The following is a 113,339-nucleotide window of genomic DNA, read 5'->3' on the forward strand; positions in this document are numbered from 1 at the left end:
CGGCTGGCTCTACCGCGCCGAAGAGCGGGAGCCCGTCCCGACGACGCCGTCGACGCAGGTCGACTTCTACCGGGCCGTGGGGGCTGCGGTCGGTGCCGAGGACGTGCAGGCGGCCATGCCGGTCGACCCGTCCGACGCCGTCCACGTCCTCGCCGTGATCGACGCCGCCCGCACGAGCGCCGCCGACCAGCGAGTCGTCGAGGTCGTCACCCCGGGCACCCGTCCGCGACCGGAGGAGAGCTGATGGCCGACGACGTCGCGGACGACCCGAAGTCGGTCCTCCACCGCTACCTGCGCGGCCAGCGCGAGGCCCTCCGGTGGAAGCTCGACGGCCTCGACGAGCACGACATCCGCCGCCCCATGACCCCGACCGGCACGAACCTCCTCGGACTCGTCAAGCACTGTGCCGGGGTCGAGGCGGGCTACTTCGGCGAGTGCTTCGGGCGCACGGTCCCCGACCTGCCGCCGTGGTACGCCGAGATGGAGGACGACCCCAACCTCGACCTCTGGGCCTCGGAGTCGGAGTCCCGGGCCGACATCCTCGGGTTCGCCGACCGGGTCGCGGCCCACGCGGACGCGCTCATCGACGAGCTCGACCTCGACGCCACCGGCAGCGTCCCGTGGTGGGGGGAGCGGGGCCGTGGGGTCACGCTGCACTTCCTCCTCGTCCACGTCATCGCCGACCTCGCGAGGCACGCCGGCCACGCCGACATCCTGCGCGAGACGATCGACGGGGCCATCGGGATGCGCCCGAGCGCCCCCAACCTCCCCAAGGGCGACCCCGACTTCTGGCAGAGGCACCGCGCCCGCGTGCAGGAGGCCGCCGACAGCTTCCGCTGAGCGGCCGCCTCGGTCAGGGGTTGCGCAGGCGCCGGGGCTCGATGCGCTCCTCGACGGCGCGCCCGTCCTGGAGCCGCACGACATAGGCGCCCTTGCCGTCGCGCTCCGAGACGGCCTCGACGAGCTCGGTGCCGTCGTAGACGAGGCCGACACCGTCGTCGGTGCAGTGGGTCTCGGGCAGGGTGCCGTCGGCCACGAGCCGGTGCACGAGCGGTCGGCGCCGCTCCTCGCTGTCGTAGTGGACGCCGTTGCCCCAGGGCAGCAGGGCCAGCCCGTTGGTGACCGCACGCAGCTCGGGTCCGAAGGAGTCGGTCGTGCCGCCGGCATACCAGCAGATCGACCCGGCGGAGACGCCCGACAGGACGACGCCCGCCTCCCAGGCTGCGCGCATCGCCGGACCGAGGTCGTGCACGGCCCACACGGCGAGGAGGTTGGCGACCGAGCCGCCGTTGACCCAGATGACGTCCTGCTCGAGCAGGTGCCCGGCGACGTCCTCGACGTTGGGCATGGGGAAGAGGTCGAGCGTCGAGATGTCGAAGCCGGCGACCCGGCCCGCCTGGTGGACGTGGTCGTTGAAGAACCGCTGGTCACCGCTGGCGGTCCCCATGAAGGTGACCTTCGGGCGGCCCTGCGCGCCGGAGAGCTCGACGGCGTGGTGCACGAGCGCGTCGAACTCGAGGTAGGTGCGGGTCGCGGGGCGATAGCCACCGGAGGTGGCGAGGATCGTGCGGCTCTGGGCTGGCATCCAGCGACCCTAGCGGCACCTGTGGAAAAGCCCGCGCCGCCTTCCGGCATCTCCGCGACAGTGGCGTCATGGACACCGCGGAGCGCCCTTCGTATGCCGGCCGCCACCGTTGCGTCGACGCCTCGGCTCCCGGCGTCCCCGGCTATGCGGTGACGGGGTTGCTCGGCCGGGGAGCGTCGGGCTCCGTCTGGTCCGCGACGTCGGAGGCCGGCACCGACGTCGCCATCAAGGTCGTGCCGGTCGCGGACGCGGACGACTCGCTCGTCGAGCTCGCGGTCCTCGGCCGGATCCGCGACTCCCACCTCGTGCGGCTCCACGAGGCCCTGGCGCTGCCCTCGGGCGAGGTGGCACTCGTCCTCGACCTCCTGTCCGGGGGCACGGTGGGCTCCCTCGTCCGGACCCGCGGCCACCTCTCGCCGGGGGAGCTGGTCACGGTACTCAGCCCGGTCGCGTCCACGCTCGCCCGGCTGCATGGCTGCGGTGTCGTGCACGGCGACCTCTCGCCCGACAACATCCTGCTCGACCACGACGGACGGCCTTTCGTCGCCGACCTCGGCGTGGCGGGACTCGTCGGCGGACGGACCGACGAGGTGTGGGGGACCGAGGGCTTCGTCGCCCCCGAGGTGCTCGCCGGCCAGCGCCCGAGCGCTGCCGCCGACGTCCACGCCCTCGGCGCGCTCGCATGGTTCTGCCTCACGGGCAGCCCGCCCGGTCCGGCAGGGATGCGCGGACGGCTCGCCGACCAGGCGCCCGGTGTGCCCGACGCGCTCGCCGACGCGATCGAGGGTGCGCTGCGCACGTCCGCTCAGGACCGGCCCGACGCCGACGAGCTCGCCCTCGCGCTCTTCGACAGCGTTGCGGCCCAGCCGCTCGAGCTCGCAGAGCACGGAGGTGCCGAGGACGTCGCTCTCCTCACCCGACGGATCCGTGCGGCGGCGAGAACCGCGTCCGAGGACGCTCGCCCCGCGAGGCCGCGTTCAGCCGGGTGGCTCGGGCGTCCCGTGCGGAGCGGGAGGCCGGCGTGGCTCGCTCGGCCAGTATGGCTCGGTCGTGCCGGGCGGAGCGGGAGGCCGGCGTGGCTCGCCCGGCCAGTGTGGCTCGGTCGTCCCGGCTGGTCGGGACGGCCGGGATGGCGCGCCCTCGGGCAGTGGGTCGCCTTCGTCGTGGTCGCGGCCCTCGCCGGAGGGCTGCTGGCGTGGCACGGCCTGCGTGACGAGGCGCTGGCGGAGCCGTCATCGGCCGGCGCCCCGGCAGCGGTTGGGACGGACGTGCGCATGCTCGCCGATGCCCCGCGGCGCGACCCGAAGGCGCTCGTCGACGCCCTTGCCGACGCACGGGCGGCCGCCTGGTCCTCCGGCGTGGCCGCACGGCTCGTCGAGGTCGACGCTCCACGGTCACCCGCACTCGCCTCCGACACCGAGGTGCTGGCCGAAGTGCAGCGCATGGGGCAGCGCTACGTCGGCCTGTCGTTCGTCGTGCGTGACGCTCGCCTCGAGTCCGGCTCTGGCGAGCGGGCCACCGTCCGCGCTGCGATAGACACCTCGGCGCATGTCGTGCGCGGCCCGTCAGGCGACGTCAGCCGTCCGGCGGTCGTTGGCGCACCCGTGCTCCTCGATCTCGTCCGCACGCCCTCGGGATGGCGGGTGGCCGAGGTCAGGGCCGCCTAGGTGTACTGACCCGGGACGTTGGTTGAGTGGCTGTGATCCGCTGATCTGATCAGTGGCGCGGGGAGGGCCTCCCGCGGTGAAGTGGAACTGCCAAGTCACCACTGCCACGCACAGGAGGCCCTCGTGTCCCACGCTAATGCTGCTCTGACAGTTCGTCACAGGCTCAAGGTCGCCCAGCTCGTCGTCGAACAAGGGGTGCCGGTCAGTGAGGTCGCCGCCCGCTTCCAGGTGTCGTGGCCGACGGTGAAGCGGTGGGCGGTGCGCTACGCCGCCGGGGAGGCGATGAATGACCGCTCGAGCCGGCCACACGCGATGCCGACCAAGACCGGCCGAGCAACGACGAAGCGGATCGTCTCGTTGCGGATGCGCCACCGCTTGGGCCCGGTCCAGCTCGCCCCGCTGGTCGGGGTGGCGCCCTCGACGGTGCACCGGGTCCTGACTCGGTGCCGGATGAACCGGCTCTCCCATGTCGACCGCGCCACCGGGGAACCAGTGCGCCGCTACGAGCACCCGCACCCCGGGGCGATGCTGCATGTGGACGTCAAGAAGTACGGCAACATCCCCGACGGCGGCGGGTGGCGCTTCCTCGGCCGGGTCCAGGGCGAGCGGAACCGGGCAGCCACCCCGGGTAAGCCCCGCAGCCGGCATCACAACCCGAAGATGGGTCACGCGTTCGTCCACACCGTCATCGATGACCACTCCCGGGTCGCGTACGCCGAGGTCCACGACGACGAGACCGCCGCCACCGCCGTCGCAGTCCTGCGCCGCGCAGTGGCCTGGTACGCCCAGCGCGGCGTGGTCACCGAGCGGGTCCTGTCCGACAACGGCGCCGCGTACGTCTCGTTCCTGTGGCGCGACACCTGCGCCGAGCTCGGGATCAAGCACTCCCGCACCCGACCCCGACGGCCACAGACCAACGGCAAGATCGAACGCTTCCACCGCACAATGTCCGACGGCTGGGGTTACGCCCGCTGCTACCAATCCGAGAGCGAACGCCGCGCGGCCCTGTCAGCATGGCTTCACCGCTACAACCACCACCGACCCCACACCGCCTGCGGAAACAAGCCACCCATCACCCGCCTAACCAACCTGCTGGGTCAGTACACCTAGGAGGCGTCGGAGAGGAGCCAGCGGACGGCGTCCGGCAAGGTCGCGTGCTCGTGCTCGAACCCGCTGTCGAGCAAGCGACGGGGCCGGGCGCGCTGGCTCGCCAGGATGTCGCTCGACATCTCGCCGAGGACGACGCGCAGGGCGAACGCCGGCGCCGGGAGGATCGTGGGCCGGTGGAGCTGGCGGCCCATCTCGGCGACGATCTCCCGCTGAGGCGCAGGGTCCGGGCCGGTGAGGTTGACCGGGCCCTCGAGCCGCTGGTCGAGGACGTGGAGGATGCCCCGGACCTCGTCGTGAAGCGTGATCCACGGCCAGTAGTGCCGCCCGTTGCCCAACGGACCGCCGAGCCCCAACCTGGTGAGGAGCAGGAGCGGCTTGAAGGCGTCGCCCTCAGGGGCGAGGACGATCCCGGTCCGCACGCAGGCGACGGGAGCACCCGCCGCCCGGGCCGGCTCCGTCGCACCCTCCCAGGCGCGCACGAGCTCGGCGAGGAACCCCGACCCGCCGGGGCTCTCCTCGGTGAGGACCTCGTCGCCGCGGTCGCCGTAGTAGCCCACCGCCGACCCGTTGACGAGATGCACCTGGCGGCCGCTGGCCGCGATCGCCTCGGCGAGGGCGGTGGTGCCGTCGGTGCGCGACGAGATGAGGGTCGCCTTGAAGGCCGGTGTCCACCGCTTCTCACCGATGGACGCGCCGGCGAGGTTGACGACGGCGTCGACACCGTCGAGGACGCCCGGGTCGAGGTGACGTGAGGACGGGTCCCACTGGACCTCCTCGGAGTGCTCCGGCGGGCGCCGGACGAGCCGGACGACCTCGTCGCCACGGGCGCGCAGGGCATGACACAGCGCACCCCCGATCAGTCCGGACGAGCCGGTGACGGCGATGCGCTGTGTCATGGAGGTCAGAGACCCAGGTCGGCCTCGAAGGCGCCTTCCTCGAGCCGCTCCTTGACCGTCGTCAGGAACCGCGCCGCGTCCGCGCCGTCGACGATCCGGTGGTCGTAGGAGAGCGCGAGGTAGACCATCGAGCGGATCGCGATCGTCTCGCCACCGTCGCTGTCCTTGACGACGACCGGGCGCTTGACGACCGCGCCGGTGCCGAGGATGGCGACCTGCGGCTGGTTGATGATCGGCGTGTCGAAGAGCGCGCCGCGAGACCCGGTGTTGGTGATCGTGAAGGTCCCGCCGGCGAGGTCGTCGGGCATGATCTTGTTGGTCCGCGTGCGCTCCGCCAGGTCGGCGATGCTGCGCGAGAGACCGGCGATGTTGAGGTCGCCGGCGTTCTTGACGACGGGCACGATGAGGCCCTTGTCGGTGTCGACCGCCATGCCGACGTTCTCTGTGCCGTGGTAGGTGACGTCGTCGCCCTCGATGCTCGCGTTGACCGTGGGATGCACCTTGAGCGCCTCGATGGCGGCGAGCGTGAAGAAGGGCAGGAAGCTGAGCTTGGTGCCCTCGCGACGCTGGAAGTCACCCTTGGCGCGGTCGCGCAGGCGGGCGATCTTCGTGACGTCGACCTCGACGACGGTGGTGAGCTGCGCCGAGGTCTGGAGCGACTCGACCATGCGCTTGGCGATCATCTTGCGCAGGCGCGTCATCGGCTTCGTCGTGCCGCGCAGCTCGCTGTCGGCCGACGCCGGACGGGACGCCGCGGGCGCGGAGGCTGCCGGGGCCGAGGCCGCCGGAGCCGCGGGGGCCTCGGCCGGAGCCTTCGCCGCCTCGGCCGCCGCGAGGACGTCCTGCTTGCGGATGCGGCCACCGACACCGGTGCCCTTGATGTCGGCGAGGTCGATGCCGTTCTCGGACGCGATCTTGCGCACGAGCGGCGTGACGTAGGCGGACGCGTCCTGGCTGCCGCCGTCGGACTCCGACGGCTCCGACTGCTGGGCCTGTGCGGGGGCGGGTGCGGCGGCCTGCGCGACGTCGCCCTGCGAAGCGCTCGGCTCGTCGGGGGCTGCCTGCTGCTCGCTCGAGCTGCCCTGCGGCTGCTCCTGCGCGTCCGGCTTCCGGGCGGGCGCCTCGGGCTGGGCCGCCTCGGTGGCCTGCTCCGGCTTCGCCTGCGGTTGCGGCTTCTCCTGCTCGGCGGGCTTCTCGGCCTCGGCGGGCTTCTCCGCGGGGGCGGACTCCGCGGCAGGTGCCTCCTGGGCGCCACCGTCACCGCCGCCGACGACGGCGAGGTCAGCGCCGACCGGCACGGTCTCGTCCTCCTGCACGAGGATCTTGCTCAGGGTGCCGGCGACCGGTGAGGGGATCTCGGTGTCGACCTTGTCGGTCGAGACCTCGAGGAGCGGCTCGTCCACGGCGACCTCGTCGCCCTCGGCCTTGAGCCAGCGGGTGATCGTGCCCTCGGTGACCGACTCGCCGAGCGCAGGCATCGTCACGGTCGTGCCGCCGCCCCCGCCACCGGAGGACGCAGGGGCGGACTCGGAGGGAGCCTCGGTGTGCGGGGACGCAGGCTCCTGCCCGCCCTCGTCGCCGGCCTGCGCCACCTCGTCCTGCTGCTGGGGGGAGTCGATCGCGTCGCCGTCGCCGGACTCGCCCGAGGCGTCGTCCGACGACCCCTGCTCCGGGGCGTCCGAGGACTCCTGGGACGACTGCTCGGAGGACTGCTCCGCGGGCGCGCCCGAGTCGCCGTCGGATGCGGCGCCGTCACCGATGACGGCGAGGTCGGCGCCGACGGCGACGGTCTCGTCCTCCTCGGCGAGGATCTCCTGGAGGGTGCCGGCGACCGGTGAGGGGATCTCGGTGTCGACCTTGTCGGTCGAGACCTCGAGCAGCGGCTCGTCGACCTCGACCTGGTCACCGACGTTCTTGAGCCACCGGGTGACGGTGCCCTCGGTCACGGACTCGCCGAGGGCGGGCATGGTCACACGTTCGGACATGATGTCTGTTCTCCTATCGACGGCGGCGTGCGTCAACTCTAGTTGTGAGCGTGCAGAGGTTTGCCGGCGAGCGCCAGGTGCGCTTCGCCCAGTGCTTCGTTCTGGGTCGGGTGGGCGTGGATGAGGGGGGCGACGTCCTCGGCGTGGGCCTCCCAGCCGACGATGAGCTGGGCCTCGCCGATCTGCTCGCCCATGCGGGCACCGACCATGTGGACCCCGACGACGGGCCCGTCCTTGGTTCGCACGAGCTTGACGAACCCCTGGGTCTGGAGGATCTGCGACTTGCCGTTGCCGCCGAGGTTGTACTCGTAGGTCTCGACCTCGCCGTGCGTCTCACGGGCCTGGGCCTCGGTGAGGCCGACCGAGGCGATCTCGGGGTCGCAGTAGGTGACGCGCGGGATGGTGTTCTCGTCGATGACGGCCGGTGCGAGTCCGGCGATGTCCTCGGCGACGAAGATGCCCTGCTGGAAGCCGCGGTGCGCGAGCTGGAGCCCGGGAACGATGTCGCCGACGGCATACACGCCGTCGACGCCGGTGCGCAGGCGCTCGTCGGTCGTGACGAAGCCACGGTCGAGGGTGACGCCGGCCTCCTCGTAGCCGAGGCCGTCGGTGACCGGGCCCCGCCCGACGGCGACGAGGAGGAGGTCGGCCTCGATGCTCGTGCCGTCCTCGAGCGAGACGCTGACGACGGCGCCGTCCTGGGTGGCGCCGGTGAACTTGACGCCGGTCCTCGCGGTGATCTTGCGCTTGCGGAACGAGCGCTCGAGGACCTTGGAGACGGCCTCGTCCTCAGCGGCGACGAGCCGGGGGAGCGCCTCGACCACGGTGACCTCGGAGCCGAACGAGCGGAAGACCGACGCGAACTCGACGCCGATGACTCCGCCGCCGAGGACGACGACGCGGTCGGGCACGTCGTCGAGCTGCAGCGCCTGCTCGCTCGTCATGATGCGACCGCCGATCTCCAGACCGGGCAGCGTCCGGGGGTAGGAGCCGGTGGCCAGCACGACGTGCTTGCCGGTGATCCGGCGTCCGTCGACCTCGACGGTGGAGCGGTCGACGAGTCGGCCGGTGCCCTCGACGAGCTCCACCTTGTGGGCTTTGGCGAGGCCGAGCAGCCCCTTGTGCAGGCGGGCGATGACGCCGTCCTTGTAGGCGTTGACGCCGGACATGTCGATCGACTCGAGGGTCGTGTTGACCCCGAACTGCGCTCCCTCGCGGGCGGTGTCGGCGACCTCGGCCGCGTGCAGGAGCGCCTTGGTGGGGATGCAGCCGACGTGCAGGCAGGTGCCGCCCAGCTTGCCCTTCTCGACGAGGGCCACCGTGAGGCCGAGCTCGGCGGCGCGGAAGGCGCACGCGTAGCCGCCGCTGCCGCCCCCCAGGATGACGATGTCGTAGCTGTCCTCGGCGGTGGCCGGCATGGAGGGTGCTCCCTTGCGTGACGTCAGGGGGCGCGGGTCGATCGGGTCTCGTCGACCTCGCGCCGGTTCCGGCCCATCCTGTCACTGCGTCGTGGCAACCGTCACACGTGGTCGTCGCGGCCGTCCGAGACCCTCGTATGCCGGCCCACGCAGAGCGTGGGACCCGCGCCCACCTCCGCGAGTCGCAGCCGACCCCCAGCCCGGGCGCAGCCCTCGCCCGTATCGTGTCGCCATGGCGTGGTGGAGGCGAGGCAGGCGGGCTGCTCCCGCACCTGGTGCGGCGGCGCCCTCGAAGGACGACCTGCGCCGGGCCCGAGCCCACTTCTCCGACTTTGCGAAGAGTCGCAGGGGGGTCGAGGCGTTCGTCGAGCCCGCGACCAACGTCACCGCGACGACCGTCATCCTCATCGCCCACGACGGCGAGTGGATGCGTCGGGCCGTGCCGTCGCGCGAGGACGGCTTCCGCCTCGCCACCGAGCTGCAGCTGCCGACCTACGACGTCAACCAGACCGGCTACCCGCAGCGGATGCGTGACTGGAACTCGCGGCAGCGTCGCGGCCGCTAGCACCCGACGAAGGGGTCGCCCACGAGTGGCGGCTCAGCCGCGGCGGGTCACACCGCGGCGGTCACACGCCCCGGGCACAGGACGTGTTCGCCAGCCGGGCCAGGCCGCGGCGGTCGCCGTCACCCAGTCCGGTCTGGCCCTCGTTCGAAGGATGCATGAGCTGGGCCGGTTCGTCGACGTGCCCGAGCCCGACGAGGTGCACGAGCTCGTGGGCCACGATCGCCACCGCCGCCTGCCGGCCGCCCGGCTGGCGCAGGATCTCGGTGAGCGCCGGACCGTCGAGGTGGACGATGCCCGAGACGTTGCGCAGGCGACCGGTCACGTCCTCGACCGAGAGCGGGCCGCCGATCCCCGCCGTGTCGCCGTCGAGGCGCGGGTCGCGCGACGGCGTCGTCCAGGCGACGAGAGCGGGAGACCACCGGTTGCCGTAGCGAGCCCGGTCCATCGCGGGACGCCCCTCCTGCGCGCGCTCGTTGGTGGGTCCGTCGACGACCACGCGGAGGCCGGCCGCCGGCGCGACGAGGTCGATCGCCTCGCGCAGGATCGCGTCGGCCCCTTCGGGCGCGGCCTCGCCGTTGACGACGAGGTGCACCGGGCGGCAGGGGTCCCAGGTGGCGGGGCCGAGGGCGTTCTCGGCGACGGAGGTGTAGCCGCCGGACCCACCCGGCGCGATCGGCAGCGGGACGAGGCGGGACGCCATGGCGTCGGCCGCGGGGGCCGGTCGCCCGTCGGCCGGGGACAGCAGGGTGGCGACGTGGTCGACCTGCTCGGTCGCGGCCGTCCGCACCCAGAGCAGCCCGCCCGTCACGGCGAGCGTGACGACGAGCGGCACGAGCGCGCCGCGACGCCGGCGCGGAGGTGCGGCGACGGCATACGACGGGGGTTGCCGCCAGGCGGAGGAGGCGTGGGGAGGGGCGGCGGCGTCGAGCCGGTCGAGCTCGGCGAGACGACGCAGCATCTCGCGCCGGCGGCGTCGGCGCCCCAGCGTCACCCGGTCCCACCATGCTCCCGCCGACACCCGCACAACATCTCATCCCCGACCCTCCCGCGTCCGGCGGTCGGCGAGGCCGGGGAGCGGAATCGCCGTGGCAGACCGCGTCGGTGCGTGCGAGAGTGAGGACGACCGCACCACCGACCCAGGAGGCACCGTGTCCGAGTCCAAGAGTCCCCGTCCGACGCCCAGCGAGGACATGAAGAAGAAGTTCCGAGAGGCCCTGGACAAGAAGCACGCCCACGGTGGGACCGACGTGTCGGACCACTCGGACCGGTCCAAGGTCGACCACGGCCACGGGCCGGAGACGTCCGGACGTGAGCAGATGTTCCGTCGCAAGTCCGGCTGAGCCACCAGCCCGGATGACGAACTGGCCCGGGGCAGGAGACGAGATCTCCTGCCCCGGGCCAGTTCTCGTGCGTCAGGCGGTGTGGGCCTCGACGAGCTGGACGAGGGTCGCGACGCCGTAGCCGGTGCCGCCCTTGGGGATCGCGCCGTCGGCGCCCTTCTCGTTGAACGACGGCCCGGCGATGTCGACGTGCGCCCACGGGATGCCGTCGGCGACGAACTCCTGGAGGAAGAGGCCGGCAGTGAGCATGCCGCCCCACCGGTCGGCCTTGTGGGCGAGGTCGGCGACGGTCGAGTCGAGGCCTGGGCGCAGCTCGCGCGGCAGCGGCATCGGCCACGAGTCCTCTCCCGCCGCGGCGCCCGCGTCGACGACCGCGGTGCGGAAGGCGTCGTCGTTGCCCATGACGCCGGCGACCCGGCTGCCGAGCGCGACCATCTGCGCACCGGTGAGCGTGGCGATGTCGACGATGACGTCGGGCTTGCTCTCGCTCGCGAGGCAGATGCCGTCACCGAGGACCATGCGGCCCTCAGCGTCGGTGTCGATGATCTCGACGGTCGTGCCGTTGCGCATCGTGACCACGTCACCGGGGCGCTGGGCCGTGCCGCTCGGCATGTTCTCGGCGAGGCAGAGGTAGCCGGTGACGGCGACCGAGCCACCGAGCTCGGCGGCGGCGAGCACGGTCGCGGCGACGGCGGCCGCGCCGGCCATGTCGGACTTCATCGTGAGCATGCCCGCGGCCGGCTTGATGCACAGGCCGCCCGAGTCGAAGGTGATGCCCTTGCCCACCAGCGCGACGGAGCCGCCCTTGGAGCCGCGAACGCCGCTGGGGGAGTAGCTCATCGTGACGATGCGCGGCGGGTTGGCCGAGCCCTGGCCGACGCCCACGATGCCGCCGAAGCCGCCCTTGGCGAGGGCCTTCTCGTCGAGGACGGAGACGCTGACCTTGCCCGACGACGCCGACACGGCCGCCTTGACGCGGTCGACGAACGCCTGCGGCGTGAGCAGGTTCGGCGGGGTGTTGACGAGGTCGCGCGCGAGGTCGCGGGCGGAGCCGATGACCGCCGCGCGCTCGACGGCGGCCTTGAGGTTCTTGCCCGAGCCCTGCGTCGACACGACCGAGATCTTGGGGCCGTCTCCCTTGGCCGGGGCGGACGGCTTCTTCGAGCCGGTCGCGCGGGTGGTGGACGCGTCGAAGGAGTAGCACCCGGCATACGCACCGTCGGCGACGGCGGCGAGCGCGGCCTCGTCGTCCGCAGGAAGGGCCACGGCGACCGACGACTTGGTCGCGACCGAGCGGAGCGCGGCTCCGGCGGCCGAGCGCAGGACGTCGGCGGTGACCTCGTCGGCGGGGCCGAGCCCGGTGACGACGACGGCGGTCGCGGACACGTCGGGGACGGCGACGACGCGCACGACCTCACCCGGCTTCGCCTTGGCCTCGAGGTCGGTGAGGACGGCGGCGAGGTGCTTCGCGGCGGCCTTGGGCAGGTCGTGTCCGGGGGCGAGCTCGGCGCCGTTGCCGGAGGAGACGGAGCCGACGACGAGGGCGTCGACCTTGAGGCTCGCGAGGTCACGGGTGGTGAGGTTGAGGCTGGGCACTGCGGTCACTCCTGGCGTCGTTGCTGGTGGGTGAGGTCGTCACCCCTTCGGGTCGCACCCTAGCCGCGCCGGTCCCGAAGGCCGCGCGATAGCGTGCCCACATGACCGAGCTCCTGCACTCACCCGTCCACGACCGGCACGTCGCCCTCGGCGCCAAGATGGCCGACTTCGGGGGCTGGGAGATGCCGATCGAGTACCCCGGCGGCGGCGTCGTCGCCGAGCACACCTCGGTCCGCGAGCGGGTCGGTCTCTTCGACGTGAGCCACCTCGGCAAGGCCCGCGTGAGCGGTCGCTCCGGCGACGTCAGCGCGGTCGACTTCGTCAACACCTGCCTCACCAACGACCTGCGCCGCATCGGCCCGGGCCAGGCCCAGTACACGATGTGCTGCCAGGACGACGGCGGTGTCGTCGACGACCTCATCGCCTACGTCCGCAGCGAGGACGACGTCTTCCTCATCCCCAACGCGGCCAACACCGCGGCCGTCGTCGAGATGCTCCGCGCCGCCGCGCCGGAGGGCATCGAGGTCGAGAACCTCCACGACGCGTATGCCGTCTTCGCCGTCCAGGGGCCGCTCAGCGACGAGGTGCTCACCTCTCTCGGGCTGCCGGTCGAGCACGACTACATGTCCTTCGCGGAGGCCGAGTGGGACGGGCAGCCGGTCATCGTCTGCCGCACCGGCTACACCGGTGAGCGTGGCTACGAGCTCGTCCCGACGTGGGCCGCCGCCGGCGCCCTGTGGGACGCCCTCGCGTCGGCCGTCGCCGACCAGGGCGGTATGCCGGCCGGTCTCGGCGCGCGCGACACCCTGCGGACCGAGATGGGCTACCCGCTGCACGGCAACGACCTCAGCACCGAGATCACGCCGGTCATGGCCGGGGCTGCGTGGGCCGTCGGCTGGGACAAGGACGCCTTCTGGGGCAAGGAGGCCCTCGCCGAGCAGCGCGCCGCCAAGACGTCGCGCCTGGCTCGCGGGCTCGTCGTCACCGGCCGCGGCATCCCGCGCGCCCACTGCTCGGTGCTCAAGGACGGCGAGGTCGTCGGCGAGGTGACGTCGGGGACGTTCAGCCCGACCCGCAAGGAGGGCATCGCCCTCGCCCAGCTCGAGCGCTCGGTCTCGATCGGCGACGAGGTCGTCATCGACGTGCGCGGCCGTGAGGTCCCGGCGACGGTGACGAAGCCGCCGTTCGTCGAGGTCGGCGTCCGCGAGGCCTGAGGCCCGGGACCGGCGACGCCCATGGACCACACCTACCGCGCCACCCTGACGTGGGACGGCTCTGACGGGTCGACGGGTGGCGGCTACACGGCATACGGGAGGAACCACGTCGGCGCGGTGCCGCCGGCCGAGGGCACCTTCGCGCTGAGCGCTGACCCGCACTTCCGCGGCGACGCGACGCGGGCCAACCCGGAGCAGCTGCTCGTCCTCGCCGCGAGCTCGTGCCAGATGCTCTCGTTCCTCCACGTCGCCGCCACGGCGGGACTCGACGTCCTCGCCTACGACGACGACGCCGAGGGGCTCATGCCGGGGCGTGAGCGACCGATGCGCATCACGCGGATCACGTTGCGCCCCACCGTCACCGTGGCTGCCGGCAGCGACGTCTGCCGGTTCGACGAGCTCATGCACGAGGCCCACGAGGGCTGCTTCATCGCCAGCTCGCTCACCTCGGAGGTCGTCCTCGAGCCGACCGTCCGGGTGGCCGAGCCCCAGTCCGCAGCAGAGGAGAGGACGACATGACCGAGGCCTGGACCTGGAGCTACGAGGACGCCGACGGCGGCGCCGTCACGGGGGAGCCGACGACGGACGCGGCGTTCCCGACGCAGTCGGACGCCGAGAACTGGTTCGGTGAGGTGTGGCGCGAGCTCGCCGACGCAGGGGTCGCTGCCGTGACCCTGCACCGCGACGGCGACAAGGTCTACGGACCGATGCGGCTCGACGCCTCCGTCTGACACGACGGGTCCGAGTCAGGGTGCGAGCCGGTCAGCCGGGGTAGCTGCCCCGCGCGACGGCCGGTCGCGGCATGCGCGTGCGGCGCATCTGGAAGGCGCGCATCGCGGCATAGAAGCCGTCGCCGCGCTGGACGGCGTCCTCGCCGAACTTCTCGACGAGCTTCTTCTTCACCCGGCGCCACATGAGGAACGTGTCGACGACGGCGGCAAGGATGAGGCCGTAGACGAGGACGAAGACGATGAGCATCGCCCACGGCTGCCGGACGAACGAGAGCGCGAGGACGACGAGCATGACGGGCAGCATGAACTCGGCGATGCCCCAGCGGGCGTCGACGTAGTCGCGGATGAACCGCTTCACCGGACCCTTGTCGCGCGCCGGCAGGTGCGCCTCGTCGCCGGTGAGCATCGCCTGACGCTGCTTGGCCATCTGCTCGCGCCGCTTGGCGCGGTCCGCGTCGCGCGCCTTCTTGCGGTCGGTCTCGACCAGGGGGCGCTTGCGCGCCGCCTCCTGCTCGCGCCGCTTGGGGGTCGGGCGGTTCTTGGCGCCCTCGCGGGCCGTCACGGCGACCTGCTCCGCGAGCTCTTCGTTGGTGGTCTTGCTGCGTCCGAACACGCGCGAAGTGTATGCCGTCCGGCTGGGTCCTCCCTCCCGCCCGCCGCTGAGTAGGGTCGAGAGCGTGACCGATGCGCGCACCACCACCGACCTGCCCGAGCTGTCCTCCCTCCGCGACACCGTCCGGGACCTCATGCCCGGGCTCCGCAGCGACCTCGAGGCCCTGACCCGCATCCCCAGCGTCTCGCTGCCGGCCTTCGACCAGACCCACGTGGACGCGTCCGCGCTGGCCACCGCCGAGCTGCTGCGCGCCGAGGGACTCGACGTCGAGATCGTGCGAGAGGGCGGCGCCCCCGCGGTCATCGGGCACATCGACGGACCGGAGGGTGCTCCGACCGTCCTCCTCTATGCCCACCACGACGTGCAGCCGCCCGGTGACGACGCCGACTGGGACAGTGCGCCCTTCGAGCCGACCGAGCGCCAGGGTCGTCTCTACGGTCGCGGCGCGGCCGACGACAAGGCCGGGATCATGGCGCACATCGCCGCGCTGCGGGCGCACAAGGGTGCGCTGCCCGTGGGTGTCACCGTCTTCGTCGAGGGCGAGGAGGAGGTCGGCTCCGACTCGCTCATGACGATCCTCGAGCGGCACGGCGACAAGCTCGCCGCCGACGCCATCGTCCTCGCCGACTCGATGAACTGGGACATCGGCACCCCCGCCCTGACGACGACCCTGCGCGGACTCATCCGCGTCGTCGTCACGGTCTCGACGCTCGACCACGGCGTCCACTCGGGCATGTTCGGGGGCGCCGTCCCCGACGCGATCACCGCCTTGGTCCGGCTTCTCGCCACCCTGCACGACGAGGAGGGCAACGTCGCCGTCGCCGGGCTCAAGGCCGGCGAGGCCGCCGACCTCGACTTCTCCGAGGAGCGGCTGCGCGAGGAGTCCGGGCTGCTCGACGGTGTGTCGACGATCGGTTCCGGCTCACTGCTCTCGCGGATGTGGACCAAGCCGTCGCTCACGACGATCGGCATCAACGCGCCCTCGGTCGAGCGGTCCTCCAACACGCTCGTCCCGACGGCCTCGGCCAAGCTCTCGATGCGGATCGCCGCCGACGAGGCGCCGATGGACGCCTTCGCGGCGCTGGAGAAGCACCTTCGCGACAACGCCCCGTGGGGCGCTCGCGTGGAGGTCACGCTCGACGACCAGGGCTCGGGCTTCGCCGCCGACGCGAGCGGTCCGGTCTACGACCAGGCCCGGGCCGCCTTCGCCGACGCGTGGGGCACGGAGCCCGTCGACATCGGCGTCGGAGGCTCGATCCCGTTCGTCGCCGCCTTCGCCGAGCGCTTCCCGGACGCGGCCATCCTCGTCACCGGCGTGGAGGACCCCGACACCCGCGCCCACGGTGCCAACGAGTCGCTGCACCTCGGCGAGTTCGAGAAGGTCTGTGTCGCCGAGGCCGCGCTCTTCGCGCGACTCGGTGCGATGGGGAGGAGCTGACGATGGGCGACGACACGAGCGGGTCCCGGCAGGGCACCTACGTCGAGGACGACTACAACCGCGACACGGCATACATCGAGGACCGGATCACGCGCGGAGGTGAGCAGTGGCCCGTCGAGGCGGGGCGATACCGGCTCGTCGTCGCGCGCGCGTGCCCGTGGGCGAACCGGTCGATCATCGTGCGTCGCCTGCTCGGTCTCGAGGACGCGATCTCGATGGGCATCTGCGGGCCGACGCACGACTCGGACTCGTGGACCTTCGACCTCGACGAGGGCGGGCTCGACCCGGTCCTGCGGATCCCGCGGATCAAGCACGCCTACCTCGCGCGCTTCCCCGACTACCCCAAGGGCATCACGGTGCCGGCGGTCGTCGACGTGCCGAGCGGCAAGGTCGTGACGAACGACTTCCCGCAGATCACCCTCGACCTCTCGAGCGAGTGGACCGACTTCCATCGCGAGGGGGCGCCCGACCTCTACCCGGAGGCGCTGCGCGACGAGATCGACGAGGTCAACAGCTACGTCTACACCGAGGTCAACAACGGGGTCTACCGGTGCGGCTTCGCGGGGACGCAGAAGTCCTACGACGCCGCCTACGAGCGGCTCTTCACGGCGCTCGACTGGCTCGAGGAGCGGCTGTCGACCCGGCGCTTCCTCGTCGGCGAGTCGATCACCGAGGCGGACGTGCGGCTCTTCACGACGCTGGCTCGCTTCGACGCGGTCTACCACGGCCACTTCAAGTGCAACCGGAGCAAGCTCACCGAGATGCCGGCGCTGTGGGCCTATGCCCGTGACCTCTTCCAGACGCCGGGTTTCGGTGACACGACCGACTTCACCCACATCAAGAGCCACTACTACGAGGTCCACCGCGACATCAACCCGACCGGTGTCGTGCCGGCCGGGCCCGACCTCTCCGGCTGGGCGACGCCGCACGGGCGCGAGTCGCTGGGCGGCCGCCCCTTCGGCGACGGCACGCCCCCGGGCCCGCCGCCGGAGGGCGAGCGGGTCCCGACGGCGCACAACCCGCACGTCGGCCCGAGCGGGCTCGTCGAGGTCTGATCCCCCGGCGCGAGGCGCGAAGGACCCTCAACACTTCTGCCAGTAGCCCGGGGTGCTCTCGCGGACCGACGACGTGGCGTAGGTGTTGTAGAGGCCCAGGTTGTCGTTCGAGCCGACCGCGAGGGCGTAGCCGCTCTGGTGGCGGGCACGTCCTGCCTGCACGTGGACGTAGTTGTTCGACGTGACGCACGTGGCGGTCGCGGTGGGTGAGGGCGTCGGTGTCGGCGTCACCGTGGGTGTCGGGCTCGTCGACGTCGGGGTCGGGCTGGGGGTCGGGGTCGACGTGGCAGTCGGAGTCGGGGAGGCGCCGACGAGCCCGAAGAACTGGGCGTCGTACCAGGCGCCGCACACCGTGTCGAGGAAGTACGCACCCGCGGCGCCGCACTGGCTCGGGGCCGGGCCCGGGTCGACGGGAGTCCCGTGCCCCATGCCCGCGATCTCGGTGAGCCGGACCGCACCGTTGCCGTACTCGGTCCAGGTGACACCGCCCGCCAGCGACCCACTGGCCGTGGGGGACTGGCTGACGCCCGCGACGTCGGTCCACTGATCGCGCAGCTCGCGCCCGTTCATCGGCGCGACCGTCGTGTCGGACTGCCCGTGCCAGATCGCCACCTTGGGCCGAGGGCCGGACCAGCCGGGGTAGCCGGAGCGGGCGAGGTTGCCCCACGCCACCGGGGTCTTGTCGACGCCCGGGTTCATGCACGAGTACGCCTGCGCCACCGTCGTCGCGCAGCCGTGTGCGATCCCGGCGTTGACCGACCCGCCGGCGAAGAGGTCCGGGTAGGTCGCCAGCATGCTCGCGGCCATGGCGCCACCGCCTGACAGCCCGGAGACGTAGACCCGCGAGGCGTCCACGCCGTAGGTCGCGACGGCATACGACACCATCGACGCGATCGAGGCGACCTCGCCCTGGCCGCGGGTGACGTCACCGGACTGGAACCAGTTGAAGCACCGGTTGGCGTTGTTGCCCGTGCCCTGCTGCGGGAGGACGACCGTGATCCCGTGCCGGTCGGCGAGCTCACGCCACCCCGATCCGGTGAGGTAGCCGCTGGCGTCCTGGGTGCACCCGTGGAGCGCGACGACGAGGGGGCTCCGCGACAAAGCGGTGTCAGGTCGGTAGGTCCACATCGTCAACGCGCCGGGATTGGACCCGAAGGACGTGACCTGTTGGAGCGAGGCCGCCGCGGCACGAGGTGCCATGACCACCCCCGTCGCAGCGGAGACGGCCGTTGCGGCAGCCAGCGCGAGCGCGGCCGTCCAGCCGAGGAGTGTTCGTGTGCGGGCCATGCCGACCTCCGGGGTCAGGGGCGTCGCCGTCGACGCCCTCGTCCCCGCGACGCTAGTGACCGGGCTCACATCGGATGGTGGGTGCGGCCGCCATGATGAGGGAGCCGGGACTGGGCCCGGAGACCACCCGGATGAGCCATGCCGGAGACGCTCGTTGGCCACGCGCGGGCCATTTCTCACGGCGGGTCAACCTTTGTGGCCCGCGGTGCGACTCTGCTGGTGTGAGTCCTCTCCTGCGATCTGCCGGTGAGAGCGGGCCCAGCGTCCAAGGGCCGGTGGCGGAGCTCGGCCGGGACCAGGCTCTGGCCGTCCTCTTCCGGACGCACTGTGCGGACCTGGTCCGGCTTGGCTTCGCCCTCACGGGCGACCGGGGTGCCGCCGAGGAAGCGGTGCAGGACGCGTTCCTCTCGCTGCACCGCAACTGGCGATCCCTGCGTGACCGCTCGGCGATGCACGCCTACCTGCGTGCGACCGTGGTCAACAGGTGCCGGTCGGTGCACCGCGACCGCGCCCACCGGCCGGTGGTGGTGGCGCCGTTGCGACCCGAGCTCGTCACGCAGCCGGGGGCCGATGCCGACGTCCTGACCCACGAGGAGTCCCTCCGGATCGCGGAGCAGGTCCGCACCCTGCCGCAGCGACAGCGCGAGGTCGTCGTCTGCCGCTTCTACCTCGACCTCAGCGAGCGCCAGACGGCCGAGCTGCTGCAGGTGTCCGTCGGTTCGGTCAAGAAGCACGCCAGCCGTGCCCTGTCCGCCCTGCACGACCGAATGGAGGTGGCCCAGTGAGCATCGTCGAGGCCCGCACGAGCGCAGCGCTGCACGATGTCGTGGACGCGCTGCCGGTCACCGAAAACGACGTCGCCCGCATGGAGTCGGACCTCTTCGAGGTGCTCGCCGCTCCACGGGTGGTGCGGGGCGCGGGGTTCGGCGCGACGGGGCTGCGGGGTGCACGTGCCCGGCGCCGCCGCTGGGGCCTCGTTGCCGCAGCCGTGGCCACCGCGGCCGTGGTCGTGGGTCTCGTACTCACCGGTGACCCGCCCGACCCGGCGCAACCGGCGAGGCCGCCGGTGTCCGACCAGCCGTTCATCCCACCCGAGGTCGTGGGCACGTGGCGGCTCGGCTCCGACAGCCGCCACGTCTGGGTCTTCGTCGGCGACGGGCGGGTGTCGGTCGACCCCACCGCCGACGACTTCCTCGAGGCCGACTTCAAGGACCGCGTCGTCTCGCGCACCGGCGACCTCTACACTGTCCACACCGAGGACGGGTGCGACGAGGTGGTGCGGATCAGGCAGCTCCGTCCGGGAGTCGTGGGTCTCGCCGCGCAGCGGACCTCCTGCGACCCGACGCTGGGTCCCGAGCCCGAGGAGCGGATGCTCGAGCGCGTCTCGCCCCAGCCCTACCTCGGCGGCGCGCTGGGTGCGCCCCTGCCGACCGTCGCGCCCGGCTTCGCACCGCAGTCCACCTTCCTGGACGGCGTGTGGCTGCACCCCGCCTCTGGCACGGTGCTCGCGATCGGGCGACCCTGGCGCAGTGGGCTGCTCACCTACGTCCTCGACGACGACGGTGACGGCAAGTCCGACCCCGACCAGCGCGGCCGGGTCACGATGCGTGACGGCACCGCCCCCGTCTTCCGTCGTGACTCCGCCGACCGGAGCGCGTGCCAGCTGACGTTCACCTCGGTCGTCGTCGTCCACACGACGATGTCGACGACGAGCGAGGCAGGAGGCTGCCTCCTGCCGGGGACGTGGAGATGGGCCCGCATCTCCTGACCGACCCCGAGCCGCGACCGCGACCGAGCCGCGACCGGATGCGGTCCGGTCGCCGGTCAGTCCTTCGAGGTCTCGCCGGGCAGCGCGAGCATCTGGTCGAGCGCACGCCGCGCGTCGGCGGCGACCTGCTCGTCGACCCGGATCGGGTTGACGACGCGCCCCTCGACGAGGGACTCCAGCGCCCACACGAGGTGGGGCAGGTCGATCCGGTTCATCGTCGAGCAGTAGCAGACGTTCTTCTCGAGGAAGGCGATCCGCTGCTCGGGAAACATCTGCGCGAGGCGCTGGACGAGGTTGAGCTCGGTGCCGACGGCCCACGCCGTTCCCGCGGGCGCGGCCGCGATGGTCGAGATGATCTTCTCGGTCGAGCCCACCTCGTCGGCGAGCTCGACGACCTCGTGGCGGCACTCGGGGTGGACGATGACCTTGACGCCGGGGATCTCGGCCCGGGCCGCGGCCACCGCCTCGGTGGTGAAGCGCCCGTGCACCGAGCAGTGCCCGCGCCACAGGATCATCCGCGCGTCCCGCAGCTGCTCGACCGTGAGCCCACCCATGGGACGGTGCGGGTCCCACACGACGCAGTCGTCGAGCGACCGGCCGAGATCGCGGGCCCACGTGTTGCGCCCGAGGTGCTGGTCGGGGAGGAAGAGCACCTTGCCGGTGCCGTCGACGCCGCCGGTGCGGTCGAGCGCCCAGGTGAGCGCGGTCCGCGCGTTGGACGACGTGCAGATCGTGCCGCCGTGGCGACCGGTGAACGCCTTGATGGCCGCGGACGAGTTCATGTAGGTCACCGGCACCGTGTCGTCGGCGACCCCCGCCGCGACAAGGTCGTCCCAGCAGTCCTCGACCTGCGCGATGGCGGCCATGTCGGCCATCGAGCAGCCCGCGGCGAGGTCGGGGAGGATCACCGTCTGCTCGTCGCTCGTGAGGATGTCGGCCGACTCGGCCATGAAGTGCACGCCGCAGAAGACGATCCACGGTGCGTCCGGACGCGCCGCCGCCTCCTTGGCGAGCTTGAACGAGTCGCCCGTGACGTCGGCGAACTCGATGACCTCGTTGCGCTGGTAGTGGTGCCCGAGCACGAAGACCTTGTCGCCCAGCGCCTCCTTGGCCGCACGGGCCCGCGCGACGAGGTCGGGGTCCGACGGGGAGGGGAGGTCACCCGGGCACTCGACGCCCCGCTCGGAGTGCAGGTCGCGTCCCCGGCCGAGGACGAGGAGCGGGAGCGGAGCGGCAGGCGTCGTCGTCACACCGCGATCGTATGCCGGTCGCCCGCGGTCCCGACGCCGGTCCACCGCACGCGGTGGCTCGCCGGTCGCTCCCGCCACCACGGGCGGTTCCGGACCCGCGCACCGACCCGATACCGTGCGTGCCGTGCACGTCGTCATCGCCCCGGACTGCTTCACCGGAACCCTGACCGCGACCCAGGCGGCCGAGGCCATGGCTGCCGGGTGGCACGACACGGCCCCGCGCGACGCCCTCACGCTGCTGCCGCTCTCCGACGGCGGCCCCGGCTTCCTCGACGTCCTCGGCCGGGCGCTCGACGGCGAGGTCGCCGCGCTCACGGTGAGCGACCCCCTCGGCCGCGAGGTGCCCGCCGCGGTGCTCGTCGTCGAGCGTGAGGGGATGCGGACGGCATACGTGGAGTCGGCGCAGGCAGCGGGACTCCACCTGCTCGCCGCGGACGAGCGCGACCCGGCGCTCACCAGCACATGGGGCGTGGGTCAGCTGCTCCGTGCCGCGCTGGAGGAGAAGCCCGACCGGATCGTCGTCGGGCTCGGCGGCAGCGGCACGAACGACGCGGGCGCCGGGCTGCTGTCCGCGCTCGGTGCCGGTCCGCCCGACCTGCTCGCCCGTGGTGGCCGCGTCCTCGCCACCGCCCCGGACGACGCGCTCTCCGGGCTGCACGCGGCCCGCGAGCTCCTCGAGGGTGTCGACCTCGTCGCCGCCACCGACGTCGACAACCCGCTGCTCGGCTTCAAGGGTGCGAGCGCGGTCTTCGGCCCACAGAAGGGCGCCTCGCCCGAGGTCGCCCAGGAGCTCGAGGGCGCCCTCGGGCGGTTCACCGAGGTCGTCGGACGGACGCTCGACGCCCCGCTCGACCTCCTCACCGGCGCCCCGAGGCGCCTCGACCGCGAGCCCGGCGCCGGTGCCGCGGGTGGGCTCGGCTACGCCCTCTTCCTCCTCGGCGGGCGGCGAGTGAGCGGCGTCGACCTCGTCCTCGACGCCGTCGGCTTCCGCGACGTCGTGCGCGGGAGCGACCTCGTCGTCACGGGCGAGGGCACCTTCGACTGGCAGAGCCTGCACGGCAAGGTCGCCGCCGGCGTCGCCGCCGCGGCCCTCGAGGAGGGGCTGCCGAGCGTCGTCCTCGCGGGCCAGGTCCTCGTCGGCCGTCGCGAGACGATGGGGCTGGGGATCAGCGGCACGTATGCCGTCGCGGAGACCCCCGAGGAGGTCGACGCGGCCTTCCTCGACCCGGTCGGAACCCTGCGTGCACGTGCGGCGCGCGTCGCCAGAACGTGGTCTGCTGGTCGGTGATCCGCCGCGGGCGACGTATCCTGAACTCACGCCCGGGAACAGATCGAGGCCGCCCACGGTTGCGACCTCCTGCAGGACCACAGACCACCCGAGCCCCGACGCAGCACAGGAGTCACCGATGAGCGAGCTCGACACCAAGCCCGAGACCACGACCGACGCCGAGGCGACCCCGGCCCACGGCGTCCTCCTCACCGACCTCGCGGCCGGCAAGGTCAAGTCCCTCCTCGAGCAGGAGGGTCGCGACGACCTCCGCCTGCGCGTGGGCGTACAGCCCGGTGGTTGCTCGGGCCTCATCTACCAGCTCTACTTCGACGAGCGCTCCCTCGACGGTGACCTCGTCCGCGACTTCGACGGTGTCGAGGTCGTCGTCGACCGGATGAGCAGCCCCTACCTGGAGGGCGCCACGATCGACTTCTCCGACACCATCGAGAAGCAGGGCTTCACCATCGACAACCCCAACGCGGGCAGCTCCTGTGCCTGCGGCGACTCGTTCAGCTGAGCTGCACCACGGCATACACGAAGGGCCCCTCACGACTGTTGGTGAGGGGCCCTTCGCGTATGCCGGCCGCCCCCGTTGTGGGGCGGGGCGCCTCAGCGGTACTCGGGGTTGGGGTGGTCGAAGTCGGTGCCCTCGTCCCACTTCGTCCGCTCGTTGCCGCCTGCCGGGAAGCCGCCCCTCTCCTTGAGCAGCCAGGCGAGGTGCATGAGGTTCCACGTCATGAAGGTCGTGTTGCGCTGGGTGAACTCGTTCTCGGGGCCACCGCTGCCCTCGTCGAGGTAGGACGGCCCGGGCCCGGCCTCGCCGATCCAGCCGGCGTCGGCGTTGGGCGGGACCGTGCAGCCGAGGTGCTGGAGGCTGTAGAGGATGTTGGAGGCGCAGTGCTTGATGCCGTCCTCGTTGCCGGTGATGATCGCCCCTCCGACCTTGCCGTAGTAGATGTACTGGCCCTTGTCGTTGTGCATGCCGCTCATCGCGTAGAGGCGCTCGATGACCTGCTTCGTCACGCTGGAGTTGTCCCCGAGCCAGATGGGTCCGGCGATGACGATGATGTCGCTGGCCTCGACCCGCTTCCAGATCTCGGGCCACTCGTCGGTCTCCCAGCCGTGCTCGGTCATGTCGGGGTAGACGCCGGTGGCGATGTCGTGGTCGACAGCCCGCAGCACCTCGACCTCGACCCCGTGCTTCTCCATGATCGCGGTGCTCACGTCGATGAGGCCCTGGGTGTGGCTCTTGTCGGGGGAGCGCTTGAGGGTGCAGTTGAAGACGAAGGCCTTGAGTCCGGTGAAGTCGGCGTCCTGCCAGCGGGGAGTGTCCATGGACCGCACTCTGCTCTGTTGGTCCGCCCGTGGACAAGGACCCGGCGGGCCGACACGGCCGGGGGTGCGTCAGGCGTGGTCGCCGGTCGTCGCGGGCGCGTGCGCAGGACGGCGTCGCCGCAGCAGGCGCCACGGCTGCGCGACGAGGAGGAGGACGAGCAGCGGTCCGGCGAGCAGCTGCCAGAGCGGCGAGATGCTGGCCTCGAGGACGCCGGGGGCGGAGCGGACGGTGAACGTCGTGCCGAACCACGGGAAGGGGCTCACGTCCACCGGCTCGGTGGTGCCGGTGGCCTCGACGGCCTGCACGAGGTTGAGGCTCGTGACCGCGAGCCAGGCCATGAGGACGAGCAGGGCGCCCGCACCCCACATGAGCCCCTGCGACCACCGGGGGCGCGTCGGGTCGGTGTCGGTGGCGGCGTGGGCGAGCTCCTTGGGGGAGCCGATGCCGAAGAGGGCGCGGGTCGTCCCCACCTCTGCACCCGCCTCGGTGAGGTTGGTGCGCAGCTCCCGGCGCAGGCCACGACGGCGGGACCCGCCGACGCCGCGCATCTCGAGCCAGAAGTCGTATCGGAGGATCGCGGACTCGATCCGGGCGCGGTCGACGAGGTTCATGCGGTTCCCCCTGTGGGCAGCGCGGCGCTGGTCGCCGTGCGGACGGACTGGACGAGGTGCTCCCACGCGGTGCGCCGGGCGGCGAGCTCGGCGTGCCCGGCGGGCGTGAGGCGGTAGTACTTGCGGGCTGGGCCCGAGTCGCTCCGGACGAGGTGCGACTCGAGCAGCCCCGAGGACTCGAGCCGGGTGAGGCCGGGGTAGACGGTCCCCTCTGCCAGGTCGTCGAAGCCGGTGCGGCGGAGCTCGGTGACGAGCCCGTAGCCGTAGTTGTCACCGGTCGACAGCACGCTCAGGAGGAGGAGGCCGAGGACTCCTTTGAGCATCTGCGGGTCGTGTGCGGGCATGGGTTCACTGTGATGCCCAGTACTGTGCGATGTCAAGTACTGTGGGATGTCGAGGCTGAACCGACCGGGGCGATCCGCTCGGGTCTGGGTGCGCCGACCTCCGACCCGGCGCGAGGAGGTAGGTTGCCGTGGTGCGCATCGCAGTCACCGGGTCCATCGCGACCGACCACCTCATGACCTTCCGGGGCCGGTTCGCCGACTCCCTCGTCGTCGAGCAGCTCGACAAGATCTCCGTGTCGTTCCTCGCCGACTCGCTCGAGATCCGTCGTGGGGGAGTCGCCGGCAACATCTGCTTCGGCATGGCGGCCCTCGGCCAGCGGCCGATGCTCGTCGGCGCTGCGGGCGAGGACTTCGCCGACTACCGCAGCTGGCTGACGCGGCACGGCGTCGACTGCGACCACGTGCACATCTCCGACTCCAAGCACACGGCCCGCTTCGTCTGCACGACCGACGACGACATGGCGCAGATGGCGACCTTCTACGCCGGCGCGATGAGCGAGGCCCGGCTCATCGAGCTCGGCCCGATCGCGGCCAAGGGTCTGGACCTCGTCCTCATCGGCGCCAACGACCCCGAGGCGATGCTGCGCCACACCGACGAGTGCCGCACCCGGGGGCTGACCTTCGTCGCCGACCCGTCGCAGCAGCTCGCGTTCGCCGACGGACCCTTCATCCGCAAGCTCATCGAGGGCGCGGACTACCTCTTCACCAACGAGTACGAGGCGCACCTCACCGAGCAGAAGACCGGGTGGAGCGAGGCCGACATCGACGCGCAGGTGACGACCCGGGTCATCACCAAGGGCAAGGACGGCGCCGTCATCAAGACCCGCGGCGAGGAGCCGATCGAGGTGCCCATCGCCCTCGAGGCGCGTCGTGCCGACCCGACCGGTGTCGGCGACGCCTTCCGCGCCGGCTTCCTCACCGGCCTCTCCGCCGGCCTCGAGCACCGTCGCTGCGCCGAGATCGGCTCGCTGCTCGCCACCTACGTCCTCGAGACGGTCGGCACCCAGGAGTACGTCCTCGACAAGTCGGCGTTCCTCGACCGGCTCGCCCAGGCCTACGGTGACGACTCGGCCGCCGACGTCGAGCCGCACATCACCTGCGCGAGGCCCTGAAGCCGCGGTCGTGACCGTCCCCTTCCCGCCGGTCGAGCCGCCACCGGGTGAGTGGGCGCTGGCGCGGCTGCGCCCGACCGAGGACGAGGACCTCGTCGCCGCCGGCGCCGACCTCGCGCCCGGCACGCTTCTCGCTGCCTACCGCGCCGGCCTCTTCCCGATGGGGCTCGGCGACCACGGTGCGCGTCCCATCGGCTGGTGGTCGCCCGAGCCACGGGGCGTCCTCGTGCCCGCGGACTTCCGCGAGAGCCGCTCGCTGCGCAAGGCCCGGTCGCGCTTCGAGGTCCGCGTCGACACCGCCTTCACCGACGTCATGCGCCTGTGCGCCGACCCCGAGCGCGAGGGGCGCTGGATCACCGACGAGATCGTCACGGCATACACCGAGATGCACCGCCTCGGTTGGGCGCACAGCGTGGAGACGTGGCTCGACGACCGCCTCGTCGGCGGGCTCTACGGCATCGCGGTCGGCGGGCTCTTCGCGGGCGAGTCAATGTTCCACCTCGAGCGCGACGCGTCGAAGGTCGCGCTCGCGGCCCTTGTCGACCTCGTGAGGGCCGACGGTGACGAGCGCCGGATCATCGACGTGCAGTGGCGGACCGGTCACCTCGAGCGGCTCGGCGTCGTCGAGTGGCCGCGCCGCCGCTACCTCGAGGCGCTCGCCGGGGCGCTCGGGGCCCCGGACCTCCGCTTCGGCTGAGCGGGGCTCACCCCAGAACGACCGTGTATGCCGTGTGCCCACCCCTGCGCTCGAGGCTCACCTCGTGCCCCCGCATCCGGGCCCAGGCGGGGATGTCGGACTCGGCGGCCGGATCGTCGGCGAGCACGAGCAGCGAGCTGCCCGCGGGCAGCTCGCGGGCGAGGCGGGCGAGCCTGATGACGGGCAGCGGGCACAGGAGCCCGCGGGCGTCGAGGTCGGCGGTCGCGCTCACAGGTCGCCCACCCCGAGGCGGGCCCGCAGCTCCGCCACGACCGACGGGAGCTCGCGGCACAGGGCCGAGACGTCGTCGGCCCGCTCCGGCCGCACGGCGCCCAGCGGCAGGGTGACCCGCACGTTGCCGTGGGTGAGCGCGCCCATCGCGGCGAGGACGTGGCTCGGCTCGAGCCGGCTCGACGTGCACGCGGACCCCGAGGCCACCTCGATGCCACGCCGGTCGAGCTCGCCGACGATGCTCTCGCCGTCGACGTAGAGCGCGCTGAAGGTGACGACGTGCGGCAGCCGGTCGACGGGGTCGCCGACGACCTCGACGTCGGGTACGGCGGCCGCGGCCTCGCGGATGCGGTCGGTGAGCGCTCGGGCGGACGCTTCCTCCTGCGCTCGCTCGTGGACGGCGTGCTGCCATGCCTCGGCGGCGGCGAGCACGAGCGGCACCCAGGGGTCCTCGACCTCGCGCCCGTGCTCGGGCTCCCACCGCGGGCCGGGCAGGTCGAAGCGGGTGCCGGTGCGCACGGCGAGGACGCCCACCGGGGGACCGGCGATGGTCGCCGCGTCGCCGACCAGAACGTCCCACGATCCCGGGCCCTCGATGCGACCCAGCGACGACGTGCCGTCGACGAGCAGCGGGAGGCCGGCTGCACGGCATACGTCATGGAGGGCGGCGACCGGCTGCACGGTGCCGACCTCGCCGTTGGCGTGCTGGACGGCGACGAGGGCCGCAGGCCCGGTCGCGACCGCCTCACGCAGGGTCTCGGGGGAGAGGCGTCCCGCAGCGTCGACGGGCAGCGGCCGGGAGTCCGGGTCGGCCTCGTGGGACTCGTGGAGCATGACGGCCCGGTCGACGGCGGAGGTGAGCACCCGAGAGCCGGCTCGCCGGCGGGCGTGACGCAGGCCCGCGACACCCGTCCGGAGGGCGTGGGCGCCGCTCGGGTGGAAGGAGACCTCGTCGGGACGCGCGCCGATCGAGACCGCGACGCTCTCCCGCGCCCGGTCGAGCAGCAGGCGCGCCCGGCGACCGTCGGAGTGGAGGCGCCGGGGGTCGGCCCAGCCTGCGTCGAGAGCGGCCAGGAGAGTCTCCCGTGCGGCGGGATGGAGAGGGCTCCGGGTGGCGTCCAGCACGCCTCGACCGTACCGCCCCCCGTCCCCGGCGAGTTCCGCAGCATGCACTACTGTTTGTGATGTTCCAGCAGACGACGCAGGAGGGTGCCGCGGTGCCTCAGCACGACCAACTCAACCCCCGTTCCCGGGGTCGGCGACTGGCCCTCTGGTCGCTCCTGGCCGTGGGTGCCATGATGGCGCTCAGTGGGTGCGAGCTGGGCAAGTTCGAGGACGGCTTCCTGCCCCAGGGCGTCACCGAGAACTCCGAGCGCGTGCGTGACCTGTGGGTCGGTGCGTGGATCGCCTGCCTCTCCGTCGGTGTTCTCGTCTGGGGACTCACCGCCTGGTGCGTCATCGCCTACCGCCGTCGTCGTGACGACAACGAGCTCCCTGTGCAGCTGCGCTACAACGTGCCGCTCGAGATCCTCTACACGATCGTCCCGATCTTCATGGTGGCGACCTTCTTCTTCTTCACCGCCAAGGACCAGAGCGCGCTGCTCGACACGAGCGAGGACCCCGCGGTCACCGTCAACGTCGTGGGCAAGCAGTGGTCCTGGGACTTCAACTACGTCGAGGCCGACGTCCACGAGACCGGCACGCAGGCCATTCTCACCGGTGAGCCCGGCGCCGAGGAGACCATCCCGACGCTCTACCTCCCGGTGGGTGAGCGGGTCGAGTTCGTGCTCACCGCCCGCGACGTCATCCACTCCTTCTGGGTGCCGCAGTTCCTGCAGAAGCTCGACATGATCCCGGGCAAGGTCAACAAGTTCCAGGTCGTGCCGACCGAGGAGGGCACCTTCAAGGGCAAGTGCGCCGAGCTCTGTGGCGCCTACCACTCCCAGATGCTGTTCAACGTCAAGGTCGTCCCTCGCGCGGAGTTCGACGCGCACATGGACGACCTCAAGTCCCGCGGTCAGACCGGAATGCTCGGCACCGACCTGAACCGTGGCGAGTCGGGCCTCGTGCCCGGCGAGGACGAGCTCCTGCCCGAGGAACTGAGGAACTGACCAGATGAGCGCCGCAACCGAATCCCGCACGATGCTCCGTGAGCGCGAGACCGTTCGTCACCCGCGCGTCGCCCCCGGGGCCACGGTCGTCAAGTGGATGACGACGACCGACCACAAGGTCATCGGCAACCTTTACTTCATCACCTCGTTCGCGTGGTTCCTCATGGGCGGCCTCATGGCGCTCATCATCCGCGCCGAGCTCATGCAGCCAGGCATGCAGGTCGTCGACAACCCCGACCAGTTCAACCAGCTGTTCACGATGCACGGCACGATCATGCTGCTGCTCTTCGCGACGCCGCTCTTCGCCGCGTTCGCCAACGCGCTCATGCCGCTGCAGATCGGGGCGCCCGACGTCTCGTTCCCGCGCCTCAACATGTTCGCCTACTGGCTCTACCTCTTCGGTGGCCTCATCGCCGCCGGTGGGTTCCTCACGCCGGGCGGCGCCGCCGCCTTCGGCTGGTTCGCCTACACGCCCCTGTCGGACGCGTCCTACAGCCCGGGCATGGGCGGTGACCTGTGGGTCTTCGGTCTCGCCCTCGCCGGCTTCGGCACCATCCTCGGGTCGGTCAACTTCATCACGACGATCCTCACGATGCGCGCGCCCGGCATGACGATGTTCCGGATGCCGATCTTCGTGTGGACCGTGCTCATCACATCGATCCTCGTCCTGCTCATCTTCCCGGCCCTGGCCGCCGCGCTCTTCGCGCTCGGCGCCGACCGGCGCTTCGGGGCCCACATCTTCGACCCCGACAGCGGGGGAGTGATGCTCTGGCAGCACATCTTCTGGTTCTTCGGGCACCCCGAGGTCTACGTCATCGCCCTGCCGTTCTTCGGGATCATCTCCGAGATCGTCCCGGTGTTCTCGCGCAAGCCGGTCTTCGGCTACAAGACCCTCGTCTACGCGACGATCGCCATCGCGGCGCTGTCGGTCTCGGTCTGGGCGCACCACATGTACGGCACCGGCCAGGTGCTCCTGCCCTTCTTCGCGATCATGACGATGCTCATCGCGGTGCCGACCGGCGTGAAGTTCTTCAACTGGATCGGCACGATGTGGGGCGGCAAGCTCAGCTTCGAGACGCCGATGCTCTGGGCGCTCGGCTTCCTCGTGACCTTCCTCTTCGGTGGCCTCACCGGTGTCATCCTCGCCAGCCCGGCCCTCGACTTCCACCTCACCGACAGCTACTTCGTCGTGGCGCACTTCCACTACGTCGTCTTCGGCACGGTCGTCTTCGCGATGTTCGGCGGGTTCTACTTCTGGTGGCCCAAGCTCACCGGCCGGATGCTCGACGAGAAGCTCGGCAAGGTCCACTTCTGGATGCTCTTCATCGGCTTCCACACGACCTTCCTCATCCAGCACCTCCTCGGCATCTGGGGCATGCCCCGCCGCTACGCGGACTATCTCCCCGAGGACGGCTTCACCTTCGCCAACCAGGTGTCGACCACCGGTGCCTTCCTCCTCGGCGCCTCGATGATCCCGTTCGCCTACAACGTGTGGAAGACCTGGCGCCACGCGCCGCTCGTCGAGACCGACGACCCGTGGGGCTACGGCGCCTCGCTCGAGTGGGCGACGTCGTGCCCGCCCCCGCGGCACAACTTCCACTCCATCCCCCGCATCCGCTCCGAGCGACCGGCGTTCGACCTCAACCACCCCGACGCGGCGCCGGCCGGCTACGAGAGCACCGGTCTCGTCAAGGCCCTCGGTGCGGCGGACCTGGGTGACGACGCGATGGCCAACACGAAGAACCAGGAGCACTGACCCATGGTCGCGATGGAACGGATCGGCTACCTCTTCGGTGGCTTCGCGGCCCTCATGGCCGTGATCTACGGGGTCTGGAACGACTTCTCCGAGCCGGTCGGTGTCACGGGTCTCGTCCTCGGCGCCCTGCTCGGCTTCATGATCGCCGGCTACCTCAACATCACCCGACGCAAGCTCGAGGGTGTCCCGCCGGAGGACGACCCGCTCGGCGAGATCAGCGACATCGCCGGTGACTACGGCTTCTTCAGCCCGCACAGCTGGCAGCCGCTCTTCCTCGCGGGCGCGTCTGCCCTGATCTTTCTCGGCCTCGCGATCGGCTGGTGGATCGTCGCCCTCGGCGCCGCCTTGGCTGTGCCCGCCCTCATCGGCTGGGTCTTCGAGTACTGGCGCGGGCCGCACGCCCTCTGACCCCGGTCAGCAGCACGGTCGAGAGCCGGTCACCTCGCACGAGGTGACCGGCTCCGTCGTTCCTGCCGGTCACCTCGCACGAGGCAACCGGCCCCGTCGTTCCTGCCCGTCACCTCGCACGAGGCAACCGGCTCCGTCGTTCGTGGCCTCTCGCGAGTCCCTCAGGCGCCCTGACGGCGACGCCGGGCGGCCCTGAGGCCGCGGAGGTGCGACAGGGCCATCGGACGTGCCAGACGGCGCAGCGGGGCTGCCAGCGCGGCGCCGACGATGACCCCGAGGGCGATCGCGGCGACGACGATCACGACGTCGACGAGGGCGATGGCCGCCTGTCCCGGTCCCACCTCGAACTGCGCCATCGAGATGAGCCCGAGCGAGCCGGGCACGAGCAGCCAGAAGCTCGGCAGGAAGGTCACCATCCGCGGCAGCTCCGGCCGGAGGTACTCGATCAACGTCGAGAGGAGGGCTGCGACAACGGCACCCACGAAGGCTCCGGCCCACCGCGCATCCACCACTGCGAGGGTCAGCGCCTGAGCGGTGAAGGTGGCGAGGATGCCCGCTGCCAGCCACGGTGCCTGGCGCAGGGGCACCGACTCGAGGAGGGCGATCGCGACGGTGACGACGACAAGGCCTGCGAGCGGTGCCCACCAGCCGGGTGCACCCGAGGAGGTCGTGCCGAGCAGGTCGGCGCCTCCGCCGGTGACGGCGAGGGCCGCGCCGACACCGAGCACGAAGAGGAGCAGCTGCACGAGCCCGAACGAGAGTCGCGAGCTCCCGGCGACCATCGCGCCGGCGGCGAGCTCGGTGAGCCCGGTGACGATGAGCGCCCCCGGCAGCAGCACGGCGATGGGTGCCACCAGCGTGCGCAGGGGTGCGTCCACCCAGCCCAGCTCTGCGGCGAGAAAGGCGAGGACCGCCACGACGAAACCGGCGAGGAACGGCGTGAGCGTGCGGAGGGTCCGGCCGCGCCCGAGCAGCAGGACGAACAGTGGTGTGAGGGGCGCGACGACGAGGGTGAAGAGCAGCGACGCCACCGAGGGCGCGAGGACCAGCCCGATCCCGATTCCCGAGAGCATCGCGCCGCCGACGAACCCGACGGTGCGGTAGCGGTGGGGTTGGGCACGCAGGCCGGCGAGCCGGGCCAAGCACTCGTCCGCGTCCACCCGGCCCGCCCGCAGGCTGGCCGCGAGGGCGAGGACGTCCGCGAGCTGGTCGAGGCGCAGCCCTCCCTCGACCTGTTCGAACGTCGAGGGCCCTCCGGAGGCGAGGGAGACGAGCAGCCCCGTGGGGGAGCACGCCACCTGGGCGCCGGGGTGACCGAGTGCCCGCGCCACGTCCCGGACGTCGTCCTCGACCTCGTGGACCGGCATGCCGCCAGCCAGCAGCCCGGCACCGACCCACGCGAGCACGCGACGGTCCCGTCCGTCGTTGACGGGGTCGGGCACGGGCTCGGTGGGGTGGTTCACCCCAGAACGGTAGCGGGGTAGGTCCGGCAGTCCCGACGACGTCCGGAACTCGTCCGTGCCACCGGCCGGACGTGCGTCCCGACACCGCCCGGTCGTCCCTCAGCGTCGACTGACAGCTCAGCCCCAGCCGAGCTCGTGCAGGGTGGCGTCGTCGATGCCGAAGTGGTGCGCGATCTCGTGGACGACGGTCACCGCGATCTCCTCGCGCAGGTCCTCGAGGTCCTTGCACATGCGCGTGAGAGGGCCGCGGAAGAGGGTGATGCGGTCCGGGAGGTTGCCCAAGCCCCACCCTGAGTCACGCTCGGTGAGCGGCACTCCGTCGTAGACGCCGAGGAGGTCCGGGTCGTCCGCGGGCGGCTCGTCCTCCACGAGGAAGACGACGTTGTCGAGCATGCCCATGAGCTCCTCGGGGACGTCGTCGAGGGCCTCCTCGACGATCGCCTCGAACTCCTCGACAGCGACAGGTTCCACGGGTTCACCCTGTCATGCCCCGGGAGGTGCGCCTCGAGCGGGGAGGGCTGCAGGGACGGCATACGGCGTCGCTCGTGCGGCCGAGCCAAGGCGCGCACCGAGGCATTGCAAGGAGGAGACGACGACGCCCTCCGGAACCGAGGTTTCGGAGGGCGTCGATCTCGACGAGCACGCTCGTCGACGGAGGAGGGCTACTCGCGCAGGCGGCTGGCGCCGCTGACACCGCGCCGGGCCTCGGTGTCCTCGCGCCGGCCCTCGGCGTCGTCGCCGTGGCCCGTCGGCACGTCGGCTCCGTGGCCACCCTCGCCGGCGTGGCCGCGGTCGCCCTCGATGCCCTCGTAGTCGAGGGGCGCCTCGATCGCCTCGGCCCTCTGACCGTCGTGGTGAGCGGCGGCGAGCTCGGCCGGGGTGACCGGGTTGACGGCGTCCTTGAAGTAGAAGTGCGACAGCTTGGCGCGCAGGCGGTCCTTGCGGGCCGCCGGGCGTGCCACACCGTTCTCGTCGTACTCCGGCTCGAGCTGGAGGGGGGTCACCGGCTCGTGCTGGACGAGGATCCAGCGGTCGTACTCCGAGATCGGGTCGTGGCGCTCGTGGAACGAGCCGTCGGCACCGCGGATGATGCGGCCCGACTCCCTGGCGTGCAGGGCGAGGTCCCGATCGCGACGCTGGAGGCTGAGGCAGATCCGCTTCGTCACCCAGAAGGCGAGCGGCGGGAACACGAAGAGCCCGATGCGGAACAGCCAGGTGATGTCGTTGATCGACATGCCCAGCTTGATCGCCATGATGTCGTTGCCCGCCGCGAACATGAAGATCGAGTAGGCGACGATGCCCGCCATGCCGATGCCGGTGCGTGTCGGGTTGTTGCGCGGCCGGTCGAGCAGGTGGTGCTCGCCAGTGTCACCGGTGACCCAGCGCTCGACGAACGGGTAGGCGCCCAGGACGATGTAGACGAGCGGCAGGAGCACGAGGGCGCCGAGCGCGATGTTGAGCGACAGCGTGTTGCCGCCGATCTGGAACTCGAGCCAACCGGGGAGCAGGCGAAGCGCGCCGTCGTAGGCGCCCATGTACCAGTCCGGCTGCGAGCCGGCGGTGACCGGCGACGGGTCGTAGGGACCGTAGGCCCAGATCGGGTTGATCGTGAAGAGCGCCGAGATGAGCGTGATGACGCCGAAGACGATGAAGAAGAACCCGCCGGCGGTCGCGGCATAGACCGGCATGACGCGGTGGCCGACGACGTTGTCGTTGGTCCGGCCCGGGCCGGGGTACTGGGTGTGCTTGTGGACCGCCACGAGCACGATGTGCGCGACGAACAGGCCGACGAGGATCGCCGGGATGAGCAGCACGTGCGCGGCATACAGGCGGGGGATGATCGCCTCGCCCGGGAAGGGACCACCGAAGATCGCGTAGGCGAGGTAGGAGCCGATGACCGGGGCGGTCTGGACGAACCCCTCCATGGCGCGGATGCCGGTGCCCGAGAGCAGGTCGTCCGGGAGGGAGTAGCCGGCGAAGCCCTCGATGGCCGCGAGCAGGGCCAGGACGGTGCCGATGACCCAGTTGATCTCGCGCGGGCGGCGGAACGCACCGGTGAAGAACACCCGGAACATGTGCACCGTCAGACCGACGAGGAACATGAGCGCGGCCCAGTGGTGGATCTGCCGGATGAGCAGCCCGCCCTTGACGTCGAACGAGATGTCGAGCGTCGAGGCGTAGGCCTCGGACATCTGCGTGCCACGCAGTGGGACGTAGGAGCCGTCGTAGACGGTGTGGCCGGCGCTGGGGACGAACCAGATCGTCAGAAGGGCACCGGAGAGCAGGCAGATGATGAGCGAGTACATCGCGATCTCGCCGAGCATGAACGACCAGTGGTGCGGGAAGACCTTGCGGAGCAGGTAGTTGATGCCCCTCGCGCCGTTGGTGCGGTCGTCGATCCAGCCGGCGACGCCACCGACCTTGCGCGCGGCGGCGCTCGGGCCGCGGGTCACGGGGGCGTCGCCGTCGCGCAGACGGTCCGCCGGGCGGCCGGCGGGAAGGCTGTCGGTGCTCATGCGGAACCACGCTCCCAGAAGCTCGGTCCGGTCGCCTCGCGGAACGGACCCTTGGAGATGAGATAGCCCTCATCATCGACGGTGATCGGAAGTTGCGGAAGGGGGCGCTTGGCCGGACCGAAGATCACCTTGCAGTCCTGCGTCACGTCGAAGGTCGACTGGTGGCACGGGCAGAGCAGGTGGTGCGTCTGCTGCTCGTAGAGGCCGACGGGGCAACCGACGTGGGTGCAGATCTTGGAGTAGGCGACGATGCCCTGGTGGCCCCAGTCCTTCTCCTTCTGGGACTTGATGTCGTCGGGATCGAGGCGCATGACGATGACCGCGGCCTTGGCCTTGGCCTCGAGGATGTGCTCCTCGAGGTCGAGCAGGCCCTCGGGCATGACGTGGAAGACCGAGCCGATCGTGACCTCGCTGGCCTTGATCGGCGTGTTCTGCGGGTCGCGCATGAGGCGGAGCGGCTCGTTGGGGTAGCTGCCGTCCTCCTCCTTCTCGCCGTTCCAGAAGCTCACCGAGAGGTCGTCGCCGGGCATGGGGCCGAGGCCGCCGATGAGGGGGAGGACGACCGGCACCGCGAAGAGGCCGAGGGCCCCGCCGAGCGCGTACTTGATGAGCGGGCGGCGCGACAGCTGCGACTCCCGGTCGCCCTCGTTGAGGATCTCGACGAACCTGCGGCGGTCCTCGTCGGCCGATCGTTGCGGGTGCCGGTCCTCGACGGCCTCGTGGTCGTTCATGAGCGTCTTGGCCCACTGGACGGCACCGAGGCCGATGCCGAGGAGGGACAGCGCCATGCACACGCCGAGCACGAGGTGGGCGGCGTTCATGCGACCGATGCCGGGGACGAAGACCGTCGACTCGGTGGGGATGAGGAAGTACCCGACGATGAAGCCGAGCGTGCCCAGGATCGACAGGAGGAAGAGGCCACCGACGATGCGCTCCGCGCGCTTGGCGGCGCCCTCGTCGAGGTCCGCACCGCGCAGCGGGTGCGGGCGGAAGCCCGGGTTCTCGAAGCGGGCGGGGATGCCGCCGTCCCCGATGACGTGCCCCTGGTCGAGGCGAACGGCACCCTTGCCGAACTCACCCGTGTGGGTGACCTCGCCTCCGGTGGGCTGGCTGTCCTGCTCGTTCATCGGATGATCGATCCTGTCGACGGAGAGTGGGAAGCGGTGGCCGTCCTGGCTCAAGCGGACTTCTGCCCGAGCCAGACGGCGGCGGCGACGAGGATGCCCAGGCCGAAGAACCAGGCGAACCAGCCCTCCGACACCGGACCCAGAGACCCCAGGGCGTGACCGCCCTGCTGGGGAGCGTCCTCGATGGACTTGAGGAAGGCGATGATGTCGCGCTTGTCCTCGGGGGCGATGTTGCCGTCGTTGAAGACCGGCATCGACTGCGGGCCGGTCTCCATGGCCTCATAGATGTGCTTGGGCTCGACGCCGTCGAGCGAGGGCGCGTACTTGCCGCGGGTCAGGGCGCCGCCGGAGCCGGCGAAGTTGTGGCACATGGCGCAGTTGACCCGGAAGAGCTCTCCACCCTTGGCGGGGTCACCCTTCTCCGGGTCGACGTCCTCCTCGGAGGGGACGGCCGGGCCGGGGGCGAGCGACGCGACATAGGCAGCGAGCTGGTCGATCTGCTCCTGCGTGAACTGGACGGGCGCGCGGGGGGCCTGCACGGCCGGCTGGCGCATCGGCATGCGGCCGGTGCCCACCTGGAAGTCGACGGCGGCGGCACCGACACCCGCGAGGGCGGGCCCGGCGATCCTGTCGTCGTTGCCGGTCGCGCGGCCCTCGGCGTTGACGCCGTGACACGAGGCGCAGTTGGCGACGAAGAGCTGCTTTCCGGCGGCGACGTCCTCGGCCGAGCTCGTCTCGGCCTTCGCGGGCTGCGGTGCGACCGCGGCATACGCGAAGCCGGTCACGAGGAGGCCGAGCATGAGCAGGATGGCGATCGCAGCCGGGTGGCGGCGGCGGGCGGCCAGTGCGTTCACGACGTGTGTCCTGTCGGGGTCTCGGGGATGTGTGGTGCGGCGGAGCTGGTCAGGCTAGTGGTCAGCGCGGACACCTCACTTCAGCAGGTAGATCATCGCGAAGAGCGCGATCCACACGACGTCGACGAAGTGCCAGTAGTAGGAGGTCACGACCGCACCCGTCTCCTGGAGGTGGGTGTAGCGGCGGGTCGTGAAGGTGCGGCCGATGATGAGCAGGAAGGCGATGAGGCCGCCGGTGACGTGCATGCCGTGGAAGCCGGTGGCGAGGTAGAAGATCGACGCGTAGGAGTCGGTGCTCAGGGTGATGCCCTCGTGGACGAGGTGGGCGTACTCGTAGACCTGGCCGGCGATGAAGATCGAGCCGAAGACGTACGTGAGGACGTACCACTCACGCATGCCCCACTCCTTGACGTTGGCCAGCTTGCCGGTGCGCGAGACCTGCCCGGCCTCGGCCTTCCACACGCCCAGCTGGCACCACACGGAGGAGATGACGAGGACGACGGTGTTGGCGAACGCGAAGGGAACGTTGAGCTGTGCGGTGCGCTCGTCCCACAGCTCGGGGAGGTGGCCTCGGAGCGAGAAGTAGAAGGCGAAGAGCGCTGCGAAGAACATCAGCTCGCTCGCCAGCCAGACCATCGTGCCGACCGCGACCATGTTGGGGCGGGTCGCCGGACCGTAGTCCGGGATGCTGGGAACCGGACCGGACACTCGAGTCGTTGCTTCTGCTGTCGCCACGAGCGCCATTATGGCGTCATTCCCTGTCACGTGCTGCACCGACCCCCGGGTTCGGCGGTGTCCGATCGCAGAATGCCGCGTGGCTAGGATGACGCCATGACCTCAGCGCACGCGGCCCCTCACGCGGACTCCGTCGAGAAGGCCGGCACGACCCCCTCCGGCGGTCCCGGTCTCCACCGGGTCTCGGTCCTGCTCTACAGCGACGACATCACGACGCGAGACGCCGTCCGCGCTGCCGCCGGCCGTCGCCCGGCCCGTGACGTCGAGGTCACCCGGTGGCTCGAGTGCGCGACCTCCTTCGCCGTCACGGAGGCCCTCGACGCGGGTGGCTGGGACGTCGTCGTCCTCGACGGCGAGGCGGCCAAGAACGGTGGCCTCGGCCTCTGCCGCGAGCTCAAGAACGAGATCTACGACTGCCCGCCGGTCCTCGTCCTCACCGGACGTCCGCAGGACGGCTGGCTCGCCGCGTGGTCGCTCGCCGACGACGCCGTGCCGCACCCGCTCGACCCGATCAAGGTCGCCGAGGCGATCGCGGGTCTGGCGCGCCGGCGCGTCTCGGCGAGCTGACGTGTCGGCCACCCCCCCCGAGGGTCCGACGTGGCCCGACCTGCTGACCCGGCTCATGGCGCGCGAGGACCTTTCGCTGGCCGAGTCGCGGTGGGCCATGGACCAGATCATGAGCGGGGAGGCCACGGTCGCCCAGGTCGCCGGCTTCCTCGTCGCGCTGCGCTCCAAGGTCGAGTCCGTGGCCGAGGTGCGCGGTCTCGCCGACGTCATGCTCGAGCACGCGCGGCGGATCGAGGTCCCGGGCCAGAGCATCGACATCGTCGGCACCGGTGGTGACCGCTTCGGCACCGTCAACATCTCGACGATGTCGTCGGTCGTCATCGCGTCGACGGGCCTGCAGGTCGTCAAGCACGGCAACCGCGCCGCGTCGTCGAAGTCCGGCTCCGCCGACGTCCTCGAGAGCCTCGGGGTCAACCTCACCTTGACGCCCGACCAGGTGAGGCAGGTCGCGCTCGACGCGGGCATCACCTTCTGCTTCGCCCAGACGTTCCACCCCTCGATGCGGTATGCCGGCCCCGCACGTGCCGAGCTCGGCGTCGCCACCGCGTTCAACCTCCTGGGCCCGCTCACCAACCCGGCGCAACCGACCTATGCCGCGGTCGGCGTCGCGGACCCGCGCTTCCTCGCGGTCATCGCCGGCGTCTTCGCGGACCGTGGGACGACGGCAGCGGTCTTCCGCGGTGACGAGGGGCTCGACGAGATGTCGATCGCCGGGAGGACGACGGTGCTCTGGGTCCGCGACGGCGAGGTCACCGAGGTTGGCGTCCACCCGAACGACGTGGGGCTCGAGGTGTCGAGCATCGACAGCATCAAGGGTGGGCTCGCCGACGAGAACGCCGAGGTGGCCCGGCGGGTGTTCGCCGGCGAGGCGGGCCCGGCGCGCGACGCTGTCCTCCTCAACGCCGGCACTGCGCTGGCGGTCGCGGCAGGCGCCGCGGGCACGACCCCGGCCGACGTCCACGAGGCCATCCGGCTCGGGATCGGCGCGGCTGAGCGCGCGATCGACTCCGGCGACGCCGCGGCACAGCTCGAGCGCTGGGTCACGGCGAGCCGCGAAGTCGCCCTCGCCTGACCGCCGTCCGTCCCACCTTTTGCTCCCCGTGCGGGAACCTTGAGGGTCCGGAGGGAAATGAACTCTCCGGACCCTCAACCTCTGCCCATGGGGAGCAAAAGTTGAGGTGGGGTCGGGGGTGGGTGGGCTACTCGAGGCCGAGGCTGAAGGCGGCCTCGAGGTCGTGCTTGGAGTAGGTCTGGAAGGCGATGTGCGTCGCCGTGCCGGTGACGCCCTGGACCTTGTTGAGGCGGTCGGCGATGACGCTGGCGAGCTCGTCGTGCTGGCGGACCCGCACCATGGCGATGAGGTCGGCGTCGCCCGCGACCGAGTAGACCTCGCTCACGCCGTCGAGCTCGGCGACCTCCTGGGCCACCTCGGGGATGCGGTCGACGTCGGCGGTGATGAGGACGATGGCAGTGATCACGCCTCGCAGCGTAGTCGGCTCACTCCTCGACCCAGACGTTGTCGTGCTGGGCCATGAAGGCGTCGCGCTCGTCGTCCGTCATCGCGGCGACGCCGCCCGGTCGCGCGAGCCCTTCGAAGTAGGGCTCCCGGGGGGCGCCGGGGGCGAAGTGCAGGAGCATCGTCGCCGGACCGTCCTCGTTGCGGAAGCCGTGCAGTCCTCCGGGCGGGACGTGGAGGAAGTCGCCGGATCGGGCCTTGACCCACGCGTTGCCGTCATAGATCGTCACCGTCCCGTCGAGGACGTAGAACGACTCGGACATCGTGCGGTGAAAGTGCGCGCCCGGACCGCTCGGCGGCCCGGCGAACTCCCAGCGGTAGAGCCCGAACAGCCCGCCCGTGGCCTCGCCGCGCGCGACGTAGTGGACGCGGTTGCCGTTGGGGTAGACGAGGTCCGGCTCGCGGTCGCCGGGGGTGACCCAGGCAGAGCGCTCACCGGACGATCCGGTGTAGAGACGCGGGGGATAGGACACGGGGCACCACTCCTCGGGCTCGGGATGTGCGACGGAGGCGCGCCGTTGCGCCACCCGCGACCCGACCGACCCTAGGCCGACCGGAAGCCCGGCGCGAGGCGTCGCGAGGTCTCGACCGGCTCGAGCACGTGGCGGACGCCGGTGGCGCCGCCGACGGGGCAGGTCCACTCGCCGTCGATGTCGACGATGCGCACTCCGGGGGCGTCGAGCCAGCGCAGGATGCGCTCGCTCTCCTCGGGTGTCGCGGCCGTCGAGGGCGGTAGGGGGGCGGGCACGACCTCGGCGCTGGCGCGGAGCGCGGCGACGTAGGGCATCGGGTCGGCGCCGCGGGGTGCGACGGTGCTGCCGGCGAGCCGGCCGTGACGGATGCACATGACCTCCCAGCCGCCGGTCTCGCTGCGGCGCGCGGCGACGAGCTCGGCGGTGCGAGCCAGGGGGTCGAGGCGCTGAGCGCGCGAGGCGCCGCGCACGAGGCTGATCATCCGGTCGCGGACGACGCCGGCGTCCTCGAAGCGCTCCTGCTCGGCGAGCCGGTCCATCCGCTCGCGCCAGGTCGTCACCGCCCGGGACGCGTCCCCGGCGAGCAGCTCGACCGCCTCGGCGACGACGGCGGCGTAGTCCTCGACGCTCTGGGCGCCGGTGCAGGGGGCCCCGCAGCGGCCCATGTCGGCGAGGGCGCACGCCGAGCGCGGCTTCGTGGCGGAGAGCCGCTCGAGGCACTGGCGCAGCGGCACGAGCTCGTGGACACCCGCGACCGCGTCGTCGGCCGAGCCGCGCGAGGCGAACGGGCCGATGTAGCGGGTGCCGTCGTCCGCGACGTCGCGCACGATCGACAGCCGGGGGAACGGCTCGACGGTGAGCTTGACCCACCAGCTGCGCTCCGGGTGGCGGGAGCGGCGGTTGTAGCGCGGCTTGTGCTCGGCGATGAGGCGGAGCTCGCGGACCTCTGCCTCGAGGGCCGTCGCGCACACGATCGGCGTCACCGACTCCGCGATGCGGACCATCTCGGCCATCCGGCGGCGCTGCTCGGAGGCGGTGAAGTAGCTGCGGACGCGGGTGCGGATGGAGACCGACGTGCCGACGTAGAGGACCTTGCCGAAGCCGTCCTTGAAGAGGTAGACCCCGGGCGCCTCGGGAAGTCCGTCGGCGAGGTGGCGCTTGCGACGGGTGGCGGCCGGGACCTTGGCGGAGTAGGCCTTGAGCTCCTCGAGCGAGTGCACACCGAGGGAGCCGACGCGGGCGATGAGCCCGTGGAGGACGTCGACGGTGGCGCGCGCGTCGTGCAGGGCCCGGTGGTCGGGCGTCGTCGTCGCCCCGAAGAGCCGGGCGAGCGAGGCGAGCCGGTGGTTGGGCACCTCGTCGCGGCTCACGAGCTGGCGGGCGAGGTGCACCGTGTCGACGACGGGAAAGCGCGGCCAGTCGCGGTCGGCCCGCGCGCACGCCGCCTTGAGGAAGGAGATGTCGAAGCCCGCGTTGTGGGCGACGAGGACGGAGCCTGCGGCGAACTCGAGGAACGCGACGAGCGCCAGCTCCACGCGGGGGGCGTCGCGCACCATCGCGTCGGTGATGCCAGTGAGGACCGAGATGAAGGCGGGGATCGGCTCACCGGGGTTGACGAAGGTCTGGAACTCACCGAGCACCTCGCCACCGCGGACCTTGACGGCGCCGATCTCGGTGATGCCGCACTCGCTCGGGCTGCCACCGGTGGTCTCGAGGTCGACGACGACGAACGTCACGTCGGACAGGGGGGTGCCCAGGTCGTCGAGTGTGCCCTGGACCATCCGCATGCGAGGGAGGCTAGGCGCGGGGTCCGACAGCCGGGCGGAGGCACCCCGGCGCGGCGGCCCCGTGCACGTCCGCGGTTCCGCGACGTGCCATGCCGAGCGCCCGGCGACTCCGCGTCGGCGAGGGCTGTCAGTGGGTCCCCCTAGCGTGGTCGTGACCCGAGAAAGAGGTGAGACATGACCCACGACCTGACCCACGACAGCCTGACGATCGTCTGCTCGCGATGCCCGGTGCGCGGCCTCCACTGCGGTGACTGCATGGTCACCGCCCTGCTCGACCCCGACGCCCTGAGGCTGGGGGACGACCTGCCCCTCGACGCCGACGAGCGGGCTGCGGTGACGGCGTGCGTGCGCGCCGGCCTCATCACGGCCGAGTCCGCGGCGACCGTCCGGGCCCAGCGCGCCCCGCTGAGCATCGGGCGTGCCGTCGGCTGAGCCGCGCCTGACACGATGGGGCGCGTGTCCCCGCCCTCGCTGACGACCGGTATGCCGTGCGGCGCCTCGCGCGCGCGACGCGCCGCCGTCGCCGTGGTCACCGCCCTCGCCCTCCCGCTCGTGGTCGCCTGCGACCGGTCGGCCCCGGCACCCGCAGCCACGCCCACCGCGGCGAGGCCGACGGGCCCGGAGACACCCACCGCGGCGCCCGGCGGGCTGCCGACGCTGACCGCGTCGCCCCCCGCAGGGGGCGAGCCCTCGTCGCCCCTCCCCGACGCGCGCACCGTCCGCGGCCGCGCCAGCAGCGTCACCGGCACCGTCGACGAGGCGACGCTCACGGCATACGCGGCGATGGCGGACCGCGCGGTGGCGGAGGTCTCGAAGCGCTGGACGCGCACCTGGCCGCGACGGGTCTCGGTCGTCGCGCCGAAGGACGCCACCCAGTTCCGCGAGCAGGTCGGGCGCGCCGATGACCTCAGCCAGGTCGCCGCGATCACCGACGGCCCCATCGGGCCCGACGGGCGCGCCACCGGCGACCGCATCGTGCTCAACCCCGACGCCTTCGCACGGCTCACGCCGGAAGGGCGCCAGTTCGTCCTCACCCACGAGAGCACCCACGTCGCCGTCCGCGCCTCGCTCGCCGGCGCGGCACCGCTGTGGCTCGTCGAGGGCTACGCCGACCACGTCGGCTACTCCGCGTCCGACCGCCGCGTCACCGAGCTCGCCGCCCCGCTGCTCGAGAAGGTCGCCCAGGGCGCCGGCCCGACGCGGCTGCCCACCCAGGGCGACCTCGACCCGAGCCGGGGCGAGATCGCGCCGGGCTACCTCGCGTCGTGGCTCGCCGTCGACCTCATCGCGCGGCGGCACGGCGAGGCCACGCTGCGCCGGTTCTACGAGGCGTCGGCGGTCGAGGGCTCACCGGCGCAGGCGGACGCGGCGATGGACCGTGCGTTCGTCGACGTCCTCGGCACGACCCGGGCCGAGTTCAGCAGGGCGTGGTTGAGCGACCTCAACCGGCTGGCCGCCCCGAAGTGAGCGGCTCGGTCCCGACCGGCTCGGAGGAGATCGGTGCTGCGGCCCGGGCCGGCACCGCGAGCGAGATCGCGACGAGCGCGGCGCTGAGCCAGAACTGGTTGTAGAACGCCTGCTTGTTGACGAGGTTCGCCGCGAGCAGGACGAAGGCGAACCACCGCAGCAGCTCGTCGACCTCCGGCCGTCGGCGGGCGATCGCCCACGCGGCAACGGCGAGCGCCCCGAGCACGACGAGCCCGGTCACCCAGAACGGCAGGGTCACCCCGTGCTCGTTGAGGAAGTAGAGGTACCACGTGTTCGCGAAGCGGATCGGGTGGAAGCCGACGAGCAGGGTGACGGTGTCGTGCACGAAGTCCGACGGCGAGGCGAGGAACCACGGCGCGATGAGGACGCCGGTGAGCGCACCGGTCGCCACCGCGCGTCTCGGCCCGAACGCCGGCCAGAGCAGGAGCAGCGGCAGGAGCAGGGCGAGGTGCTGCTTGCTCGCGCAGGCCAGGGCGAGCGGCACGACCGCCCACCACGCGTGACCGCGCCGCACGAGCACGGCCCACCAGACGAGCCCGGCGGCGAGCAGCGGCTCGGTCCACGCCTGGTCGACCTGGGTGAGCGTCCCGGGCGCGACGACGAGGGCCGCCACCGGCACGGCGGCGCGCAGTGCCGTCGCCCGGGCACTGCTCGGCGCGTCACCCGCGACCGGCCGGGCCAGCGCCCAGATGCCTGCGAAGAGGACGACCGACCAGAACGCCAGCGCCCACCGCACGTCCCCGCCGAGCCAGCGACCCGGCGCGAGCAACACCGTCGTCCACGGCAGGTAGGTGAATGCGTCCTGGACGCCGGGGGAGTCGGTCCACGTCATGTCGTAGAAGTTCTCCCCGCGTGCGAGCGCGTCGCTCGCCTGCTGCAGCGTGGCCCAGACGTCGATCTTCGGCGCCGGGTCACCGACCGTGGCGATCGCGGCGGTGACGACGTGGCCGAGCACTGCCAGCCCGTATGCCGTCCGCGCCCGGACCGCGCTCGGCCTCGCGAGCAGCGCCGCGGCGCCGATGCCGACGACTGAGAGGGTGGTCAGCGCCGACGTCAGCCACGCGCCGCGCAGGTAGCTGAAGAGCGGCACCGCCCACGTGATCGCCACCGAGGAGAGCAGGACGACGGGAGCGAGCCACGACGGCACGCGGCGGACCTCGTTCCGCCGCCACAGCCACACACCGAGCCCGACCGCGCCCAGCGTGAGGGTGAGGACGATGGGGACGCGGAAGCGCACGACGCTCCACTGGAGCACGCCGAGGCAGGCGAGCCACAGCCCGGCGAGGGCGTAGCCGGCATACGCCGGGGGAGGACCCGAGGGACGGGTCGTGGAAGGAGTGGGGTCAGCCGCCGTAGAGCGCATCGACCTCGTCCGCGAACTCGCGCATGACGACGTTGCGCTTGAGCTTGAGCGACGGCGTCAGGTGGCCCGACTCCTCGGTGAAGTCGGCCTCGAGCACCGCGAACTTGCGGATCGACTCGGCCTTCGAGACCGCGGTGTTGGCCTCGTCGACGGCCTTCTGGAGCTCGGCGAGGACGGTCTCGTCGGTCCGTGCCTTGTCGGCGGTGATGCCCTCGAGGCCGTGGTTGGCGGCCCACATCGGCAGCATCTCCTCGTCGAGGGTGAGGAGCGCGGCGATGAACGGCTTCTGGTCGCCGACGACGATGCACTGCGAGACGAGCGGGTGAGCGCGCAGGCGGTCCTCGAGGACGGCGGGGGCGACGTTCTTGCCGCCGGCCGTCACGAGGATCTCCTTCTTGCGGCCCGTGATCCGCAGGTAGCCGTCCTCGTCGAGCTCGCCGATGTCACCGGTGTGGAACCAGCCGTCCCGAATGGCTTCCGCCGAGGCGTCCGGGTTGTTGCGGTAGGACGCGAAGACGTTGACGCCCTTGACGAGGATCTCGCCGTCCTCGGCGATGCGGACGGTCGTGCCCGGCAGCGGCGGGCCGACGGTGCCGACCTTGAGGCGCTCGGGCAGGTTGACCGTGATCGGTGCGGTCGTCTCGGTGAGGCCGTAGCCCTCGAGGATCGTCACGCCGATGCCGCGGAAGAAGTGGCCCAGCCGCGTGCCGAGCGGCGCGCCGCCGGAGACGGCGTACTGGACCTTGCCGCCCATGGCGTCGCGGAGCTTGCCGTAGACGAGCTTGTCGAAGACGGCGTGCTTGGCGCGCAGCCCGAAGCCGACCGAGCCGGCCTCCTGCGCCTCGGACCAGGCAATGGCGGTGTCGGCCGCCTTCGCGAAGATGTTGCCCTTGCCGCCGGCGACGGCCTTGGCCTCGGCCGAGTTGTAGACCTTCTCGAAGACGCGTGGCACCGCGAGGATGAAGGTCGGCTGGTAGCTCGCGAAGTCGTCGAGGAGGGTCTTGATGTCGGCCGAGTGGGCGAGCTTGGCGCCCGAGGCGACGCAGAGAACCTCGATGAAGCGGGCGAAGACGTGCGCGAGGGGGAGGAAGAGCAGGGTGGCGGCGCCCTCGCTGCTCACGACCTCCTTGAGCTTCTCGACCGTGTTCTCGGTGAGGTCGAGGAAGTTGCCGTGGGTGAGCTCGACGCCCTTGGGGCGACCGGTGGTGCCGGAGGTGTAGATGATCGTCGCGGTAGAGCTGCGGTCGATGCCCTCACGGGCGGCCGCGAGGGCGGCGTCGCCGGTCGACGCACCGGACGAGGCGAGGGTGTCGAGATCGCCGTTGTCGATGACCCAGCTGTGCGCGAGCGACGGCAGGTTGCCCGAGACGCCGACGAGGGCGCTCTGGTGCTTCTCGGACTCGAGGACGACGCCCACGGCACCGGAGTCCTTGAGGATCCACTCGACCTGGTCGGGGGAGGAGGTCTCGTAGATCGGGACCGGGATCGCGCCGGCGGTCCAGAGGGCGAAGTCGGTGAGGGTCCACTCGTAGCGGGTGCGGCTCATGATGCCGACGGCGCTGCCCGGGGTCACTCCTGCGGCGAGGAAGCCCTTCGCGAGCGCCTCGACCTGGTCGGCGAAGTCCTTGGCCGAGACGTCGGTCCAGCCCGACCCGGAGCGCGCCGCGAACATCGCCTTGGCCGGGCTGTCGGCCCGGTTGCGTGCCGGAAGGTCGGCGAGACTGCCCTCGGTCGTCGCCGGGGCGAGTGCGGGAGTGGACTTCTCGTGCAACGTGCTCTCCTTCGCCGGCCGTCGACGGCGTCGTCGGGCCTGGTCACCAGCGGGTCGTACGACGGACGCCAGGTTCCGCCGTGCACCGATCCTAGGGGTAGCCCCCGTTGGGTAGCCTGCGCCCATGACAGAAAGCACGTCGTCCTCGATCACCATCGCCGCCGAGCCGGGCGCCGTGCTCGACGTCATCGCCGACTTCGAGGCCTACCCCGACTGGGCCGAGCAGGTGAAGCGCGTGGACATCCTCACCGAGGACGGCGACGGCTGGGCCGACCAGGTCGAGTTCTCCCTCGACGCGGGCGCGGTCAAGGACACCTACGTCCTCGAGTACGACTGGGACGGCATCGCCGAGGACGGCTCCGGCATCGTCACGTGGAAGCTCGTCCGCGCAGGCGTGCTCAAGGCCCTCGACGGGTCCTACACCCTCACCCCCGACGGCGACGGCACGCAGGTCGACTACTCCCTCGCCGTCGACGTCAAGATCCCGATGATCGGGATGCTCAAGCGCAAGGCCGAGAAGCTCATCATCGACACCGCGCTCAAGGAGCTCAAGAAGCGCGTCGAGTCGCTCGCCTGAGCGTGGGCGCCCCTCCCCGCGTCGTCCTCGTCACCGGCAAGGGCGGCGTCGGCAAGACGACGACGGCCGCGGCGATGGCAGTCGAGTCGGCCCGGGCCGGCCGGCGCACCCTCGTCATGTCGACCGACGTCGCGCACAGCCTCGGTGACGCCCTCGACGTCGACCTGCGCACGTCCGCGAGCTGGGAGCAGACGCTGCCCGTCGAGGAGCGCCTTCACGCCCAGGCGGTCGGCGCCCGCACGAGCGTCGCCGCCGACTGGGCGACGATGCGCGACTACCTCCTCACCGTGCTCGACTCGATCGGTGTGGAGCCGGTCGTCGCCGAGGAGCTCACGGCGCTGCCCGGCGCCGACGAGATCAGCGCCCTGCTCACCCTGGGCCACCACGCGGCGAGCGGGGACTGGGACGTCGTCGTCGTCGACTGCGCCCCCACGGCAGAGACGCTGCGCCTGCTCGCGCTGCCCGAGGTCCTCGGCTGGCACCTCGACCGGCTGCTCCCCGCCCAGCGCCGGCTGCTCACGGCGATGCGCCCCGCCGCCGCCAGGGCCGCCGGCCTCCCGATGCCCGACGGGGACGTCCTCGACGTCATCACGACGTGGCGCGAGCACATGGCGGACGTCCGCGCCCTGCTCACCTCCGAGCGCGCGAGCGTCCGCATCGTCCTCACCCCCGAGAACGTCGTGATCGCCGAGGCACGCCGCATCCTCACCTCGCTCTCCCTGCACGGGTATGCCGTCGACGCCGTCGTCGTCAACCGCGTCATCCCGGTCGACGACGACCCGTGGCGCGCCGCGTGGAACGCCGCGCAGGCTGCCGGGATCGAGACGATCACGACGTCCTTCCACGGCACGCCCGTGCTCGTGGCCCCCTACCTCGCCGGTGAGCCCACCGGCCCCGAGGCCCTCGCCGACCTCGCGGCCCAGACGTCCGCGATCGACGGTGAGCTCGCACCCCTCGACGCCCCGGTGAGCGTCGGGGGGCTCCGGGTCGACGCCGACGGCGAGGAGTTCGTCCTCGTCCTGCCCCTTCCCCTGGCGCGCTCGGGCGACGTCGACCTCGCCCGTCGGGCCGACGACCTCGTCGTCGACGTGGGCGGTGTGCGCAGGGTCATCGCGTTGCCCTCGGTGCTGCGGCGCTGCATCGTCAAGAATGCTGGGGTGCGCTCCGGAGAGCTCCGGGTGCGCTTCGTCCGTGATGAGGAGGTGTGGCCGCGTGGACGCTGACCCGCGACTCGACGCTGCGGTGGGCTCGGTCGCCGAGGAGGCGACCCGCCTGCTCGAGGCCCTCGGCCGCCCTGCCGCCACATCGTCGGACGCGTCCGACCACCCCGCTGACGAGCACGTCCACGTCGGGATGGGTGACGCGGAGTCCTGCACGTGGTGCCCCGTATGCCGGTCGGTCACCGCCCTGCGCGCCGTGAGCCCCGAGACGCTCACCCGGCTCGCGGACCTCGCCACGACGGCGGCGACGCTGCTCGGCGAGCTGGCGGCACGGCATACGGAAGGATCGGACGCCGGCACGGCGTCGCGACCGGAGCCCGCACAGCGCACGCCGCGCACCGAACCCATCGCCGTCGTCGACGAGGAGGACACCCCGTGAGCCTGGCCATCGGGATCGACATCGGCGGGACCAAGGTCGCCGGGGGAGTCGTCGACGAGGACGGTCAGGTCCTCGTCCGCACCCGCCGGGACACCCCGCACCGGAGCAAGCGGCCACGCGTCGTCGAGGACACGATCGTCGACGTCGTCGAGGAGCTGCGTGCACAGCGTCCCGACGTCATCGCGGTCGGCATCGGCGCGGCGGGCTTCGTCGCGGCGGACCGCGCCACGGTCGTCTTCGCGCCGCATCTGTCGTGGCGGCACGAGCCGCTCCGCGACGCCCTGAGCAAGCGGATCGACGCTCCGATCCTCGTCGAGAATGACGCCAACGCGGCCTGCTGGGCCGAGTGGCGCTTCGGTGCGGCGCAGGGCGAGTCCGACGTCGTCATGGTCAACCTCGGCACCGGCATCGGCGGCGCGATCCTCATGCACGGCCAGCTCATCCGCGGCCGCTACGGCATCGCCGGCGAGTTCGGGCACATGCAGGTCGTCCCCGAGGGACAGCGCTGCGAGTGTGGCAACCGAGGCTGCTGGGAGCAGTACGCCTCCGGCAACGCTCTCGTGCGCGAGGCCCGGGCGATGATCCTCGCCAACTCGCCCGTCGCCACTGACCTCGCCGCGCGCGTCGACGGCCGGGCCGACGAGCTCACCGGGCCGATCGTCACCGAGGCGGCGCGCGAGGGCGACGCGACGGCGACCGAGCTGCTCGCGGAGATCGGGCACTGGCTCGGCATCGGCATCGCCAACCTCGCGGCGGCGTTCGACCCGGGCACCTTCGTCATCGGTGGTGGTGTCTCCGCCGCCGGTGAGCTGCTCCTCGGGCCCGCGCGCGAGAACTTCCGCCGGCGCCTCACCGGTCGTGGCTACCGTCCCGAGGCCCAGGTCGTCGCTGCGCGCCTCGGCAACGAGGCCGGGCTCATCGGTGCCGCCGACCTCGCCCGCAACGAGGCCTCGCCATGACCGTGCCGGAGGGCGCTGTCGCGTGACGACGATCCGGATCGCGAGCTACAACACCCGCGACTTCCTCGAGGACCCGTATGCCGCGGCGCGCGTCGTGCGGGCCATCGACCCGGACGTGCTCTGCCTGCAGGAGGTGCCGCGCCGGCTCTTCTCGACCCAGCGGGTCGCCAACTTCGCCCGCGACTGCGGGATGTACTGGTCCGGGCGGCACCGGGGCAGCGGCGGCACGACGATCTTCACCTCGCTGCGGGTCGACGTCGTCGAGTCGCGTCACCAGCGGCTCCGGGTGGCCTTCCTCCAGCGCACCCGTGGCTTCGCGCTCGCTCGGGTGGCGGCGCCGGGGCGTGAGCCGATCGCCGTCGCGAGCGTCCACCTCAGCCTCGACGCGCGCGAGCGGGCCGAGCACGCGCAGGTCATCCTGCGCGCCGTCAACGCCGGGGGAGAGGTCGTTCTCGCCGGCGACCTCAACGAGGGGGAGTCGGGTCAGGCGTGGCAGGCGTTCGCCGGCGTCATGCGGCCGGTCTCGCCCCTGACCCCGACCTTCCCGGCCACCCGTCCGCGTCGGGTGCTCGACGTCATCTTCGCCTCGCCGGGCCTGCAGGCCGAGCCGCACGTTGCGCTCGACATCCCCGAGGCCGACCTCGTCGCCGGCAGCGACCACCGGCCGACGTGGGTCGACATCCGGCTGGGTGAGCCGACCCTGGCACAGGAGCGGGCGGAGGAGGCCTCCGCGCGGGCGAGCGAGTCCGTCACCGAGGAGATGGTGCAGGAGGCGGAGGCCGAGGCGTCGGACGGCGCCGCGTCCGCCCCGACGCCGGCGGTGTCGGCCTCACCGCCCGACGCAGGACCGCCGGCACCGTAGGCGCCGGGGGCGCGTCACCTCAGCGTGCTGCGGTCGAGCGGTCAGACGCGGGCGCCGTTGTCGTCGTCGAACGGGTCGCGGTCCTTGGGCTGACGCATAACGAGCAGCCCGAACCCACCGAAGAGGAGCAGGATCGCGCCGAGCGTCCACCACCCGCCGTAGAACGGCTCGGAGACGACGACCCACAGCAGGAGCAGTGGCCCGCCGACGAGTCCGAGCACGGCACCCCAGTAGCCGATGTCCTCGCCCGGCGGCAGCTGCACGGCCGGCGGCTCGAAGTGGTCGTCCTCGTCGTCGATGCTCGGTCCGGCACGCCAGGCCTCGGGCTCCTCGCGCTCCCCGGACGTGACCTCGTGGGACGCGTCCCTGCCCGTCCCGGCCTCGCCGTCCCCGGGGCTTCCTGCAGTCGGGGTGGGCTCGGCCTCGGGCGAAGGTGGGTCGGGCTCGCGACGGGAGAGGGCGGCATACGCGCTCGTGATGTCCTGGACCGTGCGCGGCTTCGGGGGCGCGACGGGAGGGGCGACCGGTGGGGTCGGCGCAGCCGGCGACGGCGACTCCGGCGGAGCGTCCGTCGCCTCGTCCCATCGGGCGACGATCGCGTCGAACTCCGCGTCGATGTCACGGTCGTTCATGGCTGCCTCACGGTGTCTCGGGCGGTCAGGAGAATCGTGCCACGTCACGCTGTCGACCGTGACCGGGAACGCCGTCGGCAACGCATCCCGGGTGTGCTTTAGTCCGCCGGCGGGCGGCTACCCGTGCACTAGAGTCGTCCCGAATCGACGGAAGGGACATTGGTGTTCTACTGGGTGCTCAAGACCGTGTTCCTGGGACCGATCCTGCGGATCCTGTTCCGGCCATGGGTCGAGGGCGAGGAGAACATCCCCGAGACCGGCGGCGCGATCTTCGCGAGCAACCACCTCTCCTTCTCCGACTCGATCTTCCTCCCGCTCGTCGTGCCGCGTCGGATGACCTTCCTCGCCAAGGCCGACTACTTCACCGGCGTCGGTCTCAAGGGCCGCCTCACGGCCGCGTTCTTCAAGGGCGTCGGACAGGTGCCGGTCGACCGCGCCGGCGGCAAGGCGAGCGAGGCGGCACTCAACTCCGGACTGCGCATCCTGCGCCGCGGCGAGCTGCTCGGCCTCTATCCCGAGGGCACCCGCTCGCCGGACGGCCGCCTCTACAAGGGCAAGACCGGCGTCGCCCGGATGGCGCTCGAGGCCGGTGTCCCGGTCATCCCCGTCGCGATGATCGACACCGACAAGGCGCAGCCGACGGGCAAGGTCATCCCCAAGGTCATGCGGGTCGGCGTGCGCATCGGCAAGCCGCTCGACTTCTCCCGCTACAAGGGCATGGAGGACGACCGCTTCGTCCTGCGCTCGATCACCGACGAGGTGATGTACGCCCTCATGGAGCTCTCGGGCCAGGAGTACGTCGACATGTATGCCGGGTCGATGAAGGACCGGATCACGCGCGCCAAGCGGATGCTCCAGCGCGAGCAGGCCGAGGCCGAGAAGCCGGGCCGTGCCGTCGACGAGCTCGAGCGTGAGCTCGACGCCGTCGACGACAGCGACGGGACACGGGGTGGCGACGAGCAGCGTGCCGGCTGACCCGGGACCGCGTCGGGGGGCGCTCTTCGGGGTGACGCGCACCTCGGTGCGCACCGGGCGTTCCGAGCCGGTCATCGTCGAGGCGTTCTCGCGCGGCCTCGACGTCTTCCGCCCCACAGCGGCCCTGTATGCCGGCATCCTCGTCTGGAACCGTCACGAGACCATGCTTCGTCCCTGGGTCGCGTTCAGCGTCGTCGCGGTCCTCATGGGCTTCAGCCTGCTGCTGCTCGTCTTCCGCCGGCGCACGACCTGGCTGCTCGCCGTCGAGGTGGCGCTCGCCGTCGGCGGCATCTTCGCCACGCTGCTCGCCGACCGACCCGAGGACGTCGTCGGCGGAACCCTGACCCTGCCGACCTTCTGGGCGGCCGGGCCGGTGGTCGGGGCAGCGGTTCTCCACGGCCGCAGGGGAGGTCTCGTCGTCGCGGGCATCATCGCGGTCGCCGACCTCGTCGAGATCCGTACGCCCAACGGCGGGACGTGGCACAACATCTTCCTGCTGCTCCTCCTCGGTGGCCTCATCGGGCTCGCGGTCGACCTCGGCCGCGCCGGGCTCCACCGCTACGAGCAGGTCGTGGCCGAGCGCGAGCGCCTGCGCGAGCGCGAGCGGCTCGCCCGGGTCGTCCACGACGGCGTGCTCCAGACGCTCGCCTTCATCCACCGGCGCGGTGCCGAGATGGGCGGCCAGGGGGCCGAGCTCGGAGCGCTCGCCGCCGACCAGGAACGGGCGCTGAGACGCCTGGTCGCCCAGGACGTCGTCGGCCCGCGGCTCGCCGCCACGGTCGAGGGGGAGATCCGGCGCGACCTGCGCCTCCTCCTCGGCGCGCACGAGGGGGAGCGGGTGAGCGTCTCGTTGCCCGGTGACCCCGTGCCGCTCGAGCAGGACCGTGCGGAGGAGCTCGACGCCGCCGTCTCCGCCGCCCTCGACAACGTCAGCCGGCACGCAGGGGAGGACGCGCGGGCGTGGCTCCTCCTCGAGGACCACGGTGACACTGTCACCGTCACCGTGCGCGACAACGGGGTCGGCGCCGAGCCGGCCCGCCTGCTCTCGGCGTCCGACCGCGGTCGCCTCGGCGTGAGCCAGTCGATCGTCGGCCGCGTGCGCGACCTCGGCGGCACCACCGACGTCATCACCCGCCCCGGCGCCGGCTGCCGGGTCATCATCACCGTGCCTCGCAAGGAGCCTGCATGAGCGACCAGCCCGCCACCGCTGCCGTGGGCGGCGACACCGCCGTGGGTGGCGACACCGCCGTGGGTGGCGACACCGCCGTGGGCGGCTCCGCCGCCCGACGGACGACGGTGCTCGTCGCCGACGACCACCCGCTGTGGCTCGGCGCCCTCGAGCGCGACCTCGCCCAGGCCGGGCTCGAGGTCGTCGCGACCGCCGCCGACGGACCCTCGACCGTGCGTCGGGCCCGGGCCACGCGTCCCGACGTCCTCGTCCTCGACCTCAACCTGCCCGGGCTGCGCGGCGACGAGGTCTGCCGCGCCCTCGGCGACCTCGAGACGCGGGTGCTCATCCTCTCGGCCAGCGGCGAGCAGCTCGACGTGTTGGCGGCGATCAAGGCGGGCGCGACCGGCTACCTCGTGAAGTCGGCCTCGGGCCGGGAGATCGTCGACGCCGTCGCGGCGACCGCGCGTGGCGAGGCCGTGTTCACCCCCGGGCTCGCCGGGCTCGTCCTCGGGGAGTTCCGGCGGATGGCGGCAGGCGGCCCCGAGGAGGAGGCCGCACCGGCGCCGAGCAACCGGCCCATTCCCGAGCTCACGGACCGCGAGACCGAGGTGCTGCGTCTCGTCGCCACCGGCATGTCCTACAAGGAGATCGCCGCTGAGCTCGTCCTGTCGCACCGCACCGTCCAGAACCACGTCCAGAACACCCTCGGCAAGCTCCACCTGCACAACCGGGTCGAGCTCGTCCGCTTCGCCCTGGCCCGCGGCCTCGAGGACGCCTGACCCGCGGCTGTCCTCCTGCGTCCGCAAACCTGGTTGCCAGGGCGTCATCGCTGCGGACGCAACCAGCCGGCACACCGTTGCGTCCGCAACGGTGGTTGCCAGGGCGTCACCTCTGCGGACGCACGCAGAAGGCGAGTCACGCGCACGCCCGGGCTGACCGGCATACGGGCGCCGCAGGCCACCTGACGAGACGCGCCTATCCTTGTCGCGTGAGCACGACCACCGGCCCTGACCTCAGCACCCTCCTCGAGGCGACGCCCGACCTCCCCGCTGCCCAGCAGCCGGTGTGGCCGGACGCATCAGCCCTCGCGACGGCCGTCACCGAGCTCGCGACCTATCCGCCGCTCGTCTTCGCCGGTGAGTGCGACGTGCTGCGCGACCGCATGGCGGCGGCCGGTCGAGGCGACGCGTTCGTCCTCCAGGGCGGCGACTGCGCCGAGACCTTCGCCGGGGCGACCGCGGACAACATCAAGAACCGGATCAAGACGATCCTGCAGATGGCCGCCGTCCTCACCTACGGCGCGTCGGTCCCAGTCGTCAAGGTCGGGCGCATGGCGGGGCAGTTCGCCAAGCCGCGCTCGAGCAACAGCGAGACCCGCGAGGGCGTCACGCTGCCGGCCTACCGCGGTGACATGGTCAACGACTTCGAGTTCACGCCGGAGGCCCGCCACCCGGACCCGCAGCGGCTCGTGCGCGCCTACCACGCGAGCAGCGCGACGCTCAACCTCGTGCGGGCGTTCACGACCGGTGGCTTCGCCGACCTGCGCCACGTCCACGACTGGAACCGCGGGTTCGTCGCCAACGCCGCGAACCAGCGCTACGAGAAGCTCGCTCGCGACATCGACAAGGCGATGAAGTTCATGGCCGCGTGTGGCGCCGACTTCGAGGCGATGCGCACGACCGAGTTCTTCGCCGCCCATGAGGCGCTCATCCTCGACTACGAGCGTCCGCTGACCCGTGTCGACTCGCGCACCGGCGACCTCTACGACACCTCCGGCCACTTCATCTGGATCGGCGAGCGGACCCGCGACCTCGGCGGCGCCCACCTCGACTTCGTCAGCCGGATCCACAACCCCATCGGCGTCAAGGTCTCTGCGCAGGCCCAGGTCGACGACCTGCTGCGGATCATCGACCTCGTCGACCCCGACCGCACGCCCGGCCGCCTCACCTTCATCACCCGCATGGGGGCCGGCCGCGTCCGCGAGTCGCTCGCACCGGTGGTCGAGAAGGTCACCGCCAGCGGCGCGGCCGTCACCTGGATCTGCGACCCGATGCACGGCAACACCTTCGAGTCGGCGTCCGGCTACAAGACGCGCGACTTCGAGGACGTCGTCGAGGAGGTGCGCGGATTCTTCGAGGTCCACCAGGCGCTCGGGACCGTCCCCGGTGGCCTCCACGTCGAGCTCACCGGCAACGACGTCACCGAGTGCCTCGGCGGCTCCGAGAAGATTCTCGACGCCGACCTCAACAAGCGCTACGAGACGGTGTGCGACCCGCGGCTCAACCACCAGCAGAGTCTCGAGCTCGCGTTCCTCGTGGCCGAGATGCTCAGCCGCGAGCCGTGAGCACCGCCTTGGCCGCCGCAGAGGCACCCGGTATGCCGCGTCGCTGGGTCGCGGACCTGCTCTCGGACACGCTGACCCAGCCCACGCAGGCGATGCGCACCGCCATGGCGGAGGCCCCCGTGGGCGACGACGTCTTCGGCGAGGACCCGACGGTCGCCGCGCTCGAGTCGCGGGTCGCCGAGCTCCTCGGGCACGAGGCCGCGCTCTTCACCCCGACCGGGTCGATGGCCAACCAGCTCGGCATGCGGATGCACGTCGAGGCGGGTGAGGAGGTCATCGCCGACTCGCTCGCACACGTCCTGCGGGCCGAGCTCGGCGCTGCCGCGGTGTTGTCGGGCATCTCGTCGCGTTCGTGGGCGGCCGACCGCGGACGGCTCGAGCCGTCGGCTCCGCTCGGCCTCATGAGCACCGGCGCGGGTCCCTACCAGGTCGGCACCGCGCTCATCGTCGTCGAGAACACCCACAACTTCGGCGGCGGCACGGTCCAGCCGCTCGACGCGATCCGCGAGGTGCGGGCAGCCAGCCGCGAGGCCGGCGTCGCCATGCACCTCGACGGGGCACGCCTCTGGAACGCGCACGTCGCGACCGGCATCCCGCTCGCCGACTACGGCCGCGAGTTCGACACCGTGAGCGTCTGCCTCTCCAAGGGGCTCGGCGCTCCCGTCGGTTCGGTGCTCGTCGGCTCCGCCGAGCTCATGGCGCGGGCGCGGGTCTGGCGCAAGCGCTTCGGCGGTGGCATGCGCCAGGTCGGCATCCTCGCGGCCGCAGGGCTGCACGCCCTCGAGAACCACGTCGAGCGGCTCGCCGACGACCACGCACGGGCCGCCCGGTTCGCCACGGCCGTCGGCGAGGTCGCGCCGCACGTCGTGACGCCCGACCGGGTCGAGACCAACATCGTCATGCTCGACCTGTCGCAGACCGGCTGGGCACCCGCCGAGCTGGTCGACGCGGCGGGAGAACGCGGCATACGGACGTATGCAGCCGGTCCGACAGGGGTGCGCCTCGTCTGGCACCTCGACGTCGACGACGCGGGCACGGACGCCGCGTGCGAGGCCTTCACCGACCTGCTGTCCTGAGGGCGTCCGGCACTCAGACGTCGTGGTGGAGGATCTCCGCCGGCGGGTCCTCGAGCGCGGACGCGCCCTCGTCGTGCGCTCCTGCGCGCAGCTCGACCAGGTACATCGCCGACAGGACGAGCCCGCCGCCGACGAGCAGTCGCCACGTCACGGCCTCGCCCCCGAAGAGGACCGCGAAGACGGCGGCGAAGACCGGCTCCATCGCCATGACCACCGCCGCCCGGGTCGCGGTGAGGTGCGCCTGCGCCCACGTCTGGGCCAGTAGCGCCCCCGCCCCCGCGACGACGGCCATGTAGAGCAGCGAGACCCACTGCCCACCGTCACCGGGCAGCGTGATTCCGTCCGGGACCGCTGCGACGAGGCAGACGAGCGCGATGACCGCGGCCTGGACCGTCGAGAGGCCGAGGGCCGTCGAGGCGGTCGACCAGCGGCCGAGGGCGAGGATGTGCAGCGCGTAGACCGCGGCCGACCCGAGCGTGAGCGCCTCGCCGAACCCCATCGCGAGACCCTGCAGTGACAGGACGCCGATGCCGGCGGTGGCGATGAGGGCCGCGACCCACGCGGCGCGCGGCACGTGGTCGCGCAGAAGCAGCGCCCCGAGGACCGGTGTGAGGACGATGTAGGTCCCGGTGAGGAACCCCGACACCGACGCCGCCGTGCTCTCGAGCCCCACGGTCTGGAGGAGCTGCGCCACGGCATACAGCACGCCGAGACCGGCACCGAGCGTGAGCTCACGCCGGGTCAACGCCCGCGTCTGCCGGGAGAAGAGCCCGAACATGAGCACCGCCGCGATCCCGAAGCGCACGGCGAGGAAGTCCGCCGATGGGACGTGCTCCACGAGGTCGCGGATGAGGAAGAACGTCGAGCCCCAGACGGCGGTCACCGCGAGCAGGAGCAGGACGGCGAGGCGGGACCGCCCGTCGTGGACGGCCGGGGGAGGTGCGGTCACGTCAGACCGTCGTCACGACGATCTCGGAGCCCTTGGGCTGCTGCGACCCCTCCGGGGGGTTGAGACCCTGGACCGTGCCGAAGTTGATGCCCGGGATGGCCTGGCGCTCGCGCACCGTGAAGCCGAGACCCTCCAGGGTGCCCTTGACCTCGGTGAACTGCTTGCCGATGAGCCCACCGGGGATCGTGACGAGGACGGGTCCCTTCGAGGTGACGACGGCGACCTTGTCGCCCTTGAAGAGGGTGCCGCCGGCCGGTTCCTGGCGGAGAATCGAGCCGGCCGGGACGGTGTCGCTGTTCTCCTCGCCGGAGACCGCGACGACGAGCCCGTCCTTGCCGAGCGCGGCCTTGGCGGCAGCGAGCGGCTTGCCCGTGAAGTTCTCGACGGTGATCGGCTGGCGGCCCTTGCTCACGGTGAGGGCGATCGTGGTGCCGCGCTTGAGCGACGTGCCCGCCTTGGGGTCGGAGGCGATGACCTGGCCCTCGGGGACCTTCTCGTCGAACTTCTCGGTGACCTCGCCGAGGACGAGGTTCGCGCCGGTGATCCGCTCGGTGGCCTCGGCCACGCTCGCCCCGGCCAGCGTCGGCACGGCGTAGCGCTCTGGCCCCTTGGAGACGACGAGGGTGACGGTCGTGCCGCGGCGCACCTCCTCGGTGGCCTTGGGAGTGCTCGAGATGACGACACCCTTGGCGACGGTCTCGCTGAAGCCCTCGCGCCGGGCCGGGTCGAGGTGCGCGACGCGCAGGGCGGACTCGGCCGCAGCGACGGGCTTGCCGACGACGGCCGGGACGATGGTCGGTGCTCCGGGGCCGGCGATGAAGAACCACGCGGTCGCCGAGGCGATCGCGGCCGAGACGACGACGAGGATCCAGGGCCAGACGGCGCGGCGCTGGGCGCGGGTGACGGGGGAGCGGCGCACGGCCACCCCGGCCGTCGCCGGCGGCGCCCCGCGGACCTGGTCGCGCAGCGACGGCGCGGCAACGGCATCGTGGCGGTCACGCGCCTGCCGGTCGACGGGGAGCGCGGTCGTGCGCGTGACCGTGGCGGCCACCACGCCGGCCTCGGCAGCGGTCGGACGGTCGTCGAGCTCGACCGACGAGAGCTCACGGCGCGCAGTCCGGACGAGGCCGGCGAACTCGGCGGCGTCGGCGGGACGCCCGTCGGGGTCGCGCGACGTCGCGGCGGCGACGAGCTCGTCGAGGACCTCGGGCACGTCCGGGACGCGGCTGCTCAGGCGGGGCGCGCCGGTGTGGACGTGCTGGTAGGCGACGTTGATCGCGGTGTCACCGTCGAAGGCCTTGGACCCCGTGAGCATCTCGAAGAGGACGAGCCCGGCGGCGTAGACGTCGCTGCGGGCGTCGGCGATCCCGCGCTCGACCTGCTCCGGGGAGAGGTAGGAGACGGTGCCGAGGAGCAGCCCCGAGGACGACGTCACCGTGTGCGACGTCACCGCGCGGGCCAGCCCGAAGTCGGCGACCTTGACCGCGCCGTCCTCGCGCAGGATGACGTTCTCGGGCTTGACGTCGCGGTGGATGATGCCGGCGCGGTGCGCGGCAGCGAGGGCCTCGAGGACGGGCAGCATGATGTCGAGCGCGGCCCGCGGCGTCAGAGCGCCCTCGGTCTGGATGACCTCTCGCAGGGTCTGCCCGGGGACGTACTCCATCGCGAGGAACATCCGTCCGTCGTCCTCGCCCTGGTCGAAGACGGCGACGACCCCGGGGTGCGACAGTCGGGCGGCGGAGCGTGCCTCACGGTGGAACCGCGACCGGAACGCCTCGTCCTGCGCGAGGTGCGGGCGCATGACCTTGAGCGCGACCTCGCGGTCGAGCCGGGTGTCCACGGCGAGGTAGACCGACGCCATGCCGCCGTCGGCGAGACGCTCGAGGACCCTGTACCGGCCGTCGAGGATCTCTCCGACGAGGTCGTCGGTGGGGGCGGTGGACACCCGACGAGTGTACGGACTGCCCGGCGGCAGCCCGTGGACCCCGGTGCTCGACCCCGCCGGTGTCACATACGGCCCTTGAGTGCCCTGATGTTGGCGACGTAGGTCTTGGTGTCGGCGAACATGCCGCGCGAGCGCACCGAGGCGAGCCCCTGGTAGTAGCCGGCCACGGCCTGGTCCTCGGACGAGGCCATGCGGGTGAGGGCGCGGAGCATGACGACGCCGGCGGTGACGTTGTCCTGCGGGTCGAGCAGGTCGAGCTTGCGTCCGATGAGCGACGAGGCCCACTCACCGCCGGACGGGATGACCTGCATGATGCCGACGGCGTTGGCGACCGACACCTGACGCTGGTTCCAGCCCGACTCCTGCATCGAGATCGCGAGCGCGAGGCGCGGGTCCACTCCGTGACGTCGCGCCGTCTTGACGATGAGCTTCTTGGTCTCGGCGCGGCTGGGCACGGAGCGCCCGGCGAGGATCGCGCGGTTGCGGGCGGCGTTCTCGACGATCCGGTCGGGATAGGTCCGGCCGGCGAAGGTGTTGGGCAGCCCCGACGGTGTCGTCTTGCGGGCGGCGGAGCCGGGGATGACGAGCCTCTGGCCCGGGTAGATCACGGTGCCGCGCAGCCCGTTGGCCTTGACGAGGGCCGAGACCGAGCGGCCGTACCTCGCGCCGATCCCGAGGAGCGTGTCGCCCGAGCGGACCGTGTATGCCGTCCCGCTCGCCTTCGCCGGCGCACCCGACGCGCCGCCCGAGGCCGTCGAGAGTCGCAGCTGCTGGCCCGGGAGGATGAACGCCTTGGGGGAGATGCCGCTGGCCTTGGCGATCGCCGGGACGGTCGTGCCGTAGCGGGCGGCGATGCCGTAGAGCGTCTCGCCCTCACGGACGGTGTGCGTCGTGAGCGTGCGCCCGGTGCCGCGCGGCGCCGACTTGCCGGTCGCGGACGCCCCGGCGGGCACCTGGATGGTGTCGCCCGCCCAGAGCCGCTTGGCGTCGGTGATGCCGTTCTTCACCGCGAGGGTGCGCGGGCTCGTGCGGAACGTCGCCGCGAGACCGATGAGGGTGTCGCCGCTGCGCACCGTGTAGGTCGTCCACGCGTCGGGCGTGGGCGAGGGGTGCGTGACGGCGTGCGTCGGGAGCACCGCGGTCGGGGGCACGGTCGCCGGGGGGAGGGCGAGGACCATGGAGGGCCGTCCTTTCCGAGACGACGCGCTGGACGCCGTGTTGTCTGTGTGGCTCCTGTGACAGGCGATGCAAGAGTAGCCGTTGTGACTAGTCGGCGCGAGACTTGTGGCACGCTGACTCCGTGAGTGACCAGGAGACCCCGCTCGAGACCCTCGTCGGCGAGTGGCTGACCGTGCCCGACATCGCCGAGCGTCTCGGCGTCAGACTGGCCGACGTGCGCCGGCTCATCGACGACGGCGAGGTGCTCGCCGCGCGTGTCGGCGAGCGCAAGGTCGTCGCCGTCCCCGAGAAGTTCTTCGACGACGAAGGCGTCCTCCACTCGCTCAAGGGGACGTTCACCGTCCTCGCCGACGGCGGCATGGACGAGGAGGAGATCCTGCGCTGGCTCTTCACGCCGGACGCGAGCCTGCCCGTCGAGGGCGCGCCCATCGACTCGCTGCGCGGCGGGTTCAAGACGGAGGTCCGGCGGCGGGCCATGGAGCTCGCCTTCTAGCCCTCCTTTTCGTATGCCGTTCGCTCGGCTTTTCGTCGTCGCGCGGAGGTCCGGGTTCGCCGCAGTCCATCCGACGCTCGCGCGCTGCGCGCACTCACGGCTCCCGCCAGACCCAGCCAGCGGCGAACCCAGACCACCGCGCTCCTTGTGCCGCGCTCTCACCTTTGGCTCGTCGGGCGCTGCGGCTCGCTGCTTCGGGGATGTGGTGGGGAGCTGTCACTCGCAAGGTGACTGCACGGCATACGCGGGCGCTGTGGGTGAGGGGACGCCGAAGGGTGCGGGGCTCTTGCGTCCTCGGCTGCCTGAGATGGCACGCACGGCGGCGGGTGAGGAGAGGGGTGGCCAGAGCGGGAGGTGGGGCGTCGACCGGGGCGCCGGGCGTGGGGGTCAGGCGGTGCGGGCGGTGCTGATCTCGACGAGGTCGTCGAGCACCTTCGCGGCCTCGGGGGTGATGTGGGTGGCGGCGGCGAGGGAGGCGCGGGCGCTGTCGGCGAGCTCGGCGATCTCGCGCTCGACGACGTCGACGGCTCCGGAGGCGGTGATGACGCCGCGCAGGTCGTCGACGGTGGCGGGGTCGAGGTCGGGAGCTCCGAGGTGGCGTCGGAGCAGGGTGCGACCGGCGTCGTCGGCACCGCTGAGGGTGTGCGCGATGAGGACGGTGCGCTTGCCCTCGCGCAGGTCGTCGCCGGCGGGCTTGCCGGTCGACTCGGGGTCGCCGAAGACGCCGAGGAGGTCGTCGCGCAGCTGGAAGGCGTGGCCGAGGGCGAGGCCGTAGGACGAGAGGTGCGCGAGGTCGGGCTCGGGGAGGCCGCCGGCGGTGGCGCCGATGAGGAGCGGGTGCTCGACGGTGTACTTGGCGCTCTTGTAGCGGATGACGCGCTGGGCGCGCTCCACCCGCTCGGCCGACGGCAGGTCGTCCCACGGTCGGACCGAGTCGACGACGTCGAGGAACTGCCCGGCCATGAGCTGGGTGCGCATCCGGTCGAACACCTCGCGCCCACGGGCGAGGTCCTCCACGGGCAGACCGCTCGTGGCGACGAGCTCGTCGGTCCACGTGAGGCAGAGGTTGCCGGCGAGGATGGCGCCGGCGATCCCGAAGCGGGCGTCGTCGCCGCCCCAGCCACGCTGGGAGTGGACGGCTGCGAGCGCGCGGTGGGCGGCCGGCATACCGCGGCGGGTGTCGGAGTCGTCCATGACGTCGTCGTGGATGAGCGCGGCGGCCTGGAAGAACTCCATGGCCGTGGCGAGCCGCACGAGGGCGTCGGAGTCCGGGCGGCCGGCCGCGCGGTGGCCCCAGTAGAGGAAGGCGGCGCGCAGCCGCTTGCCCCCTGCGAGGAGCGAGCCGATGCGGTCGAGGAGGTCGGTGACGTCGGGGCCGAGCTCGGCGAGGACGGACTCCTGCGTGCGCAGCTCCCGGTCGATGCAGGTCTGCACGCGGGCGCGCAGGTCCATCTCGTCCAACGGGCTGGTCACGGACTGCTCCTCGGGTCTCACGATGGGTGAGCCACGAGCCTACGGCCTGCCCGCTCGACTACTCTCACCCGCATGGCACCCCGCTCGATCCCCGCACTGCTCGCCAGCGCGAGGCCCTCGGTGAGCTTCGAGTTCTTCCCGCCCAAGGACGACGCGTCCGAGGCGGCGCTGTGGGATGCCATCCGCCGGCTCGAGCGGGTGCGACCCGACTTCGTGTCGGTGACCTATGGCGCGGGTGGCTCGACGCAGGACCGGACCGTGCGCGTCACGGAGCGGATCGCGCGCGAGACGACGCTCACCCCGCTCGCCCACCTCACCTGCGTCGGTGCGTCCGTGGCGGACATCCGGCGGGTCGTCGGCCAGTACGCCGCGGCCGGGGTCCGCAACATCCTCGCCCTGCGCGGGGACCCGCCGGGCGACCCCGGCGGTGAGTGGGTCGCGCACCCCGAGGGGCTCAACCACGCGACCGACCTCGTCGCCCTCATCCGCACGCTCGGCGACTTCACCATCGGCGTCGCCGCCTTCCCCGACGTGCACCCGGCCTCGCCCGACCTCGACCACGACGTCGAGGTCATGGTCCGCAAGGCCGACGCGGGCGCGAGCTTCGCCGTGACGCAGATGGTCTTCGACGCCGACACCTACCTGCGGCTGCGCGACCGGGTGGCCGAGCGCCGCGACCTGCCGATCACTCCGGGCCTCATGCCGGTCACCAACCTCAAGCAGATCACCCGCATGTCCCAGCTCATGGGCACGCCGCTCCCGCGGGCGGTCGTCGACCGGCTCGAGGCCGTGGCCGGCGACGCCGACGCGGTGCGCGCGGTCGGTGTCGAGATCGCGACCGAGCTCGCGCAGCGGATGCTCGCCGAAGGTGCGCCGGGCCTGCACTTCATCACGATGAACCGCTCGACGGCGACGCTCGAGGTCCACGAGAACCTCGGTCTGTCGACCGGCGCCCGCTGACCCTGTCGTTCTGGGCTCCGACCGGGGCCTGGGCCGGGGGCTGCGTCTGAGTACGCCGGGCGCGCGGATCTGAGTATCCGTACGCATCCGGGCCTGACCCGTCCGAGGGAGAGTTGCCGTGCGGCCGCGTGGCCGGGACGGGAAGTGTGGAGGGGCGCTTGTCTTCCCGGCGACGCGGCCGTCTCGCGTGCGTGGCGCCGAGAGGGCTCGCGCTCAGTCGACCTCGATCGCCTTGCCGGCGGTGATGCGGAGCAGCTCGTCGTAGGTCGTCCGGAAGACCGAGTGGCTGTGACCGGCGGCCGCCCACACGTGCTCGAAGCTGCCGAGGGTGACGTCGACGACGGTGCGCAGGGGAGTGGGGTGGCCGACGGGGGCGACCCCGCCGATGGCGAACCCGGTCCACTCGCGGACCTCCTCGGGCGTGGCCTTGTCGACGGCGGCGAGGTCGAGCAGCCCGGCGATGCGGTCCTGGTCGACGCGGTGACCACCCGAGGCGAGCACGAGCAGCGGCTCGGTCGAGCGGTCGTGGCGACGGCCGGCGAAGACGAGCGAGTTGGCGATCTCGGCCGGTGTGACACCGAGCGCGTCGGCGGCGGCGCGAGCCGTGCGGACGGCGTCGGGCAGGTAGCGCACGACCGGCCGGATGTGGTGTGCCGCAAGGGTCTCGAGCACGACGGCGACCGACGGGTGGGCGCTGAGGTCGCGCTCCGACACGGGGTCTCCGGGCTCGGTCATGGCGTCAGCGTAGGGGGTTGACGTCCCTGCGTCCGGCGGTTGTACAGTGGAGGAGTCGAACAGGTGTTCGACTCCCGAGAATTCCGGAGTCGCCCGTGTCGACCCCATCCCATCCTGCCTGAGGAGGCCATGTCGTGGTGCGCCGGTACGAAGAGCCCGTCGAGGTGCGTGTCGAGGCGCCCGCGCCCACCGCCGAGGGCGCGCTCGCCCTCCGCCCCCGGCCGCGCGCGTTCGTCTGGCGTGGCCGCATCCTCGTCGTCCGCACCGTTCTCGACGACTGGAGCGAGCGCCGTTCCTGGTGGCGCGACCTCGGTGACCTCGGCGAGCGTCCCGAGCGCCACGTGTGGCGCGTCGAGGCCGGCTCCGCCGCGGGCACCGGGGTCTACGACCTCGCCTCCGACGCCGCCGACGGCTGCAGCGACCCGTGGGTCCTGATCCGGGCCCAGGACTGACCGCCATGGCCGCCGGTCCCGCCCTCGCCCTCCTCGAGCAGTCCCGCCAGTGCCTCGCCCAGGCGTATGCCGCGGAGCTGGCCACCGTCCGTTTCGTCGCCTCCCAGGACGCCGCGATGCGGGCCGCGGCCGCCCTCGTCGCACGACAGGGGCGTCGCGGACCCCAGGACCTCTGGCCGCTGCTCGCCCTCCACACGCCCGAGCTCGGCGAGTGGGCCGACTTCTTCGCGCTCGCGGCCGTGCGCCGCCAGGAGGTCGAGTCGCACGCACGCCGGGTCTCGGTGCGCGAGGCCGACGACCTCCTCCGCTCCGCCGAGATCTTCCTCGGTCTCGTCACCTCGGCCCTCGGTATGCCGTCCGGCGAGCCGGTCGGCCACCGTCTCGTCGCCGCCCGCGAGAGCGCCTAGACCCGGCCACCCCCGACTTCTTGCCCCACGACCACCGCACGGCGCCCCGGACGGACCGGACCCGGTGGTCCAGGGGCAAGAAGTGCAAAGAGAAGGAACCCCTCGTGAACCCCGACTTCGTCCACCTCCACGTCGCCTCGGGCTTCTCGATGCGCTTCGGGGCCTCGACGCCCGAGGACCTCGTCGAGCGGGCGGCGGAGCACGGGCAGCCGGCGCTCGCGCTCACCGACCGCGACGGCCTCTACGGCGCGGTGCGGTTCGCCATGGCGTGCGGGCGCGCCGGCATCGCCCCGGTGCTCGGGGTCGACCTCGCCGTCGGGGAGGAGCCGGTGCCGGGACGCCGCGCCCCCCGGGTCCGCACCCCCGTGCGGGGCGGCGCCGTCGTCGACCCGCGGCTGCCGCGCGTCACCGTCCTCGCCCGGGGGCGGGGCGCGGGCACCGGGCGCGGGCTGGGGTGGGCCGCGCTGTGCCGGCTCGTCACCGACACCCACCTGCGCGGCGAGCGCGGCACCCCGGTGACGCTGCCCGAGCTGGTCGCCCGCTGGTGCCGTGGGGGAGAGCGGCGCGAGGAGTGGGAGCGCCACCCCGAGCCGAGCCGGCTGCGGGTCCTGCTCGGGCCCGACTCCGACGTCGGCCGGGCCGTCCTCGCCCGGCGCCCGAGCGAGGCCCGGGCCCGGCTCGAGGCATGGCGCCGCCTCCTGCCCCCCGAGGCGCTCGCGGTCGAGATCGTCGGCAACGGCGGGCCCGAGGGCACGCCCGGGTCGCGCAACCATGCCCGTCGGATGCTCGGGCTCGCCGACGAGGCCCGGGTCCCGGCCGTCCTCACCGCGGCGGTCCGGCACGCCGACCGCGACGGCGTCCGCACCGTCGACATCCTCGATGCCGCTCGTCGGCTCGTCGTCCTCGACTCGCGCCACCTCGACCGGGTCACCGACGCCGGGCACCTCGCGAGCAGCGAGGAGATGTGGGCCCGCGCCCTCGAGGTCGCCGGCGACGAGGGGCGCGCCGCCCAGCTCGTCGGCGCCACCCTCGCCCTCAGCGACGAGTGCGTCCTGGACTCCCGGGCCGACCTCGGCATCGGCGCGGTCCACCTGCCCGAGCCCGGGATCCTCGGCATCGACCCCGGGGTCGACCCGCACCGGGTCCTCACCGAGCGGTGCCACGCCGCGGTCGCGACCCGGTTCCCCGCGCAGGGTGAGGCGGCACGGCATACGGTCCTGTCCCGGCTCGACGACGAGCTGCGCGTCATCGCCGAGCTCGGCTACCCCACCTACTTCCTCACCGTCGCCGAGGTCACCGACCTCATCAGGGAGCGCGGGGTGCGGGTCGCGGCGCGGGGGTCGGGCGCAGGGTCGCTCGTCAACTACCTCCTCGGCATCAGCGGCGTCGACCCGATCCGGCACGACCTGCTCATGGAGCGGTTCTGCTCGCCGCTGCGGGCCGAGCTGCCCGACATCGACGTCGACGTGGAGTCGGCCCGCCGGACCGAGATCTACGAGGCGGTCCTCGACCGCTTCGGCGGCGACCGGGTGACGTGCGTGTCGATGATGGACACCTACAAGGTGCGCCACGCCATCCGCGACGTCGGTGCCGCCCTCGGCATGCCGCCCATCGAGGTCGACGAGATCGCCAAGGCGTTCCCGCACATCCGCGCCAAGGACGCCCGCAGCGCGATCGCCGACCTGCCCGAGCTGCGTTCGCGCGGGCTCGACGCGCCCCGGCTCGACACCTTCTTCGAGCTCGTCGAGCGGCTCGACGGGCTGCCGCGGCACATCGCGCTGCACCCGTGCGGTGTCGTCCTGTCCAACACCGGGCTGCTCGACCGCACCCCGGTCGAGGCGAGCTGGCTGGGCTTCCCGATGAGCCAGTTCGACAAGGACGACGTCGAGACGCTCGGGCTGCTCAAGCTCGACGTCCTCGGCATCCGCATGCAGTCCGCGATGGCGCACGCCGTCGCCGAGGTGCGCCGGGTCGACGGTGTCGAGGTGGACCTCGACGACGAGACGCAGGTGCCGCTCGACGACGAGGCGACCTTCCGGCTCATCCGCACCGCCCACACCCTCGGCTGCTTCCAGATCGAGAGCCCGGGGCAGCGCGAGCTCATCGGCAAGTTCGGACCCGAGCGCTTCGGCGACCTCATCATCGACATCTCGCTCTTCCGCCCCGGCCCGGTGAAGTCCGACATGATCACGCCGTTCCTCGAGAGCCGGCACGGCTGGAGCAAGCGGCGGATCCTCCACCCGACCCTCGAGCCGGCCCTCGCCGAGACCGAGGGCGTCGTCGTCTTCCACGAGCAGGTGCTGCGGATCGTCGCCGAGACGACCGGCGTCACCCTCGCCCAGGCCGACGAGGTGCGGCGGACGATGGGCACCCCGAAGGGGCAGGAGGAGATCGAGGCGTGGTGGCGGCCTGCCGCCCGGGCGCGCGGCTACGCCCCCGAGGACGTCGACCACATCTGGGCGGTGCTCAAGTCGTTCGCGTCGTTCGGCTTCTGCAAGGCGCACGCCGCCGCCTTCGCGCTGCCGACCTACCACTCGGCCTGGCTCAAGACGCACCACCCGGCGGCGTTCCTCGCCGGCGTGCTCACCCACGACCCGGGCATGTATCCCAAGCGGCTCATCCTCGACGACGCCCGTTCGCTCGGCATCGCAGTGCTCGGGCTCGACGTCAACGGCTCCGGCGACACCTACCGCATCGAGCGACTTGATGAGGCACAGCGAGGTGGCGTCGGTTTTGTCCCGGTGCACCCGGACCTGCCCGACGCGAGCGACTACGGCATCCGGCTCTCGCTCACCGACGTCAAGGGCATCAGCGAGGCCGAGGTCGCGAGCATCGTTGCGGGACAGCCCTTCTCGGACCTCGGCGACTTCTGGTCCCGGGCCACGGTGAGCCGTCCCGTCGTCGAGCGGCTCGTCCTCGCCGGGGCGTTCGACGCCATGCACGGCATCGGCGCCACCGGTTCGGGGCTGGGCCGGCGCGGCCGGATCACCCGGCGCGACCTCCTGCTCCACGTCGGCGAGCTCGACCGGTGGGAGCGGGCGACCCGGCAGGGACGGGGCGGACGAGCGGGGCGCGCGGTCGGGGGCGGACGGCATACGCCTCCGCCCGCCATCGGGGGCACCGAGGTGCGCGAACGGGCAGCGGCCCAGTCGCAGGCCGCCCGGCCGGTCGTCGCGGCCGCGGACCAGTCGGTCCAGCTCACCCTCGACCTCGGTGACCGGCCCGAGCTCACCCCCGGCACCGGGCTGCCCGAGATGACCGGCACCGAGCGGGTCCGGGCCGAGCTCGACGTCCTCGGGCTCGACGCCTCGGCCCACGTCGTCGAGTTCTACGGACCGATGCTCGATGCGCTCGGGGTCGTCCGAAGCCGCGACCTGCTCAAGGCGCGCAGCCGCAGCGAGGTGTGGATCGCCGGGGTCAAGGTCGCGACCCAGACCCCACCGATCCGTTCGGGGCGCCGCGTCGTCTTCCTCACCCTCGACGACGCGACCGGTCCGGTCGACGCGACCTTCTTCGAGGACGTCCAGGGCCCGTATGCCGCCACGGTCTTCCACTCGTGGCTCCTCCTCGTGCGTGGCGTCGTCCGTCGAACCGGGCCCCGCGGGATCTCCGTGCGGGCGACGGGGGCGTGGGAGCTCGCCGGCCTCTGGGACGCGTGGCGCGACGGTGGGCACGCCGCCGTCGTGCGCGCGCTCGAGGCCGCCGACGCCGAGGCCCTGGCCCGTGCCGAGGCGGGGGAGCGCGAGGCCGACACCGGGGGGCGGCGCCGGGTCCTCGTGCACGCGTCGGGCTTCCGGCAGTCGCCCTACGCCGACATCAAGCCCGCCGGGTCGCCGACGAGCGACGGGCACCGGGTGGCGTCGGTCGTCGTGCCCGAGCACGGGACACCGACCCGCAAGCTGTGGCACTCCAGCCCCGGAAGCTCGGGCCACTGATGGCTGCCCGTCGGGTCCCGGCCGCACCGCTCGCCGAGCGGCTCTTCGACATCCGCACGATCTACCACGAGCCCGGCATCGAGCGCTTCGAGCGGGCCCGCGAGGTCCTCGACCGGCACCCCGACGCCGAGCGGGTCGGCGTGCCGTCCCACACCGCGATCCCCCGCCTCTACGGCAACGAGGGCAACGTCGAGGACTGGGTCCGCACCAAGCGCGAGGTGCTCGTCCTCGGTGAGAAGAAGTCGCTCGCCGCCCGGCCCAACGGGCGGTCGAGCGACTGGATCGCGCCGTCGACCGCGAACGGCTGCGCCATGGCCTGCTCCTACTGCTACGTGCCCCGACGCAAGGGCTTCGCCAACCCGGTGACCGTCTTCGCCAACATCGACCGCATCGTCGGCTACCTTGAGCGCCACGCGGGTCGTCAGGGCCCCAAGACCGAGCCCAACCAGTGCGACCCGACGGACTGGGTCTACGACATCGGCGAGAACAGCGACTGCTCCGCCGACGCGCTGCTCTCGGACAACGTGGGTGACCTCGTCGACCTCTTCGCACGGCTGCCGAACGCCAAGGCGAGCTTCGCCACCAAGCTCGTCAACCGGCAGCTCCTCGACCTCGACCCGCGGGGTGGGACGCGGGTCCGGTTCAGCCTCATGCCCGAGGCGATGTCCCGCGTCGTGGACGTGCGCACCTCGAAGGTCGCCGAGCGGATCGCGGCGATCGACGACTTCGTCGAGGCCGGCTACGAGGTGCACGTCAACCTCAGCCCGGTGATCGTGCACGAGGGCTGGCTCGAGGAGTGGGCCCACCTGCTCGACCAGCTGGCCGACGGGACGAGCCCCCGGACGCGGGCCCAGCTGGCGGCCGAGATCATCTTCCTCACCCACAACGAGGACCTGCACGAGGTGAACCTCGGCTGGCACCCTCGCGGCGAGGAGCTGCTCTGGCGGCCCGACCTCCAGGAGGTGAAGCGGAGCCAGAGCGGCCAGGTGAACGTCCGCTACCGCAGCGGGTGGAAGGGGCGTTGGGTGGCCCAGCTCGAGGAGCTCGTCGCCGCCAGGCTTCCCGGGTGTCGCGTCCGCTACGCCTTCTGACGGCCCGACGGCGTCCCGGGAGTGGTCAGGAATCGAGAAGCGCCGCCCGAGGGCGCGAACCTACGGTGGATCCATGACGACGAAGAGCAGCACGAAGACCGCGACCACCAAGGCCTCCAGGACCGCCAAGGCCGCCAAGGCGTCCAAGGCCACCGCGTCGAGGACGACGTCCACCACCAGCGACGGCTTCAGCGCCGACGAGCGGGCCGCGATGAAGGAGCGGGCCAAGGAGCTGCGTGCCGAGGCCAAGGGCGCCAAGGACCGCGCCAAGGGCGAGGCCGACCTGCGGGCCAAGATCGACGAGATGCCCGAGGCCGACAGGGTTCTCGCCGAGGCGATCCATGCCATCGTCACCGAGCATGCGCCCCAGCTCATGCCCAAGACCTGGTACGGCATGCCGGCCTACGCCGATGTCGACGGCAAGGCCGTCTGCTTCTTCAAGGCGGCCTCGAAGTTCGGCGCGCGCTACGCCGAGCTCGGCTTCAACGAGCAGGCGAGCCTCGACGACGGCACGATGTGGCCGACCGTCTACGCGATCACCACCCTGAGCAAGGCCGACGAGGAGCTCATCGCGACACTCGTCGCGAAGGCGGTCGGCTGATCCCGCTGTCGCGGGCGGCAACTAGGCTGGCTTGACGCCGCCACCCGGTCCGGGTGCGGCCTCCCGCCGCCGACGCGGCCCCGACGACCCGAGGTGGTGCCCCGTGAGCGAGGACGTGACGACCGCGCGCCGCACAGGCGTGTCCACCTCGCCCCGGACCGCCGCGATGTGGGCCGCCGTCGACGCGGTCGTGCGCGAGCGCGTCGACGAGCTCGGCCGCCCGCTCCGGGTCGTCGACCTGGGGGGCGGCACCGGCGGCCTGGCGGTCCCCCTCGCCGTCGCCGGCCACGACGTCACCGTCGTCGATCCCAGCCCCGACGCCCTCGCCTCGCTGCGCCGCCGCGCCGCCGAGGCCCAGGCGTCCTCGCGGGTCAGCGCCGTCCAGGGCGACGCCGAGACCCTCGAGTCGCTCGTCGGGCGCGACCGCCCCGACCTCGTCCTCTGCCACGCGACGCTCGAGTACGTCGACGACCCCGGGGCGACCCTGCGTCTCGTCGCGGGGGTGCTCGCCCCCGGCGGCATCCTCAGCCTCGTCGTGCCGCAGCGCTCCGCCGCCGTCCTCGCGCGTGCCATCGCCGGGCAGTTCGCCCAGGCTCGCGCCGCCCTCGACCGCCCCGACGGGCGCTGGGGTGACGCCGACCCGTTGCCGAGGCGCTTCGACCGCAGCACGGTCCTCGGCCTCGTCGAGGCCGCCGGCCTCACGCCGAGGGAGGCACACGGCATACGGATCTTCAGCGACCTCGTGCCGTCCGCCCTCGTCGACTCCGACGCCGACCGCGCGGCCCTGCTCGACCTCGAGCGCGCGGTCGCGGCGCACCCGGAGTTCGCCGTGCTCGCCGACCTCGGCACGTCCCTGCACGTCATCGCCGCGCGCACCTGAGGCGGTCGTGAGCCGCCGGCAGTTCAGCCTTCCCGAGCGCTCGTCGAGCGAACCGCCCGACGACACCGGGTGCACGATCCTCCACGTCGACATGGACGCGTTCTATGCCTCGGCGACCCTGCTCTCGCACCCCGAGCTCGTCGGGACGCCGGTCATCATCGGCGGCGGCAACCGTGGTGTCGTGCTGTCGGCGACCTATGAGGCGCGCCGCTTCGGCGTCGCCTCCGCGATGCCGATGACCCGAGCCCGTCGCCTCTGCCCGCAGGCGACCGTTCTGGCGCCTGACCACCGCCTGTATGCCGCGATCTCGGCGGCGGTCATGGAGACCTTCCGTGCCGTGACCCCCGAGATCGAGCCGCTCTCGCTCGACGAGGCGTTCCTCGACGTGTCGGGCGCGGTCCGCCGGCTCGGGTCGCCGGCGACGATCGGCGCCCGGATCCGCGACGTCGTCCACGACGAGCAGGGCATCACGTGCTCGGTGGGGGTGTCCTCGACGAAGTTCGTCGCCAAGATCGCCTCGGGCCTGGCCAAGCCGGACGGCATGGTCGTCGTGCCGCGCGACGAGGTCATCCCGTTCGTGCAGCAGCTCCCCGTCGGTGCCCTGTGGGGCGTGGGGGAGAAGACCGAGGAGCAGCTGCTCAGGCTCGGTCTGCGCACGGTCGCCGACATCGCGCACACGCCGCTGCCCACTCTCGTCCGCGGGCTCGGGGACGCCACCGGCCACCACCTCCACGAGCTCGCGTGGGGCCGCGACCCGCGGTCGGTGCAGCGGGAGAGCCGCGAGAAGAGCATCGGGGCCGACGAGACCTTCGAGTACGACATCGACGACCCACGCGAGATCCACCGCCACCTGCTCCGGCTCAGCGACAAGGTGGCCGCCCGTCTGCGGGCAGCGCGGATGACCGGGCGGACGGTGTCGATCAAGGTGCGGTTCTCGGACTTCACGACGATCACCCGGGCGCGCACGCTGCGCGAGCCGACCGACACGAGCCGCGAGATCTACGAGACCGCCACCTCGCTCTTCGACGCCCTGGGGCTCCAGCGGGCCCGGATCCGGCTCGTCGGCGTCCGGCTCGAGAAGCTCGTCGGGGTCGAGGCCGCGCCGATCCAGGGGATGCTCGGCGAGGCCGACCACGGCTGGCGGGACGCCGACCGGGCCGTCGACCGGGCCAGCGCGCGCTTCGGAGCGGGGTCGGTGCGACCGGCAAGCCTGCTCGGTCGAAGCCGATCTTCCACGCGCGACGATCGCGACCTATCCTGAGATGACCAGCACGGATGCTGGTGAAGCAACGAAACCGCAGCGCCGATCGTTGTCCTTGGTGGAAGATCGTCACTGAGGCCGCAGATCACGCGCCGCACACCCTGGAGGACGCCGTGCCGCTTTCGGAGCACGAGCAGAGGATGCTCGAGCAGTTGGAGCAGGCCCTCGCTGCCGAGGACCCGAAGTTCGCCTCGAGCATGGAGGGGTCCCGCCGGGGTGGGCCGACGCGATTGCGATGGGTCATCGCGGTCGTCGGGGTGCTCGCCGGTCTCGGGCTGGTCCTCGTGGGGATCAACACGACGATGTGGGTCGGCGCGGCCGGCTTCGCGGTGATGGTGGCCGCGGTCGCCTTCGCGCTCCACCCGCCGCGGCGTGGTGGCGGCGGCAAGCTCGCGGTCGTGCGCGACGACGGCACCACCGGCCCGACGAGCTCCGGCCGCAAGCAGAAGAGCGGGTCCGGGTTCATGGACAAGCTCGACGACCGCTGGGACCGTCGCGGTCGCGACGGCTGGAGCTGACCGGCTCTCCCACCTGCACTTCGTGCGAGAAGGGGACACATCCGGCTCGTTCCGAGCCACGGATGTGTCCCCTTCTCGCAAGAAGTCGGGAGCGAGCCGAGGTCGTGGTGGGGCGCGGGGCAGGTGGGGCGCGGGGCAGGTGGGGCGCGGGGCAGGTGGGGCGCGTCGTCAGGTGGCGAGGACGCCGATGACCCAGGTCGTCGCGATCGCCAGCCCGGCGCACAGCTCGATGCCCATGCTCAGTGCGATGGCCTTGAGTGCGTGCTTGGTGCGGGTCCAGGCCTGGGCACGGTTGCGGCTGCGCCCGTGCTCGACGAGGTAGATGCCGAGCACGAACCCGACGAAGAAGCCGACGACCGGGATGACGAACATGCCGACGATGCCGAGCAGCACCGCGAGGAGCAGTGTCGAGGTCTTGACGCCCTGCTGGCGGAGCCGTCGTCCCGGAACGAGGAACTGCACGGCCACGCCGGCGAGGTAGATCGCGAGGCAGACGAAGAAGAAGGTCCAGGCGGTGGCGCCACCGGTCTCGTAGGCCCAGAGGAGCACCCCGAGGACGGCGACGAGCAGGCCGGGGATGACAGGAACGACGATGCCGACGATCCCCACGAGAATGAGGATCGCCGGCACCCAGACGTCGGTGCCCTCCGGCAGGAGGCTCACGCGGTCGAGGTCAGACGTCGATGTCCGCGACGGTGGGCGGCTCGGTGAGCCGGTCGCTCTCGTCGACGATCTCCGCGTGGTCGCGGAGCTTGGGCAGGTGCTCACGCCCGTGGTGGGCGCAGAAGAGCAGCTCACCACCGACGTGGAGCGTGGCGCGAACATAGGCCTGGGCACCACAGCGGTCGCAGCGGTCCGCGGCGGTCAGGGTGGGTGCCAGTGCGGTCGTCACATCGGCTCCTTCAGCTGATTTCGTCAGTGGGCCCACGCGGTTGCGTGGGCGTCAAGCGTTGCAACAGTCAAACACGCCGGAGTCTTCCCGGGTGGGAGGCGCCCGTGATGTGACCGTTCCGATGCCACAACGGGATCTTCGCAGCCGGGTGCGACAGCGCGCCTCGCAGGGACGGTCGGAGGGCGCGGCTAGCCTGAGGCGACGCCCCGTGGGCGAACGGCATACGGTCGCCGTCGACGCCTCGGCACCCCCGGCAACCGCCACGCACGACCCGATAGGAACGCATGAGCCACGCCTCCACCGCCAAGAAGGCCGCGACGAGCAAGTCGTCGTCCGACTACAGCGCGCACCACCTCCAGGTCCTCGAGGGGCTCGAGGCGGTCCGCAAGCGGCCGGGCATGTACATCGGGTCGACCGACAGCCGCGGGCTCATGCACTGTCTCTGGGAGATCATCGACAACGCCGTCGACGAGGCCCTCGGTGGCCACGGCGACCGGATCGAGGTCATCCTCCACAAGGACGGCTCGGTCGAGGTCCGCGACGAGGCCCGTGGCATCCCCGTCGACATCGAGCCGCGCACCGGCCTCACCGGTGTCGAGGTCGTCTTCACCAAGCTCCACGCGGGCGGCAAGTTCGGTGGCGGCTCCTACACCGCCTCCGGTGGCCTGCACGGCGTCGGTGCCTCCGTCGTCAACGCGCTCTCCTCCCGGCTCGACGTCGAGGTCGATCGGGGCGGCAAGACCTACGCGATGAGCTTCCGGCGCGGCGAGCCTGGCTACTTCCCGGACGTCGCGACCCACGACAAGAGCCCCGAGCACGAGTTCACCCCCTACGAGCGCAGCAGCGAGCTCGCCGTCATCGGCAAGGCGAAGCGCGGCGCGACGGGCACGCGCATCCGCTACTGGGCCGACCCGCAGATCTTCCTCAAGGACGCCGAGTTCGACTACGCCGGGCTCGTCGCGCGCGCCCGCCAGACCTCCTTCCTCGTCCCCGGCCTCACCCTCGTCATCCGTGACGAGCGTGGCCTGCCCGGGACGGCGGGGGAGCAGGGCCCGCACGAGGAGGTCTTCGTCCACGACGGCGGCATCAGTGAGTTCGCCGAGTTCCTCGCTCCGGACCCGTCGGTCACCGACGTGTGGCGGCTCCAGGGCACCGGCAGCTTCACCGAGACCGTGCCCGTGCTCGACTCCAAGGGGCACATGACGCCGCAGGACGTCGACCGTGAGTGCGAGGTCGACATCGCCGTGCGCTGGGGCACGGGCTACGACGCCAAGGTGAGCTCCTTCGTCAACATCATCGCGACCCCCAAGGGCGGCACGCACCTCGCCGGATTCGAGCAGGCGTTGCTCAAGGTCTTCCGCAAGCAGCTCGAGGTCAACGCCCGGCGCCTCAAGGTCGGCAGCGACAAGGTCGACAAGGACGACATCCTCGCCGGGCTCACCGCCGTCGTCACCGTCCGGCTGGCCGAGCCGCAGTTCGAGGGTCAGACCAAGGAGGTGCTCGGCACCAACGCCGTGCGCGCCATCGTCGCCAAGGTCGTCGAGAAGGAGCTCACCTCGGTCCTCACCTCGACCAAGCGCGGCGAGAAGCAGCAGGCGGCGACGCTGCTCGAGAAGGTCACCGCCGAGATGAAGTCGCGGATCAGCGCGCGGCTGCACAAGGAGACCCAGCGCAAGAAGAACGCGCTCGAGACCTCGTCGCTGCCGGCCAAGCTCGCCGACTGCCGCAGCAACGACATCGAGCGCACCGAGCTCTTCATCGTCGAGGGCGACAGCGCCCTCGGCACGGCCAAGCTCGCCCGCGACTCCGACGTCCAGGCCCTGCTGCCGATCCGCGGCAAGATCCTCAACGTCCAGAAGGCCTCGCTCACCGACATGCTCGGCAACGCCGAGTGCGCGGCGATCATCCAGGTCATCGGGGCCGGGTCCGGCCGCACCTTCGACGTCGACGCCGCCCGCTACGGCAAGGTCATCATCATGACCGACGCCGACGTCGACGGCGCCCACATCCGGACCCTGCTGCTCACGCTCTTCTTCCGCTACATGCGACCGCTCGTCGAGGCGGGCAAGGTCTATGCCGCCGTTCCGCCGCTGCACCGCATCGAGGTCGCCGGGGCCGGGGCCCGCAAAAGCGAGCTCATCTACACCTACTCCGAAGGCGAGATGCGCCGGACCGTCGCCTCCCTCACCAAGCGTGGCCGCAGCATCAAGCAGCCGATGCAGCGCTACAAGGGCCTCGGCGAGATGGACGCCGACCAGCTCGCCGAGACGACGATGGACCCGCACCACCGGACGCTGCGCAAGGTGACGATGGCCGATGCCGAGAACGCCGAGCGTATCTTCGAGCTCCTCATGGGCACCGACGTCGCGCCCCGCCGCGACTTCATCGTGCAGGGCTCGGCCAAGCTCGATCGGGAGCGCATCGACGCCTGACCGTCACTGACCCCGCTCGATCGACCCGTATGCCGTGCGGACCGGTCGCGGAGTCCGCACGGCATACGCGCGCGTCTGTCGTTGCCCTCGGCGGTGATGTGGGACACAGTGGGCCGGTACAGGCGTCGGCAACCCGGTGCCCCTGAGATGGGAGGGCAAGACATGAGCGGCTCCACCGGCGACCACCGCGGCACCGAGGTCCTCGACGCGCCAGCGGGGGGCCAACCCGAGCTCAAGCGGGTCATGGGCCCCAAGCTCCTGCTCCTCTTCATCGTCGGGGACATCCTCGGCACCGGCGTCTATGCGCTCACCGGCTCGGTCGCCGGCGAGGTCGGCGGTGCGGCCTGGGCGCCGTTCCTGGCCGCCTTCGTCGTCGCGACGATCACGGCGTTCTCCTACCTCGAGCTCGTGACGAAGTACCCGCAGGCGGCCGGCGCCGCGCTCTACACGCACAAGGCGTTCGGGATCCACTTCTTCACGTTCATCGTGTGCTTCGCGGTCATGTGCTCGGGCATCACGTCCGCGTCGACCGCCTCCAACGCCTTCGCGGGCTTCCTGCGTGACGGCTTGGGCCTCAAGGAGCAGTGGCCGGCCGGCTCGACGCCGCTGCTGCTCATCGCGCTCGGCTTCATGGCGCTCGTCGCCGCCATCAACTTCCGCGGCGTCGGCGAGAGCGTCAAGGCCAACGTCGTGCTCACCCTCGTCGAGCTCTCCGGTCTGCTCCTCGTCATCTTCATCGGCCTGTATGCCGTCACCGAGGGCAAGGCAGACTTCTCCCGGACCGTGGTGTTCGAGTCCCCGAGCGACAAGAGCACGTTCTTCGCGGTGACGGCGGCGACCTCGCTGGCGTTCTTCGCGATGGTCGGCTTCGAGGACTCGGTCAACATGGCCGAGGAGACCAAGGAGCCCGAGAAGACCTTCCCGCGGATCATGCTCACCGGCCTCGGGATCACCGGCCTCATCTACGTCCTCGTGTCGATCACCGCGGTGGCGCTCGTGCCCGTCGGGACGCTCTCGAACCCGGACGAGGGGTCGGCTCTCACCCAGGTGGTCGCAGCCGGGGCGCCGGACTTCCCCTTCGACAAGGTCTTCCCCTTCATCGGCATGTTCGCCGTCGCCAACTCCGCGCTCATCAACATGCTCATGGCGAGCCGGCTCCTCTACGGCATGGCCAAGCAGGAGGTCCTCCCGCCCTTCCTCGGCAAGGTGCACGCCGGGCGTCGCACGCCGTGGGCGGCCATCCTCTTCACCACGGCGATCGCCTTCGGGCTCATCATCTACGTCGTCCGGGCCAACGCGAGCGAGGAGGGTGCGAGCACGGTGGCGCTCCTCGGCGGCACGACCGCGCTGCTCCTGCTCTGCGTCTTCACGGTCGTCAACATCGCGGTCCTCGTCCTGCGACGCGACTCCGTCTCGCACGGTCACTTCAAGGCGCCGAGCGTCCTGCCCTACCTCGGCGCCGCGCTGTGCGCGTTCCTCGCCGGGCCGTGGGCTCGCAGCGAGGCGCAGCAGGAGCAGTACAAGATCGCCGGTGGCCTGCTCGCCGTCGGCGTCGTGCTCTGGGCGCTGACGTGGGTCGTCAACCGGTTCTTCTTCGCCAAGAAGACCTACATGCGCGACCCGGAGGAGCTCGACGACCCCGACCACGTGCACCACACCTGAGCAAACCCGTCGTCGTGCCCGTCGTGCCCTGCACGGCGGGCACGACGACGTTGTGCGGAAGGGCAGCCGGTCTCGTGCCCGGCCGCAGGCCCCAGCGGGCCACCGAGGACGTCAGCGTGGAGCGGTCGGGGTCGGCGCGAGCCGTCGACGTCGGCGTTGAGCCGTCGACGTCAGCCCGGAGCCGTCGACGTCAGGGCGCGGCCGGAGGGGCCGCGGTGCTGTGCCGGACGACGAGCTGGGTGTCGACGACGACCTCGGTCTCGGTCCCGTCCAAGGTCTCGACCCCGAGGGCGTGCAGGAGGATCTCGGCGGCCTGGCGTCCCTGCGCGGCGACGTCCTGGCGCACGGTCGTCAGCCCGAGGACGTTGCTCAGCGCGTGGTCGTCGATGCCGATGACGGACAGGTCCTCGGGGATGCGCAGTCCCTGCGCGCGGGCGGCGGCCATGACGCCGATCGCCATCTCGTCGGACGCGGCCGCGACGGCGGTCGGCCGGTCGGGTGAGGCGAGCAGGGTCCGCGTGTCGTGGGCGGCGCTGTCGGCGGTCCAGTCGGAGCCGAGGATCCACTGCTTGTGCTCGGCGAGTCCATGGATGCGCATGACGTCGCGGAACGCGTCGAGCCGCGCCTGCGGCGTCTGGATGTGCGCGACGTTGGAGGGGACGGCGCCTACGTAGGCGATGCGCTCGTGGCCGAGCGACACGAGGTGCTCGGTGGCGAGCCGCATCGCTTGGGCGTCGTCGATGCGGACGTTGGGTCGGTCGGCGACCGGCGTGCCGATCGCGACGAGCGGCAGGCCCAGCCGGTCGACGAGCTCGAGCTCCTCGTCGGTCATGGGGAGGTTGAGCGTGATGACGCCGTCGACCCGCTTCCACAGCATGTTCTGCGACAGGGGGAGGCGCCGGTCGTAGGACTCGTCCTCGAGGTCGAAGAGCAGCACGTGGTGCCCGTGGCGTCGCAGCGTCTTCTCGATCGCGCTCACGAGGGTCGCGAAGAACCACCGGGTGAGGAACGGCGCGACGACGCCCACGACCTGGGTGCGCCCGGAGGCGAGCGAGGTGGCCGTCGGGCTCGCGACGTAGTCGAGCTCGGTGGCGACCTTGAAGACCCTCTCGCGGGTCCGCGGGCTGACGCGGTCGAGGCCGCGGAGCGCGCGAGAGACCGTGGCCACGGAGACCCCGGCCTCCCGCGCGACATCCGTGATGGTGCTCATCCGCCGACGGCGGTCGGGAGCGGGCATCGGTCAGCCCTTCAGACCACCAGCGAGCAGGCCGCGGACGAAGAAGCGCTGCAACGCCAGGAACACGATGACCGGGACGATCATCGAGATGAACGCACCTGCGGAGAGCAGGTACCACGCACTGCCACGCGTGCCCGCGAGCTCTGCCACCCGGACCGTGATCGGGGCGACCTCTGGCGTGCCGCCGAGGAAGATGAGCGAGACGAGCAGGTCGTTCCAGACCCAGAGGAACTGGAAGATCCCGAACGCCGCGATCGCCGGAGTGAGCAGGGGCAGGAGGATCTTGAAGAAGATCGTCACGTGCCCGGCGCCGTCGACTCGGGCCGCCTCCATGAGCTCGCCCGGGAGCTCGCGCATGAAGTTGTGGATGAGGAACGTCGCCAGTGGCAGGGCGAAGATCGTGTGGGATATCCACACCGACCAGTAGGACGCACCGAGCCCGAGCTTGTTGGTGTAGATGTCGAGCAGGGGGATGAGGGCGATCTGCAGAGGTACGATCTGGAGCGCGAAGACGGCCACGAAGAGCGCGTCACGGCCGGGGAACGGCATCCACGCGAAGGCGTAGGCCGCGAGCGAGGCGAGGAAGATCGGCAGCATGACCGCGGGGATCGTGATGACGATCGTGTTGATGAAGTACTGCGTGAAGCTCGCGGTGCTGCCGGGCTCGAGCGCCTGACGGTAGTTCTCGAGGGTGAACGCGCCCGGGTTGGTGAGGGCGTTCCACCAGCCGTCGCGGTTGATGTCGCGCTGGGAGCGGAACGACGTGACGAGCAGGCCGACCGTCGGCGTCGTCCACAGCACGGCGATGATGACGGCGACGAGGCTCGCCCAGCGCGAGTTGAGCGCGCTGGCGGCGTCGCCGCTGGCCTTGCCGAACCGCTTCTTGTGCTCCTTGCGGCTGGGCGGCTCGAGCTTGGCGGGCTCGAACTCGTCGGGCAGCGCGCCTGTCTGGACAGTGCTCATGGCTCAGGCCTCCTTGCGCATCTGGACGATGTTGTAGGTGACGATCGGGATGACGAGGATGAAGAGCAGCACGGCCATGGCGGCACCGAGCCCGGGGGCATCGTAGCGGAAGCTCTGGTTGTAGAACTCGTTGGCGACGACCGAGGTGTCGAACTGTCCGGCGGTCATGGTGCGCACGATGTCGAAGACCTTGAGCGTGCCGATGCCGATCGTCGTGAGGACGACGACGAGGGCCGCACGAATGCTGGGCAGCGTGATGTAGCGGAACATGCGGAGGCCGTAGACGCCGTCGAGGTGGGCCGCCTCGATGATGTCGTCGGGGATGGCCTTGATGGCCGCGGAGAGGATCGTCATCGCGAATCCCGCCTGGATCCACACCATGACGAGGATGAGCATCACCGTGTTGAGCGGTGCGTCGAGGAGGAACTGCCGCGTCTCGAACCCGAACATCTTGAGGATCTGGTTGAGCAGGCCGATCTGGGGGCGCTCGGTCTGCTTGTACTGGTAGACGAACTTCCAGATGATGCTCGCGCCGACCATGGAGATCGCCATCGGCAGGAAGATGAGCGCCTTGGCGAAGGCCTCGCCGCGCGCGCGGTCGATGAGGATGGCGTAGAGGAGCCCGATCGCCGTCGCGAGGAAGGGCACGAGGATGACCCAGAGCGCGGTGTTGCGCAGGACCGTGAGGAGCTCGGGCTGGCTGAACATCGCCGAGTAGTTGGCGAACGAGAAGCCGCCGTCGCCGGTCTTGCCCCGCAGCGACTGCAGGATCGTGAGGATCGCCGGGTACATGAGGCCGACGGCCAGGAGGAGGACGGCGGGGCCCGCGAAGAGGGCACCCTGGACCTTCTCCCCCGAGCGGCCCTTGAAGAGCGACGCGAGGAACAGGACGAGGCCGAAGATCGCGGCAAAGAACGCGATCGCGAAGAACATGAGCACGAACTTGCCCACGGTGCTCTCGGCCCGCAGCAACGGCTCGGGAATTGCGGACGGCGCGGCGCTGAGAAGGCTCGCGACCATGACTCCACCTCCGGATGTGAGGGAGCAGCAAAGAGGAAAGCCGGGGTGGGGTGGAACCCACCCCACCCCGGCGTGGACCCGATCAGGGGATCAGGTCAGGACTTCGGCCAGCTGTTCTCGATGTAGTCGAGGGTCGCCTTGTCGTCCTGGCCGGTGATCCAGTTGACCATGCCCTTCCAGAAGGTGCCTGCGCCGACGGCGCCGGGCATGAGGTCGGACCCGTCGAACCGGAAGGTCGCGCTCTTGTCCGTGAGGGTCTTCGCGGACAGGTTGTCGATCGGGTTCTTGAGGAGCTCCGGGTCGACGTTGACGTTGGCCGTGAGGCAGCCACCGGTGCCACACGTCTTCGCGCGCTCCGTCGCCCACTCCGTGGAGGAGAGGTAGGTCTGGAACGCCTTGACCTCGGGCCGGTCGGCGAAGGCCGCCGTCACCTCACCGGCGCCGAGCACCGGCTTGGAGGACTCGTCCTTGGCCGGCAGGTAGAACGCCCACACGTCGCCGTCCTCGGCCACCTTGGTGCCCTCGGGGAAGTTCGCCGAGTAGAACGAGGCCTGGCGGTGCATGAAGCAGGTGCCGTCGAGGATCGGGAGGCCGGCGTCCTGGAAGGAGGTCGACGCGATCGTCTTGACGTCACCCTGGCCGCCGTTGACGTACTTCGGGTTCTTGAGGATCTTGCCGACCTCGGCGAGCGCCGTGGCAACGGCCGGGTCGTTGAACTTGATCTCGTGGTTGACCCACTTGTCGTAGGTCTCCGGGCCCGCCGTGCGGAGCATGACGTCCTCGACCCAGTCGGTGGCCGGCCAGCCGGTGGCGTCACCGGACTCGATCCCGGCACACCACGGCTTGGCGTCGGGGTTGTCGGTCGCGATCTTGTCGCTGAGCGTGAGGAGCTCGTCCCACGTCTTGGGGACCTCGTAGCCCTTGTCCTTGAACGCGGTGGGGGAGTACCACACGTAGGACTTGACGTTGGCGCCGAGCGGGGCGGCGTAGAACTTGCCGTCGACGGTGCCGTAGGTCTTCCAGTCGGGCATGTTCTTGTCGACGTTGGCCTCGGTCTCCGGCGGCGCCGGGATGACCTTGCCGGTGGCCACGAGCGTCTTGAGCAGGCCGGGCTGCGGGAGGTAGGCGATGTCGGGGGCGTTGCCACCCTTGACGCGCACGGAGATCTGGGCCTCCATCTCGCGCGAGCCTTCGTACTTGATCTTGACGCCGGTGCAGTCCTCGAAGGGCTTGTAGGACGCGATGTGCGGTCCGTCCTCAGGGGCGACGATCGTCGTGTAGACCGACACCTCCTTGCCCTTGAGGTCACCGAACTTCTCGTAGACCGAGCAGTCGATCTTCGTGGCGCCGGAGTCGGAGCCGCCGGCGTCGTCGCTGCCGCCGTCGTCGGACCCGCCACAGGCGGCCAGTCCGAGGGAGACCGCTGCGAGGGTCGCGAGGACCTTCGCCGAGCGGCGCTGTGCGTTGTGGGCCATTGCCCGCCTCCATCTGTTGCAGGGGACGCGCCGTGGCCATTGCTGGACCTCGACGCTGAGGGTGATCCGTCTGGCAGTGTAAAAGCGGTTACACGCGCGGCGAAAGGTTTCCACGCACTGACAAAGTCACGATCATGTAACGCGAGCGTCGCCTGAACCGGGGGGCGCGGGTCCCGCGCTCTGCGGGGGCCGGCATACGAGAGGGGTATGCCGTCCCGCCCGAGGCGGAGGCCGGCCCCCGCCCGTCAGGCGAGCGGCGCGCCGATGCCGGTGATGACCGAGGAGCCCTGGACCCCGGAACCGTCGCGGCGGCCGATGGCCTCGGGCAGCTCGATCGCGACGCCGCCGGCTCCGCTGGCGCGGGCCGGGGTGGCGCCGACCCAGGCGAGGACGAGGGTGTCCTCGCCCTTGAGGAAGCGGTGGGCGCGGACGCCGCCGGTGCCGCGGCCCTTGGCGGGGTACTCGGCGTAGGGGGTGACCTTGATCGCGCCGGGCTGCGTGCCCGGGAGCGCGTCGGCGGAACCGGAGGCGGTGACGACGACGGCCTCTCGGCTGGGGTCGACGACACCGAAGAAGGCGACGCGCTGGCCGGTGCCCAGCCTCACTCCCGCCATGCCGCCGGCGGTGCGTCCCTGCGGACGGACCGAGGATGCGGGGAAGCGGAGCAGCTGGGCGTCGGAGGTGACGAAGACGAGGTCCTCGTCGCCGGTGACGACCTGGCCCACGCCGACGACGGAGTCACCGTCCTTGAGCGAGACCACCTCCCAGTCGTGGGCCTTGGGCTGGTCGGCGGTGACCCGCTTGACGACACCCTGGGCGGTGCCGAGCGCGAGCCCGGGGCCGTCGGGGTCGAGCGAGACGATCCCGACCGGCTCCTCGCCGCGGGGGAGGTCGACGTAGGCGGCGAGCGGCGCGCCGCCGGAGAGCGAGGGTGCGCCGCCGAGCGGCGGGAGCGCGGGCAGCTCGAGCGCGCTGATCCGGACCATCCGACCGCGGCTCGTGACGAGGCCGACCTCGCCGCGTGCCGTGGTGCGGACGGCACCGACGACGGCGTCGTGCTTGGCGCGCGGTCCCTCGGCCGGGATCGGCTCGTCGTTCGAGGTGCGTGCGAGCAGCCCGGTCGAGGAGAGGAGGACGAAGCAGGGGTCGTCGCTCACCTCGAGCGGCGTCGCGGTGCTCACCGGGTTGCCGGCCGACTCGAGGAGGACCGTGCGTCGGGGGGTGCCGTACTTCTTGGCGACCTCGGCGAGCTCGCTCGACGCGGTGCGGTGGAGCAGCTTCTCGTCGCCGAGGATCGCCTCGAGCTCCTCGATCTGCCGCTGCAGCTCGTCGCGGCGCTGCTCGAGCTCGAGACGCGAGAACTTCGTGAGCCGGCGCAGCTGGAGGTCGAGGATGTGGTTGGCCTGGACCTCGCTGAGGTCGAAGACGTCCATGAGCCGGGACCGGGCGGTCGCGGTGTCCTCGCTGCCGCGGATGAGCTGGATGACCTCGTCGATGTCGAGGATCGCGATGAGCAGGCCCTCGACGAGGTGGAGCTGGTCCTTGGCCTTGCCGAGCCGGTGGGCGGTGCGGCGGCGCACGACGTCGATGCGGAACTCGACGTAGTGGCGCAGCAGGTCCTTGAGGCCAAGGGTCTGCGGCTGCCCGTCGACGAGTGCGACGTTGTTGATGCCGAAGGAGTCCTCCATCGGCGTGAGCCTGTAGAGCTGCTCGAGGACGGCCTCGGGGTTGAAGCCGTTCTTGACCTCGATGACGAGTCGCAACCCGTGCTTGCGGTCGGTGAGGTCCTTGACGTCGCTGATGCCCTGGAGCTTCTTGCCCTGGACGAGGGCCTTCATCCGCTCGATGACCTTCTCGGGGCCGACGAGGTAGGGCAGCTCGGTGACGACGATTCCGGACTTGCGCGGGGTGATCTTCTCGATGCGTGCGGTGGCGCGGGTGCGGAAGGTGCCCTTGCCGGTGAGGTAGGCGTCGCGGATGCCGTCGAGGCCGACGATGCGGCCGCCGAGCGGGAGGTCGGGGCCGGGGACGAACTTCATGAGGTCGTCGAGGCTGCAGTCCGGATGCGCGATGAGGTGGCGCGCGGCGCCGATGACCTCGACGAGGTTGTGCGGCGGCATGTTGGTCGCGAACCCCACCGCGATGCCGCTCACGCCGTTGACGAGGAGGTTGGGGTAGGCCGCGGGCAGGACCCCGGGCTGGAGCAGCTGGTCGTCGTAGTTGGGGACGAAGTCGACGGTGTCCTCGTCGAGGCTCGCCGTCATCGTCAGCGCCGCGGGGGCGAGGCGGGCCTCGGTGTAGCGCGAGGCGGCCGGACCGTCGTCGAGCGAGCCGAAGTTGCCGTGCCCGTCGACCAGCGGCAGCCGCATCGTGAACGGCTGGGCCATGCGCACCAGGGCGTCGTAGATCGCGGTGTCGCCGTGCGGGTGGTACTTGCCCATGACGTCGCCGACGACGCGCGAGGACTTCACGTGGCCGCGGTCGGGCCGCAACCCCATCTCGCTCATCGAGTACAGGATCCGACGCTGCACCGGCTTCAGGCCGTCACGCACGTCCGGCAGGGCCCGCGAGTGGATGACCGACACGGAGTACTCGAGGAAGGCGTTCTGCATCTCGAGCCCGACGTCGATGTCGACGATGTTCTCGGCGATCTCTGCGGGCGGAGTGCTGCTGGTGCGCTTGGCCATGGGGCGGTGCTGGTCCTCAGTGCTGTCGGTGCCTCGCGGGCCTGGCCCGCGAGCGATCACTGCATCTTCCCTCAGCCGTCCGACGGTCCCGTGGCCGACTCGCCGAACCTGCCGACGTGCAGCACGTCCTGCAGCGGCCGGCGACCCCGGGCCAGCGAGGGGCTGCGCACCCGCTCCGTCTCGTGACCCAGCGCGATGACGCCGACGACCCGGCGGTCGGGAGGGACGGCATACGCCGCCTTGACCGCCTCGTGGCGCGCGGCCGGAACGCCGAAGAAGAGCGCCCCCAGCCCGGCGTCGACCGCCCCGAGGAGGACGAGCATCGCGGCCATCGCCGTGTCGGTGTCCCAGTAGGGGATGGGCCACCGGTCGAGCGAGCGGTCGGTCCAGCCCTTGTCCGGCTCCGCATAGCGGTCGAGGTATGCCGTCGGGTCGGCCAGCATGACCAGGAGCACCGGCGCTGCGGAGACGCCGCGGAGCCATGCGTCCGGCTCGCGGCCGGTCTCCCGGGTGGCCTCCCGGGTGGCCTGCCAGAAGCGGGCGCGGTCGGCCGGGTCCACGAGCGCGAGGACGTCCCAGCCCTGGGTGTGGCCGGCGCTGGGAGCCCGCTGGGCGAGGCGGACGAGGTCGGTCACGGTCTCGATGGGGACGGCGCGGTCGGGGTCGAACCGGCGCACCATGCGGCGGCGCGACACCGCGTCGAGAAGCTCCATGCCTCACATCGTCTCGTGGAACGATGGCGGGCATGACCTTGGACGTCGAGCTCCCCCCGGGCTACCCGGTGCAGTGGGAGGCCGACGTCGTGTTGAGGGACGGCAGCGTGGCCCACCTGCGGCCGATCCGGCCGAGCGACGAGGCCGCGATCCACGAGTTCCACTCGCGCCAGTCGGAGGAGTCGATCTACCTCCGCTTCTTCGCGCCGCTCAAACGGCTGTCCGACAAGGACGTCCACCGCTTCACCCACGTCGACTACGAGGATCGGGTCGCGCTCGTCCTCACGCTTCGCGACGACATCATCGGGATCGGGCGCTACGACCGGATCGACCCGGGCTCGGCCGAGGTCGCCTTCAACGTGAGCGACCACTACCAGGGGCGAGGTGTCGGGTCGGTGCTCCTCGAGCACCTCGCCGCCATCGCGCAGGAGTTCGGCATCACCCGCTTCACCGCCGAGGTGCTGCCGCAGAACCGCAAGATGCTCACGGTCTTCTCCGAGGCCGGCTACGAGGTGAGCCGCAAGGTCGAGGACGGCATCGTCGCCCTCCACTTCGACATCGAGCCCACCGACCGGTCGAAGGCCGTCGCGATGTCGCGCGAGCACCGCGCCGAGGCCATCAGCGTGAGCCGGATCCTGCGTCCGCGCATCGTCGCCGTCATCGGTGCCAGTCGTTCCGAGACATCGATGGGGCACCACTTCCTCAAGAACCTCCTCGACGCCGGCTTCACCGGCGAGGTCCACCCGGTCAACGCCAAGGCGAGGAAGATCCTCGGGCGGCCGGCATACGACACGATCGCGGACGTCCCCGGACCGGTGGACCTTGCGGTCGTCGCGGTGCCGGCCGAGAAGGTCCTCAAGGTCGTCGACGACTGCGCGGTGGCGGGCGTCGGCGCGCTCCTCGTCATCAGCTCGGGCTTCGGCGAGGGCGGGGGAGAGGGCGACGAGCGCCAGGCCGAGCTCGTGCGCCGGGTCCGCGGGTCGGGGATGCGGATCGTCGGGCCCAACTCGTTCGGCCTCATCAACACCGACCGCGAGTTCTCGCTCAACGCCTCGCTGTCCCCGGTGATGCCCCCGCCGGGGCACCTCGGGCTCTTCGCCCAGTCGGGTGCGCTCGGCATCGCCGTGCTCGCATCGGCGGCTCGGCGCAACCTCGGCATCTCGGTCTTCGCCTCGGCCGGCAACCGCGTCGACGTCTCGGGCAACGACCTCATGCAGTACTGGATCGACGACGACGGCACGCACGCGGTGGGGCTCTACCTCGAGTCGATGGGCAACCCGCGCAAGTTCTCGCGGATCGCCCGCAACCTCGGTCTCATCAAGCCCGTCATCGTCGTCCAGTCCGGTGTCTCGTCCTACGGGGTCCCACCCGGACACCGGGTCCGCACGACGAAGGTCCGACCCGCCGTCTTCTCCGCGATGCTCCGCCAGGCGGGCACGATCCGGGTCTCCAACGTCCACCAGATGTTCGACGTCGCCCAGCTCCTCATCCACCAGCCGCTGCCGTCCGGACGACGCGTCGCCATCGTCGGCAACTCCTCGGCCCTCGGCGCGCTGTCGGCCGGCGCGGTGGCCGGGCGCGGGCTCACCGTCACCCACGGCCCGGTCAACCTGCCCTCGGAGGCGAGCGCGGAGGAGTTCCGCGCGGCGCTGGCTCGCGCGTTCGACGACCCCGACGTGGACTCGGTCCTCACCTGCTTCATCCCGCCGATCGTCGCCCACGACGAGGACGTCACCGACGCGGTGCGCCGGGCCGCCCGCGGCTCTGACAAGACGTGCGTGGCGACCTTCCTCGGCATGCGCGGCGTCGGCTCGTCGACGTCGATGGACGAGGGCGGCGACACGGGCCAGGCCATCCCCATCTACGCCATGCCCGAGGACGCTGCCTACGCACTCGCCAAGGCGACGAAGTATGCCGAGTGGCGCAACAAGGACCACGGCGTGCCCGTGGCACCCGCCGGCATCAACCGCCGGGTGGCGGAGGACGTCGTCCACACCGTGCTCTCGGTGAGCCCCGAAGGGCGCCGGCTCGACGCGGACGAGACGGCGGCGCTGCTCGCGGCATACGGGATCGAGGTCTGGCCCTCGCGGAAGGCGACGACGGTCGAGGAGGCCGTGGCCGCGGCCGACGAGATCGGCTACCCCGTCGTGCTGAAGTCAACCGCACCGATGCTGCGGCATCAGGGCGGCGTCACCGGGGTGCGGGTCGACCTCGGGTCGGAGCACGCCGTGCGCGAGGCCTGGGCGTCCCTGCACGAGCGCCTCTCGCCGCTCGCCGCCGGGCAGCTGGAGGTCCAGCGGATGGCGACGCCGGGCGTCGCGTGCGTCGTCACCGCCGACGAGGACGCGCTCTTCGGGCCGGTGGTGAGCTTCGGGGTGTCGGGGCTGCCGACGGAGCTGCTCGACGACATCGCCCACCGGATCCCGCCGCTCACCGACGTCGCCGTCTCCGAGCTCATCTCCTCGGTCAAGGCCGCGCCGGTCCTGCACGGCCACCGGGGCTCGACGCCCGTGCACCGGGCCGCGCTCGCGGACCTCATCGGGCGCGTGTCGGTCATCAGCGACGACATGCCCGAGGTGGTCTCCCTCAAGCTCAACCCGGTCAACGCCCACCCCGGTGGTGTCCAGGTGCTCGGCGCCGAGGTCACCGTGGCCCCGGTCGCACGGCGGGCGGATCCGGGACGGCGCTCGCTCACCTGAACCCGTCGTCGCTCCTCAGGGTCCGACGGCACTCGACCCCGGCGTCGACCGGGTCATCGGGCGGGTGCGGCAGAATGGCCCGCATGAAGCGCTCGTTCGACGTCCCGACCCTGCCGGGAGACCTCACCGACGCGATCGAGCGGGCCGGCTACTACCCCGCGCTCGTCGCCGATGTCGTCTCGGCGGCCCTGGCCGGTGAGACCGTGCGCTCGCACCTCGTGCACCTCGAGACGACGTTCGACCGCGACGTCATCCGGCGCCACGTCACGGTCCTCGTCCTCACCGGGACGCGGCTCGTCATCGCCCACGCGGACGACCACGCCGACGAGGCCGCGGGGGCCGCCGAGCAGGAGGTCGCGACTGCGACGACCGAGAGCGTGCCCCTGTCCGCCGTCCGCGGCGTCATGCTCACCCATGTCGTCGCCGACCCGCAGAACTACGTCCCGGGCTCGCTTGGCCGCGAGCTCACCCTCACCCTCGGGTGGGGCGCCGTGAGCAGGGTCGACCTGCTGCCCGCCAGCTGTGGTGAGCCCGGGTGCGACGCCGACCACGGCTACGACGGCACGATCTCGAGCGACGACCTCGCCCTCCGAGTGTCGGCGACCGCCGACGGGGACCCCGCCCTCGAGCAGGCCATCGCCTTCGCGCACGCCCTCTCTGCCTCGCTCGGCGAGTGACCTCGCCGGTGCCGGGCCCCGCGCCCGCCCCGGCCTACGCCGAGGGCGGCCTCGCCGACGTCCTGCCCTCGGTCGTGGCGGCGATGGGTGTGTCCGGTGCGACCACCGCCTCCGGCGCCCCCGCGCCACACTGGGAGCTTCCGCCGGCGCGCAGCGCGGTCGTCGTCCTCGTCGACGGCCTGGGTCACGACCTCCTCAGGCGTCGCGGCGGTCACGCGCCGTGGCTGCGCTCGCACTTCGCCGGCGCGCGCCGTATCGCCTCGGGCTTCCCCTCGACGACCCCGGTCTCGATGGGCTCGTTCGGCACGGGGCTCGCGCCGGGCTCCCACGGGCTCGTCGGGTTCGAGGTGCTCGTGCCCGGCGAGGACCGTCTCCTCAACGAGCTGTCGTGGGAGGACGGCCCGGTCCCCGAGCGGTGGCAGCCGCGGGCGACGTGGTTCGAGACGGCCGCGGCCGCCGGGGTCGACGTCGTGCGCATCGGTCCCGGGTTCTTCGACGGGTCGGGGCTCACCCGGGCCGCCCTGCGTGGCGGGAGGTTCGTCGCCGCCCAGGACCTCGACGCCCGGGTCGACGCGACGCTCGCGCACGCCCGCTCGCGCGGCCGCACCCTCACCTACCTCTACTGGGGCGACCTCGACAAGGTCGGCCACGTGCATGGCTGCGAGTCCTGGCAGTGGGGCGACGAGCTCGAGACGATCGACCGCGCCCTGGCCCGGCTCGCCGACGGCCTGCCCGACGACTGCTCGCTGACGATCACCGCCGACCACGGCATGGTCGACGTGCCGATGGCCAACCGGCTCGACCTCGCCCACGACCCCGAGCTCGCCGCCGGCGTGCGCCACTCGGGCGGCGAGCCCCGCGCGCCCCAGCTCTACTGCGAGCCCGGCGCCGTCGACGACGTCCTCACGACCTGGCGCGCTCGGGTCGGCGACCTCGCCTGGGTGCTCTCGCGCGAGGAGGCCGTGGCCGGCGGTCTCTTCGGCGCGGTGCACACCGAGCACCTGCCGCGCATCGGCGACGTCGTCGTGGCGATGCGAGGACCGCACGCCATCGTCGACTCGCGCCACCACCGTCCGGAGCTGCTCGCGCTCGTCGGCCTCCACGGGTCGCTCACCGACGACGAGGTGCCCGTGCCGATGTTCCACGTCGCGGCCCGCGCGACATAGGGTGTCGGCTCGTGGCTGAGCTCGTGTTCTTCTCCGGGACGATGGACTGCGGCAAGTCGACCCTCGCCCTCCAGATGGACCACAACCACCGGGCGCGCTCGCGGGTCGGCCTCATCTTCACCAAGCTCGACCGCATGGGCGAGTCGGTGCTCAGCTCCCGGCTCGGGCTCTCGACCGACGCCCACGAGGTCGGTGACGACCTCGACTTCTGGGACGTCGTCGTCGAGCACCTCACCCGCGGGCAGCGTGCCGACTACCTCATCTGTGACGAGGCCCAGTTCTACACCGCCGCCCAGATCGAGCAGCTCGCCCGGATCGTCGACGAGCTCGGCATCGACGTCAACTGCTTCGGCATCACCGCCGACTTCCGCACCGAGCTCTTCCCGGGCTCCAAGCGGCTCTTCGAGCTCGCCGACCGGGTCCAGGTCCTCCAGGTGGCGGCCCTCTGCTGGTGCGGCGGTCGCGCGACCCACAACGCCCGCATCATCGATGGCGTCATGGTCGTCGAGGGCGAGCAGGTCGTCGTCGGTGACACCGCGGCAGCCACGGACGCGCTCGTCGAGTACGAGGTGCTCTGCCGGCGCCACTACATGCGGCGCATGAGCAGCCACGCCGCCCGTCAGGCCTCGGCCACCCCCGACGTGCTGCCCTTCGACCTCGACGTCTGCCCCGTCCCGCCCCAGGGCTGACCTTCCGGGCCCAGGCCCGTATGCCGTTCGCTCGCCTCGCTTGCGTCGGTCACGTTTCGCTGTTGGTCGCGGTCAGGTACTGGTTCGCCGCAGGTCCATCCGCACGTCGCGCGCTGAGCGCGCTCCGCGCGCCCACGCAGAGCGTGGGACCCGCCGCCAGTCCCAGCCAGCGGCGAACCAGCACCTGCTCGCTCCCGCTGGAACGGCACCTGGCGTACGAAGGCTTGACGACGGCATACGAGGCGCCTTTTGCTCTTCTACGAGGTTCGGTTCGCGCTCGTCGCGACGGGCCCAGGTCAGGAGCTGCTGGCTCCGCGTCCTCCGCCGAACATGATGTCGTCCCAGCTGGGGACGCTCTTGCGGCCGTTCTTGCGACCAGAGGTCTTGCGGGCGGGGGTCGGCGGGGGTGTGGGCGTGGGCTCCTCGACCTCGACCTCGGCCTCGGCCACGGGGGCGGGCTGGTCGGCCGGCTCGTCCTCGGGCGCGGTGTCGCCCAGGTCGAGGTCGTCCGTGTCCTCGACGAGGTCCTGGTCCTCGTCCGGGGTGGCGGAGTCGTGGGCGCGCTCGTCGAGGTGGGCGGCGACGGGGTGCTTGCCGCGGGCCGCGGGGGGCTCGGGTGCGTCCGTCGGGTCGACGGTGAGGTCCTCGAGGGGGAGGGCGTCGTCGCGGGGTGACTCCTCGCCGGGGGTGTGGGTGGGTGCGGGGCGACGGGCCCGGCCGCGGCGGGACCGGTGCGACTGCTCGCGCATCGCCGCCATGAGGTCGATGGGCTCCTGCGAGCCGGAGCGGCGCGTCGGGCGCGCCTCCTCGACACCGCCCTCGGCCTCGACGTCGAAGACCGCGCTCGCCGCGTTGGCCGTCGTCGCCACGTGCGGGGTCGGGATGGCGGAGTCGCCCCGCGACTCCTCGCTGAGCCAGCGGGCCTCGTCGTTCGTGGCGAGCAGCGACTTGAGGCGGGGGTCGAAGGTCCACGCCGCCGAACGCTCGCGGCCACCGGCGGGGAACGTGGCGGTCACGGTCCACCGACCGTCGTCGAGGCGGGAGGAGTCCCACCGGACGAGCTCGCCGGCGACGCCGCGGCCCTTGAAGCGCTCGTCGGCCCGGGACGCGAGCGTCTGCTCGGTGACCGTGCCCGCGCTGGGGCCGGAGGCGACCCGGGTCGTGCCGACGACGCAGGCCCGGGCCTGGTTGGCGACGTACTCGCGCTCGGCGAGGACAGGCCCCTCGAACCGCTGCACCTTCTCGACGGTCCACCCGGCGCGGTCCGCGACCTCCTCGGTCGAGAGGCCGGCGCGGATGAGGGCCTGGACGTCGCGGGGACGCAGGCCGCCGTCGATCTCGATCTGCAGCTGGCCGAGGCGCGGACGGTCACGTCGAGCGGCGGCACGCATCGCCTCGTCGAGGGGCACCCGGTAGCGCTGGCCCTCGACATCGGAGAGAAGGACGTGCTCGCCGTCCTCGTGGACGCCGATGAGACGAAGGTCCTTCATCTGAACTCCCGGGCCGTGGACTGGACACCTCGACTGTGCCACCTCGGACCCTCGTGACAAAGCAGCCCACGCCGGGGGCGATCGGCGATCCGCCGCTCGTTAGGTTGTCGTCATGGCCAACCCGACCGACGACGACGCCCTCGCCCCCTACGACGCAGTCCTCCTGCTCTCCTTCGGCGGGCCCGAGGCGCCCGACGAGGTCATGCCGTTCCTGCGCCGCGTGACGGCCGGGCGCGACATCCCCGAGGAGCGGCTGCAGGAGGTCGCGACCCACTACCACCACTTCGGTGGTCGCAGCCCGATCAACGACCAGAACCGCGCGCTGCTCGAGGCCCTCCAGACGGAGATGGCCGCTCGCGGCTCCCGCATCCCGGTGCTCTGGGGCAACCGCAACAGCGACCCCTTCGTCGTCGACACCCTCCGGGCCGCCCGCGCCGAGGGCCTGCTGCGTCTCTGCGTCGTCGTCACGTCGGCCTACTCGTCCTACTCCGGCTGCCGCCAGTACCGCGAGGACCTCGCGGCCGCGACCGAGGAGCTCGGCGTCGCCGCGGCGGACCTCGTCATCGACAAGATCCGGCCCTACGCCCTGCACCCGGGGTTCGTCGCGGTCAACACCGAGCACCTCGTGAGAGCGGTCGAGGGACTCGAGGACCTCGACCCGGCGACGACCCGCCTGCTCTTCGTCACCCACTCCGTGCCCGAGGCGATGGACGACACCTCCGGACCCGGCGACGGCGACGGCAACCTCTATGTCGAGCAGCACCTGCGCACCGCCGCACTCGTCACCCAGGGCCTCTCCGAGCGCACCGGGGTGGCCCTCGAGCAGGAGCTCGTCTTCTGCTCACGCTCCGGCAGCCCGCGCACGCCCTGGCTCGAGCCCGACGTCAACGACCGGATCGAGGAGCTCGCCGGCGAGGGCGTGCGGACCGTCGTCCTCGCTCCCATCGGCTTCGTCTCCGACCACATGGAGGTCGTCAACGACCTCGACCTCGAGGCTCGCGAGACCGCCGAGCGGGTCGGCGTGCGCTTCGCCCGCGTTCGCACCGCCGGGACGCACCCGCTCTTCGTCGAGGCGCTCGTCGACCTCGTCCACGAGCGCGCCGCCGAGGCGCGTGACGAGGTCGTCATCCCCGCCCAGGCCGATGCCGGGGACGTGCGCCCGTCGGTCTGCGCGAGCGGGTGCTGCCCCAACCTGCGTACGGCCAAGCCGGCGCTGTGCGGGCGTGACTGACGTGGACCTCTCCCTGCCCGACGACACCCTCGCCGCGGCGCTCGAGGCCCTCGCCGCCGACGTCGCCCGCTCGGCCGGCCGGCTCGTCGTCGACGAGCGCCCCGACGCCGTCGAGGTCGCCGCGACCAAGTCCACCGCCACCGATGTCGTCACCGCCATGGACCAGGCCTCGCAGGACCACCTCCTCGCGCGGCTGCGCGAGGCGCGCCCCGACGACGCCGTCATGGGCGAGGAGGACGGGGGAGCGGCGGGCACGTCCGGCATCACGTGGGTCGTGGACCCGATCGACGGGACCGTCAACTACCTCTACGGCATCCCCGCGTATGCCGTCTCGGTCGCCGCTGTCGTCGGCGACCCGACCGAGCCCGGCGGGTGGCGTCCCTTCGCCGCCGCGGTCTACAACCCGGTCACCGACGAGCTCTACCGCGCGCGGGCCGGCGGCGGCGCCTTCGTCGTGGTGGGGGACGAGCAGTCCCTGCTCGTGCCCACCTCGTGCGACTCGCTCGGGCAGGCGCTCGTCGCCACCGGCTTCGGGTATGCCGCGGAGCGCCGCGAGCGTCAGGGCCACCTCCTGCTCGACCTTCTGCCGCAGGTGCGCGACATCCGGCGGGCGGGCAGCGCTGCCCTCGACCTCTGCGCGGTCGCAGCCGGTCGGGTCGACGCCTACTACGAGACCGGTCTCAACCCGTGGGACCTCGCCGGCGGCTGGCTCGTGGCGCAGGAGGCCGGTGCCCTCGTCGGCGGGTTCGACGGCCCTGGCGAATCCCTCACCTGGGCCTGTGCGCCCGGCCTGCGGACGAAGTTCGCCGAAGTGGTCGAAGTCGGCACCAGGAGGCACTTGGAGGGCTAGTGTCAGCCCCGCTGTGGAGGGATCCACGGCGATGGTGCACAATCGCCGCTCGCACGGGCACAAAAACGACCGTCCGTGCGTTGACTGGGCGAAGCAGGGACGGCAGGGACCGGAGAACGACTCCGGCACCCGCCCCACGGACATTGGGAAGGAGCGCAATGGCGACCGACTACGACGCGCCACGCAAGACCGACGACGAGCTGTCCGAGGACTCCATCGAGGAGCTGAAGACCCGTCGCAACGACAAGCGGTCCTCCAGCGTCGACGTGGACGAGACCGAGCAGGCCGAGGGCTTCGAGCTCCCGGGGGCTGACCTCTCGGGCGAGGAGATGTCGGTGCGGGTCATCCCGCGCCAGGCCGACGAGTTCACGTGCTCGAAGTGCTTCCTCGTGCACCACCGCAGCCAGCTGGCCTCCGAGAAGAACGGCCAGATGGTCTGCAGCGAGTGCGCAGCCTGAGCACCGGTGAGGGCGGTCCGCGAGGACCGCTCGGCGAGATAGGGTCAGTCCCCGTGACTGGCCCTTCTCGCATTCCGGTCGCCTTCCGGCGGCTCGTCCCGGAGGCCCGTGTCCCGGCATACGCGTCCGAGGGGGACGCCGGCGCCGACCTCACGGCGGTGGCGGAGGTCACCCTCGCCCCGGGTGAGCGAGCCCTCGTCCCGACGGGGATCGTCGTCGCGCTGCCCCCGGGCACCGTCGGCCTCGTCCACCCGCGCTCGGGCCTCGCGGCGCGGCACGGCGTCACCGTCGTCAACGCCCCCGGCACCGTCGACTCCGGCTACCGAGGCGAGATCCTCGTCAACCTCGTCAACCTCGACCCGCGAGAGCCGTTCACGGTCTCCGTGGGCGACCGGATCGCGCAGCTCGTCGTCCAGGAGTACGCGCACGCCGACTTCTCGGAGGCCGACTCGCTCCCGGAGAGCGTCCGGGGGGACACTGGACATGGATCCACCGGGGGATTCGGCACCACGCCCCCACCCAACCTCGAGGAAGTGACCACGCAGTGAGCATCTTTCGCCGGCGCAAGGCCGACGCGGAGACCGCAGCAGACACCGGGACCGAGACGGAGCTCGACGTCGTCGACGGTGCCGAGGACGTCGACACCGACACCGACGCGCCCGAGGTGACCCCGGACCCGCCGGTCGACCGGAGCGCCGGGCCCTTCGACGCCTCGGAGGTCGAGGACGACGACGGCCGGCTCGACCTCGGCGCGCTGCGGATCCGCGGCGCCGAGGGCATGGAGCTGCGCCTCGAGATCGACCAGGAGCAGCAGCACGTCATCGCCGCGACCGCCGTGATCGGCGAGTCCGCCCTCCAGCTGCAGGCCTTCGCGGCCCCCCGCTCCGGTGGGGTGTGGGCCGACATCCGCTCCGAGATCGCCGCCGCCATCGAGACCCAGGGCGGCACGGCCGATCTCGAGGACGGCCCGCTCGGCACCGAGCTGCGCACGCGCATGCCCAGCGCCGGCCCTGACGGCCGCACCGTCTTCGCGCCCGCGCGCTTCCTCGGCATCGACGGTCCGCGCTGGTTCCTGCGCGGTGTGATCTCCGGTCGCGGTGCCATCGACGACGACGCGGCGGCCCCGCTGCTCGACGTCTTCCGCGAGACGGTCGTCGTGCGCGGCAGCGACCCCATGGCGCCGCGCGAGCTGCTGCCGCTGCGCCTCCCGCAGGAGGAGGCCACGCCAATGCCAGCCGTCCCCGGCGCCGAGGGTCCGACCTCGACCGACGAGCTCAACCCCTTCGAGCGCGGACCCGAGATCACCGAGGTGAGGTGATGGGCCTCAAGGAGCGCATCCGCGACCTCGCCCGCACCGAGTCCCAGCTCGAGGCGGACGAGATCCGCGAGCGCACCCTGTCCGACCCGGGCGCCGCCGTGGCCTGCGCCGGCGAGCTCGTCGAGCGCCGCCCGGCGATGGTGGCCGGCTGCATCCGGTGCATCACGACCCCGCCGCGCCAGAGCGTCCCCGTCCTCGTCGCCGAGCTCTTCGACGGCGAGCGCTCGGTCAACCTCGTGTGGGTGGGGCGCCGCCACATCGCCGGCATCGACCCGGGTGTCTTCCTCACCGCGCAGGGCCGGATCGCGAAGGTCAAGGGGCAGCCGACGATCTTCAACCCGACCTACCAGATCGTCCCGACCAAGTGAGCCGTGACGTGACCCCCGAGGTGACGCCGGCCGACCGCGCTGCCGCCGAGACGGTCGAGCAGCTCATCCGGCACCGGTTGTCGCACGCCCTCGGCGGCTGGCGCGGCTCGATCGAGACCGCGCTCCCGACCGTCGCCTTCATCGCCATCTGGAGCTGGCGTCAGGACCTCAAGCTGGCGGTCTGGTCCGCTGTCGGCGTGGCCCTCGTGCTCGCGGGGGCGCGCATCCTGCAGCGCTCGAGCCTCCAGCACGTCCTGGGGGCCGTCTTCGCCACCGGCATCGCCGCCTTCTTCGCGATGCGCAGCGGCAAGGCCGAGGACGCCTTCCTGCCCGGCATGCTGCTCTCGGGCGCCTACCTCGTCGGCACCCTCATCTCGATCCTCGCGCGCTGGCCGGTCGTCGGCTTCCTCGTCGGCGCCGGTGACCCGCGCGCCGCCGAGGACCCCTTCGCCTGGCGGCGCGACTCCGGCATGGTGCGCGTCTGCTCGCGCCTCACGTGGGTCCTCGTCGCGCTGTATGCCGTGCGCCTCTCGATCCAGGTCCCTCTCTACCTCGCCGCGCAGGTCGAGGCCCTCGGGGTCGCCAAGATCGTCCTCGGCTGGCCGCTGTGGATCGCCGGCGTCGCCGTCATGGGGTGGCTGCTCATGCGGGGGAGCACTCCCCAGCAGGTCGTGGCCCCCGACACCCAGCCGGCCGCCGACGACGACTGACCCGGACACAGCCCGACCCGACCGCACTTCTTGCGCAGGAGCGACATCCGAGCCCCCGAAGCGGACCTCGCGGTGTCGCTCCTGCGCAATCAGTCGGCAGACTGACCGCCCGTATGCCGGGTGGTCGTCTTGCGTCAGTCGTCGATCTCGCGCTTCTGGCGAGTGCCGGGGCTGAGCATGGACTCGAGGTCGGACTCGCCCTCGGTCGTCGTGATGAAGAGCAGCTCGTCGAGCGGCTCGAGGGCGTCGTCGCGGCTCGGCGCGATGGGGTGGCCACCGCGGATGATGCCCGTGAGGACGGTGTCGGGAGGGAAGGCGATGTCGCCGACTCGCGTGCCGGCATACGGGCTCCCGGCCGGCAGCGTCATCTCGACCATCGCGGCGTGACCCTGCTGGAACTCGAAGATCCGGACGAGGTCGCCGACGGAGACGGCCTCCTCGATGAGGGCGGTCATGAGCCGCGGGGTAGAGACGGCGACGTCGACGCCCCAGGCCTCGTCGAACATCCACTCGTTCTTGGGGTTGTTGACGCGGGCGACGGTGCGCGGGACGCCGAACTCGGTCTTGGCGAGCAACGAGACGACGAGGTTGGCCTTGTCGTCGCCTGTGGCGGCGACGACGACGTCGCAGTCGGCGACCCCTGCCTCGGTGAGGGCGGAGAGCTCGCAGGCGTCGGCCTGGAGCCATGCCGCGTCGGGGACCTTGGCGACGCGCTCACCGTCGGCCTCGCGGTCGATGAGGAGGAGCTGGTGGCCGTTGCGGATGAGCTCGCGGGCGATGGAGCGGCCCACGCTCCCGGCCCCGGCGATGACGACGCGCATGTGCTGGTCCTTGGGTGTCGGGAGGGTCAGTGCGCCGGGGGAGCGGCGTCGAGGGTGCGCTCGGCCTCGGCGAGGCGGGCGCGGTCGAGCGAGAAGTGGACGAGGTCGCCGTCCTGGTAGACGGTGTCGGTGGTCGGGAGCATCCCCTCGCCGAGCCGGCTCAGGTAGGCGACGCGACCGCCGACGGCCGTCTCGAGGTCGAAGAGCCGGCGGCCCACCCACGCGGGGTTGACGGGCATCTCGGCGATGACGATCCGGCCGCTGGGGTCGGTGTACTCGGGGACGTGGCCCTGGGGGAGAAGGCGGCGCAGGACCTGGTCGCTCGTCCACTTCACCGTGGCGACGGTGGGGATGCCGAGACGCTGGTAGATCTCGGCGCGGCCGGGGTCGTAGATGCGGGCGACGACGTTCTCGACGCCGAACTTCTCGCGCGCGACCCGGGCGGCGAGGATGTTGGAGTTGTCACCGCTCGACACCGCCGCGAAGGCGTAGGCGTCGGCGATGCCGGCCTGACGCAGCGTGTCCCGGTCGAAGCCGACCCCCACGACGCGACGACCCTCGAAGGAGGCGCCGAGCCTGCGGAACGCCGTCTCGTCCTGGTCGATGATGGCGACCTCGTGGCCGGCCCGTTCGAGGGCCCTGGCCAGTGACGCACCGACGCGGCCGCAGCCCATGATGACGAAATGCACGCTCCGACGCTACACCGGCTCGTGCGTGACGCGAGCAGCCTCGCGGGTGCATAGAGTGGCGCCCGTGACTTCATCTGGTCGCGTGGTCAAACGCGTCATCCTCGGCCGGGCCATGCGCTCGGACCGCTTGGGCGAGACCCTCCTCCCCAAGCGCCTCGCCCTCCCCGTGTTCGCCAGTGACGCGCTGTCCTCGGTCGCCTACGCACCGGACGAGATCCTCCTGACACTCGGTCTCGCGGGAGGTGCTCTCGCCGCCACCCACTCGTGGGAGATCGCCCTCGCCGTCGTCCTCGTCATGGCCGTCGTCGTCATGAGCTACCGGCAGAACGTCCACGCCTACCCCTCGGGCGGGGGTGACTACGAGGTCGCCAGCGTCAACCTGGGGCCCAAGGCGGGGCTCACCGTCGGCAGCGCCCTGCTCGTCGACTACGTCCTCACCGTCGCGGTGTCGGTCTCGGCCGGGATCCAGAACGCCGCGTCGGCCTTCACCTTCCTACGTGGTCACGAGGTCGCCGCTGCGGTGACGCTCGTCGTCCTGCTCACCGCGATGAATCTGCGCGGCGTGCGCGAGTCCGGCAAGGCCTTCGCCGTTCCGACCTATCTCTTCATGGTCACCGTCATCGGCATGGCAGTCGTCGGCTTCTTCCGCGAGGCCGCCGGCACGCTGCCCGAGGCCGAGAGCGCGGGCCTGGAGCTGGCCCCCGAGCCAGGCATGGGCGCGCTGGGCACGGCCGCGATGGCGTTCCTCCTGCTGCGGGCGTTCTCGTCGGGCTGCGCCGCCCTCACCGGCGTCGAGGCGATCTCGAACGGAGTCCCGGCGTTCCAGAAGCCCAAGAGCCGCAACGCCGCGACCACCCTGCTGCTCATGGGTGGCCTCGCCATCACCATGCTCGCCTCGATGATCGCCCTGGCGCGGTGGACCGACGTCAAGATCGCGGAGGACCCCGAGACCCAGCTGCTCCGGGACGGCGTCCCCGTGGGTGACGGCTACGTCCAGGACACCGTCATGGGCCAGGTCGCCAAGGCCGTCTTCGACGGGTTCCACCCCGGCGTGGTGCTCGTGTCCGTCGTCACCGGCCTCATCCTCTTCCTCGCGGCCAACACGGCGTTCAACGGCTTCCCCGTCCTCGGCTCGATCCTCGCCCGAGACGGGTTCCTCCCACGCCAGCTGCACACCCGCGGCGACCGGCTCGCCTTCTCCAACGGGATCCTCATCCTCGCGGGGGCTGCCGCCGCGCTCATCGCGCTGTACGACGCGCAGGTCACCAAGCTCATCCAGCTCTACATCGTCGGCGTCTTCGTCTCCTTCACGCTGAGCCAGACCGGCATGATCCGGCACTGGAACCGCCACCTCGCCGTCGAGCGTGACCCCCGGGTCCGCGCCCGGATGCACCGCAGCCGGATCATCAACGCCGTCGGCGCTGGGATGTCGGGCATCGTCCTGCTCGTCGTCCTCGCGACGAAGTTCCTGCACGGCGCGGGCTACGCCATCGCGGCCATGGCCGTCCTCTACGTCCTCATGATGCGCATCAAGCGCCACTACGACCGGGTGCGCGCCGAGCTGCGCGTCGAGGAGTCCGACACCAAGCAGCAGATGCTCCCCTCACGGGTGCACGCCATCGTCCTCGTCTCCAAGATCCACAAGCCGACGCTGCGGGCGCTCGCCTACGCGCGGGCCACTCGGCCCTCCGTCCTCGAGGCGCTCACCGTCGATGTCGAGCCCGAGGAGACCAAGAACCTCCAGGCCGAGTGGGACCGTCGCCAGATCCCGGTCCCGCTCAAGGCGCTCGACAGCCCCTACCGCGAGGTGACGCGTCCGGTCGTCGACTACGTCAAGTCGATCCGGTCGGGCAGCCCGCGCGACATCGTCGTCGTCTACATCCCCGAGTACGTCCTCGGCCACTGGTGGGAGCAGGCCCTGCACAACCAGAGCGCGCTCCGCCTCAAGGGCCGGCTGCTCTTCACCCCGGGCGTCATGGTGTCGAGCGTGCCGTGGCAGCTCGCCTCGTCGGCCGGCATGGAGGAGCGCCTCGACGGCCCGGTCGCCGGCGACGTCCGGCGCGGCGAGGGATGAGCCAGCCGCACGAGCCCGTGCTCGCTGACGACCTCACCGTCGGCGACGAGGTCGAGGTCGACGCCGGGCCCATCGCCCACGGCGGCTTCGTCATCGCCCGCCACGAGGGCAGGGTCCTCTTCGTCCGGCACGCGATCCCGGGCGAGCGGGTGCGAGCCCGCATCACCGAGGGCGGTCCCGGCGACCGCTTCCTTCGCGCCGACGCCGTCGAGGTGCTCGGCGCCACACCCGAGCGCGTGACGCCTCCCTGCCCGTATGCCGGCCCCGGACTCTGCGGTGGGTGCGACTTCCAGCACGTCGCCCTCCCGGAGCAGCGCCGCCTCAAGGCGGCGGTCGTCGAGGAGCAGCTGCGCCGGCTCGCCCACGTCGACCGGGAGGTCGTCGTCGAGCCGGTCCCGGGCGACACCGAGGGCCTGCGCTGGCGGACCCGCACGGAGTTCGCCGTCGACGGGGACGGGCGCGCCGGCATGCGCCGGCACCGCAGCCACGACGTGCTGCCGGTCGACGACTGCCTCATCGCGGGGGAGCGCGTCATCGGCACGGGTGTGCTGCACGGGACGTGGGTGGGGGAGAAGGTCGTCGACGTCGTCGCGCCGTCCGAGGGCCCGCCCGTCGTCGTCCGCGTCCCCTCGGACGAGCTCGAAGCTCCGGTCGTGACCGAAGCCGTTGCGGCACAGGCCCTCTCACGCGACTTCGACGTGAGCGCGCGTGGGTTCTGGCAGGTCCACCCCGGCGCGGCAGCCACGTTCGTCGACGCGGTCGTCGACGGGCTGCGACCCCGCGAGGGAGAGCGGTGCCTCGACCTCTACGCCGGCGTCGGGGTCTTCGCGTCCGCGCTGGCCGAGGCGGTCGGACCGACCGGTCAGGTGGTCGCGGTCGAGTCCGACGCCACCGCCGTCGCTCAGGCCCGGCTCAACGTCGAGCGGACCCCGTGGGTGCACTACGTCCAGGGCCGGGTCGACCACGTCTTCGGCGTCGAGTCCACCGGCCGCGTCGCGGGGTCGCGCCGGGGCCGTCGACGCGGTGCACCCCGCCGCCCGCACAGCGACCTGCCGCCATCGGCGGACGTCGTCGTCCTCGACCCGCCGCGTACCGGCGCCGGCAGGGCCGTCGTCGAGGCCGTCGTCGCCCTGTCACCTCGGGCCCTTGCCTACGTCGCCTGCGACCCGGCAGCGATGGCGAGGGACACGGCATACCTCCTCGAGCGCGGCTACGCGCTCACCTCGCTGCGGGCGTTCGACGCCTTCCCGATGACCCACCACGTCGAGTGCGTCGCGATCTTCGAGCAGGCGGAGGGGTGAGCGCCGACGCGGCCTTCCGCGTCCTCGACGCAGGGACCCGCGCCTTCTGGCGCACCGTCGGGCGTCGCGTCGACCTCGACGGCGAGCACGCCTGGCTGCGCGCCCCCGCTGCCGAGGCCGGCGCCATCGGCCCGTCGTGGCTCGACGCCGCGGCGACAGCGGTCGGCGGCACCGTCGAGCGCGGAGGTGAGCGCGGGCTCGTGCCCCACCTCTCGGTGCTCGACGGACCCGGCCTCGACACGGGCCGCCTCGACGCGCGGGTCCGCGAGTTCTACGAGCACACCGACCGCTGGACGATGGACGCCTGGTCGAGCTGGTCGCCCCTCTTCCAGCCCGGTGGGATGCTTGTGGAGCACCTCTTCGGGCGCCGCCTCCAACAGCTCGCGCTCCCCGTTCAGCCGCTCGACGTGAGCCACGGCATCGACAGCGAGATCGTCGGCATCGTCGACGGAGACGGGGTCCAGGTCGCCGCGGCGTGGCTGCGCCGCCTCCGCCGGACCGGCCAGTTCCTCTTCAGCGGTGCGTATGCCGTCCGCTCGCTTCCCGGTGCCGACCGGCCGAGCGTCCACGTGACCTTCCCGCTCGAGAAGGGCAACGTCCAGGTCTTCCTGAGGCCCGAGGCCCGACCGGACGGGGCGCTCGTGCTGTCCTCGGCGAGCCGCGCGTTCGGGGGCGACGGTGCCTATGTCGTCGTGCACGGGCCGGCCGGGCAGGCGTGGGCGGCGCGCACGCCGATCTCCGAGGGATTCGTCGTCCATGTCGACGACGCCGGCGAGCTGCGCACCGACCACGAGCTGCGGGTGGGGCGGGCTCGGGCCCTCCGCCTGCACTACCGGATGACCAGGTCCCGTCCCTGACGAGGGCCGTCGACGCTGCCGTTCGGCGACCTGAGGTCTTTCACAGGCTTTTCCCACCTCCGGGTGGCGGTTTGTCGCGCACTCTTGAGAGGTGGGAGCAGTCCGCCCCTGCCGTGTGCCCCCACCTCGCGCACCTCTCTTCCCAGGAGGACCACCTTGAGCGACCACGCCGACCACCTGCCGGGGCCCGCGCTCCCGGGCCCGGACGAGCAGGAGAGGCGTCGCCGCGTCGGTGCGGCCGACCTCGAACGCGCACTCTTCGAGGTCAAGAAGGTCGTCGTCGGCCAGGACCGGATGGTCGAGCGGATGCTCGTCGGCCTCCTCGCTCGCGGGCACGTCCTGCTCGAGGGAGTGCCCGGTGTGGCCAAGACACTTGCCGTCCGCACGCTCGCGGACGCGATCGGCGGGACCTTCGCGCGGCTCCAGTTCACCCCCGACCTCATGCCGGGCGACATCACCGGGACGCGGGTGTGGCGGCCGTCGACCGACGCGTTCGACACCGAGCGCGGGCCGATCTTCGCCAACCTCGTCCTCGCCGACGAGATCAACCGGGCGCCGGCCAAGGTGCAGTCGGCCCTGCTCGAGGCGATGGCAGAGCGCCAGGTGACGATCGGCGGGACGACGTTCCCGCTGCCGCGGCCCTTCCTCGTCCTCGCGACGCAGAACCCCATCGAGTCCGAGGGCGTCTACCAGCTTCCCGAGGCCCAGCGGGACCGCTTCCTCCTCAAGGTCGACGTCGGCTACCCGAGCGACGTCGAGGAGCTGACGATCCTCCAGCGGATGAGCGTCGACCCGCCGCGGGCCCAGCTCACCCTCGACCTGGAGCAGGTCGAGGAGCTCCAGCACGCCACCGACCGCGTCTTCGTCCACCACGCCGTCGCGCAGTACGCCGTCGCCCTCGTCGTCGCGACCCGCGAGCCGCACCGCTTCGGCCTCGGGCACCTCGACGGCGTCGTCGACTTCGGGGTCAGCCCGCGGGCGACGCTCGGCCTCGTCGCAGCGGGCCGGGCGCTCGCCCTCCTGCGCGGCCGCGACTACGTCCTGCCGGGCGACGTCTCCGACATCGCCACCGACGTCATGTCGCACCGTGTCGTGCTGTCCTTCGAGGCCGTCGCCGACGGGGTCGACCCGCGGTCGGTCGTCGGTGCCGTCCTCGCGGCGGTCCCGGTGCCCGAGGTGGCGCCGGGCCAGCACGACCGGGCGCCGGCCCCGCACGACCACGCCCGGACGGGACCGTCCGGTCATGTCTGAGCCCCTGCGCGACCTCCCGCGGGACGGGGACCGGGCCTTCCGCTCCCTCGACCTCGTCGTGCGCCGACGCCTCAACGGCCTGCTCCAGGGGGATCGCTCGGGGATGCGCCTCGGTGCCGGCTCGGAGCCCGAGGAAGTCGTCCGCTACCGGCCGGGCGAGGACGACGTGCGCCGGATGGACTGGAACGTCACCGCCCGCACCGGGGACCCGCACGTCTGGCGGCCGCTGGCCGAGCACGAGCTCGACACGTGGGTGCTCGTCGACGAGACGCCGAGCATGGACTTCGGGACCGCGCTCTCGGAGAAACGCGACGTGGCCGCCCTCGTCGCCGCGTCCGTCGGCCTCCTCACCGACGGCCCGGGCAACCGCGTCGGCGTGGCGCACCTGACGCCCAAGGGCCTCGAGTGGGACGCCCCCCTGCCCGGCCGGGTGAGCGCCCGCCGGACCCTGCGCTCGGTCGCGGGGGCGCCGCGTGCCGACCTCCAGCTCGACCCGACGACGCTGGGGGAGGCGGTCGGAGCGCTCGAACGGCGGCACCGGCGACCCGGCCTGCGCGTCGTCGTGAGCGACTTCGTCGACCCCGAGGGTGCGCACGAGAGGCCGTTCGCGTGGGAGGCGGCCCTGCGCCGGCTCGCCGCGAGGCACGACGTCGTCGTCATCGAGGTGCTCGACCCGCGCGAGCTCGAGCTTCCCGACCTCGGGCTCGTCGTGCTCCGGGACCCCGAGTCGGGGCGGGCGCGCGAGGTCCACACGAGCCCGACCGTCCGCCGGCGCTACGCCGAGCTCGCCGCCGCCCACCGCGCCGCGGTCGCTGACGCCGTCCGCGCGGCCGGAGCCGGGCATGTCGTCGTGCGCACCGACTCGGACTGGGTCAGGGACCTGGCCCGCTACATCCTGTCGCGGCGCCGCACGCGCCGGGTCGACCGGAGGGTGCGTTGATGGACCTCCTCGCCCCGCTCTGGCTCCTGCTGCTCCTTCCCCTCCTCGCGCTCGCCGTCACCTACGTCGTGCTCCAGCGCCGACGACGCAGGTATGCCGTCCGCTTCGCCTCCCTGCCGCTCCTCGAGAAGGTGGCCCCCGAGCAACCCGGGTGGCGGCGGCACGCTCCCGCGGCGGCCTTCGTCCTGGCGCTCGGCGCCCTCGCCCTCGCTGCGGCCCGCCCCGTCGTCGACGTCCGCGTGCCGCACGAGCGGGCTACCCTCATCGTCGCGATCGACGTGTCGCGCTCGATGCAGGCGACCGACGTCGAGCCCTCACGCATGGAGGCCGCCCGTCAGGCTGCGGCGGCGTTCATCGAGAGCCTGCCCGAGACCTTCAACGTCGGGCTCGTGACCTTCTCGGGAGCGACCTCCGTCGTCGCCACCCCGACCACCGACCACGAGGCCGTGGCCGCCGCGCTCGAAGGACTGCCGATGGCCAACAGCACCGCCATCGGCGAGGCCGTCTTCACCTCGCTCGACCAGGTCGCCGCCATGGCCCGGGGCGAGGAGGACGTCGACGTCCCGGCCCGGATCGTCCTCCTGTCCGACGGCACGAACACCACCGGACGCAGCCCCGACGAGGCCGCCATCGCGGCCATGGAGGCAGCGGTGCCGGTGTCGACGATCGCCTACGGGACCCAGGACGGGACGGTCGAGATCCAGGGCAACATCGTGCCCGTGCCCGTCGATGTCGAGGCCCTGGCCGGGCTCGCCGAGGACACGGGAGGGCAGGCCTACACCGCGGAGAGCGGGGACGAGCTGGCCGAGGTCTACGACGACATCGGGTCCTCTATCGGGTGGCGCACCGAGTCCCGCGAGATCACGCCCTACCTGTCGGCCGCCGGCTTCCTCCTCGGCCTGGCCGCCGGTGCCATGTCGCTGCGTTGGTTCGCGCGGCTCCCGTGAGCGGTCCTCGAGCCACAGAGAGGCGATGGCAGCGATGACGCACCCGCCGACGACACCTCCACCCGAACGGTGGGACCCTCCTCCGCCCCCGTCGCCCGAGGCCTTGCCGCCGTACTCCTCCCCGTATGCGGCGCCCCATGCGGCGTCGGCGCCTTCGGACGGCTGGCGCGGTCTGGGGGAGCCGGCCGGGCCGGACTTCCTTCGCCGGGCCCTGCCGTCGCCGGTGCGACCCGGGCCGACCGAACCACCCGAGGTCACGGAGGACGCGGTCGACCGCGAGCGGCGTGGCACCAGGTTGCCGGCCCTCCTCCTCGCAGCGGCGCTGAGCGGGGGAGTCGCGGGGGCGGGGGCCGCCCTCGTGCTGGGTCCGGACGAGGCGCCGTCCCGGTCGCGGATCGCCGTCGAGCCCCCGGCCTCACGCGCCCCGGCGTCGGCCGGGGGCACCGAGGAGGCCGCGGCCCAGGCGATCCTGCCCAGCGTCGTCCAGGTGCGGGCCGGAAGCGCGACCGGGTCGGGCTTCGTGCTCGACGACCGCGGACACGTCATGACCAACCACCACGTCATCGACGACGCGACGTCGGTGACGCTGCAGCTCGCGGACGGCCGGCTCGTCGACGCCCGGGTCATGGGGAGCAGCGAGGCGGACGACATCGCGATCCTCGAGACCGACCCCGTGGGGCTCGAGCCCGCCAGGATCGGGCAGTCGGGGTCGTTGCGGATCGGTCAGCCGGTCATCGCGGTCGGCTCGCCGCTCGGTCTCGTCGGCACGGTGACCGGCGGCATCATCAGTGCGGTCGACCGTGACGCCCGCCTGGGGGCGGGAGCGAGCCAGCGGGTCATCCAGACCGACGCCTCGATCAACCCCGGCAACTCCGGCGGCCCGCTCGTGAGCCTCGACGGCCAGGTCGTCGGCGTCAACACCGCCATCGCGACGGTGGGCGGCCGGGCCGCCGGCTCGATCGGCATCGGCTTCGCCGTCCCCATCGACCGAGCGGTCGACGTGGCCGAGGACATCATCGGGTGAGCGAACGGCATACGCGCTGGTGAGCGGGCGGCATACGGCGGGTGAGTGGACGGCATACGCGTGGGTGAGTGGACGGCATGCCGATGGCTGCGACGCGCGCCGGGCGCGAGGCGGCGCTTGCTGCTGTTCCACCGTCCGCACCGGCGTGGGAAGGTTGGACACGACGACCTCCGGCCTAGTATCTTGATGTCAAGATAAATCAGGTGGACCGACACACGCGATGACGCGCGGAAGGAGCAGGCTCGTGACGAGCACTGACAGCTTCAAGGCACACGGCGAACTCCAGGTGGGCGACAAGGCCTACGACATCTACCGCCTGTCGGCGGTCGAGGGCAGCGAGACGCTTCCCTACAGCCTCAAGGTTCTCCTCGAGAACCTCCTGCGCACCGAGGACGGCGCCAACATCACGGCGGACCACATCCGCGCGCTCGGCGGCTGGGACGAGAACGCCCAGCCCGACACCGAGATCCAGTTCACGCCGGGGCGCGTCATCATGCAGGACTTCACCGGCGTCCCGTGCGTCGTCGACCTCGCGACGATGCGTGAGGCCGTCGCCGACCTCGGTGGCAACCCCGAGAAGATCAACCCGCTCGCACCGGCCGAGCTCGTCATCGACCACTCGGTGATCATCGACGTCTTCGGTCGCTCCGACGCGTTCGAGCGCAACGTCGAGATCGAGTACGAGCGCAACAACGAGCGCTACAAGTTCCTCCGCTGGGGCCAGACCGCGTTCGACGACTTCAAGGTCGTGCCTCCGGGCACCGGCATCGTCCACCAGGTCAACATCGAGCACCTCGCGCGCACGGTCATGACCCGCGAGGTCGACGGCCGCACGGTGGCCTACCCCGACACCTGCGTCGGCACCGACAGCCACACGACGATGGTCAACGGCCTCGGCGTGCTCGGCTGGGGCGTCGGCGGCATCGAGGCCGAGGCGGCCATGCTCGGCCAGCCCGTCTCGATGCTCATCCCGCGCGTCGTGGGCTTCAAGCTCTCGGGCGAGATCCCGCAGGGCGCGACGGCGACCGACGTCGTCCTCACGATCACCGAGATGTTGCGTGAGCACGGTGTCGTCGGCAAGTTCGTCGAGTTCTACGGCGAGGGCGTCTCCGCGGTCCCGCTCGCGAACCGCGCGACGATCGGCAACATGAGCCCGGAGTTCGGCTCGACCTGCGCGATCTTCCCGATCGACGAGGTGACCCTGGACTACCTGCGCCTCACCGGCCGGTCCGACGAGTCGGTCGCCCTCGTCGAGGCCTACGCCAAGGAGCAGGGCCTCTGGCTCCAGGCCGGACCGGGCCAGCCGGAGGCCCGGTACTCCGAGCGCCTCGAGCTCGACCTCTCGACGGTCGTCCCCTCGATCGCCGGCCCGAAGCGTCCCCAGGACCGCATCGCGCTCTCTGGCGCCAAGGGACAGTTCCAGGCGGACCTCAAGAACTACGTCGTGGACGGCAACGGCATCGAGAAGAGCGCCGTCGACGAGGAGCTCATGGAGACCTTTCCGGCGTCGGACTCCCCGTCCCACGACGCGAACGAGGCGTCCCAGCAGGCAGGTCGGCCCACGCACTCGGCTCCGCTCACCAACGGCCGCCCGAGCAAGCGGGTCCCGCTCACCATCGACGGCCAGTCCTGCGAGGTCGACCACGGCATCGTCGCGATCGCGTCGATCACGTCGTGCACCAACACCTCGAACCCGTCGGTGATGATGGCGGCCGCGATGCTCGCCAAGAACGCCGTCGAGCGCGGGCTCACGGTCGCCCCGTGGGTCAAGACGTCGATGGCCCCCGGCTCCAAGGTCGTCACGGGCTACTACGAGAAGGCCGGCATGTGGCCCTATCTCGAGAAGCTCGGCTTCCACCTCGTCGGCTACGGCTGCACGACGTGCATCGGCAACTCGGGCCCGATCATCGACGAGGTGAGCAAGGCGGTCAACGACAACGACCTCGCCGTCGTCTCGGTCCTCTCGGGCAACCGCAACTTCGAGGGGCGCATCAACCCCGACGTGAAGATGAACTACCTGGCTTCGCCGCCGCTCGTCATCGCCTACGCCCTCGCCGGCACGATGGACTTCGACTTCGAGACCGACGCGCTCGGTCAGGACACCGACGGCAACGACGTCTTCCTCAAGGACATCTGGCCGCGCCCGGCGGACGTCGAGGCGACGATCGCCGGCGCGATCAGCCAGGAGCTCTTCACCAAGGACTACGCCGACGTGTTCGCCGGTGACGAGCGCTGGCAGGGCCTGCCCACCCCGGAGGGCAACACCTTCGACTGGGACGCCGACTCGACCTACGTCCGCAAGCCCCCGTACTTCGACGGCATGCAGATGGAGACGACGCCGGTCACGGACATCGAGGGCGCCCGCGTCCTCGCCAAGCTCGGCGACTCGGTGACGACCGACCACATCAGCCCCGCTGGTGCGATCAAGACCGACAGCCCCGCGGGCAAGTACCTCGCGGACCACGGCGTCGAGCGCAAGGACTTCAACTCCTACGGCTCGCGTCGCGGCAACCACGAGGTCATGATCCGTGGCACCTTCGCCAACATCCGGCTCAAGAACCTCCTGCTCGACGGCGTCGAGGGTGGGTTCACCTGCGACTTCACCAAGGGCGGCGAGCAGAGCACGATCTTCGACGCCTCGGCGAGCTACCAGGCTGCGGGCACCCCGCTCGTCATCCTGGCCGGCAAGGAGTACGGCTCGGGCTCGTCGCGTGACTGGGCCGCCAAGGGCACCGCGCTCCTCGGCGTCCGCGCCGTCATCACCGAGAGCTACGAGCGCATCCACCGCTCCAACCTCATCGGCATGGGCGTCCTCCCGCTGCAGTTCCCGGAGGGCCAGAACGCCGAGTCGCTCGGCCTCGACGGCACCGAGACGTTCTCGATCACGGGCGTCACCGAGCTCAACGAGGGCCGCACGCCGAAGACCGTCAAGGTCGTCGCGACCAAGGACGGCGGCGAGCCCGTCGAGTTCGACGCGGTCCTGCGCATCGACACCCCCGGGGAGGCCGACTACTACCGCAACGGCGGCATCCTCCAGTACGTCCTGCGGTCGCTCGTGAAGTAGTTCCGACCGCAGTCGCAGACGACGACGCCGGTATGCCGTGAGCCCACGGCATACCGGCGTCTCCCGTGTGCGAGCCAGGAGACTTCCCGTACCGGGTCCGTGAAAACCACCCGTTCGGGTGATGTTTTCCGCCCCTGACCTGCGCTTTGGTGTAAACAAGAAGCCTGTACTAGTTCGGGTGGGGGGGTGAACCGATGACTTGGTGGTCCCGGCGCGTCAGTCCGGTCCGGTTCCTGCTCTGCGCCGTCTTCATGGGCATCGCTTTCATCCTCGCCTCGTGGACGTCCGCCCGGGCCGACGACAAAGGCCTGCTCGCCTCCGTGACCGAGTCGGCTCCCACGGTGGGGAAGGTCGTCGTGTCGACGTCCGCTGCCGTTCCCGTCGCCGAGCTCGAGCCGGTGGTGGCGCCGGTGGTCGCCCAAGTCGAGAAGGCCGTCGAGAAGCCGGTGGCCGCGGTCGAGAAGGTCGTCGAGAAGCCGGTGGCCGCGGTCGACCGGACGACTGTTGACGTCGTCGAGACGACGTCGAAGACGGTGTCCGACACCACTGCTCGCGTCACCGACACCGTGAAGGACGTCGTTCCCGTCACTGCGGCTGTCGTCGACCCGGTCGTCGATGTCGTCGACGTGGTCGTGCCCGAGGCGCCACTCGACGAGCCGGCTCCGCTGCCCGACCTCCCGGGCCTCCCGGGCCTCCCGGATGTGCCGGTCGTCGCTGACGACGTCGACCTCGACGCCGTCCGGCCGGAGGGCTCGCGAGCGAGCTCGTCCGGCCCCGCGGCAGCTGCTGGAGGGACGTCTGCCTCCGAGGTGTCCGGACTCGGCGTGCCGACGACACCGACGGTTCTGGCACAGTCTGCCGCGGATGTGACTGGTTCTCCTACAACGGTTTTGCACGCTCCCACGGCGGTTGCCGGCGTCACGATGAGGGCCGCGCGTGCGGCCGCCTCACCGGCGGAGCGGCTGCCCGCGGGTGCGCCGCAGGGCCCGCTCGCGGTGACCGGTGGGTCTGCGCCTGCGCTGGGAGGGGCATCCTCCTCCGGCGCGCCGGACGCCGGGCCGACGCCGTCGTCGTTCGAGCTGCCCCTGCTCGTCCCCTTGGCTGTGTCGAGTGAGCAGTCCTGTCATGCCCCGGGTCCGTGTTCCGACCCGGGTTCCCGACCTGGTTGATGCCGCTCCGGCGCCGTTCGACGGTGCCGTCCGAGCAGTGCCCGCGGTTGCGGGCGTCCCACGCATCAACTTCGAAAGGAACGACCATGCATGCATCCATGAGACGGGGGCTCCAGATCGCCCTCGTGGTCGGTGGCGGAGTGCTCTTCTCCGCGCAAGCGCAGGCAGACGACACGACGGGGTCGCAGAGTCTGATCGGCGGCAACCAGGCGGTGGTGCCGGTGTCGGTGCCGGTGAACGTCAGCGGCAACTCCATCTCGGTGGTGGGGGACTCGCGGTCGGAGGGTTCGGACGCGGAGTCCTCGTCTGATGGCGGTGAGGCTGCCTCGTCGACCAC

The 113,339-nt window shown here is 71.9% G+C and carries 109 protein-coding genes (2 of these 109 cut by a window edge); 67 read left to right on the plus strand and 42 right to left on the minus strand.

What is annotated here, in order from left to right; translation table 11 throughout:
• Both ACOJV7_RS15760 and ACOJV7_RS15765 read left to right on the plus strand, forming a co-directional pair.
• Positions 1-244 carry the 3' end of a Gfo/Idh/MocA family protein gene (locus ACOJV7_RS15760; protein WP_420191172.1) on the plus strand. It extends 809 nt beyond the left edge of the window, so 244 of the gene's 1,053 nt are visible here — the last part of the coding sequence; the start codon falls outside the window, past its left edge; the stop codon is at positions 242-244.
• Positions 244-840, plus strand: a complete 597-nt coding sequence (locus tag ACOJV7_RS15765; RefSeq protein WP_420191173.1) for a DinB family protein — start codon at positions 244-246, stop codon at positions 838-840. Before ACOJV7_RS15760 ends, ACOJV7_RS15765 begins: the two co-directional genes overlap by 1 nt.
• A 13-nt stretch (positions 841-853) precedes the next feature.
• Here the strand turns inward: ACOJV7_RS15765 and ACOJV7_RS15770 are convergent, their stop codons facing one another.
• Positions 854-1,585, minus strand: coding sequence for a Type 1 glutamine amidotransferase-like domain-containing protein (locus tag ACOJV7_RS15770; protein ID WP_420191174.1), 732 nt, complete (start codon positions 1,583-1,585; stop codon positions 854-856).
• A 68-nt stretch (positions 1,586-1,653) separates the two neighbouring features.
• Here ACOJV7_RS15770 and ACOJV7_RS15775 point away from each other — a divergent pair, with 68 nt between their 5' ends.
• Both ACOJV7_RS15775 and ACOJV7_RS15780 read left to right on the plus strand, forming a co-directional pair.
• A complete protein-coding gene (locus ACOJV7_RS15775) occupies positions 1,654-3,252 on the plus strand; it encodes a serine/threonine-protein kinase (protein ID WP_420191175.1) in 1,599 nt (532 codons plus the stop codon).
• A 123-nt stretch (positions 3,253-3,375) separates the two neighbouring features.
• Positions 3,376-4,362, plus strand: a complete 987-nt coding sequence (locus tag ACOJV7_RS15780; protein ID WP_420191176.1) for an IS481 family transposase — start codon at positions 3,376-3,378, stop codon at positions 4,360-4,362.
• Here the strand turns inward: ACOJV7_RS15780 and ACOJV7_RS15785 are convergent.
• From ACOJV7_RS15785 to lpdA, 3 genes are read right to left on the minus strand one after another with little or no spacing between them, the layout of a single operon-like run.
• Positions 4,359-5,258, minus strand: coding sequence for a TIGR01777 family oxidoreductase (locus ACOJV7_RS15785; RefSeq protein ID WP_420191177.1), 900 nt, complete (start codon positions 5,256-5,258; stop codon positions 4,359-4,361). The genes ACOJV7_RS15780 and ACOJV7_RS15785 overlap by 4 nt on opposite strands.
• Positions 5,259-5,263: 5 nt before the next feature.
• Positions 5,264-7,243, minus strand: a complete 1,980-nt coding sequence (gene sucB, locus ACOJV7_RS15790) for a 2-oxoglutarate dehydrogenase, E2 component, dihydrolipoamide succinyltransferase (protein ID WP_420191178.1) — start codon at positions 7,241-7,243, stop codon at positions 5,264-5,266.
• A gap of 38 nt (positions 7,244-7,281) precedes the next feature.
• Positions 7,282-8,661, minus strand: a complete 1,380-nt coding sequence (lpdA, locus tag ACOJV7_RS15795; protein WP_420191179.1) for a dihydrolipoyl dehydrogenase — start codon at positions 8,659-8,661, stop codon at positions 7,282-7,284.
• 232 nt (positions 8,662-8,893) lie between these two features.
• Between lpdA and ACOJV7_RS15800 the strand changes: the two genes are divergently transcribed.
• Positions 8,894-9,226 carry a hypothetical protein gene (locus ACOJV7_RS15800; RefSeq protein ID WP_420191180.1) on the plus strand — a complete coding sequence of 111 codons (333 nt, stop codon included), beginning with the start codon at positions 8,894-8,896 and terminating at the stop codon, positions 9,224-9,226.
• Between the two features lie 61 nt (positions 9,227-9,287).
• Here the strand turns inward: ACOJV7_RS15800 and ACOJV7_RS15805 are convergent, their stop codons facing one another.
• On the minus strand, positions 9,288-10,217 hold the full coding sequence (locus ACOJV7_RS15805) for a zinc metalloprotease (RefSeq protein ID WP_420191181.1): 930 nt from the start codon (positions 10,215-10,217) through the stop codon (positions 9,288-9,290).
• Between the two features lie 157 nt (positions 10,218-10,374).
• On the opposite strand from ACOJV7_RS15805, the gene ACOJV7_RS15810 reads away from it, so the two are divergent.
• On the plus strand, positions 10,375-10,566 hold the full coding sequence (locus tag ACOJV7_RS15810) for a DUF5302 domain-containing protein (protein ID WP_420191182.1): 192 nt from the start codon (positions 10,375-10,377) through the stop codon (positions 10,564-10,566).
• A 72-nt stretch (positions 10,567-10,638) separates the two neighbouring features.
• On the opposite strand, the gene ACOJV7_RS15815 is transcribed toward ACOJV7_RS15810, so the two are convergent.
• Positions 10,639-12,162 carry a leucyl aminopeptidase gene (locus tag ACOJV7_RS15815; RefSeq protein WP_420191279.1) on the minus strand — a complete coding sequence of 508 codons (1,524 nt, stop codon included), beginning with the start codon at positions 12,160-12,162 and terminating at the stop codon, positions 10,639-10,641.
• Positions 12,163-12,263: 101 nt separating this feature from the next.
• Here ACOJV7_RS15815 and gcvT point away from each other — a divergent pair, with 101 nt between their 5' ends.
• From gcvT to ACOJV7_RS15830, 3 genes are read left to right on the plus strand one after another with little or no spacing between them, the layout of a single operon-like run.
• The gene (gcvT, locus tag ACOJV7_RS15820; protein WP_420191183.1) at positions 12,264-13,376 is read left to right on the plus strand and encodes a glycine cleavage system aminomethyltransferase GcvT; all 1,113 of its coding nucleotides are present in this window, start codon (positions 12,264-12,266) and stop codon (positions 13,374-13,376) included.
• 21 nt (positions 13,377-13,397) lie between these two features.
• Positions 13,398-13,895, plus strand: coding sequence for an OsmC family protein (locus ACOJV7_RS15825; RefSeq protein ID WP_420191184.1), 498 nt, complete (start codon positions 13,398-13,400; stop codon positions 13,893-13,895).
• Positions 13,892-14,107 (plus strand): hypothetical protein, encoded by a 216-nt coding sequence (locus ACOJV7_RS15830; RefSeq protein ID WP_420191185.1) that lies wholly within the window; start codon positions 13,892-13,894, stop codon positions 14,105-14,107. Before ACOJV7_RS15825 ends, ACOJV7_RS15830 begins: the two co-directional genes overlap by 4 nt.
• A 31-nt stretch (positions 14,108-14,138) precedes the next feature.
• Here the strand turns inward: ACOJV7_RS15830 and ACOJV7_RS15835 are convergent, their stop codons facing one another.
• Complete coding sequence (locus ACOJV7_RS15835) at positions 14,139-14,720, minus strand: DUF3043 domain-containing protein (protein ID WP_420191186.1); 582 nt, start codon at positions 14,718-14,720, stop codon at positions 14,139-14,141.
• A 64-nt stretch (positions 14,721-14,784) separates the two neighbouring features.
• On the opposite strand from ACOJV7_RS15835, the gene ACOJV7_RS15840 reads away from it, so the two are divergent.
• Together ACOJV7_RS15840 and ACOJV7_RS15845 are read left to right on the plus strand one after the other, a co-directional pair.
• The gene (locus tag ACOJV7_RS15840; protein WP_420191187.1) at positions 14,785-16,158 is read left to right on the plus strand and encodes a dipeptidase; all 1,374 of its coding nucleotides are present in this window, start codon (positions 14,785-14,787) and stop codon (positions 16,156-16,158) included.
• Between the two features lie 2 nt (positions 16,159-16,160).
• The gene (locus tag ACOJV7_RS15845) at positions 16,161-17,213 is read left to right on the plus strand and encodes a glutathione S-transferase family protein (RefSeq protein ID WP_420191188.1); all 1,053 of its coding nucleotides are present in this window, start codon (positions 16,161-16,163) and stop codon (positions 17,211-17,213) included.
• Between the two features lie 27 nt (positions 17,214-17,240).
• Here ACOJV7_RS15845 and ACOJV7_RS15850 read toward each other — a convergent pair whose 3' ends face one another.
• Positions 17,241-18,500, minus strand: a complete 1,260-nt coding sequence (locus ACOJV7_RS15850) for an extracellular catalytic domain type 1 short-chain-length polyhydroxyalkanoate depolymerase (protein WP_420191189.1) — start codon at positions 18,498-18,500, stop codon at positions 17,241-17,243.
• A 221-nt stretch (positions 18,501-18,721) separates the two neighbouring features.
• Here ACOJV7_RS15850 and ACOJV7_RS15855 point away from each other — a divergent pair, with 221 nt between their 5' ends.
• Together ACOJV7_RS15855 and ACOJV7_RS15860 are read left to right on the plus strand one after the other, a co-directional pair.
• Positions 18,722-19,285 carry an RNA polymerase sigma factor gene (locus ACOJV7_RS15855; protein ID WP_420191190.1) on the plus strand — a complete coding sequence of 188 codons (564 nt, stop codon included), beginning with the start codon at positions 18,722-18,724 and terminating at the stop codon, positions 19,283-19,285.
• Complete coding sequence (locus ACOJV7_RS15860) at positions 19,282-20,268, plus strand: hypothetical protein (RefSeq protein ID WP_420191191.1); 987 nt, start codon at positions 19,282-19,284, stop codon at positions 20,266-20,268. Before ACOJV7_RS15855 ends, ACOJV7_RS15860 begins: the two co-directional genes overlap by 4 nt.
• Before the next feature lie 56 nt (positions 20,269-20,324).
• Here ACOJV7_RS15860 and nadA read toward each other — a convergent pair whose 3' ends face one another.
• On the minus strand, positions 20,325-21,518 hold the full coding sequence (gene nadA, locus ACOJV7_RS15865; RefSeq protein WP_420191192.1) for a quinolinate synthase NadA: 1,194 nt from the start codon (positions 21,516-21,518) through the stop codon (positions 20,325-20,327).
• A 124-nt stretch (positions 21,519-21,642) separates the two neighbouring features.
• Here nadA and ACOJV7_RS15870 point away from each other — a divergent pair, with 124 nt between their 5' ends.
• Both ACOJV7_RS15870 and ACOJV7_RS15875 read left to right on the plus strand, forming a co-directional pair.
• The gene (locus ACOJV7_RS15870) at positions 21,643-22,806 is read left to right on the plus strand and encodes a glycerate kinase family protein (RefSeq protein ID WP_420191193.1); all 1,164 of its coding nucleotides are present in this window, start codon (positions 21,643-21,645) and stop codon (positions 22,804-22,806) included.
• 118 nt (positions 22,807-22,924) lie between these two features.
• Positions 22,925-23,305 (plus strand): HesB/IscA family protein, encoded by a 381-nt coding sequence (locus ACOJV7_RS15875; RefSeq protein WP_420191194.1) that lies wholly within the window; start codon positions 22,925-22,927, stop codon positions 23,303-23,305.
• A gap of 92 nt (positions 23,306-23,397) precedes the next feature.
• Here the strand turns inward: ACOJV7_RS15875 and ACOJV7_RS15880 are convergent, their stop codons facing one another.
• The 3 genes from ACOJV7_RS15880 to ACOJV7_RS15890 form a co-directional block, all read right to left on the minus strand.
• Positions 23,398-24,123: a flavodoxin family protein gene (locus tag ACOJV7_RS15880; protein ID WP_420191195.1), complete on the minus strand. Its 726-nt coding sequence runs from the start codon at positions 24,121-24,123 to the stop codon at positions 23,398-23,400.
• Between the two features lie 69 nt (positions 24,124-24,192).
• The gene (locus ACOJV7_RS15885; protein ID WP_420191196.1) at positions 24,193-24,735 is read right to left on the minus strand and encodes a hypothetical protein; all 543 of its coding nucleotides are present in this window, start codon (positions 24,733-24,735) and stop codon (positions 24,193-24,195) included.
• Complete coding sequence (locus tag ACOJV7_RS15890) at positions 24,732-25,079, minus strand: PadR family transcriptional regulator (RefSeq protein WP_420191197.1); 348 nt, start codon at positions 25,077-25,079, stop codon at positions 24,732-24,734. Before ACOJV7_RS15890 ends, ACOJV7_RS15885 begins: the two co-directional genes overlap by 4 nt.
• A 131-nt stretch (positions 25,080-25,210) precedes the next feature.
• Here ACOJV7_RS15890 and ACOJV7_RS15895 point away from each other — a divergent pair, with 131 nt between their 5' ends.
• Together ACOJV7_RS15895 and aat are read left to right on the plus strand one after the other, a co-directional pair.
• Positions 25,211-26,191: a carbohydrate kinase family protein gene (locus ACOJV7_RS15895; RefSeq protein ID WP_420191198.1), complete on the plus strand. Its 981-nt coding sequence runs from the start codon at positions 25,211-25,213 to the stop codon at positions 26,189-26,191.
• A gap of 10 nt (positions 26,192-26,201) precedes the next feature.
• Positions 26,202-26,888, plus strand: a complete 687-nt coding sequence (gene aat / locus ACOJV7_RS15900; RefSeq protein ID WP_420191199.1) for a leucyl/phenylalanyl-tRNA--protein transferase — start codon at positions 26,202-26,204, stop codon at positions 26,886-26,888.
• Positions 26,889-26,895: 7 nt separating this feature from the next.
• Here aat and ACOJV7_RS15905 read toward each other — a convergent pair whose 3' ends face one another.
• Together ACOJV7_RS15905 and ACOJV7_RS15910 are read right to left on the minus strand one after the other, a co-directional pair.
• Entirely contained in the window at positions 26,896-27,120 is a 225-nt protein-coding gene (locus ACOJV7_RS15905; protein ID WP_420191200.1) for a sulfurtransferase TusA family protein, read from the minus strand.
• Complete coding sequence (locus ACOJV7_RS15910; RefSeq protein ID WP_420191201.1) at positions 27,117-28,244, minus strand: cysteine desulfurase family protein; 1,128 nt, start codon at positions 28,242-28,244, stop codon at positions 27,117-27,119. The genes ACOJV7_RS15905 and ACOJV7_RS15910 overlap by 4 nt, the downstream gene beginning before the upstream one ends.
• Positions 28,245-28,303: 59 nt before the next feature.
• Here ACOJV7_RS15910 and ctaC point away from each other — a divergent pair, with 59 nt between their 5' ends.
• Genes ctaC through ACOJV7_RS15925 form a run of 3 tightly spaced genes read left to right on the plus strand, consistent with a single transcriptional unit; the run spans position 28,304 to position 31,394 of the window.
• Complete coding sequence (gene ctaC / locus ACOJV7_RS15915) at positions 28,304-29,230, plus strand: aa3-type cytochrome oxidase subunit II (protein WP_420191202.1); 927 nt, start codon at positions 28,304-28,306, stop codon at positions 29,228-29,230.
• A 31-nt stretch (positions 29,231-29,261) separates the two neighbouring features.
• Positions 29,262-30,986: an aa3-type cytochrome oxidase subunit I gene (gene ctaD, locus ACOJV7_RS15920; protein ID WP_420191280.1), complete on the plus strand. Its 1,725-nt coding sequence runs from the start codon at positions 29,262-29,264 to the stop codon at positions 30,984-30,986.
• A gap of 3 nt (positions 30,987-30,989) precedes the next feature.
• A complete protein-coding gene (locus ACOJV7_RS15925) occupies positions 30,990-31,394 on the plus strand; it encodes a cytochrome c oxidase subunit 4 (protein WP_420191203.1) in 405 nt (134 codons plus the stop codon).
• Positions 31,395-31,555: 161 nt separating this feature from the next.
• On the opposite strand, the gene ACOJV7_RS15930 is transcribed toward ACOJV7_RS15925, so the two are convergent.
• From ACOJV7_RS15930 to ctaE, 6 genes are all read right to left on the minus strand, one after another.
• Entirely contained in the window at positions 31,556-32,857 is a 1,302-nt protein-coding gene (locus ACOJV7_RS15930; protein WP_420191204.1) for a threonine/serine exporter family protein, read from the minus strand.
• A 117-nt stretch (positions 32,858-32,974) separates the two neighbouring features.
• Complete coding sequence (locus ACOJV7_RS15935) at positions 32,975-33,328, minus strand: metallopeptidase family protein (RefSeq protein WP_420191205.1); 354 nt, start codon at positions 33,326-33,328, stop codon at positions 32,975-32,977.
• Between the two features lie 191 nt (positions 33,329-33,519).
• Positions 33,520-35,373 (minus strand): cytochrome bc1 complex cytochrome b subunit, encoded by a 1,854-nt coding sequence (gene qcrB, locus ACOJV7_RS15940; protein ID WP_420191206.1) that lies wholly within the window; start codon positions 35,371-35,373, stop codon positions 33,520-33,522.
• Positions 35,370-36,500 (minus strand): cytochrome bc1 complex Rieske iron-sulfur subunit, encoded by a 1,131-nt coding sequence (qcrA, locus tag ACOJV7_RS15945; protein WP_420191207.1) that lies wholly within the window; start codon positions 36,498-36,500, stop codon positions 35,370-35,372. The genes qcrB and qcrA overlap by 4 nt, the downstream gene beginning before the upstream one ends.
• A 50-nt stretch (positions 36,501-36,550) precedes the next feature.
• Entirely contained in the window at positions 36,551-37,354 is an 804-nt protein-coding gene (qcrC, locus tag ACOJV7_RS15950) for a cytochrome bc1 complex diheme cytochrome c subunit (RefSeq protein ID WP_420191208.1), read from the minus strand.
• A gap of 75 nt (positions 37,355-37,429) precedes the next feature.
• Positions 37,430-38,098 carry an aa3-type cytochrome oxidase subunit III gene (gene ctaE, locus ACOJV7_RS15955; RefSeq protein WP_420191209.1) on the minus strand — a complete coding sequence of 223 codons (669 nt, stop codon included), beginning with the start codon at positions 38,096-38,098 and terminating at the stop codon, positions 37,430-37,432.
• Between the two features lie 87 nt (positions 38,099-38,185).
• Here ctaE and ACOJV7_RS15960 point away from each other — a divergent pair, with 87 nt between their 5' ends.
• Complete coding sequence (locus ACOJV7_RS15960) at positions 38,186-38,656, plus strand: response regulator transcription factor (protein WP_188450479.1); 471 nt, start codon at positions 38,186-38,188, stop codon at positions 38,654-38,656.
• 55 nt (positions 38,657-38,711) lie between these two features.
• Positions 38,712-39,728, plus strand: coding sequence for an anthranilate phosphoribosyltransferase (gene trpD, locus ACOJV7_RS15965; RefSeq protein ID WP_420191281.1), 1,017 nt, complete (start codon positions 38,712-38,714; stop codon positions 39,726-39,728).
• A 127-nt stretch (positions 39,729-39,855) separates the two neighbouring features.
• Here the strand turns inward: trpD and ACOJV7_RS15970 are convergent, their stop codons facing one another.
• From ACOJV7_RS15970 to ACOJV7_RS15980, 3 genes are all read right to left on the minus strand, one after another.
• Positions 39,856-40,134, minus strand: coding sequence for an Lrp/AsnC family transcriptional regulator (locus tag ACOJV7_RS15970; protein WP_035947622.1), 279 nt, complete (start codon positions 40,132-40,134; stop codon positions 39,856-39,858).
• A 19-nt stretch (positions 40,135-40,153) separates the two neighbouring features.
• Positions 40,154-40,645, minus strand: coding sequence for a cupin domain-containing protein (locus ACOJV7_RS15975; RefSeq protein ID WP_420191210.1), 492 nt, complete (start codon positions 40,643-40,645; stop codon positions 40,154-40,156).
• Between the two features lie 71 nt (positions 40,646-40,716).
• Entirely contained in the window at positions 40,717-42,432 is a 1,716-nt protein-coding gene (locus ACOJV7_RS15980) for a DEDD exonuclease domain-containing protein (RefSeq protein WP_420191211.1), read from the minus strand.
• Positions 42,433-42,606: 174 nt separating this feature from the next.
• Here ACOJV7_RS15980 and ACOJV7_RS15985 point away from each other — a divergent pair, with 174 nt between their 5' ends.
• On the plus strand, positions 42,607-42,864 hold the full coding sequence (locus tag ACOJV7_RS15985; protein WP_420191212.1) for a hypothetical protein: 258 nt from the start codon (positions 42,607-42,609) through the stop codon (positions 42,862-42,864).
• Positions 42,865-42,888: 24 nt separating this feature from the next.
• Positions 42,889-43,899 carry a hypothetical protein gene (locus ACOJV7_RS15990; protein ID WP_420191213.1) on the plus strand — a complete coding sequence of 337 codons (1,011 nt, stop codon included), beginning with the start codon at positions 42,889-42,891 and terminating at the stop codon, positions 43,897-43,899.
• Here ACOJV7_RS15990 and ACOJV7_RS15995 read toward each other — a convergent pair.
• Positions 43,874-45,283, minus strand: coding sequence for a hypothetical protein (locus tag ACOJV7_RS15995; protein ID WP_420191214.1), 1,410 nt, complete (start codon positions 45,281-45,283; stop codon positions 43,874-43,876). The genes ACOJV7_RS15990 and ACOJV7_RS15995 overlap by 26 nt on opposite strands.
• Positions 45,264-47,054, minus strand: coding sequence for an AMP-dependent synthetase/ligase (locus ACOJV7_RS16000; RefSeq protein ID WP_420191215.1), 1,791 nt, complete (start codon positions 47,052-47,054; stop codon positions 45,264-45,266). Before ACOJV7_RS16000 ends, ACOJV7_RS15995 begins: the two co-directional genes overlap by 20 nt.
• Positions 47,055-47,178: 124 nt before the next feature.
• On the opposite strand from ACOJV7_RS16000, the gene ACOJV7_RS16005 reads away from it, so the two are divergent.
• Genes ACOJV7_RS16005 through ACOJV7_RS16025 form a run of 5 tightly spaced genes read left to right on the plus strand, consistent with a single transcriptional unit; the run spans position 47,179 to position 51,051 of the window.
• Positions 47,179-47,631, plus strand: coding sequence for an SRPBCC family protein (locus tag ACOJV7_RS16005; protein WP_420191216.1), 453 nt, complete (start codon positions 47,179-47,181; stop codon positions 47,629-47,631).
• A 2-nt stretch (positions 47,632-47,633) separates the two neighbouring features.
• Complete coding sequence (locus ACOJV7_RS16010) at positions 47,634-48,854, plus strand: ArsA family ATPase (RefSeq protein ID WP_420191217.1); 1,221 nt, start codon at positions 47,634-47,636, stop codon at positions 48,852-48,854.
• A complete protein-coding gene (locus tag ACOJV7_RS16015; RefSeq protein WP_420191218.1) occupies positions 48,844-49,230 on the plus strand; it encodes a hypothetical protein in 387 nt (128 codons plus the stop codon). Before ACOJV7_RS16010 ends, ACOJV7_RS16015 begins: the two co-directional genes overlap by 11 nt.
• The gene (locus ACOJV7_RS16020; RefSeq protein WP_420191219.1) at positions 49,227-50,189 is read left to right on the plus strand and encodes an ROK family glucokinase; all 963 of its coding nucleotides are present in this window, start codon (positions 49,227-49,229) and stop codon (positions 50,187-50,189) included. Before ACOJV7_RS16015 ends, ACOJV7_RS16020 begins: the two co-directional genes overlap by 4 nt.
• A 22-nt stretch (positions 50,190-50,211) precedes the next feature.
• Entirely contained in the window at positions 50,212-51,051 is an 840-nt protein-coding gene (locus ACOJV7_RS16025; RefSeq protein WP_420191220.1) for an endonuclease/exonuclease/phosphatase family protein, read from the plus strand.
• A gap of 41 nt (positions 51,052-51,092) precedes the next feature.
• Here ACOJV7_RS16025 and ACOJV7_RS16030 read toward each other — a convergent pair whose 3' ends face one another.
• On the minus strand, positions 51,093-51,683 hold the full coding sequence (locus ACOJV7_RS16030; protein WP_420191221.1) for a hypothetical protein: 591 nt from the start codon (positions 51,681-51,683) through the stop codon (positions 51,093-51,095).
• A gap of 162 nt (positions 51,684-51,845) precedes the next feature.
• On the opposite strand from ACOJV7_RS16030, the gene ACOJV7_RS16035 reads away from it, so the two are divergent.
• The 5 genes from ACOJV7_RS16035 (at position 51,846) to ACOJV7_RS16055 (ending at position 57,249) form a co-directional block, all read left to right on the plus strand.
• Positions 51,846-52,658 carry a lysophospholipid acyltransferase family protein gene (locus ACOJV7_RS16035; RefSeq protein ID WP_420191222.1) on the plus strand — a complete coding sequence of 271 codons (813 nt, stop codon included), beginning with the start codon at positions 51,846-51,848 and terminating at the stop codon, positions 52,656-52,658.
• Positions 52,594-53,847, plus strand: coding sequence for a MacS family sensor histidine kinase (gene macS, locus ACOJV7_RS16040; protein ID WP_420191223.1), 1,254 nt, complete (start codon positions 52,594-52,596; stop codon positions 53,845-53,847). The genes ACOJV7_RS16035 and macS overlap by 65 nt, the downstream gene beginning before the upstream one ends.
• Positions 53,844-54,608, plus strand: coding sequence for a response regulator (locus ACOJV7_RS16045; RefSeq protein WP_420191224.1), 765 nt, complete (start codon positions 53,844-53,846; stop codon positions 54,606-54,608). The genes macS and ACOJV7_RS16045 overlap by 4 nt, the downstream gene beginning before the upstream one ends.
• A gap of 209 nt (positions 54,609-54,817) precedes the next feature.
• Positions 54,818-56,173, plus strand: coding sequence for a class II 3-deoxy-7-phosphoheptulonate synthase (locus ACOJV7_RS16050; RefSeq protein WP_420191225.1), 1,356 nt, complete (start codon positions 54,818-54,820; stop codon positions 56,171-56,173).
• Positions 56,170-57,249, plus strand: coding sequence for a threonine aldolase family protein (locus ACOJV7_RS16055; protein WP_420191226.1), 1,080 nt, complete (start codon positions 56,170-56,172; stop codon positions 57,247-57,249). The genes ACOJV7_RS16050 and ACOJV7_RS16055 overlap by 4 nt, the downstream gene beginning before the upstream one ends.
• A 13-nt stretch (positions 57,250-57,262) precedes the next feature.
• On the opposite strand, the gene ACOJV7_RS16060 is transcribed toward ACOJV7_RS16055, so the two are convergent.
• From ACOJV7_RS16060 to ACOJV7_RS16070, 3 genes are all read right to left on the minus strand, one after another.
• Positions 57,263-58,198 (minus strand): DMT family transporter, encoded by a 936-nt coding sequence (locus tag ACOJV7_RS16060; RefSeq protein WP_420191227.1) that lies wholly within the window; start codon positions 58,196-58,198, stop codon positions 57,263-57,265.
• A gap of 1 nt (position 58,199) precedes the next feature.
• On the minus strand, positions 58,200-60,143 hold the full coding sequence (gene pknB / locus ACOJV7_RS16065; protein WP_420191228.1) for a Stk1 family PASTA domain-containing Ser/Thr kinase: 1,944 nt from the start codon (positions 60,141-60,143) through the stop codon (positions 58,200-58,202).
• Between the two features lie 62 nt (positions 60,144-60,205).
• Entirely contained in the window at positions 60,206-61,321 is a 1,116-nt protein-coding gene (locus tag ACOJV7_RS16070) for a LysM peptidoglycan-binding domain-containing protein (RefSeq protein WP_420191229.1), read from the minus strand.
• A 122-nt stretch (positions 61,322-61,443) separates the two neighbouring features.
• Here ACOJV7_RS16070 and ACOJV7_RS16075 point away from each other — a divergent pair, with 122 nt between their 5' ends.
• A complete protein-coding gene (locus ACOJV7_RS16075) occupies positions 61,444-61,815 on the plus strand; it encodes an Rv2175c family DNA-binding protein (RefSeq protein WP_420191230.1) in 372 nt (123 codons plus the stop codon).
• Positions 61,816-62,202: 387 nt separating this feature from the next.
• Here ACOJV7_RS16075 and ACOJV7_RS16080 read toward each other — a convergent pair whose 3' ends face one another.
• On the minus strand, positions 62,203-63,288 hold the full coding sequence (locus ACOJV7_RS16080) for a polyprenyl synthetase family protein (protein WP_420191231.1): 1,086 nt from the start codon (positions 63,286-63,288) through the stop codon (positions 62,203-62,205).
• Positions 63,289-63,360: 72 nt separating this feature from the next.
• On the opposite strand from ACOJV7_RS16080, the gene metF reads away from it, so the two are divergent.
• Positions 63,361-64,248 (plus strand): methylenetetrahydrofolate reductase [NAD(P)H], encoded by an 888-nt coding sequence (metF, locus tag ACOJV7_RS16085; protein WP_420191232.1) that lies wholly within the window; start codon positions 63,361-63,363, stop codon positions 64,246-64,248.
• A gap of 213 nt (positions 64,249-64,461) precedes the next feature.
• Here the strand turns inward: metF and ACOJV7_RS16090 are convergent, their stop codons facing one another.
• Positions 64,462-64,983, minus strand: coding sequence for a YbaK/EbsC family protein (locus tag ACOJV7_RS16090; RefSeq protein ID WP_420191233.1), 522 nt, complete (start codon positions 64,981-64,983; stop codon positions 64,462-64,464).
• 134 nt (positions 64,984-65,117) lie between these two features.
• Here ACOJV7_RS16090 and ACOJV7_RS16095 point away from each other — a divergent pair, with 134 nt between their 5' ends.
• From ACOJV7_RS16095 to ACOJV7_RS16130, 8 genes are all read left to right on the plus strand, one after another.
• Positions 65,118-65,435 (plus strand): DUF6504 family protein, encoded by a 318-nt coding sequence (locus ACOJV7_RS16095; protein WP_420191234.1) that lies wholly within the window; start codon positions 65,118-65,120, stop codon positions 65,433-65,435.
• A gap of 5 nt (positions 65,436-65,440) precedes the next feature.
• A complete protein-coding gene (locus ACOJV7_RS16100) occupies positions 65,441-65,842 on the plus strand; it encodes an SAV_6107 family HEPN domain-containing protein (protein WP_420191235.1) in 402 nt (133 codons plus the stop codon).
• Positions 65,843-65,946: 104 nt separating this feature from the next.
• Positions 65,947-69,777, plus strand: a complete 3,831-nt coding sequence (locus ACOJV7_RS16105; protein WP_420191236.1) for a DNA polymerase III subunit alpha — start codon at positions 65,947-65,949, stop codon at positions 69,775-69,777.
• Positions 69,777-70,868 carry a spore photoproduct lyase family protein gene (locus ACOJV7_RS16110; protein ID WP_420191237.1) on the plus strand — a complete coding sequence of 364 codons (1,092 nt, stop codon included), beginning with the start codon at positions 69,777-69,779 and terminating at the stop codon, positions 70,866-70,868. The genes ACOJV7_RS16105 and ACOJV7_RS16110 overlap by 1 nt, the downstream gene beginning before the upstream one ends.
• Positions 70,869-70,941: 73 nt before the next feature.
• Positions 70,942-71,469 (plus strand): iron chaperone, encoded by a 528-nt coding sequence (locus tag ACOJV7_RS16115; RefSeq protein ID WP_420191238.1) that lies wholly within the window; start codon positions 70,942-70,944, stop codon positions 71,467-71,469.
• A gap of 103 nt (positions 71,470-71,572) precedes the next feature.
• Positions 71,573-72,349, plus strand: a complete 777-nt coding sequence (locus ACOJV7_RS16120) for a methyltransferase domain-containing protein (RefSeq protein ID WP_420191239.1) — start codon at positions 71,573-71,575, stop codon at positions 72,347-72,349.
• Between the two features lie 7 nt (positions 72,350-72,356).
• Entirely contained in the window at positions 72,357-73,610 is a 1,254-nt protein-coding gene (gene dinB, locus ACOJV7_RS16125; protein ID WP_420191240.1) for a DNA polymerase IV, read from the plus strand.
• Between the two features lie 14 nt (positions 73,611-73,624).
• A complete protein-coding gene (locus ACOJV7_RS16130) occupies positions 73,625-74,128 on the plus strand; it encodes a DUF3040 domain-containing protein (RefSeq protein ID WP_420191241.1) in 504 nt (167 codons plus the stop codon).
• A 168-nt stretch (positions 74,129-74,296) separates the two neighbouring features.
• Here the strand turns inward: ACOJV7_RS16130 and ACOJV7_RS16135 are convergent, their stop codons facing one another.
• Positions 74,297-74,791: a DUF456 domain-containing protein gene (locus ACOJV7_RS16135; RefSeq protein WP_420191242.1), complete on the minus strand. Its 495-nt coding sequence runs from the start codon at positions 74,789-74,791 to the stop codon at positions 74,297-74,299.
• Between the two features lie 10 nt (positions 74,792-74,801).
• Positions 74,802-75,020 carry a DUF7455 domain-containing protein gene (locus ACOJV7_RS16140; RefSeq protein WP_035914046.1) on the minus strand — a complete coding sequence of 73 codons (219 nt, stop codon included), beginning with the start codon at positions 75,018-75,020 and terminating at the stop codon, positions 74,802-74,804.
• 284 nt (positions 75,021-75,304) lie between these two features.
• On the opposite strand from ACOJV7_RS16140, the gene ACOJV7_RS16145 reads away from it, so the two are divergent.
• Together ACOJV7_RS16145 and ACOJV7_RS16150 are read left to right on the plus strand one after the other, a co-directional pair.
• Positions 75,305-77,452 (plus strand): DNA gyrase/topoisomerase IV subunit B, encoded by a 2,148-nt coding sequence (locus ACOJV7_RS16145; RefSeq protein WP_420191243.1) that lies wholly within the window; start codon positions 75,305-75,307, stop codon positions 77,450-77,452.
• 162 nt (positions 77,453-77,614) lie between these two features.
• Positions 77,615-79,114 carry an APC family permease gene (locus ACOJV7_RS16150; RefSeq protein WP_420191244.1) on the plus strand — a complete coding sequence of 500 codons (1,500 nt, stop codon included), beginning with the start codon at positions 77,615-77,617 and terminating at the stop codon, positions 79,112-79,114.
• Between the two features lie 190 nt (positions 79,115-79,304).
• Here ACOJV7_RS16150 and ACOJV7_RS16155 read toward each other — a convergent pair whose 3' ends face one another.
• From ACOJV7_RS16155 to ACOJV7_RS16180, 6 genes are all read right to left on the minus strand, one after another.
• Entirely contained in the window at positions 79,305-80,324 is a 1,020-nt protein-coding gene (locus tag ACOJV7_RS16155; protein ID WP_420191245.1) for a LacI family DNA-binding transcriptional regulator, read from the minus strand.
• 30 nt (positions 80,325-80,354) lie between these two features.
• A complete protein-coding gene (locus ACOJV7_RS16160) occupies positions 80,355-81,314 on the minus strand; it encodes a carbohydrate ABC transporter permease (protein ID WP_420191246.1) in 960 nt (319 codons plus the stop codon).
• 3 nt (positions 81,315-81,317) lie between these two features.
• A complete protein-coding gene (locus tag ACOJV7_RS16165; RefSeq protein ID WP_420191247.1) occupies positions 81,318-82,334 on the minus strand; it encodes a carbohydrate ABC transporter permease in 1,017 nt (338 codons plus the stop codon).
• Positions 82,335-82,429: 95 nt separating this feature from the next.
• Positions 82,430-83,809, minus strand: coding sequence for an ABC transporter substrate-binding protein (locus ACOJV7_RS16170; protein WP_420191248.1), 1,380 nt, complete (start codon positions 83,807-83,809; stop codon positions 82,430-82,432).
• Between the two features lie 245 nt (positions 83,810-84,054).
• On the minus strand, positions 84,055-86,496 hold the full coding sequence (locus ACOJV7_RS16175) for a DNA gyrase/topoisomerase IV subunit A (RefSeq protein WP_420191249.1): 2,442 nt from the start codon (positions 86,494-86,496) through the stop codon (positions 84,055-84,057).
• A 71-nt stretch (positions 86,497-86,567) separates the two neighbouring features.
• A complete protein-coding gene (locus ACOJV7_RS16180) occupies positions 86,568-87,209 on the minus strand; it encodes a nitroreductase family protein (RefSeq protein ID WP_420191250.1) in 642 nt (213 codons plus the stop codon).
• Between the two features lie 23 nt (positions 87,210-87,232).
• Between ACOJV7_RS16180 and ACOJV7_RS16185 the strand changes: the two genes are divergently transcribed.
• The 4 genes from ACOJV7_RS16185 to ACOJV7_RS16200 all read left to right on the plus strand — a co-directional run bounded on the left by ACOJV7_RS16185 (position 87,233) and on the right by ACOJV7_RS16200 (position 92,440).
• Positions 87,233-89,908, plus strand: a complete 2,676-nt coding sequence (locus tag ACOJV7_RS16185) for a bifunctional acetate--CoA ligase family protein/GNAT family N-acetyltransferase (RefSeq protein ID WP_420191251.1) — start codon at positions 87,233-87,235, stop codon at positions 89,906-89,908.
• 74 nt (positions 89,909-89,982) lie between these two features.
• A complete protein-coding gene (locus ACOJV7_RS16190; protein WP_420191252.1) occupies positions 89,983-90,585 on the plus strand; it encodes a DUF5998 family protein in 603 nt (200 codons plus the stop codon).
• Positions 90,582-91,751 carry an alkaline phosphatase family protein gene (locus tag ACOJV7_RS16195; RefSeq protein ID WP_420191253.1) on the plus strand — a complete coding sequence of 390 codons (1,170 nt, stop codon included), beginning with the start codon at positions 90,582-90,584 and terminating at the stop codon, positions 91,749-91,751. The genes ACOJV7_RS16190 and ACOJV7_RS16195 overlap by 4 nt, the downstream gene beginning before the upstream one ends.
• Positions 91,752-91,762: 11 nt before the next feature.
• Positions 91,763-92,440, plus strand: a complete 678-nt coding sequence (locus ACOJV7_RS16200; RefSeq protein ID WP_420191254.1) for a thymidine kinase — start codon at positions 91,763-91,765, stop codon at positions 92,438-92,440.
• A gap of 296 nt (positions 92,441-92,736) precedes the next feature.
• On the opposite strand, the gene sepH is transcribed toward ACOJV7_RS16200, so the two are convergent.
• Positions 92,737-93,930: a septation protein SepH gene (sepH, locus tag ACOJV7_RS16205; protein ID WP_420191255.1), complete on the minus strand. Its 1,194-nt coding sequence runs from the start codon at positions 93,928-93,930 to the stop codon at positions 92,737-92,739.
• Between the two features lie 112 nt (positions 93,931-94,042).
• Here sepH and ACOJV7_RS16210 point away from each other — a divergent pair, with 112 nt between their 5' ends.
• The 7 genes from ACOJV7_RS16210 (at position 94,043) to ACOJV7_RS16240 (ending at position 98,865) form a co-directional block, all read left to right on the plus strand.
• Entirely contained in the window at positions 94,043-95,161 is a 1,119-nt protein-coding gene (locus ACOJV7_RS16210) for a ferrochelatase (RefSeq protein WP_420191256.1), read from the plus strand.
• Positions 95,154-96,011 (plus strand): inositol monophosphatase family protein, encoded by an 858-nt coding sequence (locus ACOJV7_RS16215; RefSeq protein ID WP_420191257.1) that lies wholly within the window; start codon positions 95,154-95,156, stop codon positions 96,009-96,011. The genes ACOJV7_RS16210 and ACOJV7_RS16215 overlap by 8 nt, the downstream gene beginning before the upstream one ends.
• 158 nt (positions 96,012-96,169) lie before the next feature.
• Entirely contained in the window at positions 96,170-96,469 is a 300-nt protein-coding gene (locus ACOJV7_RS16220) for a DUF4193 domain-containing protein (RefSeq protein WP_420191258.1), read from the plus strand.
• A gap of 53 nt (positions 96,470-96,522) precedes the next feature.
• The gene (gene dut / locus ACOJV7_RS16225; protein ID WP_420191259.1) at positions 96,523-97,017 is read left to right on the plus strand and encodes a dUTP diphosphatase; all 495 of its coding nucleotides are present in this window, start codon (positions 96,523-96,525) and stop codon (positions 97,015-97,017) included.
• On the plus strand, positions 97,014-97,787 hold the full coding sequence (locus ACOJV7_RS16230) for a DUF3710 domain-containing protein (protein WP_420191260.1): 774 nt from the start codon (positions 97,014-97,016) through the stop codon (positions 97,785-97,787). Before dut ends, ACOJV7_RS16230 begins: the two co-directional genes overlap by 4 nt.
• On the plus strand, positions 97,787-98,155 hold the full coding sequence (locus ACOJV7_RS16235; protein ID WP_420191261.1) for an OB-fold nucleic acid binding domain-containing protein: 369 nt from the start codon (positions 97,787-97,789) through the stop codon (positions 98,153-98,155). The genes ACOJV7_RS16230 and ACOJV7_RS16235 overlap by 1 nt, the downstream gene beginning before the upstream one ends.
• Positions 98,152-98,865: a DUF3159 domain-containing protein gene (locus ACOJV7_RS16240; protein WP_420191262.1), complete on the plus strand. Its 714-nt coding sequence runs from the start codon at positions 98,152-98,154 to the stop codon at positions 98,863-98,865. The genes ACOJV7_RS16235 and ACOJV7_RS16240 overlap by 4 nt, the downstream gene beginning before the upstream one ends.
• Positions 98,866-98,999: 134 nt before the next feature.
• Here ACOJV7_RS16240 and ACOJV7_RS16245 read toward each other — a convergent pair whose 3' ends face one another.
• A complete protein-coding gene (locus tag ACOJV7_RS16245; protein WP_420191263.1) occupies positions 99,000-99,686 on the minus strand; it encodes a potassium channel family protein in 687 nt (228 codons plus the stop codon).
• A 26-nt stretch (positions 99,687-99,712) separates the two neighbouring features.
• Positions 99,713-100,375: a potassium channel family protein gene (locus tag ACOJV7_RS16250; protein WP_420191264.1), complete on the minus strand. Its 663-nt coding sequence runs from the start codon at positions 100,373-100,375 to the stop codon at positions 99,713-99,715.
• A gap of 64 nt (positions 100,376-100,439) precedes the next feature.
• Here ACOJV7_RS16250 and ACOJV7_RS16255 point away from each other — a divergent pair, with 64 nt between their 5' ends.
• From ACOJV7_RS16255 to ACOJV7_RS16300, 10 genes are all read left to right on the plus strand, one after another.
• Positions 100,440-102,449, plus strand: a complete 2,010-nt coding sequence (locus ACOJV7_RS16255) for an APC family permease (RefSeq protein ID WP_420191265.1) — start codon at positions 100,440-100,442, stop codon at positions 102,447-102,449.
• Entirely contained in the window at positions 102,446-103,750 is a 1,305-nt protein-coding gene (locus tag ACOJV7_RS16260) for a class I SAM-dependent RNA methyltransferase (RefSeq protein ID WP_420191266.1), read from the plus strand. Before ACOJV7_RS16255 ends, ACOJV7_RS16260 begins: the two co-directional genes overlap by 4 nt.
• Entirely contained in the window at positions 103,747-104,607 is an 861-nt protein-coding gene (locus tag ACOJV7_RS16265) for a hypothetical protein (RefSeq protein WP_420191267.1), read from the plus strand. Before ACOJV7_RS16260 ends, ACOJV7_RS16265 begins: the two co-directional genes overlap by 4 nt.
• Before the next feature lie 156 nt (positions 104,608-104,763).
• Complete coding sequence (locus ACOJV7_RS16270) at positions 104,764-105,858, plus strand: AAA family ATPase (protein ID WP_420191268.1); 1,095 nt, start codon at positions 104,764-104,766, stop codon at positions 105,856-105,858.
• Positions 105,851-106,798, plus strand: a complete 948-nt coding sequence (locus tag ACOJV7_RS16275) for a DUF58 domain-containing protein (RefSeq protein ID WP_420191269.1) — start codon at positions 105,851-105,853, stop codon at positions 106,796-106,798. The genes ACOJV7_RS16270 and ACOJV7_RS16275 overlap by 8 nt, the downstream gene beginning before the upstream one ends.
• The gene (locus ACOJV7_RS16280; protein ID WP_420191270.1) at positions 106,798-107,745 is read left to right on the plus strand and encodes a VWA domain-containing protein; all 948 of its coding nucleotides are present in this window, start codon (positions 106,798-106,800) and stop codon (positions 107,743-107,745) included. The genes ACOJV7_RS16275 and ACOJV7_RS16280 overlap by 1 nt, the downstream gene beginning before the upstream one ends.
• Before the next feature lie 25 nt (positions 107,746-107,770).
• Positions 107,771-108,769, plus strand: a complete 999-nt coding sequence (locus tag ACOJV7_RS16285) for a S1C family serine protease (protein ID WP_420191271.1) — start codon at positions 107,771-107,773, stop codon at positions 108,767-108,769.
• Positions 108,770-108,989: 220 nt separating this feature from the next.
• The gene (locus ACOJV7_RS16290; protein WP_420191272.1) at positions 108,990-111,833 is read left to right on the plus strand and encodes an aconitate hydratase; all 2,844 of its coding nucleotides are present in this window, start codon (positions 108,990-108,992) and stop codon (positions 111,831-111,833) included.
• Positions 111,834-112,027: 194 nt separating this feature from the next.
• A complete protein-coding gene (locus ACOJV7_RS16295; protein WP_420191273.1) occupies positions 112,028-113,002 on the plus strand; it encodes a hypothetical protein in 975 nt (324 codons plus the stop codon).
• Positions 113,003-113,100: 98 nt separating this feature from the next.
• Positions 113,101-113,339 carry part of the coding region annotated (locus ACOJV7_RS16300) for a chaplin family protein (RefSeq protein ID WP_420191274.1) on the plus strand (this coding region is incomplete at its 3' end). The annotated region continues 930 nt past the right edge of the window, so 239 of the 1,169 annotated nt are shown.

Source organism: Knoellia tibetensis, assembly GCF_048606415.1.
GTDB classification, from domain to species: domain Bacteria; phylum Actinomycetota; class Actinomycetes; order Actinomycetales; family Dermatophilaceae; genus Knoellia; species Knoellia tibetensis.

What these genes read in the sequence shown, in the direction of transcription:
- ACOJV7_RS15765 (WP_420191173.1), top strand. Translation starts at nt 244, where the DNA reads ATGGCCGACGACGTCGCGGACGACCCGAAGTCGGTCCTCCACCGCTAC.
- ACOJV7_RS15770 (WP_420191174.1), bottom strand. Translation starts at nt 1,585, where the DNA reads ATGCCAGCCCAGAGCCGCACGATCCTCGCCACCTCCGGTGGCTATCGC.
- ACOJV7_RS15775 (WP_420191175.1), top strand. Translation starts at nt 1,654, where the DNA reads ATGGACACCGCGGAGCGCCCTTCGTATGCCGGCCGCCACCGTTGCGTC.
- ACOJV7_RS15785 (WP_420191177.1), bottom strand. Translation starts at nt 5,258, where the DNA reads ATGACACAGCGCATCGCCGTCACCGGCTCGTCCGGACTGATCGGGGGT.
- sucB (WP_420191178.1), bottom strand. Translation starts at nt 7,243, where the DNA reads ATGTCCGAACGTGTGACCATGCCCGCCCTCGGCGAGTCCGTGACCGAG.
- lpdA (WP_420191179.1), bottom strand. Translation starts at nt 8,661, where the DNA reads ATGCCGGCCACCGCCGAGGACAGCTACGACATCGTCATCCTGGGGGGC.
- ACOJV7_RS15800 (WP_420191180.1), top strand. Translation starts at nt 8,894, where the DNA reads ATGGCGTGGTGGAGGCGAGGCAGGCGGGCTGCTCCCGCACCTGGTGCG.
- gcvT (WP_420191183.1), top strand. Translation starts at nt 12,264, where the DNA reads ATGACCGAGCTCCTGCACTCACCCGTCCACGACCGGCACGTCGCCCTC.
- ACOJV7_RS15825 (WP_420191184.1), top strand. Translation starts at nt 13,398, where the DNA reads ATGGACCACACCTACCGCGCCACCCTGACGTGGGACGGCTCTGACGGG.
- ACOJV7_RS15830 (WP_420191185.1), top strand. Translation starts at nt 13,892, where the DNA reads ATGACCGAGGCCTGGACCTGGAGCTACGAGGACGCCGACGGCGGCGCC.
- ACOJV7_RS15845 (WP_420191188.1), top strand. Translation starts at nt 16,161, where the DNA reads ATGGGCGACGACACGAGCGGGTCCCGGCAGGGCACCTACGTCGAGGAC.
- ACOJV7_RS15850 (WP_420191189.1), bottom strand. Translation starts at nt 18,500, where the DNA reads ATGGCCCGCACACGAACACTCCTCGGCTGGACGGCCGCGCTCGCGCTG.
- ACOJV7_RS15875 (WP_420191194.1), top strand. Translation starts at nt 22,925, where the DNA reads ATGAGCGAGCTCGACACCAAGCCCGAGACCACGACCGACGCCGAGGCG.
- ACOJV7_RS15880 (WP_420191195.1), bottom strand. Translation starts at nt 24,123, where the DNA reads ATGGACACTCCCCGCTGGCAGGACGCCGACTTCACCGGACTCAAGGCC.
- ACOJV7_RS15885 (WP_420191196.1), bottom strand. Translation starts at nt 24,735, where the DNA reads ATGAACCTCGTCGACCGCGCCCGGATCGAGTCCGCGATCCTCCGATAC.
- ACOJV7_RS15890 (WP_420191197.1), bottom strand. Translation starts at nt 25,079, where the DNA reads ATGCCCGCACACGACCCGCAGATGCTCAAAGGAGTCCTCGGCCTCCTC.
- ctaC (WP_420191202.1), top strand. Translation starts at nt 28,304, where the DNA reads ATGTTCCAGCAGACGACGCAGGAGGGTGCCGCGGTGCCTCAGCACGAC.
- ctaD (WP_420191280.1), top strand. Translation starts at nt 29,262, where the DNA reads ATGCTCCGTGAGCGCGAGACCGTTCGTCACCCGCGCGTCGCCCCCGGG.
- ACOJV7_RS15925 (WP_420191203.1), top strand. Translation starts at nt 30,990, where the DNA reads ATGGTCGCGATGGAACGGATCGGCTACCTCTTCGGTGGCTTCGCGGCC.
- qcrB (WP_420191206.1), bottom strand. Translation starts at nt 35,373, where the DNA reads ATGAGCACCGACAGCCTTCCCGCCGGCCGCCCGGCGGACCGTCTGCGC.
- qcrA (WP_420191207.1), bottom strand. Translation starts at nt 36,500, where the DNA reads ATGAACGAGCAGGACAGCCAGCCCACCGGAGGCGAGGTCACCCACACG.
- ctaE (WP_420191209.1), bottom strand. Translation starts at nt 38,098, where the DNA reads ATGGCGCTCGTGGCGACAGCAGAAGCAACGACTCGAGTGTCCGGTCCG.
- ACOJV7_RS15960 (WP_188450479.1), top strand. Translation starts at nt 38,186, where the DNA reads ATGACCTCAGCGCACGCGGCCCCTCACGCGGACTCCGTCGAGAAGGCC.
- trpD (WP_420191281.1), top strand. Translation starts at nt 38,712, where the DNA reads ATGGCGCGCGAGGACCTTTCGCTGGCCGAGTCGCGGTGGGCCATGGAC.
- ACOJV7_RS15980 (WP_420191211.1), bottom strand. Translation starts at nt 42,432, where the DNA reads ATGCGGATGGTCCAGGGCACACTCGACGACCTGGGCACCCCCCTGTCC.
- ACOJV7_RS15985 (WP_420191212.1), top strand. Translation starts at nt 42,607, where the DNA reads ATGACCCACGACCTGACCCACGACAGCCTGACGATCGTCTGCTCGCGA.
- ACOJV7_RS15995 (WP_420191214.1), bottom strand. Translation starts at nt 45,283, where the DNA reads ATGCGCTCTACGGCGGCTGACCCCACTCCTTCCACGACCCGTCCCTCG.
- ACOJV7_RS16005 (WP_420191216.1), top strand. Translation starts at nt 47,179, where the DNA reads ATGACAGAAAGCACGTCGTCCTCGATCACCATCGCCGCCGAGCCGGGC.
- ACOJV7_RS16030 (WP_420191221.1), bottom strand. Translation starts at nt 51,683, where the DNA reads ATGAACGACCGTGACATCGACGCGGAGTTCGACGCGATCGTCGCCCGA.
- ACOJV7_RS16045 (WP_420191224.1), top strand. Translation starts at nt 53,844, where the DNA reads ATGAGCGACCAGCCCGCCACCGCTGCCGTGGGCGGCGACACCGCCGTG.
- ACOJV7_RS16070 (WP_420191229.1), bottom strand. Translation starts at nt 61,321, where the DNA reads ATGGTCCTCGCCCTCCCCCCGGCGACCGTGCCCCCGACCGCGGTGCTC.
- metF (WP_420191232.1), top strand. Translation starts at nt 63,361, where the DNA reads ATGGCACCCCGCTCGATCCCCGCACTGCTCGCCAGCGCGAGGCCCTCG.
- ACOJV7_RS16090 (WP_420191233.1), bottom strand. Translation starts at nt 64,983, where the DNA reads ATGACCGAGCCCGGAGACCCCGTGTCGGAGCGCGACCTCAGCGCCCAC.
- ACOJV7_RS16100 (WP_420191235.1), top strand. Translation starts at nt 65,441, where the DNA reads ATGGCCGCCGGTCCCGCCCTCGCCCTCCTCGAGCAGTCCCGCCAGTGC.
- ACOJV7_RS16110 (WP_420191237.1), top strand. Translation starts at nt 69,777, where the DNA reads ATGGCTGCCCGTCGGGTCCCGGCCGCACCGCTCGCCGAGCGGCTCTTC.
- ACOJV7_RS16115 (WP_420191238.1), top strand. Translation starts at nt 70,942, where the DNA reads ATGACGACGAAGAGCAGCACGAAGACCGCGACCACCAAGGCCTCCAGG.
- ACOJV7_RS16130 (WP_420191241.1), top strand. Translation starts at nt 73,625, where the DNA reads ATGCTGGTGAAGCAACGAAACCGCAGCGCCGATCGTTGTCCTTGGTGG.
- ACOJV7_RS16145 (WP_420191243.1), top strand. Translation starts at nt 75,305, where the DNA reads ATGAGCCACGCCTCCACCGCCAAGAAGGCCGCGACGAGCAAGTCGTCG.
- ACOJV7_RS16150 (WP_420191244.1), top strand. Translation starts at nt 77,615, where the DNA reads ATGAGCGGCTCCACCGGCGACCACCGCGGCACCGAGGTCCTCGACGCG.
- ACOJV7_RS16155 (WP_420191245.1), bottom strand. Translation starts at nt 80,324, where the DNA reads ATGAGCACCATCACGGATGTCGCGCGGGAGGCCGGGGTCTCCGTGGCC.
- ACOJV7_RS16160 (WP_420191246.1), bottom strand. Translation starts at nt 81,314, where the DNA reads ATGAGCACTGTCCAGACAGGCGCGCTGCCCGACGAGTTCGAGCCCGCC.
- ACOJV7_RS16165 (WP_420191247.1), bottom strand. Translation starts at nt 82,334, where the DNA reads ATGGTCGCGAGCCTTCTCAGCGCCGCGCCGTCCGCAATTCCCGAGCCG.
- ACOJV7_RS16170 (WP_420191248.1), bottom strand. Translation starts at nt 83,809, where the DNA reads ATGGCCCACAACGCACAGCGCCGCTCGGCGAAGGTCCTCGCGACCCTC.
- ACOJV7_RS16175 (WP_420191249.1), bottom strand. Translation starts at nt 86,496, where the DNA reads ATGGCCAAGCGCACCAGCAGCACTCCGCCCGCAGAGATCGCCGAGAAC.
- ACOJV7_RS16180 (WP_420191250.1), bottom strand. Translation starts at nt 87,209, where the DNA reads ATGGAGCTTCTCGACGCGGTGTCGCGCCGCCGCATGGTGCGCCGGTTC.
- ACOJV7_RS16185 (WP_420191251.1), top strand. Translation starts at nt 87,233, where the DNA reads ATGGCGGGCATGACCTTGGACGTCGAGCTCCCCCCGGGCTACCCGGTG.
- ACOJV7_RS16190 (WP_420191252.1), top strand. Translation starts at nt 89,983, where the DNA reads ATGGCCCGCATGAAGCGCTCGTTCGACGTCCCGACCCTGCCGGGAGAC.
- sepH (WP_420191255.1), bottom strand. Translation starts at nt 93,930, where the DNA reads ATGAAGGACCTTCGTCTCATCGGCGTCCACGAGGACGGCGAGCACGTC.
- ACOJV7_RS16210 (WP_420191256.1), top strand. Translation starts at nt 94,043, where the DNA reads ATGGCCAACCCGACCGACGACGACGCCCTCGCCCCCTACGACGCAGTC.
- ACOJV7_RS16220 (WP_420191258.1), top strand. Translation starts at nt 96,170, where the DNA reads ATGGCGACCGACTACGACGCGCCACGCAAGACCGACGACGAGCTGTCC.
- ACOJV7_RS16235 (WP_420191261.1), top strand. Translation starts at nt 97,787, where the DNA reads ATGGGCCTCAAGGAGCGCATCCGCGACCTCGCCCGCACCGAGTCCCAG.
- ACOJV7_RS16245 (WP_420191263.1), bottom strand. Translation starts at nt 99,686, where the DNA reads ATGCGCGTCGTCATCGCCGGGGCCGGGAGCGTGGGCCGCTCCATCGCC.
- ACOJV7_RS16260 (WP_420191266.1), top strand. Translation starts at nt 102,446, where the DNA reads ATGAGCCAGCCGCACGAGCCCGTGCTCGCTGACGACCTCACCGTCGGC.
- ACOJV7_RS16275 (WP_420191269.1), top strand. Translation starts at nt 105,851, where the DNA reads ATGTCTGAGCCCCTGCGCGACCTCCCGCGGGACGGGGACCGGGCCTTC.
- ACOJV7_RS16280 (WP_420191270.1), top strand. Translation starts at nt 106,798, where the DNA reads ATGGACCTCCTCGCCCCGCTCTGGCTCCTGCTGCTCCTTCCCCTCCTC.
- ACOJV7_RS16285 (WP_420191271.1), top strand. Translation starts at nt 107,771, where the DNA reads ATGGCAGCGATGACGCACCCGCCGACGACACCTCCACCCGAACGGTGG.
- ACOJV7_RS16290 (WP_420191272.1), top strand. Translation starts at nt 108,990, where the DNA reads ATGACGCGCGGAAGGAGCAGGCTCGTGACGAGCACTGACAGCTTCAAG.
- ACOJV7_RS16295 (WP_420191273.1), top strand. Translation starts at nt 112,028, where the DNA reads ATGACTTGGTGGTCCCGGCGCGTCAGTCCGGTCCGGTTCCTGCTCTGC.